The following is a 115,343-nucleotide window of genomic DNA, read 5'->3' on the forward strand; positions in this document are numbered from 1 at the left end:
TTCTTCAAAACATCAAGTCCAGGAATCAGTGCATCAATCATCGTTTTATCGTTAAGTTCCGCTTTTCCTCGCATTTGTACGGCTTCTACACCATCTTGGAACATTTGACAAAACTCTTTAAATGTTACCGCTTGTTTGCCTACCGTATGATTTGCCATTTTCATAAAAAAACTACCATATAAAGGGCCTGATGCTCCCCCTACTTTACTCAACAAAATCATGCCAACTTTTTTCATTAATTCAGCTATATCTGCGGTTGAATCGGTCAAAGCTGGAAGTTGTTTTTCGACTTCACGAAAGCCAATGGTCAAATTGATACCATGATCACCATCACCAATATCCGAATCCAATTTACTCAAATGATCACGATTTTCTTCAGCCATGATCGCAATTTTTTTAAAGGTCTCAATAAAAAACGATTTTTCTAACATCCGTTCACTCATCAACATTCTCCTTGAAATTTAATTGGTAATTTTAAAATAAGGAGCATCACATGGATGAGCTAATAACTGTTTTAGTTCATCATCAAGCTTAATAAGCGAAATGGACATTCCAACCATATCCATTGAAGTGACATAATTACCCACCAATGGTTTATAGATTTTTATTCCTTTTTGTGCCAATAAAAGATGAGCTTTTCGATAACAGATATATTGATCCATCAAAGCTAAGCCCCCTAATCCATTAATAAGTAGTTGTACCTCGTCACCCGATTGTATTTTTGATTCTTGTAGCAAATGGTCAACTAATTGGCTAACGACAAAATCGGCTTTTGCTAATTTAGTTCTTTCAATACCGGGTTCACCATGAATTCCCATACCGACTTCCATATCGCCATCATGCATTTCGAATATGGGTTCACCCGTCACAGGTAAAGTACAAGATGACAATGCAACGCCCATAGAATAAGTATTTGCATTTGCTTTTTGAGTAAGTGCTTTAACTTTATCTAAATCATAACCTTTTGCGGCAGCACTCGCGGCAACTTTGAATACAAATACATCGCCAGCGACTCCTCGGCGGTCACTGATGTTTTTAGATGAATAAATATCATCCGTCACAGTTACCGTTTCAACACGAATACCCTCATCTGCTGCTAGTTCAACTGCCATATCAAAGTTCATGACATCACCAGCATAATTACCATAAACAAACAGGCATCCTTTACCTGAATCAACCGCTTTTACCGCCTCATAACAATATTCCGGAGAAGGGGAAGTATTAACATTACCAACCGCTGCTGCATCAGCAAAATCTTGACCCACATAACCTAAAAAAGCAGGTTCATGTCCCGACCCACCACCAATGATTATTCTTACTCGGGGTTCTTTACTGATCTTTTTACTTACCACAACACGATGACAGTCTTCTTTAAGTTCGACATATTCACTGTGTGCTAAGCAATAGCCTTCTAACATTTCTTCAACAACGTCATACCCATCATTTATTAATCTTCTCATTTCATAACCCCTATCTATCCTTTAAACGACAAATTCTTACAGTATCTCTTATCCAACTAAAAAAAGTGACAATATAAAACCACCAACAACACCTGAGACTACAGCAGCAAGAATATTTTTTATTGATTTTCGTTTATTACCTCCAGTTAATGCTGATGCGACCCAAACACCAACCCCTGCTGCTAGCCCTTGATCAACCCATACTGAACCACTCTGTGTAATCATTGGCGTGGCAATACCATGATTAATACACCATACCGTTCCAACCACAAATGCAGCTGCCATCCAACCACCAATTGGTCCCCAATTATCAACCATGCGTCCCCAAGTCATTCGAATAACAAATGGAAAGATAAAACCACCCATCAATGTTGCGATAGCATAATTTATTGACATAACCATTCACTCCTTACATTCCCATTTTCATCGTTTTTTTTGGAAAACTTTTATTTGTTTGCTACGTAAAATTTTTTCTTTCGCGTCTTTCAATTTCTCAAAATCTGTACGCCTTAACCCTGGTTCTCTTGGATTTTCATTAATAAATTCTTTCTTTTTAGCCATATCTTTTTCAATATATGCGGCAGTAATCCCCCCTAACACTGCTCCAACACTCACTAACAAAATCGTCGGCAAAGAAGAAACAAGTGCATTACCGCCTTGAAGAAAAGTATCCCGCATTATTCCGCAAACAGCGATCGCTAATCCCATATCAACAAAGGCGGCATCATCCTCATTACCAGTTAAATTGATGTAATGGTTCATATACCACATGGGTCCAATTATAATTATCGCGGCGAGGAATCCGCCAAAAATTCCATAAGCACCTAACTGAGACCAAACGGACATAACAATCATTCCTGCTATTCCGTAACCAATAAAGCTTCGAAAAAATTTCATCGCAATTCTCTCTTTCTAAATATTTTGTAATTCAGCTAAGATACCTTCAACATCGTTATCAACCATGGCTTGAATCGAAGCAACAAAAGCACCTTCAACTAATGGTGCATCAACTAAAGTGACCTTATTTTTTAAATCATCATCTTCAATTAAATCAATTGCAGTTTCTGTGCTTAAAATAGCACTACCAATATCAGCAAATATAAGTATATTTTGGTGATTTTTAGATTGTTGAATGATGTTATATATTGCAACCGAATCGGTACCTAACCGACCATCATCTGTACCACCTGCGGAATAAATTTTTACATCACCGGTTGTATCAACCATTTCTTCTATCATTTCTTTTAATCCATCGGTGATTTTTCTACTGTGCGATACTAAAACTATACTAACCATGAAGCCTCCGAACAAATGTTTAATAACCTATCTTTTGTTCGATTATAACGGATAAACTAGCTGAGAAAATTGTTTTGTCATGAATTTGTGACTTAGATCTAAATATTTAAATATTAAAGATATTAAATAATTATTTTGACTATTTAAGATTTTTAAACAAAAAGATAGACAGAGGGATATTTCTACTAGAAAAATAGACTTTAACAGCAGATTTGATTCAGATGATTAACTATCAAAAAGAGGATAATGGGGAGCTTGCCCCCCTAAATTATAATAATGTGCAGATCATCTCTTCTAATTTACCTTGATCCACTGCAAAGGCACGAATCCCTTCAGCTAGTTTTTCTACTGCCATGGCATCACTATTGTGTTGCCATCTAAATTCAGATTCGGTAATCGGTGCAGGTCTTTCTATGACGGTTTGATTAGGATTAAGTTTTTGCACTACTGGAGCGCTTGATTGTTGCATTTCAGCCAATAAATTTGGCGCAATCGTTAATCGGTCACAACCGGCTAATGCTAAAATTTGCTCAACTTTACGGAAGCTTGCCCCCATGACGATTGTTTTATAACCATGTTGTTTATAATAGTTGTAAATATTACGTACTGATACCACTCCTGGATCTTGATCGGCAATATAAGGGTCAATCGTTTTTTTAGCTTGATACCAATCATAAATACGACCAACAAAAGGCGAGATAAGAAAGACATTCGCTTCTGCACAAGCACGTGCCTGAGCAAATGAAAAGAGTAACGTTAAATTACAATTAATACCTTCTTTTTCGAGAACTTCGGCAGCTTTTATCCCTTCCCATGTGGATGCAATTTTTATCAGAATTCGTGATTTATCGATACCCTTTTGCTGGTAAAGCTCTATAATTCGGCGGGCTTTTTCGATACAAGCTTGTGTATCAAAAGATAAACGGGCATCCACTTCAGTCGAAATACGTCCCGGTACCATTTTTAATATTTCAGCACCGATATTAACCGCAACTTGGTCACAAGCATTAATTAATTGTTGTTCTTTGCTACCCCCTAATTTTTTTGCTGTCTCAACAGCAGAATCAATCAGATAACGATATTGTGGAAGTTGAGCAGCTTTTAAGACCAGAGAAGGGTTGGTAGTGGCATCTTCGGGAGAAAACTGCTTAATGGAATCGATATCACCTGTATCGGCAACAACTATGGTTATTTTTTTAAATTCTTCTAATTGATTCATACTGTTATCCTATAACATTAATGTTTGAAAAAGTTGTTTTAAAATGTGTTACTTTTATTTGCTATAAAGTTCATCATAATAATTGATTCGCTCAACTTTTGGCGTTGATCCCCCCCCTTCAAACTCCGATTGCAGCCATGCTTGAACCAATTTTTTTGCTAATTCAATACCAATTACTCTTGCTCCCATTGTCATAATTTGAGCATTATTACTTTTTCTTGCTCGCTCAGCTGAAAATATATCGTGGCATTGAGCAGCACGAATACCCGGTACTTTATTTGCAGCTATCGCTACCCCAATTCCAGTACCGCAAATCAAGATACCACGCTCATGCTTACCCGCTTTTATTGAACATGCAACAGCGTGAGCAACATCAGGATACAAAGGATTATGTGACTGTTTATCGCTACTATAATCAATAATCTCAATACGTTGATTATTCAAATATTCAACAATACTATTTCTAAATTCAAATGCTGCATCGTCTGCACCAATTGCTATGGGCTTCATAATATTCTCCTTTAATTTAACCAAATGATCATTAGTTCATAATATTATCATTTGTTAACTTCAGGTATAAATAAATTCATTTATGTGACATAAGTCTCGAAAAAAGTTATTTGATTACTACAGTGTAGTTTTTATTTAGAAAAAGATTTGTTGAGAAGAGTTATTTTGGATAGGTTAAAGATTCAAATAATCATTTTTATTGAACATATCAGTCACTTCACTCTAACCATCTAATATTTTTAGTAAATAGAGCGGTTAGGTTCATAATGATAATCTAATCAATAAGAGGACATCACAAAATATCAGTTTGCATTCAGATTCTACGTTAACATATAACGTAAGCTTATCACGGTAGAACTGCGTGGTCATATTATATACTAGCTTTATCCATTGCTATTTACGGTTGGTCATCCGACCTTAGCTTTAGCTACAAATTGAAATATACCTTTACTATATTTTTTAATCATCTTTATTGCTGTGTGATTCGAAAATCTTTTTTTCTTCCAAAACTTCCGGTAAATATTTTTTACCATATTTGAAATATAATTTTTTTTCTATGATTTTTATAGTTTCCCATTTTTCATTAAATGTATAATACCGAGCGGTTATGTACAAACCTTTTTTTTCCCCTTCTGTTTCTGAATAACTATTCAATTCAACATAATCTTCTATCGTTACCTTTCCATAACTTCCGTCTATATAAAAGGTTCGATCTTGAACTATAGCGCCGTCCCGTTTAATGGAATTTTTTTCTATTATGGGATAATACACAGTATACAAAGGTTCAATATTTTTCTTTGCCGTAGTATGAGCTTTACTTACTGATATTCCGTCAGTAATAACGTTTAAATCAATGCCGTATAAGGATTTCATTTTTTGGATTAAATCGTCTACCGTAAAAGAATACAGATAGTCATAATTAATACCTTCTTCACGATTACCGTTTTTATCATAAACATCTAAATTTCCGATATTAAAGTCGTAAAATTTTCTAACCGTTGTAAATAATTTTCCATTAGAATAATATCTTCTTACAACGCTATAAGGACTTCCTTCTTGATCAATAATTTCTCTTATATAATGATCTGGCTCTATGTATTGATAAACGCAAATATTATTATCTAAATAATAGATATAACTATCTCTATTGGTGTTTTTGATTTTTTCTTTAAAAGTATTTAAATCAAACGTTTTTGTATAGAGGTCAAAATCTTTGATAGATTGAGAGTAGACGGGAGCTGTCATAGATATGATTAAAATTAAGGTTATAAGTAACTTTTTCATGATTTTATTTTAACTTCCTTGCATAAAATAATAGGTTTAATGAACTTAAAACGAACGCTCTTATCTGTCTATGCAGAATTTTTTAAATCAAAATAATAGGTTAAAGAAAAGCAAATTATAGCACTTAATGTCTTTATGGCATCATTAATTAGTTAAATTTTAATCTTCTTTATTTCATACTTTTGTTTTTCGTGTCCCCAAAAATTGAAAACGACTAAATAAAAACACGTTGATTAATTTTTCATTACTAACCTATCGTATTACTTCTAATGGAGCATTAGGATAAGGGCGATGGAGATAGATTTGATATGAGTAAATATCATTTTTATCTTCTGCAAACAGCGGAGTTTCGCCTTTTTTGTCTTCTAATGTTACTATTCTTCCATTTCCATAATACATAATGTTATAATTTTCGAGCGGTTGTATATTTCCTATACTTTTAGATAATTTATTGTCTATATATCGTTCATCTTCTTTAATTAATTCAGCATCATTATATAATGATTTAAAGACTTCGGAATTTTTAACTTTCATAATGGTCAAGAAAGATTTTTTATCGCCTTTATTAATTATATTAGCTAAATGGTTATAATAATCTACGACTTCTTTAAGTAATTTATCTTCATCTTCTTTTCTCAAATCTATGCTGTGTTCCCAATTTTTTAGTTTGTACGGAACATCAATATTGAAAATCCATTCTTTGGTAATTAGTGGCATTTCTACATGTGGATCATCCAATTTGAATTCGTAAATTAAAGTAGATTTTCGTTCTACATAAGATGAATATCCATTATTATATCTATAAATACTTAATGTTAGGTAATCAATACCCAATTTATCTACCGTTTTATTTCCATCATTTGGTAATAAGACAATTTGTAATTTTTGTTTTCCCGATTTTAGTATAAGATCATTAATAATTAATTCACTATCACTCGAACCAGTTAAATAATCTTTTTCCAGAACCATGTTATTTATGTAAGATTCATACGGATTACTGGAAGTAACTTTTAAAGTATAGATAGGTTGTTCATTCATTGTTTTTGAATTTATTATTGGTTTCAATTTATCTTGTGCTTTGCTACAAGAGATATTAATTAATAATAAAAAAGCAAAAATTATACTCATTGTTTTATTCATAATAATAAAATTTAATCCATTTTATAGGTTGTTGCAGTTGAGTTCTTGTAACTTGGAATAAGTTTAATTGGATTTAATTCTTTTGGTTTGTCATGAGATCCTCTTTCTTGAAACCCCTATAGTATACGGTGACCATTAATTCTGAAAATTCCGTTTTCCAATCAACTTTATTATCCCAATCGAAATTAGGATTAGCAGTAATTTTAAAATAACGATCTGCTTTAATTTTATTATAAATTAATTGTTTATCTTATTACCTCTAATGGAGCATTAGGATAAGGGCGATGTAAAATAATTCCAAAATAATCATCATGATCTTCTGTTATATAGTATAGAGGGGAATCTCCGTTTTCATCCTCTAAAGTTACTAATCGACCATTTCCAGATATTTTTAAATTATATTTATTAAAATCAATAGGATTCATTTTCCCCCTAGCATTATGAACTCTTTCTTTTAATTCATTTTGTTCTTTTTCAATAATTTCAGAGTTATAATAGGCAGTCATCAATTCTTGAGTCCTTTTGGAAATTATTTTAAAAAATCCCTTATCATCTCCGTCATTAACAATCTGATAAATTTTTTGATAAAATGTTTGAACTTCTTGTAATAAGTATTTTTCGTTTTCTTTTGTTAAGTCACAAGAATTTGACCATCCTTTTATTCGATACGGTAAATTAAAATTTAAAAAATATTTATATTCGATATAAGGCATTTTTTTTATAGTATCGGGAATTTTTATAATTTGTAAATCTTGGAATTTTTCAAAATTTGTATTATTAGTAATAACAATTTTCAAATTAAAATATTTAGCAAAATCTTCTGCTATATATTTTTTATTTGTTTTACTATGTAATCTTACTTTTATTTCTTGATCTTTGTTAGACATTAATAATTCATTTATAGGAAAAAATCCACTCATAGCATCGTTATCATTATAATTAATAAGTGAAAAATCATTAATTAGTATTTCAAATGGAGTTGCTATATTAAAATCTATTCCATAAATAGGTGTTGTATTCATTTTATTTGCTTTATTGTTGTTAGTTAATACTTCTTTTTTTTCCTGGCAATCCAATTGAATAAATAATAAAGACACTAAAATTAATATTATACTTTTCATATTCTTAATCATTTTATTAGTTTCATTAAATGTTAATTAACACTTTTCCTTCTTTTCAATAGCATTTTTTATTTTTTCATATGCTATATTTAATTCTTTTTTAATATTTTCAGTATTTTCAATAGATTCTGAATTTTTCCATCCTGTTAATTGATAAGGGACATAAACGCTAAATTTGGTTTGAAACTCCCAATAAGGCAGTCCTTCTTTAGGAACTATCATATCAGGTATTTTTAAAATAATTTCTCTTTTGTTAGTAAATGACCATGCATCTATCTTTTTATTTAATTCTAATGAAAAATAACTATTTGGTAATATCGTGTTATTATCTTTGAGAGGGTATACCTTTATTGTTAAAATCTGATCACCAGACTCCAATATCCCTGTATTTATTGGAAACTCCATATTCATTCCACCAGACTTTTCAAAAAATTTTAATAAAGGTAAATCATTCACTCTTATATCAAAATTAACAGCAGAACTCTTTACATTTATTAGATAATAAGGTCTATTTTCGAAATTATTTATCGTGGAATTTTGAGCATGTTTCAAGCTAATTTTTTCTATTCCATTATTACTTTTTGCGAATGCCAATGAAATAAAACTTGTGAGCAGTAATATAATTATGTTACGGCTAATCATGTAGATAATATTTTTCATCAATCTCAAGTTTTCCTTCCTTAATAAAAATTTAGTCTTCTTTCTTTGTTTTTTAAAACCATTGACTTTTACATCTAAGCTTAATGTGATATTAACACCAGAATGTCTTGCAGTCGGTTAAAAATATTAGTGAAAAAATTCTTTTCGTCTAAGGAAAATCCATTAGATTTCATAAGCAAATAATTTTAAATTATCAATTTTTAATCTTCTTTATATTTACATTACTGTTTTATTATTTAGTTTTTATTGCATAAATTTGGTCACTTTCCTTATTGGCTGTATGATTCGAAAATCTTTTTTTCTTCCAAAATTTCCGGTGAATATTTTTTACCAAATATGAAATATAATTTTTTTTCCGTGATTTTTTTAGGTCTCCATTTTTCGTTGAATTCATAATACCGAGCGGTTACGTACAAACCTTTTTTTTCGCCTTCTGTTTCTAAATAACTATTCAATTCAACGTAATCTTCTATCGTTACTTTTCCATTACTTCCGTCTATATAAAAGGTTCTATCTTGAACTATAGCTCCGTCCCGTATAATGGAATCTTTTTCAATTATGGGATAATGCACAGTATACAAAGGTTTAATATCATCTTTAGGAGAAGTAAGATGTTTTCTAACTGTAATTCCTTTTATTCTAACGTTTAAATCAATCCCGTATAAAGATTTCATTTTTTGGATTAAATTGTCTACCTTAAAAGAATATAGATAGTCATAATTGATACTTTCATCACGATTACCGTTTTTATCATAAACATCTAAATTTCCGATATTAAAGCCGTAAAATTTTCTAACCGTTGTAAATAATTTTCCATTAGGATAATATCTTCTTACAACGGTATAAGGATTTTCCTTTTGACTAATAACTTCTTTAATAAAATTATCTCCTTCGTCATATTGATAAACGTGAATATTATTATTTAAATCATAAGTATAACTATCTCTATTGGTGTTTTTGATTTTTTCTTTGAATGTTTTTAAATCAAACGTTTTGGTATAAAGGTCAAAATCTTTCATGGATTGCGAGTAGACGGGAGCTGTCATAGACATGATTAAAATTAGGATTGTAAGTAACTTTTTCATGAGGTTATTTTAACTTCCTTGCATAATAGAATAGGTTTAATGAACTTAGAACAAATGCTTTTTATCTGTCTATGCAGAATTTTTTAAATCAAAATAATAGGTTAAATAGAAGCAAATTATAGCAATTATTTTTTTAATTTTAATAGAATCAGTTAAATTTTATATAATTAATTCGATATTCCTCCGAATCCACAGCATAAATAGTAAATATAATCCTTAGCATTTGTTTTTTATGTGTCTCTATAAATAGTTGGGGGCACGATCAATTATAAGTCTGAAAAACGCTTTTTAACACCAAACTCTTTTTTGGTTAAATTTATCAGAGTAAATTAATAGTCATAGAACATTAATCAAGCAAAAGAAGCATGTAATGACCAGAAGTTGACGGTGCGTTGAAAAATCATCTGGATGGATACCGTAAAAAGTTCTTATTATTTTAGTATAACTAATTGATAATAATATAGATTTAAGATTAAGACGCAAAAACATCATTTGTCTAAAAAGACAGCAAAAAAAACGGTGGAAATTTTATCTTCCCTATTTTAATTAATAAACAATGAGTTATAATTAGTATTCCCTATATACATAGGGATAAACCGACCCTTTAGAAATTTTTAGAGCTGCATCTGATGTGTTCCCTATATACATAGGGATAAACCGCGGTTCTAGAGGGCTACGCGGGCAATTAATTCATTAACGCCAACAACAAGACTCGTCCGTATGTCATCGACAGAGATAAAACACAGCTAAACCCCGACGACGGCACTATTTATGCCGGCTGTTACGTTTACGCAGTTATCGATATCTGGGCAATGGACAACAAATTCAGAAAACGGGTCTGCGCCTCGCTATCTGGTGTCCAATTCTACAAAGACGACGACGCATTCACAAGTAGCGGAATTGCATCGGCTGACGATTTCGATGACCTGTCCGTCGATAACAAAAAAGAGTTTAGCGTGTAGTACTACAAAAACCCTCTATTGAGGGTTTTACATTAAAAACAGCTTAAATTATTTCTTTTTTCGAAAAATCGGAAAAGCTTTTAAACCGTAATCTTTTGCATAAATCACTTTACCATTTCGTAACGTAATAGATGCGGCGAAACCTGTTTTTTCTTTTTTATTAGACATAACTTAGCCTCTCAATCAAAGAAGATAGCCGATGCTCTTGCTTATCAGGGAAAAGTAAGTTATCATCAAATTGCATTTAGGGTAACTCACTTTCTATACGGTGATCGGGGTAACCTTAATATTCAGTGGTGGTACACTGAACCCTTTAAGGCTCGATTAAGAGCCTTAATTCTTTATAACTGCATACGATTTAATAATCCTAGTAATTTTTTCAGCTTCATCCTCTGTTAAATCTAATGGTAAATTGCCAATATTTAAAATTAAACCTTCTCTTAGAGGGATTGGCAAAGCAAAGGTGGCATGTTTATTTAAAGCCTGCGTTGCTAAATTCGCAGAATTGGCTACTTTATTCTTTGGCAATTTTGACAGTTTTGAAAGGTTTCCATTTTTATAACTATCAAATTTTGAAAGTGCGCTCCTAAACCTAGTTTTGTAACCAACAGCTGCGCTTTCGGATATATTTTCGGTTTTTGCAAAAACATCAACAATACTATTAATATCCCAAGATGTATAAGGTATATTTACGGGAATATACCCCTTAACTCTATTTAACACAACTCTTAAGTTATTAGCAGTAGTAAGACTGACTACATCTAACGAAGGCAACGTATTTACAATGAAATCTATAAATTCATTTTTATCATTCATAATAGAAATTCCCGATCATTGATCACATATTCATCAATTAAATCAATTTTAGCACAAAGAATCGCAAACGCAAACATTTTACCAAAGAGAAACGCAAAATAACGCAAAATAACGCTTTCATGAATTTCAAAAAGCGTTTTTTATACCTTTGAGTGTAATTCACATATATTTTGAGGGCGCTTAATTGTGTACTGTTGACAATAGTTTTATCGGGTTGTACAGTTGTTTGTGAGGTATAGAAACCTTTACAAGCGGATATATCGCCCCGTTAGTGTGATTTTTTTTGTACCTAAATTTCGATCTATGATCGAGAGGGCGACGAATACAATACTAGAAATGGGAATAAGTCCAGCTGACTTGTACGGTTTTCTAACCTCTTGATCGCCCTATTTGGGCTCAGTGTAGAAACTAAATACAAAGTGCAAAATCATGAAAACGCAAATTATCCCTATCTTTAACAGTGTTATAAACCAAGAAGAAGTAAAATCCGTCAATGCTAAAATTTTACATTCCTTTTTTAGAGGTGGATACAAGATTCAATGATTGAATTTGTCGTCGTATAAAGGATTATCAATTTATTGAAATATAATGATTTTGTTTTGGTCACTCAACAAAGAGTAATCAAAAATAAAGGCGGGGATCCTCGCTCTAAAGAATATCATATCACTTTAGATATGGCTAAAGAGTTAGCCATGATTGAGCGAAATGAAAAAGGAAGGCAAGCAAGAAAATATTTCATTGAATGTGAAAAACGATTAATGCAAATACTACATCCAACAACAATCTGCAAGGCTGGCAGCTACGCCTTAACAACAAACGTTACACTTAACCGTGAACTTCTGCCAAAAATGGTTTATCACAACAAAAGCGCACACAAACCCTACCGAGCGTACGTATACGATATGTCTCTAAAAAAAGAGGTATCAGTAGACACGTTTGCCACAATAGTAGAAGTTTCTGATGCGCAGAAAAATTACTTTCAAACAAAGGCTGCCAAAACAGCACATATACCTAACCACTGTAGATGGTTAGTACTTAGTATGCTGAAGGGCTGAAAGTTAAAAATATCGACAACTATAATTGTGTAAGATATAAACATTTCAAGCGGCTACAGTCGGACGCACGAGCGTACGCCGATGAAACAATCAAACTACTGCATAAAGTTCAGGATATAGTGTCCCTGAGCCACGAGTTCTTATATCGATTAAAAGTTTTGGAAGGGGGATAAAAGCGCATCACGGCTCGCTACGCCTCTTCGTGAACTAATTAAAAGTTAATCCACAAAAAAAGTATTTTGAGAAGCGACAAATTAGTCGCTTTTTTTACGCCTATAAAACACCATAATTCAGGAAATAACGCAATGCCTCAAATTTTGTATCTAGATACCGAAACATACAACGAACAACCGATCGCCAACGGAGTATACGCGTACGCCGAAACGGTAGAAATTATGCTGTTTCAATACGCATTTAACGACGTGCTGGTATGCGTGGTTGATTTAGCAAACGGGGAAAAATTGCCCCAATAGGTGGTCAATCTGCTGCTGAACCCAGACGTACTGTTATTCGCCCAAAATTCAATGTTTGACCGAACTGTTTTAACCAGAGGGAATTTATTTAAAGATCGGCCGGATATTATCGATGCAATCAGTCAACCGGAACGCTGGCGGGATAGTATGATTATTGCATACGCCCACAGTCTCAAAGGGCACCTGTCCGATCTGAGCGACATATTCAAACTGGAGAATGACCAAGCTAAATATTAAAAGGTAAAGCCCTCGTTCAGCTGTTTTGTAAATCCCGTCCCAAAACCAGCAAAATTCGCAGAACTACCAGCAAAACCCACCACGAAGAATGGGATAAGTTTACGCACTATGCCAAGCAGGATATTGTAGCCATGCGTGAAGTGGTAAAAAAAAATGCCTAACTGGAACATGCGATACGGTATCATAGAATTAGCGTTGTGGCATTTAGATCAGCGCATCTACGACAGTGGCGTTTATATTGATGTTGATTTAGCTCAAAAAGCCGTCGAGTGTATCAACATTGAACAACAGCAGCTAGCCGATGAAACTAACAGCATGACTAAAGGTGAGATGCAAACAGCTACCGAACGCGACGCAATGTTACGGCATATTGTAGGGGCGTACGGCATTACGTTAAATGATTTAACAGCCTCGACGATAGAACGCAGATTAAATGACCTGGATTTACCCAACGGGCTAAAGGAATTATTAGCTGTCTGTCAGCAAGCCAGCACTACTAATACCAACAAATACAAGGCACTACTTAAGCGTGTTAGCAGTGATAATCGTTTACGAGCTACATTACAATTCATGGGTGCCGCACCGCGTACCGGGCGCAGAGCTGGTCGCGGATTTCAACCGCAAAACCTCACCCGCCCGACCATGGCTGACTGGGAAATCGAAATGGGTATCGATGCGATCAAATCGTGTAACGCCGGCCTGCTAACCGATAATATTATGAAGTTGACCAGTAACACCTTACGGGGTGCATTTGTGCGCCTGAGAGTAAAAAGTTGGTGGTTTCTGATTTATCTAATATTGAGAGTCGGGTGCTAGCATGGCTCGCTGGTGAACGTTGGAAAATACAGGCGTTTCGCGAATACGATAACGGTACGGGTCACGACCTATACAAATTGTCGTACTCAAAATCATTCGGGGTGAACCCTGAATATGTAACTAAAGAGCAACGCCAAATAGGTAAAGTCCAAGAACTGGCATTGGGTTACGAGGGCGGTGTTGGCACATTTATCACGTTCAGCATGGCGTGCGGTATTGATTCAGACACTATGGCAGATATTGCCATAAAAAATGTAGATTTACGTATTCTGGACGAGGCTAAAAGCGCATACTACTGGGCGTTAAAAAATAAACGTACCTACGGGCTGACCGAAAAAGCGTATAAGGTCTGCGACGCATTTAAGCGATCGTGGCGAACGGCACCCCCTAATATCGTTGAGCTGTGGAAAAAACTTGATTCAGGCTTACGTATAGTTATAGACGGGCACGTCGTCTGCGTCTGGATCAACGATAAATTGTTAATAGACCGGAAAGGCGCGTGGCTACGCATTCGGTTGCCGTCTGGCAGGTATCTATGCTACCCCAGCGCACGTATCGATGAGAACGGCAAAATCAGCTACATGGGACAGAATACCTATTCACGGAAATGGAAACGCATCAACACCTACGGCGGAAAAATTGCGGAAAACATTACTCAAGCTGTTGCACGTGATGTGATGGGGTGGTCTATGCACTAATGGTTTTTAACATCGTACTAACAGTACACGATGAAATTAACACAGAATGCCCCGACGGGTCAGAATAGTCACACGAATACCTCAGCCAAATTTTATCAACCCAGCCCAAATGGACAGACGGGCTACCACTAGCCGTGGCAGGTTTCGAATCATACAGATACAAGAAGGATTAGGATTATGAAAGTTAACACTATCGTTTTTGGCAAACCTTGTTTACTTACAGACTTCCCTCCGGAGCCACCTTTGTATATTTTTCGGAGGCGTATATCAAGGTATGGCAGCAAATCGCCACGGGCTGTCGCGATATTTTGACGTGAGGTTACGTGATAGCGTTGCTGTGTATAAGTGGGATAACAAAAGCATATCGCCCGTCGAACTCCAAGCAACCCCGGTAAATTATAAAAGCGAGGAAGAATGAAAACCCGTGAATCCGTAATCGAAAATAATCTCGCTCGCAGGGTTGAGGAAATGGGGGAATAACGTATAAACTCTCCCCTATCGGACGTATAAATAAACCCGCCCAGTTAGTTATGTTACCAGGAGGGGAAATTATTTTTGTTGAATGCAAACGCCCCGAAGAAAAGCCCCGACAGGGGCAATTAAGGGAGTACGAACGCCTACGAAAACTAGGTTTTCGTGTTGAGGTTTTAGACTCCCACAATGTGAGATTTTTATATGAACAACAAATCATTTAACCCTCGACCCTACGTTAGTTATTGCCCACTCCGTGTTGCGCAATCGACATGGCCTGATGAATTAAATAAATGGGATTTTAAAAACATTGGTATCCAACCTATCGTTGGCACACCTAAACAACGTTTGCATGCACTAAAAAACCGAAATGCAAACGTATTTACAACTAACTACGAAAACATACCGTGGCTGGTTGAACAATTCGGGGATAAATGGCCGTTTCAGCAGGTAATAGCTGACGAAAGTACTAAACTGAAATCGTTCCGATTACGTGGCGGTGGTGTTCGGGCTGCAGCGTTACGCGGTATTGCATTTAAACATGTGCGATTTTGGCAAAATCTGACAGGCACATCTGCCCCTAACGGTCTACTGGATTTGTGGGGGCAAAACTGGTTTATAGATGGTGGACAGCGTTTAGGGCAAACATTGGGCGCATTTACTGATAGGTGGTTTAACAAAATTCCAATCGATGATTATTTTAAAATTACACCAACTGAATTTACGCAGGAACAAATACAGGAACGGCTTAAAGATGTTTGCATTACGTTAGAAGCCTAGGATTGGTTCGACATTAACGACCCTATCGTCACGCCAGTGTATGTTGATTTGCCAGATAAATTACAACGCCAGTATAAACAGCTCGAACGCGAAATGTTTCTAGAAACAAGTCAAGTAATGTGATTTACAGGTTGGAGACATATTTTTATTTAAGGATCATGTGTTCATTAAAGAAGAAAGTTTTTTATTTCCGATGGCGATGGATTTGGAAGACGGAAAAATAGAAACCCTGGTTACAGATTTTATAGACGTTACCCCCCTAAAAATCAAAATTTTCCTCTGTAGATAAATTCGTTGACTAACGTATTTACGCCTTTTTCACACGGTAAACTAATTTGAATACCAAAATACGTAAACTAAACCTAGCGTTAGGAAACGTTCCAATACGCATTGGATTGGATTTCATTTATTAAATATTAGGGCACGAGAATGCCAAAAGATTACACAATGGAAGATCCAAGATACAGCAGAACGCAAGTTTGTGCATATATGGGGGGCTAGATCTAACTACGTTAGACAAATGGGTCGCTGCAGGAAAATCCCCAAAACCCGATTTATATTTAGGTAGACATCCGCGTTGGAAATTGTCTACCGTCAACGCATATTTATCTCAAAAAGAACACGAACATCAATCAAGTAGTTAAACTATCTATATAGTCCGCATACCACTGCATCATCTCACGTCTACCCACCAAATACTGTGCGTGGTTATAATTGCCAAGCACAGTGCCCTCCTCGTGATTTAATTGTTTTTCTATCCAATCACGATTAAAACCGTGCTCGTTAAAAATACTCGAAAATTGATGTCTAAAACCGTGCCCAGTAGCGCGTTTTGCAAAACCTAAGCATTTTATCAACCCTAAAATGGCCCATTGGACATAGGCGACTGGTTATCATTTCGCCCAGGAAAAACAAAATCACAATTCCCCGTAATCCGGTATAAAATCTTAGGATATTTATAGCCTGCTTTGATAACGGGATCACATGTGTTCTGTCTTTTTTTATCAATTCCTCAGGCAGTAATATGTAACGCTTTTCAAAGTTGACATACACCCATTTACAGCGTAATAATTCCACCGTTCGCACCGCTGTTAATATTAATAACTCGATAGCATATCGTACGAGAATATTACCCGAATAGGTTTGCAAGGCTTTCATAAACTCCCGTATATCATCTTCCATTAAAAATGCGTAATTTTTAGGTGTACGTGTCACCATGGCTTTTGACAATTCTCGAGCTGGATTATTCTCCGCCCTTTCGGTAATAATGCATATTGAAAAACTTCGGTACACCTTTGCCTCATCTTTTTAGCAACTTCTAATACACCCCCTCGATTTTCAATTTGTTTCAAACAATTTAGCATTTCGATAGGTGTTATTTGCGAAATTTCAATATCACCGATATGCGGGAATATATCTTTTTCAAAATAGGTAAGTATGCCCTTTCTGGTGCTTAGAGACCAACTTCTTATTTTGCTTTCAAACCATTCCATAGTTATCTTTCTGAACGTGTTACCCTGCGCCATGTTTATCAGCAAGAATTTCTTTTTGCGTTCGATGGATGGATCACGTCCGTGAGCTAATAATTGTCTGGCAAGCTCCTTCTCATTACGGGCATCAGATAGGTTGGTATACGAATATTTACCGATAGTTAAGGTTTTTCTTTTACCGTTGAATTTATACTCCAAGATTTAGTCCCTGAAGGGGTAACATACAAATATAAGTTTTCAAAATCTGGTAGTTTGTAGGCTTTATCTTTAGGTTTTGCCAATTCGATAGCTTGAATAGTTAGCATAATTACGGTATTTTTGATTGCGGTATTAAAATATACCGTAAATATACCGTTTATAAATTGTCGTTTTCAATCGTTTAAGGTCGTATTAGATGGTGTCCAAAGTTCTAAAAACCCCGTCTAAATAAAGGCTTTTTTCGCTCTCAGTCGTAGCCAATCACAGATGAAATGGCGACCCCAGCAGGAATCGAACCTGCAACTAGCCCTTAGGAGGGGCTCGTTATATCCATTTAACTATGAGGTCATAAAGGGCGTTTATTTTAATAAATTTAAAAAAATAATGCCATTTAAATAACGAAAAATTTTGTATTATGTGTAAACATGATACAATAACGAAATCAATAACCTGAATTATTTTTAGTTGAAAATCCTATGAAGAAAAAAATAATTGCTATGCTCTTCTCTGTTATGACGCTTACAAGTTGCGCATCATATGATCCTGAAAGCAATTCTTACAGTGATCCGCTATCTGGATTTAATAAAGCAATGTTTAACGTCAACTACTATGCATTAGATCCTTATATTTTGCGTCCGGCTGCTGTCGTTTGGAAAGATCATGTTCCTTCGCCAATTCGTAAAGGATTTGTAAACTTTTCTTCGAATCTTTCTGAACCAGCTTCAATGGTAAATAACCTTCTACAAGGTGAGGTTCAACAAGCAGGTAAACATTTAGCAAGATTCTTTTTAAACACTGTTTTTGGTTTTGCGGGCTTATTTGATGTGGCAAGTTTAGCCGATCCTCAATTACAAAAAGGGAATAAACGCTCTTTTGGTGATGTACTTGGTCACTACGAAGTACCTTATGGCCCATATGTAGTTTTACCTTTCTATGGCTCTGCGACACTTAGACAAGAAGGTGGCGATTTAGTCGATACGCTTTATCCACCTTTAGCATGGTTAGATTGGCAATGGGCATTAGCACGAGGAGTATTTGATGGTATTGAGGCTCGTGCTGCGGCTATTGAATATGAAGATCTGATAAAAAATAGTGATGATCCTTATAACTTTATGCGTAATGCTTACTTCCAACGTAATGATTTTAATGCTTCAGGTGGAAAGGTCGACCAAAAGAAACAACAAAAACGTGAAGAAAGTATCGATAGCTTTATTAATGATATCGATTCACAATAACTTGTTTCATCATAATATATAAATACAAAACCGCTGTTTAAATAGCGGTTTTTTATTTGCCCTTCATTTCAGGTAAATTGTGCCAAAATCGTTTTGGCATTTGTTGACGTTGTAATTTAGGATTTTCTCTTTCTTTAATAGATAACGCATTAAAGTAACGATGCCATAGGGTTTGAAACAGTTTTTCATCTTTGGTGAGATACTGTTGATTCACTTGGCTATCTACGATCAACTCATCATGATCAACCAAAGAAATTTTTTCAAGTTTGTCGAGATCATAAAAGTAACCATATTTACGTTTTTCATCGTAAATCGCCCATTTCTGATCGGCATAACGATCTTTAAAAAAATTTAAGACTAAAGGCAAGGCGTTATAGATAGGAGCAATAACCGAAAAATAGATCTTTTCATTTTGTCTCTCATTGAGATTATCAATTGGGTTTTCAATTGTATTGAAGCGAACAAATTGCATTAAATGATGCCGTTCCCGACTCATTTTTTTAGCTATGTCATGAACGGTTAGTACATCAGGATCACCAAAATCGGTTTCAATAGCATGCTTTGATTTGAAAACTTTACAGATATAACGAAAAATAACTAAATCACTTTCTGGTAATTCAGAAAGCCAAACATACTTTAATTGATTAAGCGCAACGTGAGATAACTTTTTGTTCAAGGCTGCTTGTACCCGTTCATATTTACTGTTACGCAGTTCCACATGATGCGTATCGGATACTAACAAAGGCACAAGCTCATTATGCGCCAACAAACAATCGGGCATCTTTTTTTGCTCAAACGCATCAAACACTGCGCATAACAATCCTTCAAAACTTTTATCATATTGAAAAGCTAACATGATTTACCAACCCATCACTAATTGCTGAGGAATATGATCGTTTTTGACTTCAAGCAACGGTTTTTCTTGCAAGGAAAGCCGAATATACTCTTCGGATGAATCTAGCAATTTAAATTTTCGCATTTCATGGCAAATAATAAAAAATTGGGCTCTTTTTAGTACAACGCCAATACGTTTAAGCGCTTCTAAATTTAGTTTACGGTGTCGCCTTGCTAAAACAATTAATTTTGCCGATTTAACACCAATACCGGGTACCCGTAAAATTTTTTGATAACTATCACGGTTTATATCGACTGGAAAGAATTGGGGATTTCGAATAGCCCAAGCCAGTTTAGGATCAACAGTTAAATCAAGATCAGGATATTGATCATTGACAATTTCATCGACACTAAAATCGTAGAACCGCAATAACCAATCGGCTTGATAAAGGCGATTTTCTCGCACTCTTGGTACTTCTTGCAATACGGGTAATCTTTTATCGTAACCATTAACTGGAATAAAGCCTGAATAATAAACTCGTTTCATGCTTGGTCGTTTATAAAGTTTAGCCGTTAGTTGTAAAATCTGGCTGTCTGTCTCATCTGTTGCCCCGATAATGACTTGAGTGCTCTGCCCTGCTGGGACAAATTTTGGCGTAGACTTAATTTTTTTTCGATCTTCAATATTTTCAAGTAAGTTTTGATGGATATGCCGCATTGGCTGATAAATACTTTGATGATCTTTATCGGGCGCTAATAGCTTTAGATTTTTTTCTGTTGGGATTTCTAAGTTAACACTCATTCGATCAACCAACAAACCAGCCTGAACAATAAGATCATTACTGGCACCAGGAATCGCTTTCATATGGATGTAGCCATTGAATCCATGTTCATTACGCAATATTTTTACGACTCTAATCATTTTTTCCATCGTGTGATCAGGGCTTCTGACGATGCCAGAACTTAAGAAAAGTCCTTCAATATAGTTGCGACGATAAAATTCAATGGTTAAATCGGCTAATTCTTTGGGCGTAAATCCTGCTCGAGGAATATCATTACTTTGGCGATTTATACAATAAGCACAATCAAACATGCAATAGTTGGTTAACATGATTTTTAGCAAGGAGACACAACGGCCATCAGCAGTGAATGAATGACATATTCCACAGCGATGAGCACTACCAATCCCTTTATTTTTATTAGTTCGAGATGAGCCACTAGAAGCACAAGAAATATCATACTTTGCTGATTCAGCTAATATTTCAAGCTTTGATATCATCTTTTCATTCATAGTCAACCCCCTAATACTGTATAAATGAACAGCATTATACTGATCACTTTTTAATTAGCAAGTAAATAAACAATCAGAAAAGTGTAATTTTAGTATCGAAAAAGTCTTTAATCTTAAGCTGTGAATGGGTAATAATGGATCTAACCGAAAGTATAATTGCTAGATTTTTTTTATTTATTGAAATAAATAAATTCACTAAAACAAATAAAATAGATACGTAAGGTATTGTTCAGCTTACAAGTGTACGCTATAATCACATCAATTTTTCTTATGAAGCCAGATAATTTAGGAGCAGAATATTAAATGAAACGAGTTGTTATTACCGGATTAGGTATTCTTTCGAGTATTGGAAACAATACTAAAGAGGTTTTAGAATCGTTAAAAGTTGGACGTAGCGGAATCACTTTTTCTCAAGAAATGAAAGATAGCGGAATGCGAAGCCATGTTTGCGGTAATGTTAAATTAGATACTACAGGGCTTATCGATCGCAAAATCGTGCGCTTTATGAATGATGCTTCTATCTATGGTTATCTTGCTCTACAACAAGCTATTGATGATGCAAAATTGACTCCTGAACAAGTCTCAAATCCTCGAACAGGTTTAATTGCTGGCTATGGTGGTTCAACCAAAACTCAATATAACGTCGTTGCAGGTATGAAAGAAAAGGGGTTACGTGGCGTGGGGCCTTATGCGGTGACAAAATCAATGTCATCAGCAATTTCAGCTTGTTTAGCAACACCTTTTAAAATCAAAGGGATTAGCTATTCGATGACATCAGCTTGTGCAACGTCTGTACACTGTATTGGTCATGCTGCTGAGCTGATTCAACTCGGTAAACAAGATATTGTTTTTGCCGGTGGTGGTGAAGAACTTTGTTGGGAAATGTCATGTGAATTTGATGCAATGGGTGCGTTATCAACTAAATACAATGATACACCTGAAAAAGCATCTCGTGCTTATGATGCCAACCGTGATGGATTTGTTATTGCCGGCGGTGCTGGTATGGTTGTAGTTGAAGAGTTAGAGCATGCGCTTGCTCGTGGTGCCCATATCTACGGTGAACTGGTTGGTTATGCTGCTACATCTGACGGTTATGACATGGTAGCCCCATCTGGTGAAGGTGCAATGCGTTGTATGCAACTTGCGATCCAAGATTTAGATGTGCCTGTGGATTATATTAATACACACGGTACATCAACACCTGTTGGTGACGTTAAAGAGCTATGGGCTATCAAGCAAGTATTTGGTGATAATATCCCGGCGATTTCATCCACTAAATCAATGACGGGTCACTCGTTAAGTGCGACCGGTGCACAAGAATTAATTTATTCATTATTAATGTTAGAACATGGCTTTATCACGCCAAGTATTAACATTGATGAACTGGATGAAGCCGCTATTGGCATGAACATTATCACTGAACCAACCGAGCGTGAATTAACGACAGTCATGTCGAATAGCTTTGGATTTGGTGGGACTAACGCTTCAATTGTCATGAAAAAATATAAAGCTTAGTCTGGTGTTTTAGTTAAATAAAAACCGTTCTCTTTGGAACGGTTTTTTTATTCACGTTCAAAAATATCGCTAACATTCCTTTTATAATTATCCTATTTTCATTGGTTAACTAATTAATGCGTGACTTTAACCTGACTTTTTTTGAATCAAATTGTAATCAATAAATCTCGCAGATACTTTTATCTCTTTTACAATATGATGATTTTTAGAGAAAATAAAATAATTTTACTTTTCTGATTAGGTTAATCGTATAGATTTCTTCTTAGTTATTCTGACTATTTTTATTTCACTTGTTTAATCAAACCTTATGGCAACCATATTAATTAATTGAATAGCAATAACAAAAAGCAGAGCATTGCTCTAATTTTTAACGTGTTATTTTTTGAATGAATAGCGTTAAAATTGCCGATGCAATCAGTGATAGCACCATAAATAAAAAACCACTTTGGTATCCACCATCTGATTTTTCAATTAAAAAACCGATGATAAAGGGTGAAATGATTCCGGCAACTTGTCCGCCAAAATTAACGATACTGGAAGCTTTACCCATAATGACCGTTGGAATAAGTTGCATTAACATTCCCCAAAAAATAGCAAAGGCAATAAACATAAACAACGCTGAAATACATTGAAAAGCAATGGCTGCATCAAGATTTTCAACGTTAAACATAAGAAATAAAAAACTAGCAGATAAGATTGCGGTAACGCCATAAATAATTTTGAGTCGTTGCACAAATTTATCGGCAAGATAGCCACCGATCAAGGTACCTACTGCACCAAATAAAAATGGGATAGCGGCCCATATCCCAGTCTTAGATAACGATAATCCTCTTGCTTCCAGTAAATAACTGGGTAACCAAGTCGTAAATCCCCAAAAAGTAATATCAAATAAAAACCAAATTAGCGACAGCTTCCATAATAAAGGCATTTTCAACACATCCGCTAGCGACTGGCTATTATTGCGCAAATTGACGTTATGATTAGGGGGATTAAAATTGTCATTGCATTCTTGTAGTTCATGCAGTTCTTCAGGCTTGATTAAGGGATTTTCAGCAGGATGATTGTGTATCAAACGGTAGATAAGATAACCTAATACTAATCCGGGCAGGCTCAACAGAATAAACACGGCACGCCAACCTAACCATTCGATAATTGTCACCGCAACGATGACCGAAATAGCAGGCCCTAATGTATTGACAGAAGATTGAATCGCAGTGGCTCGACCTCGTTCTTTAGCAGGAAAATAAGTGGCAATGGTTTTCCATGATGAAGCAGGAAACCCGCCTTCTCCTAGACCAAACAGAAATCTGACTAATAACATTAAAGGCAGAATATAGATTAAACCTGTGAAAAAAGTAAAAACTGACCACCAAACGATGGCGAATGCCATGACTTTACGGGATCCAAATCTATCGGATAAATACCCGCCCGGTATTTGAAAAAAGGCATAACCAATAAAAAAAGCACTGATAATTGATGCTTGTTCTATTTTATCCAACCCTAAATCGTCACCAATAAAGGGAAGCGATACATTCATCACCATTCGATCGAGAAATGATACTAACCAAGCAGACCATAATAACAACAGGACACTATAACGACCTTTCCACTTTTTAGGATGATATCCCGATGTCGGCTCTTTATTTGTTAAGATACTCATAGAATTTCCTTAAGTATAATTAGGCTATTGTCCTCCATCACTCAAATCAATGAGCAACGAATCACAACGCTTTTAGACGCTAATTTGATAATCTGCTTTTATTGCAACCAATAACAACTAACTTACTTTTCGATATAAATGGTGTATCTAATACTTTTAATAGTTATAAGATCAGCTCACCTTAGTGAGCTTTATAACGATGACGATATATTACGAATTTTGATAAATGTTCCAGGCAGCTTGAAGACCAGCACCTTGTATGGTTTTAAAGCCAAGGCGGTTTAACACGGCTTCAAATGCGGTCAAGGTTTGTAAAACACACTGTTTTCTGGCGTTATATCCCATTGTGCCAATGCGCCAAACATTCCCTTTAAGTGGGCCAAAAGATGCCCCTATTTCGATACCGAAATCATTCAGCATTAGGTTACGAACTTGTTGGTCGTCGATATTTTCAGGACGCATAACCCCAACCACATTATTCATTTTGTATTTAAGATCGCCAAAAAGTTTAAGCCCCATCGCTTGCAAACCTGCGACCATTGCCTCGCCATTAATACGATGACGTTCAATAACATTATCTAGTCCTTCTTGTAACACAATTCGGGCACACTCTCTTGCGGCGTAAAGCATCGAAGTTGCTTCTGTATGATGATTAATGCGTTCCACCCCCCAATAGCGGATGATCATATCGATGTCAAAATAGTTAGAATAGATGATTTCGTCATTGCCACTGGTATCACCCTCTGCACGAATGCCTAATTCAACGCATTTGCGAGCTTGAATAACGTCGACCATCGCAGGACTTAAGGTTAATGGTGCAACACCCGGTGGGCCACTTAAACATTTTTGTAAACTGACTGATACCCCATCGAGTTGCCATTTATCCACTTCCAAAGTATTACCGACGATTGAAGCAGTCGCATCAACATACGACAACACACCATGTCGGCGACAAATTTCACCGATTTTATCAAGCGGTTGAAGTAACGTTGTCGAAGTATCGCCCTGAACACAAAGTAATAATCTCGGTTTCACTTTTTTGATCGCATCTTCAATCACATTAGGATCAAACACTTCACCCCATGGTACTTCAATCGTGTGGACTTGTGCCCGACAACGATGGGCAATCTCGCATAGCAATAATCCAAACCGACCAAAAACCGGTACCAAAACTTTATCACCCGGACGAATAGTTGAGATTAAGACCGCTTCAATCCCTGCTCGTGCTGTGCCATCAATCACAAAAGTTTGCTCATTGGTGGTTTTGAAAATATCTCGATACAGTGCCATTGTTTGATTCATATAATCCGTCATAACTGGATCAAATTGACCAATTAATGGCGCAGCCATAGCACGGGTCACTCTTGGATCGGCATTAATTGGCCCCGGTCCCATGAGTAAACGCATTGGCGGATTAATTTGATCATACTTATCTAGGTCTAACATATTATTTTTCCTTTATTAATATCAAATTTGTTAATTAACAATGTCTACTTTAAGAACGAATTGGATTACCTTTTTTTATCAATATTTTTTAAAAAACGTAGCGCAATAGGATGATGATATTTAAACAAATTGACGATTTCATTCATCACTTTACCCATATTCGATTTTTTCCATGCTAACGAAAGTGGTGAGGGTTTGCGTTCATTAATCACTTTGCATTCAATTAATTCCCCCGTCTCCAAATAGGGTTGACACAAAGAGCGAGGCAAAAATCCAATACCAAGCCCTTTTAAATGACAAGCCAATTTAGTTGAAATATCCGGTACGATGATTTCGGTCTGACTTGGCAATAACCATGCCACACGTTTATTCATGTGAATAGAGGTGTCTTCAACATTGATTGCAGGATATTTACGCAGTGCATCATTTGATAAAGGACTATCTATACGAGTGATAGGATGATGCTTAGCAGCTACAAATGCCCAAGTTATTTCGCCTAATGGAAAGATATTAATCATATTATCCAGTGATTCCGTGCCTGTTGCCCCAATAGCAAGATGACATTCTCCATGTAACAATGAATCCCACACCCCCATATAAACTTGGCGATTAATCGTAAAATGGGTAAAAGGAAATTTTTCCAGTAGATAATCTAGCAGTTCTGTAATAGCGTCGCTGTCATATAATAGGTTATTAATCGTTAAATTGACTCTACGTTCAACGCCATCACGAATTTGTTGTAACTCTTCGGGCATTGAATTTAACCATAATAACCACTGACTACAGTGCTCATAAAGGTGTTGACCGGCAAGCGTAAGTGAAACGGTTCGAGTGGTTCGTTCAAATAGCTGAGTGTTGAGTTCAGCTTCTAATGATTTTATTCGATAGCTAATTGCGGCTGGGGTTTTATATAATAACTTTGCGGCTTTAGAAAAACTGTTACACTCAACAACTTTAGTAAATGTGCGCATGGTTTCTGTATCTAACATACTTCAATCCCTTATGACAAAACGATCGATACCAAGCCAAATACCAAGCAACAGATCAGCCCCTGAAGTATGACCATAATTTGATATCTCAGCCAAAGATCGATGTTGATATTTTTGTTGATTGAGTGCGGTTATAACTTGCAGTACTTGTAATGAAAATCTTCCTTGCAGGGCATGACGTAAAAAAGTCGCACTAATAGTTGTCGTTAAAGAATCAAGATCAAGCTTAAGTATGGCACGTTGTAACAAGTTACATCGACGATAAAAACGCTGATCACTTAATAGTACTGCAATCATGCCAATCAAAATATCATCAAAGCTGGGGGTTAATCCTGCTCCTAGACCAATAAAAGGGGTAATATCATCAGAATATCCATTTAATAATGCGTCAATTTTGTCACAAAACTGGCACAATTCAGGCGCTCTTTTATCAGTAATATTTTGTCTTAACTCGCCAAACAATCCTGTAGGATTATTGATCCGCTTGAATAATTGAGCAACTCCATTTTTATCATAATTGGTATGCGGATAAGGAAGTAATTGCAAAGAGCAGATGTGTGTTTTCGCACTAATTTGAATATGTCCGATAATTAAGTCACCCCTTGCTAATTGTTCGATTGGTTTATGACGTTGAGTTAGTGTCTGTTTGATTAAATCAAATTGAGCACTTTTTAGTACCCAACCCATTGGCGACAAACCGTGACCATAACGGTGTAAAGTGATAAGCTGCTTTGCATTATTAATCAGATTAATGGTATGTTCATGCAGACTAAATAGTGTTAAATCACTCACAGTAATTGGTACATGGGCACTTTTAAGCAATGGCTTTATAGATTGCGTAATACGTTTTGAGGTATGGCAAACTCCCTGCCGATTAAAATCGGCAGAGAATGGTGAGAGCCATTGCTGATTTTCAGCTTGATTATCGGTACGATGACAATCTGCAAGTTCCTGATTCATAAATTACACTTTCAATTTTATCGCTAATGCCTCAAGCGCTTTTTCAAAACAGGCTAACGGCGCACGCACCGTTCCTGCACCAATTTGACCCACACCTGCTTGTTTATGGGCAATTCCTGTATTAATTAAGGGCGTAATACCGGTTTCTACAATCAGACGCAGATCTAATCCCATACAACATCCTTGAAAGTTCCAAGACGGTATTTGTAGTTGCATATTATGTTCTAAAAAGATTTCGCTCATCTCTTCTGATACTTCATATGCAACATCCGCGCCACCTGCGCCAACAAAACGGGTTACCCCTGGTGCAGCAACCATTGCCGCCCCACCAATACCAAATGTTTCCGTAATTGCACTATCACCGATATCGGGGTTCGCATCCTTTTGGGAGTATCCGGTAAAGAAAAGTCCTTGTGGTGTGTTAACGGGTGCAGTAAACCATTCATCACCCAGTCCACTGACTTTAATGCCAAAATCTTTACCATTACGTGTCATCGCAGTAATAATAGTGCCGGCTTGGATCTGTGCTGCGCTATCCATAACTGATTTACAATATGCCATGGCTAAATTCAAAAAGAATTGGTCGGTGACACTTAAAAAATCAAAAATCTTCGCCATTTCTTCTTTACTACGATTAAGCAGAGCTAATTTAGGTGATAAGGTACGAAGTAATAATGCCGATGCAGCAATATTGCGTTGATGAAACTCATCACCCATCGAAATGGCTTGAGCCATCAGTGCGGTTAAGTCGATTCCTTTTTCAAATAATTTTAATGCTTCATTAAGCGCCGGCGCTAATGACGTTTTCATCCAGTGATGACGATTTAACACCTCTTGCCCATAGGCACCAAAACGCATGACTTTTCCAATACCTTCATTCAAATTACAGTAAGCTCGGTTGCCATGAGTAATATTTTCAACCACAACAACAGGCATATTTGCCGAAGTAATCCCACCCATAGGGCCAACAGCATGAACCGAATGACAAGGTATAAATTCCACTTTACCTGTCGTTAGCAAAGCTAGTGCCTGTTCTTCATTTTGCGCCCAGCCTTCAAATAAACAGGCACCAATACAGGCACCTTGCATTGGGCCGGTCATGTCCTGCCATATGATCGGTGGGCCTGCATGTAATAATTTGTAACCTTGTGCCAAAGTCGGGATCGCTTCTTTAGCAGCAATAACACCAACCCAATGCGGTCTTGCCGCTTTAATTATTTCAATAATGGCCTGATTTGCTTCATTAATTGATGAGTTCATTGTTACAACCTCTTAGTTTAATTTTTTCAAAATAGCCGCTAATTTTTGATTGCCACCAGCTATCGGTGCCCATTGATAATGCACCACAGGAATATTTGATGATTGCAGATCTTCAGCAAAACTCCGCAAACCGGCATTAATCACACTGATATGCTCAAGTAAAGGGTAAGGTTTTAAGCAATAAATTTTATTTGCTGGCGTAATTAATTTTGTGGCTAATAAAATGGCTTCGGGTAAATTATCCATTACGGTAATACCTGCCGATTGAAATGCTGCAATTTGCTTACTACGACATTGTGGATCGGATTCAGATCCTGTCACCGTGGCAATAGCAATTAAGGGATGATGAGAAGATCGTTTAGCGATAGCCTTGTTGTAACCTGAGATTATTGATTCAGCCGGATTCGCATTTGCGCCATAACCTATGACCAGATCAAGCAACAATACCCCCACCCCTGTTTGCTCGCCCAATTGTGCTATTGCATGTTCACGTATGGATGGGTCAATCATGGGATGTGGGCGTCCAACGGTATAAAAGTCATCGCCCAGATCGATAATTTTATGACCTTGCTGATCGAACATGATGCCTTTGTCGTGGTTATCACTGAGCAAAAGATTGAGTTGATTAGCCAGCAACATTGCGGCTTCCGATGCTAATGTACCACCGGTATATAATCCCATAATGGTTTGATGAGCCACACTAGGCAACGTGCTCATCGTACTTTCAACTTTGGCTAATAAACAAGCTAATCTAGCTGCTTCATCTAACGTGCTGGCAAATAAGATATTATCGTCTTGCCGTTTATCAATACGGGAACCTAAAAAGAGCGCCACAATAGGTTTAGCTATTTGCTTCATTGCATTAATCACTTTTATACGGACACTTTCTGCTGGCGGTTTAGAAATAAAAGTAATGACTTGCGTTTGCTTATCAGCCGCTAGCATAGTTAATGCGGTTAATGCGCTAATCCCCCCTACTGCTTGCGATAAATCACGTCCGCCAAGTCCAATTGCTTGCGTAATTCCCTGATTGAGTAATGCAATTTGTGAAATCACTTCTTGAATGCCGGTTCCCGATGCCCCAATCACCCCAATGTTACCCTTAGGTATCACGTTAGAAAATGCCAATGGCGCCCCAGCGATGATTGCCGTTCCACAATCCGGCCCCATGACAATAAGATCTTTTGCTGCTGCGCTTTTTTTCAAACGGATTTCATCTTCAAGCGACACATTATCGGAAAATATCATGACATTTTTATTTTCATCTAACGCTTGTTCTGCCAATTCTGCCGCATATTCACCGGCAATTGAAATAAGCACCAAATTAGCATCAGGGAGTTTTCGATTAGCGGTTGCTAAACGCCTTGCTTTAAGTAATTTACTGCCCCCTTGCTGTTGCTGAGCAATATTTTTTAAAGCCTCTTCAAGTTGTGAACGAATTAAATCTATAGCATCGGTAGCATCATCATGCGTTTTAATTGCTACACAGATATCATTAGGCGTTGCTTGATTGAAAGTATCACTCCAAAATCCCGTAGCTACAAGCAATGATTTATTGGCTGGTGTTCCCATCATAACGGAAACTTCATCGACTTCTTCAAGGTTACTCAGCTTTTTAGATATCAACATGAGGCTAACAGAATCCTGAAAACTACCTTTTTTTATGAAAGATTGAATCATGAGAATTGGACCTCTCAGTTATTAAATTATTGTAATAAATGCTGTAATGGTAATTGGAAATAAATAGATATGCGCTTGCTAGATGTTAAAAGACATTTTCATTGACGCGATAAATTATCCTACTCAGTCATACCCTGCTATCCGCTTTGAATCTGTTTTACAACAACAATATTGCGTTAACCTATTAAATCTAACTATCAGACTATATTTATATATTACGTAAAAAAAGCGGAATAAATAGGTCATAAGTCACAAAACAATCATCTACATCATTAAATAAATATGAATATAATCATGAAGATAAATTATTATTAAAAAATTTTTTATAATAATAACCCATTAATTTAATTAAATTTTATAAATCTAAAATAGTTAGTTTGATCACATTATTCTCTGCTATTAATAGATAGTCTAAACGGCAAATAAACAATTATCGAATTTGTTCCAGAACTAAAAACCTAATTAAAAACGAGTAGTTAAAAAGAGTTAAAGCAATTTTTCTAAACGAATGGTTAATGATAGGTAAACGCTTATGAATATCTTGTATGATGATGTGGCTAATGCAGTTAAATGGATATCGAGTTTTGGGGGGCTTGAACAAGGCGGTACCACCCGACTGCTATATACACCAGAATGGCTGGCCGCCCAAAATGCCTTAAAAGACAGAATGACGCAAATCGGTATGGAAAGCGACTTTGATGAAATAGGCAATCTTTATGGACGATTCAAAGGTAGCAAATATCCGGATGAAGTCATTATGTCTGGGTCGCATGTTGATACCGTTGTTAACGGTGGCAAACTTGACGGGCAACTTGGTATTATTGCTGCGTTACTTGCCATGCAATACTTACATCAACATTATGGTCAACCGTTACGAACTCTAGAACTCATCTCAATGGCAGAAGAAGAAGGTAGCCGTTTTCCGTATGTTTTTTGGGGAAGTAAAAATGTGTTTGCCATTGCCGATCATCGTGATGTTAATGAGATTGAAGATAGTGACGGAATCAAATTTGTTGATGCCATGAAAGCATGTGGATTTAATTTCAAAACTCAGCCTGCACGCACCGACATTAAAGCTTTTCTAGAAATTCATATCGAACAAGGTGGCGTGCTTGAAAAAGAACAAAAAAGTATCGGTGTGGTGACAAGCATAGTTGGTCAGCGCCGTTATAACATCCGCTTAATTGGCGAAGCTAACCATGCCGGCACAACACCAATGGGTTATCGTAAAGACGCAGTTTATGCCTTTAGTCAAATCTGTTATCAATCAATTAATAAAGCCATAAAAGTGGGTGATCCCTTAGTCCTGACTTTTGGACACGTTGAACCTAAACCGAATGTTGTAAACGTCGTGCCGGGTGAAGTGCTATTCACGATGGATTGTCGACATACCAATAAAGCGGAACTCGTCGCCTTCACCGAAGAGATTGAAGCGGATATGATTCGCATCGCCCATCAACTTGATCTTGAGATCGAAATCAATCGCTGGATGGATGAAGATCCCATTCCTATGGACACTAAATTAATTCATCTGCTAGAAGAAATCTGTGATCAAGAAGGATTAAGTTATCGGGTAATGCATAGCGGTGCAGGTCATGACTCACAGATTTTCGCGCCTCGTGTTCCAACAGCAATGCTATTTGTGCCGAGTATAAAAGGCATTAGTCACAATATTGCCGAAGATACCAAAACCGAAGATTTAGTTGAAGGCATTAAAGCGCTCACTTATGCCCTATATAAACTAGCTTATCAAGAGTAAGAGGAATCAATATGACCACGACAGAAAAAACAGGCGGTATTCAATATTGGCATAAAATCGTCGTATTATTATGTCTGGGTTGGACAGTGATGTGGATCTATCGCCCTGTGTTAACCGCTATCTTCCCTGAAGTTCAACAAACTATAGGCCCTCAATCCAATACGGAACTTGGACTTATTGCAAGTTGCTATTTTTTTGCTTACACCGCAATGCAAATTCCGGCTGGCATTCTTGTCGATCGATTCGGTAAAAAAGCCGTGGTGATTCCGGGATTTTTACTCTTTACCATAGCGGCATTAATCATTGGTAATGCACATTCAATTATGATGATTTATGTCGGTAGCTTATTGGCTGGATTAGGATGTGGCTCTTATTATGGATCAGCTTGGTCACTTTCTGCTGAAAACATTCCTTCGCAACATCGCGGTTTTGCTTCTGCCATTATTAATACTGGTTCAGCATTAGGAATGGGGATCAGTCTGCTTGCCACCAGCTTTTTGGTCAAATCATGGGGAATGCCTTGGGAGTATATGCTATATATCATTGCAGCCTTATTACTTTGTTTAGTGGCAGGGTTTGCCCTGATTATTAAGGAAACGCCAAAACAAAAACAAAATCAAAGTCAATCATCGTCAGCAAAAGAAGCGGTCACATCCGCTGACGAACCGAACGCCAAACACCGATTTTTTAGTAGTCAAATGGTGGCTTCTTATATTATGTATTTTGCAACCTGCTATGGGTATTACATGATAGTTAGTTGGTTACCTAACTTTCTCGAAACCGAGCGTGGCTTTACAGGTGGAAACATTGGATCTGCATCGTCTTTGGTTGCCTTTGCTGCCATACCCGGGGCGTTAATCATCAGTAAAATATCAGATAAATACCAAAATAAACGGCTTTTTTTCATTATTGTACTTGAGTTAATTGCAGCAGCGACCCTGTTAACGACCGTACAAGCAACAACCATTACGTTATTGCTAGGTGGGCTCATTTTTTATGGACTGTTTGGTAAATTGGCGGTAGAGCCTATCCTCATCTCACACGTGGCTGATACAGCACCGAAAACAAATTATGGCACTTCGTTTGGGGTATTTAACTTTTTTGGTATGAGTTCATCGGTAATTGCACCGCCATTAACCGGTTATTTAGCTGATCTAACCGGAACAAAAATGACAGGATTTTACGTGGCAATTGGCATTTTAATTATCGCTACCTTGCTTTTTTTCCTGATCAACATGCGTAAACATATCACCAATTAACAAATCAATCATTGCCGATCCAATACGGTAGTCGGCAATAACAATATTGCTTTAAAACGATGCTGTTTTACGGGCTAGTTGCCTTTTACCCTAAAAAAACGAACAGCAAAGTATAAGATTATTATTTTTCAAGGAGATAAATATGGGGTACTTCAATCACAATACCGGTTATCCAAAAGATTTGCTGGCTTCCAGAGCCATCATCAAACGCCAAAATTATGCGCTTATTCCACCTGATGGATTAGTCAAAAATGTCATTCCAGGATTCGAAAATTGTGATATCACTATCTTATCGACACCTAAGTTAGGTGCATCCTTCGTAGATTATCTTGTCACCATGCATCAAGACGCAAAAAATGTACAAGGTTTTGGCAACGAAGGGATTGAACTTTTTGTTTATGTCATTAGTGGAGATATTACCGCCACCGCAGATAGTCAATCGTTTAGATTAAAGACTGGTGGCTATTTATATTGTCCTGCTGGGGTAAAATTATATCTACACAATCATGCCGAAAGTTCACGATTATTTCTCTACAAAAGACGTTATATCCCCTTAACAGATTATCAAACTCGCATTATTTCCAATCACGTTCAGCAGTTAGAAAGCTTAAATTATGAAAATATGGATAACGTATTTATCCAAGACTTATTACCTAAAGAACTTGGATTTGATATGAATTTCCATATTTTAACCTTCAATCCCGGCGCCAGTCATGGTTACATTGAAACCCATGTCCAAGAACATGGTGCTTATCTGCTAAGTGGTGAAGGGATGTACCTACTGGATAATGAATGGATCCCCGTTAAGAAAGATGACTATATTTTTATGGGTGCCTATGCCTTACAAGCCTGTTATGCCGTTGGTAAAGTGCCTTTAAGTTATATCTATTCTAAAGATTGTCATCGAGACGTTGCTATCTAATCAATCGATAATAAGACAACGTAAACTTAAAAACGGATAAATCCAATAACTTTAACAAATGATCAAGGAAACCCCATATGGAACTGATTGTCATTGCTTTAGGTGGTAATGCAATTGCCAAACGTAATGAACCTTTATCGGTTGAGAATCAATATCAAAATATTCATTCTACAACCAAATTAATTGCTAAATTAGCAGGTAAATATCGATTAGTCATTGTACATGGTAATGGTCCGCAAGTGGGACTTTTAGCCTTGCAAAATGCAGCTTATTCAAAGGTACCGGCTTATCCGCTTGATATATTAGTTGCGCAAACTCAAGGCATGCTAGGATATATGATAGGTCAAAGTTTACAGCAACAACCTAATGTTACCCAGGTGGTCACGTTACTTACGCAAGTGGAAGTTGATAAATATGATCCTTCGTTTACTCACCCGACAAAATTTATCGGGCCGGTCTATCCACCCGAACAACAAAATCAACTCAAACAACAATATGGTTGGATATTTAAACAAGACGGTCAATACATTCGACGGGTAGTCCCCTCCCCTAAACCCAAAAAAATTTTGGAAATTGCAACCATTCAAAAATTGCTGAATGACAATACTATCGTGATCTGTAATGGGGGTGGTGGTATTCCTGTTATCAGCATTGACCATGGCTACCAAGGAGTGGAAGCGGTCATTGATAAAGATCTGTCTGCTGCGCAATTAGCCATACAGCTACAAGCTGATCACCTAATGATATTAACCGATGCTGATGCCGTTTATGAAAACTGGGGGACACCACAACAAAGAGCACTTGGTCATGTTGATACTGAACGTCTAAAACCGCTTGCTATCGATGATGGTGCCATTGGCCCTAAAGTCAAATCCGTCATTGAATTTGTCGAAAAAACAGGGAATACAGCTTATATCGGTACCCTAACAGATATTGAATCCTTATTAAAAGGTCAAAAAGGTACCGTAATAAAAAACCATTCCATGGTTAAATAGAATCCATTCAGAGGAGTACAAACATGAGAGTAGACCGAAAAACATTACATAATTTAATTGCGAAAAAACTACATAAAGCAGGATTAAGCAAAGAACATGCTGATATTGCTGCCGATGCACTAGCCTTTGCTGATGCAAGGGGAATACACTCACATGGAGCGGTAAGAGTTGAATACTATTCTGAGCGGATAGCCAAAGGTGGCATGACCACAAATCCCAATATGACCTATAAAGAAACCGGGCCAGCTAGTGCGATTCTCGATTTTGATAATGGATGTGGTTTGGTTGGCGCAAAAATTGGTATGGATAAAGCGATTGAACTAGCCAAAAAAAATGGCGTTGCCGTTGTCGGTATTCGACGCATGTCACACAGTGGTTCATTATGTTATTTTACTGAAATGGCAGCCGCTCATAATCTTGTTGCTATTTCAATGTGTCAATCTGATCCGATGGCGGTACCTTTTGGCGGTGCCGAAGAATTTTTTGGCACTAATCCTATCGCCTTCGCCGCCCCTTCTGCTGATGAAAGAGTCGTATCATTTGATATGGCAACGACTGTACAAGCTTGGGGTAAAGTATTGTATGCTCGCTCTAAAGGTGCAGCAATCCCCCCTACTTGGGCTGTTGATGAGCAAGGTGAAGCCACTACCGATCCTTATAAAGTCAATGCTTTATTACCTATTGCAGATGCAAAAGGATATGGATTAATGATGATGGTTGATGTGTTATCTGGAATTTTGCTTGGTGTACCATTTGGTAAAAACGTGTCTTCGATGTATGCCGATTTATCCAAAGGACGTGATCTAGGGCATTTACATATTGTCATTAACCCAGAATACTTTGTTGGGCTTGAAGTATTCAAAAAAAGCATGTCTGCGATGTTAGATCAATTGAAACAGGTAAAACCCGCAAAAGGCAATAGTGAAGTATTCTTCCCTGGTGAAAGAGGAAAAAAACGGGAAGCAGATTATATTAAAAATGGGATCGAAATTGTGGATGATATTTATCAATATTTGATTAGCGATGATGTTCACTATGATCGTTACGATCACAAAAATAAATTTGCAGAATAAAAAGGGTTAATCATTAAGAGTGATTACAAGCTAAAAATAACCTTTTATTGTTGCATCAAAATAGTTAATTATAGAATTTATTGATTTTATTAACGATGTTTCCCTATGTATATAGGGAACACTGTGGTAATTTGAGCTTGATTACAATTTGCCATAAATATAAGCGGTAGTATAAAGATGATTCTAGGTATTAATTTCAATGTATTCACCTTTCTAATTTTTTTCTCTGTTTTACTATAAACTAATTTTTACGCATATATGCTCCTGTTTGAGCTTTAAGTGATTCATTTTTTGGTTCAATTGGATTTTCTCCCCCTAATCCAGCCAACCATAGTATCTCGGTCATCGAAATCGTTAATTTGAATGCTCGTACTTAAGTATCGATCGGGTAAGTGATAGCAGTAATAGTGTAAATCAAATTTTTCTCGATACTCTCTTTCCATTTTCTCGCTCATTAAATTATCTTCTAAATATTGGCTGTTTTTTTCGTGAAAATCTTCTATTGCACTTTTAACCCATTTCGTAGGTGCCTTTATTTCTCCTGTATAAGAATAGATAGTACCGTTCAAATCAGTGATGATTATTATCCTATCTAATTTGACATTTTTTTTGTAGAAATAATAATCTTCATCAGCTAATCGAACTAAAATATAAGTATAACCAATCATCTCATCATCATCAGGTGATGTCATTTTTCCTAAAGGTTCTTTGTAGTATTTACCCTTAAACTCAGACAAAAGAGTATCGATAGGGACGGAAAAATCGAGGTGTCTAATATCAAAAGATTTTCCACTGATGATTTTAGAACTTTGTGGCTGTTCGGCTTGATTGCATCCGATCATTAAAAATACTGATATACAAATTATAAGTTTTTTAAGCAGCTTCAATGTATTCTTTTCCTGAATTATAAATTTCGCTTTCATTAAATAATGTTAATGTGTTTTTTGTTTATCCCTGTGTATACAAGAAATACATTATATCGTATATATTGTTTTATATCGATTCCAGTTTATTCCTATGTATATAGGGAACTCACCATTCTCTTTATTACTACGCCCGCCTGTGCCGGTTTATCCCTATGTATATAGGGAACACTTTCCGATAGATCTTTATAATAATTGAACGGACGGTTTATCCCTATGTATATAGGGAACATGCCAAGGTCGTTTGTTTTTTGAGACGGCTGGGCGGTTTATCCCTGTGTATACAGGGAACATGCGGGCAACTCCTTCGTAGCATCACGCCAGCTCGGTTTATCCCTGTGTATACAGGGAACATTCTTTTTGACGCCTCAACGTCCCAAAAAAGCCCGGTTTATCCCTGTGTATACAGGGAACATGAGGGCGAAAAAAATTTTGCCCTTTTTTGTACCGGTTTATCCCTGTGTATACAGGGAACATCGGTTCGTATTTTTCGATTTGATTTATGATTTCGGTTTATCCCTGTGTATACAGGGAACATTTCGATATTGTATGCTGTTTTTCCTCGATGATCGGTTTATCCCTGTGTATACAGGGAACATACTTATTATAACTTATTGTTTAATAATTAAAATAAGAAGGTGAAAAATTCTACCGATTTTTTTGATTCTTTTTTAAGCAACTGGGGATTGAGCATTAACAGCTTAAATTTATAATTTAATCAATCTGTTAGATGTGATTTATAAGGGATTTTGCACGATAGTCGTTCTTGTGATTTTTTTGTCTACCAAACAATTAGGAATCATGATGTGTCTGTAATCGATTGGTTGAAGGTTAATGTCAAACTAGCGTGCATTACACATTTTTATATTCTTGCACCTTATATATTTTTCAGTACATGTTTGATACCAATTTATTTGTTGACATCATTTAAGTGAAAAATATCGTTTAGTCTAGTTCATTTTAATATTCGATTATTCTACATGATATTGTTTAGATTTATTGCTGGGTTTGTTTTGAGAGTATACAACTAGCATTGAAAAAAAGCCCTAAAAGGGCTTTATTATGGTTTTGGTAATGTAAAATTTTTAGCACCGTCTTTCATTTTACTCTGTGCCATTGTCATAATTTCGATGAAATCAGCCTCATTTTTAACTAAATCATTAGCGGATTTATAATTATCTAATGTATTAGGTTTTTGCTTATCAAACGCCCACATTGCTAAATAAACAGCTTCAAGTTTATTCGATGGTTTATCATTTATATCTAATTTATTTAAATCGCTCATTACTGATTTGAGGAATTTGTCAAAATAGCTATCAGCAGTCACGCAACTTTTCAACGAAGGAAAAATAACATTGATTTTAGTACCAAGACAAATCATATCAAGCTTAGTTCCTTTGTTGATATTCATGGCATCATCTTTATTTTTTAGTTCGAGAGACACATATTCAAATTTATTTTTACCATTTGCCACTACATAGGGATCGCCACTCAAATTTGTTTTTACACCTGATGCGACTGTTTTGATATTGACCAAGTTCTTATCGTATTTTTTTTCATATTTATACTGATTATCACTATATTCTTTTATTAGCTGTGCTGAATTGACAGTTGGGATTTCATCCATGAAGCCTGATTTTCCATTTGCTCGGAATACAGATATATCATCCTTAATTAAATATTCAATAATCCTTTTTGCATTTTCATTTGCTGAGACATTAAAACCAATACAAGCAAGAATGGTGAGTAAAACGACTTTTTTCATGAATTATTTCCTTTAAATTAAAATTTTTAAAAACAATAAATTAACAAATTAAATATCACTTTTCAAATTTTCAATGACTACAAACTAATTTATTTTTCCACTTAAAATGCAATCAATCGCCATTATGCTCTATTTTCATGATTTTATTGTATTTTTTTGCGATTATATTTTAAGCGCTTAAATCACGACATGATAATACTCTCTATTTAAAAAACGGTTTATAAAGAATTTTGAATTGCAATGTCTTTTGGCAACTTTCTTACTGATTTCTTATTTTAAATCATTACAAAGCAGCCCACCATTGGTTAATTAGTCTTAACGATTTGCATATTCGTAAACAACGCTATGCGCCATCACTTTATTGGATTTGTGATGAATAGTTTTTGTAATTTAACCCAGATAGGGAAATTTAATTTGAAAACACGGAAATAGAATTGAAATAAATGACAATAGGGTTGTTTAAATTGCTTCTAAGAATAATTTACATTAGGCATATAAATAACCGGATTTATTGTCGCCAGATTATTGTCATTATGACAGAAAATCAAAAACACTGAATGGGAGTTGAGATTCAGGAATAATCACAAAATTTTATGATAACTAATTATTTTTAATTAGTAATTTTGCTAATAGCATTAAAAAAATTTATCACAAAATGAACCAAAAAGAGTGATTTTATGTTCAGTTTTGATTATCATTATTAAATATTAAAAATGGTAAAGTTTTTTATGTTATAAATTAAGTAACTTAAATTTGGAAATAAAACCCTAAATTATTGACGCTTCAAATACAAAATTTTTCACGCTTTACCAGAAAATCTTAACCCTAAAACAGCAATAAGTTATTTATTTGCAGTAACACAAAATAGATAAAACAGTGGAATAGATATGGTAGAAATTCCGTTTATCTACCCAATAAAACGTACCCTGATACCATAACTTTTATAAAAGGCGATGATGGTGAATTATATCATGAACCCTTAGCCTATTTACTAATAAAACCTTAGAAGTACGCAATGAAAACATTAACTAAATTCACCTTTTAATGATTGCAAATTTTGGTTAATAGAGTGTGATACCAATTGTTCTAACAACCATGTAGGTTATCTTTCGGATTTTTTGGCAATGATAGATTTTACGTCTATCGGCGGCGTGAAGAGCCAAATACAAATAGCATTATGGGATAACTTAATCAATTATGGCGATAGTATTTTTTATCATCTGCTTGATGGACGAAGTAATAGTTTTTGGGCGTTAATCATAAAAAAATGCCTTAACATCATGAAACAAGAGCTGGAAGCGCACAGTCATTTATACTCGCCGATAGAAAACAAATCCGACAAACAAATAGCGCAATATCTTGGCGAAATGGTTGAAATTTTATTAAAATAATATTCTGAATTAAAACTAAAAACAAATTTTACACGCAGGGGAGTATTAACATGAATGAAGGATTAAAGTTAGAAAACATAAACAAATTATTTGAAAAATTTGAATTACCCGATTTTAACAGCTCATCAGTAATTTATGGTTGTATCCACCCAAAATTATGGAAATTTGCACTTTATCAGGGATTAGCTGCTTTTGATATTAAACATTTCCTTATTTATTTTGATTCCAATGAAATTATTTTAGTTGGTTTAACTCTCACAGGTGATTTAACGAATAATGTTATTCGAATACCCATGACATCAATTTCAAATTTAAAATTCAAAAAAGGTTGGATTAACAACCATTTCGAATTTACGACTTCTGAAAATAAACGATATCCATTTAAAGTGCCTAAATTTGTGCTGATCGCGAAATGGCAAAAACCAAATTTAGCGAATATTATGACTACCTATTTTAATCAATAATCAAGCCAATTATCTTTTTGCTATGTAACTGAAAATCACCTGATATTCTTATTATTGCTTGATTTAATTTTAGTTTTAATGTTTTATATCGGGTGCCATCATCTTTAAAAGCACAAATTAAAACCATTCAATTATTTTGATTAGCACTTTTGAAAAAGTGCCTATCTGTTCTAACTTGCATATTTCTGATTTCTAGTTTAATTTAGCTATCTGGATTAACTAATAATTGAAGAGTAAACATGACGATATCATTTAAAGAACAACAACAACGTATCAGTTTTGTAAAACATTTTTTTGCTGAACAATTGGCAAAAAACTTATCACTTATTGAAGTGCAAGCCCCTATATTAAGTCAAGTAGGTGATGGGATTCAAGACAATTTATCGGGAACTGAAAAAGCCGTTCAAGTCAAAGTTAAAGCTATTCCTCAATCCCAATTTGAAGTCGTTCATTCGCTGGCTAAATGGAAACGAAAAATATTAAGTATGCATCATTTTCCTGTCGGCGAAGGTTTGTATACGAATATGAAAGCATTACGTCCCGACGAAGATCAACTCTCCCCTATCCACTCAGTTTATGTTGATCAATGGGACTGGGAAAAAGTAATGCGACCAGAAGATCGTAATTTAGGGTATTTAAAACAAACGGTTGAACAGATTTATGCTGCAATAAAAGCGACAGAAAGTGCCGTATCGGATAAATATCATCTATCTCGATTTTTACCCGAATCAATCACCTTTATCGACAGCGAACAATTATTAAAACGTTATCCTAATCTATCACCTAAAGAGCGTGAAAATGCCATCACAAAAGAGCTTGGCGCTGTGTTCTTAATCGGTATCGGTGGTGATTTATCTAATAATGAAAAACACGACGTACGTGCACCAGACTATGATGATTGGAGCAGTGACAATGATATGGGTTCAAAAGGTTTAAATGGCGATATTTTAGTTTGGAATCCAATTTTAAATAGCGCATTTGAAATTTCGTCTATGGGAATTCGAGTTAATCCAGAAGCGTTGAAGCGCCAATTAAAAGCAACCAATGATGAAGACCGTTTACAATATGCGTGGCATAAAGCTTTAGTGGATGGTGATCTACTTCAAACTATAGGTGGTGGAATTGGTCAATCACGTTTAGCGATGCTACTTTTACAACAAAAACATATTGGACAAGTACAAGCAAGTGTTTGGAACGATATAACGCATCAAAATTACACCAATCTACTATAATACGATAATAATTATCTCTTCTATTTTTGCTAATAGAAGAGATAATGCTTAAGTCTGTTTTATATCAATGATATTCTCTAATTCACTGCAAATACTAATTCCATTACGAATAAATTATTCACGTTTGTCAATTCGACATGATGACGAGTATTAAATTAAGTTAACTATTTTTTTGCAAAATTGACTCTCAATTAGATAGCGTTTATCCAGCTTTTTCATTCTATTTCAGTTTCAGAACTTTGCTTCAAATCATCTTGCTTTTTACACTCAATGACCCCAGAATCTAATTCTGATGGTAAATCTGAAAAATTCTCTGTTTGATTATTTAAACGAAGATAAATAATTTTTTTCTTGCCAGTATCACAGGATCCAACAATTTTGCCTTCAACTTGATCAGCAATATCAGTGGGTGAAATTTTTAAGATATAGTCAGATGTTTTTACACCATTATTTTCGATTTTTTCAGCAATATTGGTACAAATAGAGTCACAATTTGATGCCTGCGCAAATGTTGGCAAACATATCAACAAAACAGAGACGAGTTTTTTCATATCTTTCCTTATCAATACCTTTCTAAATAATAAACTTAAGTAATCTAACAGATTATGACTATATATTGAATAATAATAGCAGTAAATACAATATTCTTATTTTAATAGATTTTGAAATAAACAATCTCAATTGCTAAATCTAAAATTATGTAAAAAAGGCATCAAACTGATGGCAACAATTAAATAAGGGGGCTTGTTGGGTTGTGGGTAACAAAAAAATTATGCACTGTACTATTTGATAAGTATTTAACAAACCTGTTGATAACTTTCTATTGCATTGATTCTAAATAATTTATTTTCAAGATTAAATAATAAACGACCTTAAAAATGATATTATTTTAAAGAAAAAATCAAGTGTTAATTTGTTAAAATTAGGCGAAATTAAGATGGATTAAATAAGCACAAAGTGGTATTACGGATAATTTTGCAGAAGCAAACACTTCTGCTTTTAATTTTCAATTATAGGGCAGTAAAAAAGGCGATTAAGCCAAAAATTACCCCAGGTGAATTGGCTATTGCAATAGGCCAATCTTTTTTCTCACGCAAAAGACCATAACTGACCCATAATGAACAGTTGATTGCTGCCGCTAATGGCTGAGTAGGATTCGATTTCATTCCATGTAAATTATCAATGATTTGTGGAATATAAGAAATGTACATACCCAGTGACGCAATGGTCGCAATAATACCCAGATAATGGAAAGCTTTTGCTGAAAGATACAAAATGACCTCCTAATGATTAGTTAAATCGATAATTTTAATAACTGCAATACTCATCATTTTGAATGAAAACGTTTAAATGATATTAAACCCTTTAATCACTAAACAATGATATATAAAAAACGAAAAGATTTGAGAACGATAACAATGTTAAAGATAAATTGAGTGTTATCGCTTCATGTTCATCACATGAAGCGACCGAATGACTTTACTAGTATAGGTCAACGCTGAATTTATACAACTCACATTTTAGGAAAAAATTAGGTTAATGGTGTTTGCTTTGTTTCTTTACCTAATAGGACAATAGCCATTATTGCTATTAAAATAGATAAGCTAAAAATCCCAAAAATCATACTTAAACGAATATCTTTAGCCATTAAAAAACCAACCATGAGAGGGCCTAATATTCCCCCTATTCGTCCAACCGAAGCGGCAATACCTGAACCTGTTGCACGAATATTAGTAGAATACTGCTCTGGAGTATAAGCGTACATAGCGCCCCAAGCGCCTAAATTGAAGAATGATAAAAATGCACCATACACGAGTAAATGATTAACAGATTCAGCCTCACCAAATAAATAGGCACTAATTAATGTACCTAATAAATAGATAATTAGCACCCATTTACGCCCTACTCGTTCGATCAACCAAGCAACCGAAAAATACCCCGGTAACTGAGCAAATGTCATAATTAAAATATATTGGAAGCTTTTTATCATGGAAAATCCTTTTATCATCATGACACTAGGTAACCATAAAAACATGCCATAATAAGAAAAAACCACACAAAACCATACTATCCATAACATGATGGTCGAACGGCGAAACTCTGAAGTGAGTAATGAATTAATTTTTTTAATCACTGAATCTTTTTTAAAGTTTGCATTCAAACTATTAAAAGCCGATGAATCGGGTAAGTTAAAACGTAAGTAAAGCGCATAAAACGCAGGGATAGCGCAAATAATCATCGCTCCTCGCCAACCTATTGCCGGAATAGGAATAAGAAAATAAGCGATTAAAGCAGCTAAAATCCAACCAACAGCCCAAAAACTTTCAAGTAGTACGACAATTCGTCCTCGGTGTTCAGGCTCGACACTTTCGCTTACTAAAGTAGAAGCAACCGGTAATTCACCGCCTAATCCCATACCTATAAAAAAACGTAAAATAAGTAGACTTGCCAGTCCCCAAGCAAAAGCACTTAATCCGCTGGCAATACTAAACATTAATAAAGTAAATAAAAATGCAGATTTACGCCCTTTTTTATCCGCATAGATTCCAAACAGAAAGGCACCTATCGCCATACCGATAGAATTGACACTGCCAATTAAGCTAAGTTGTTCAGGGCTTAATCCCCAATCTTGTTTTAAAGCGGCGAGTATAAACGACAGTAATCCGACATCCATCGCATCAAACAGCCAGCCTGTACCGGCAATGATTAAAAGTTTTTTCGTTGACATTGAAAGTTTAGTTGAATGTTGCATAACGTTAATTAAATGAAATTCATGTTTGAAGATCAAACCAAATTCTGATTAAAATGTCCATAGCTTAAACGTATCCACCCTAACCTATCACCATAATCACTCCCCTGTGATACGATAATATTTTGTGCAAGCAATTGATTTAAGATAGCGATTTCTTGTTGTGAGGATTGGACAGATAATTGCGCATATAAATGAAATCCACCCAAGGGTTTTTGATAATTTAATGAATGACCAAAATAATCATTGAGCCATTTCATTAATTGATTCGCTTTAAGATTGAGTTGCTCAGTTAAAAAATGTTGATGAGTAACATAATGATTTTTCAAATACTCTTCTGCAAGTAATTGCGGCAAAATACTTAATCCTGAATCGATATGTTGACGAATATCCGCTAGATTTTCAATAATATGACGAGGCGCTATCATCCACCCCACCCGTATATTTCGACCAATATATTTAGAAAGCGACCCTAAATAGATGACTTGATTATGATGGTCAAACTTTTTAATCGGTGAAATGGATAATTGAGATTTAAATCCTAAACCACTATATGCATCATCTTCAACAATTCCAATACATTGCGAGCGACAGAACGCTAATATCGCTTTTTTGCGTTTATCACTCATCACAAAACCTAATGGATTTTGAAAGATGGGATTGAGAAACAGCCATTTTATGGGGTGCTGACTAACGACTTTACTTAAACTATCTAGGGTAATACCTTCATTATCACACTCAATACCATATAATCGTAACCCCGCTGCTTGGAAAAGCGGCAAAGAGTAAAAATAAGAAGGCGATTCGATAGCAATTGCATCGCCCGGTTTAAGTAATCCCTGAGTAATTAAAAATAGTGATTGCTGTGTACCTGATGTAATGAGTATCTGAGATGTATCTACCGACATAGCAAAACGTTGTTGCATATAATTGGCTATTTGCGTTTTTAGTGCTGGCAAACCTAACTGTAATTGGTCACTATTTTTTTCATGCATGATAAGCTCATCCGAGCTGATATTGGGTAATAACAATTTGGGCATCCAAATTGTGGGTAAGTCCCCATTAGCAAGATCGATGATGTTAGTTTGCTGACGTCGTATTAGTTCGATTTTTTGTTGATAACGAGATTGTTTATTTTGGTAAAAACGAGCAGGTAAACGCCAATTTATTGCCGTATGCGCCTGTACACCCCATTTTTTATCATTAACAAATGTTCCACTTCCTTGCCTGCGGATTAAAAGCCCTCGTTCAGAAAGATTATCCAAAGCTCGAACCACGGTTGTTCGATTGATATCTAGAATGTTAGCAAGCTCACGTTCTGATGGTAATTGTTCGCCAGCAATCAATACACCTTGCTCAATATAATATTCAATCAGTTGACTTACTTTATTAAAAAGTGCGCCTTGATAAGTATTTAACTTCTGTTTATTCCACATGTTATCGATTACTCAAAATTTGAAACCTTGCCAGACAACGAGCAAGAATTGGATGACCTAATTATAGTCCAATTGGCTGTTTCTTCCCTAACGTTAATTTTAAATAATACGTCATCCAGTATTAATTGATTTCAATTAGGAGATGTGATGAATAAAATTACCGGAACACAGACCGTAAAACGGGGTATGGCACAAATGCAAAAAGGTGGCGTGATTATGGATGTGGTGAATGCAGAACAAGCCAAAATTGCTGAACAAGCTGGCGCTGTCGCCGTTATGGCACTGGAACGGGTTCCTTCAGATATTCGTGCTGCCGGTGGTGTTGCCCGAATGGCAGATCCAACTATCGTAGAAGCCGTGATGAAAGCGGTTACAATCCCTGTTATGGCAAAGGCGCGTATTGGTCATATTGTCGAAGCCCGTATTTTAGAATCAATGGGCGTTGATTATATCGATGAAAGCGAAGTATTAACGCCTGCTGATGAACAGTACCATTTACTCAAAGATGAATTCACCGTACCTTTTGTTTGCGGGTGTCGAGATTTAGGCGAGGCACTGCGTCGAATAGGTGAAGGGGCATCGATGTTACGCACAAAAGGGGAACCGGGTACAGGTAATATTGTTGAAGCGGTACGCCATATGCGCAGAGTTAACGAACAAATTCGATTAGTAAACAGTAAATCTAAAGATGAACTAATGACATTGGCAAAAGAGATCGGTGCACCTTATGAACTCGTCATACAAATCAAACAGTTGGGTAAATTACCTGTTGTTAACTTTGCTGCTGGAGGCATTGCAACCCCAGCCGATGCAGCTTTGATGATGCAACTTGGCGCAGACGGCGTTTTTGTTGGCTCGGGTATTTTTAAATCACAACATCCTGAAAAATTTGCCAAAGCGATTGTGCAGGCAACGACATACTATGACGATTATCCACGCTTAGCAGAACTATCTAAAGGATTAGGTGAGGCAATGAAAGGCATTGAGATCAGTAAATTGTCTGAATTCGAAAGAATGCAAGAACGAGGTTGGTAACGATGCAATCACTCAAACCCTTACGGTTAAAAAAAATTGGCGTACTTAACTTACAAGGTGCGGTTAGTGAACATGTAACCATGCTGCTGAGTATCGAAAATGTGATTGCGGTAACAGTAAAAAAACCAGAACATTTAGCGGGATTAGATGGTCTAATTATTCCAGGCGGTGAATCTACTACAATTAGCCGACTAATTAAACAAAATGGGTTATTTGACCCCATTAAAGAATTTGCCCGTCAAGGTAAAGGTATTTTAGGCACCTGTGCCGGCTTAGTTCTTTGTGGTATGACAACGACTCATCATGAAGTTGAACTGCTTGAATTAATGGATATTACCGTTGAACGCAATGGATTTGGTCGACAAGTTGCAAGTTTTGAAGCTTTTTTAGATATAGCGTCAATTGGCGAACACATTCCAGCTATTTTTATTCGTGCTCCTTATATCATCCACGCTGGTAAACAAGTAAATCAACTTGCATTTATTGATGATCACTGTGTAATGGCTGAACAAAATAATATTTTAGTCTGCGCATTCCATCCCGAACTCACGACCGACAACCGCATAATGCGTTATTTTATTGAAAAATGCTAATTAAACAGTTTCTCATAAGTAAAATATGGGAAACTGTAAGTTGATTCGACTATTGCCACTCATTAATGATGCTTTTTTCATTCTCAAAAAGCATGTACTTCAGTTTTTATTTATGTACTTATGTATTTATTATATTACAATGAGTTAGAAAGTAAGAAATCGAATAAATAAAAAAGGGAAATTGATTATGATGACAGGTAGTTGTTTATGTGGTGAAATTGTCTATCGATTAAATAGTGATATCAAAACGATTGTTTTTTGTCATTGCTCGCGTTGTCGCAAACAAACAAGTTCGGCTTTTAATGCAGCAACAGCGGTTAATAAAGACGATTTAACTATTATTAAAGGCGAAGAAAATATAACAATTTTTTCGAGCTCAGGGGTCAATCGCCATTTTTGTGCTAAATGTGGTTCGCACCTTTTTTCTAGTCGTGATAATGATAACGAAACTTATCGATTACGCATCGGTCTGATTAATGAACCGATTAATGCCGAAAAACGTATTCATATCTTCACCGGCTCAAAAGCGAATTGGGATACTATTTGCGATGGTTATCCTGAATTTGAAGAAGGAATCCCACCAAAATCATAATAATTCGATGTTTATATCAGTCGTTATTCGCTAGTTGAAGATTATGCTTAAAACTTTTTAAAGATCTTCATTACGCTGCCAATGGGTTTTATGTGCAAAGCCCATGAGATTATTCGTCATCTTGATTTGTTGTAATTTAATAGACCAAATCGGTGCTTTCATCACTCTGGCAAAAGGAAAGGCATGGTAATAAAGCTTATATGCATGACTTGCTTGAGTTTCAGCAAGCAAGTCAGCTTTGCCCGTAAATTGTATCCCTTGAATTTTGGCGATCGATTTTGGACTAATGCTAATCGTACCAGCAACATTAGGATTTTTTAGCATAGCTTGTGCATGTTTGCTTTTCATTTCAGATAAGAAATATAAGCAAAAATTGACATCATCAAATACATAAAATGCATTGCATGCCCATGGTTGGTTGTCCGTTAATATTACGCTTAAACTTAGAACATGTTGCTGTTTAATAAATTTTACGATTTTATGGTCAGATGTCTTCATTATTTTCTTCAGGTTTTTGATTAAGACTCATATCCTCACCCCAGCGTGCTAAACTAGGTACGTTTATATCAAACAAATCAAGCGCTCTGGCAACACTATGGGTAATAATATCATCGACACTTTCAATATGTTGATATAACGCAGGTACAGGCGGGAAAATAATTCCACCCATTAATGTTACCGCTTCCATATTTTTAATATGCCCTAAATGTAATGGGGCTTCTCGTGTCATTAAAACTAATCGACGGCGCTCTTTTAAAACGACATCAGCAGCACGTGTTAATAAATTATCAGATAGACCATGAGCTATTGCTGCCAGTGTTCGCATCGAACAAGGTGCGACCAGCATTCCTATTGTTTTATATGACCCACTCGCAATTGCAGCACCAATATTATCAACAGAATAGACAATATCGGCTAAAGATTCTAATTGTGCTAACTGGGATTTAGAATGTTCGTAATTTCCCGTTATTTTTGCCGCTTTTGATATGACAAGATGGGTTTGAATGTCCATTGGTTTCAGGAGTTCTAAAGCTTTGATACCATAAGCAAAGCCTGTTGCACCACTTATACCAACTATCATTCTTTTCATATTGATTCCTACAGTTACATCGAATTTTCTAAGTTTATTTTAGCTTAGATTAATGCGATAAGGTAACAATATATGGGAATTTATTTAGTGGTGGAGTGAAAGTCACCGCCAACTTTTTGTTAGCGGTGCGATTTGCTATAACTTATTCCTTAGCCATGGGCTGTTCAACTACCTTCGTTTCTTGATTACCTTGAATTGCTTGAATTTGCTGAGCATAGTTGGCGACAGCATCTTTACCGGATAATAGACTATAAGTTAACGTAAATTCAGTACTTTGACCAGGTTGTAACTGACTTACCCGTTTTTGTTCACGTTCAATAGTAACAGGATAGGCAAAACTGGTTCCGGGTTCTAGCCCCGTAACATAACCTTGTTTAAGTGTATCGGTATTTTTCCACAAAGAAAGAACAGGAAGCTCTTTGGTATTAAAAGCAATACCCGTGCCTTTATCCCCTGCTTTATTCGTTAACATAACTTGCGTTTTACCATTCGCATCAGCATACGGATAAACGTTAAATACCATTTCGTCAAAACCTTTGGTTGGCCCTAGATAAGTTTGCCATGTTTTTAATCCATCTTTTGCATAGTCATTAAATGGCGAGATTTCTCGGACTGGGGCAACAAATTTGGCGCCTTCTTCCAAAATTGGCGTACCGTAATTGCTATGATAAATGATTTGATAATCTTTTGTGTAATCACCTTTATTGGTCACAACATCATGTACCGTAAACTCTTTACTTCCTGGCACATAACTTATTGATGCCCATGTTTCAAGATTGCTCTTTTTGAATGTGTTTTCTTTAATCAAGCCTTTAACTGTAATGGTGTATGGCGCTTTGTCTGACACTTCAACGACTAATTTTGATACAGGTGTATTTTGAGCTCGTCCATGCAATGTATACATCATTCCATCGGCTTGCACTGCATGCCCTGTCCATTCAAATCCACAACGAACCATCATTTCGTTAAAACCATCTAACCAACCAAGACCGGCACGGCTTTCAAGATTGATAAATTTAGGGTTAACAATTTCATCAACAGGTGAATCCCAACCCATACGAATACCATCACCAACAACTGAAATTATTCCTAATCCACGCGTTGGACTCAACTTTATGGTAAAATCATTACTGGTGATTGTTAATAGTTCACTACCTTCTTGTTTGCCACCTTTTAATACTGTATTTGTAACAGAAAATTTTTCGGCGCTAATACCTAAATCTTTGTTTGAGATTGACCAATTTCCTTTTGCTACATCTTTTTCGGTATCAATTAGCACAAACTCTTTAGCATTAGCTGTCATGGTTGTAAAGCACGCTAAAACTGCTAGTGAAATGATTTTAACTTTCATGTTAATTCCTCATAATTTATTGAAACAACTAAACTGAATCGCTTCAGTCAATATGGCATACAATGAGATAAATCAACAAAAAGAAAATATTAAAAATGAGAGATTATTCACATTTTTTACAAAGAAAAAATATCAATAATCTTAATACTTTTAATGAAATGATTTTATTTAACAACAATTAACGATTGGGTCTAACTTGTCCTGCTTTCCAATGTTTGCGGCACACAGAATGAAACTCGCTATCACCTAAATGAATCGAATTACCAAACTTAACAATCTTGCCATCTTTGCCTTCCAATAGATTCATTGTGGCTTTTTTACCGCACCAACATACGGTTTTGAGCTCTCTAAAATTATCCGCTATTTCAAGTAACGTTTTCGAACCTTCAAAAAGATGTCCCATATAATCTGTTTTTAGTCCAAAAAACATCATCGGCACGCCATATTCATCACAAACGTCGGATAATTTCCAAATGGTATTTCGAGATAAAAACTGACTTTCGTCGATCAGTATACAGGCATAATCATTTTGTTTGATTAATTCAATTATCTCATCAACACTATTATCATCTAGCTGTAATGCTTTTTTACGTAATCCTAAGCGTGATACTATTTCAACAGCAGAATCACGAGTATCGACAGATGATTTAAGCAGTAAAGTTTTCATATTGTTACTTAAATAATTATGGTCGATTTGTAATAACTCAGTCGATTTACCAGCGTTCATTACGGCGTAAATATAATAAATTTTTGACAAAATATGGCCTCAAAATAAAATAAATGAATAACACACGGAATAATTTGAAAAGAAAAAAGGTAAGTTATTTAACCTACCTTTTCTTATTAGCATTAAATAAAAAAACTATTTTGCTTTACCTTGATTTGCAACTGCTGCTTGTTTAGCTGCAATTTCATCAGCATTACCTAAATAGTAATGTTTGATCACTTTCATATTGTCATCAAACTCATAAACTAAAGGCACACCCGTTGGGATGTTAAGATCGATAATATCATCATCACTAATATTATCTAGATGTTTAACTAAAGCACGTAAAGAGTTACCATGAGCTGCAATGATAACACGTTCACCTCTTGCTACACGTGGTGCAATAGTTGATTCCCAGTAAGGAAGTACGCGTTTAATCGTTAATGCTAAGCTTTCAGTTAATGGTAATTCTGATTCAGGTAATTTACTGTAACGTGAATCATGTCCAGGAAAACGCTCATCAGATTTTTCGAGTGCAGGAGGAGTAATAGCAAAACCACGGCGCCATAATTTAACTTGCTCATCGCCATATTTTGCGGCAGTTTCTGCTTTATTTAAGCCTTGTAACGCACCGTAGTGACGTTCATTTAATTTCCAACTTTTTTCAACAGGTAACCATGCTTGATCGACTTCATCTAATACATGCCACAATGTGTGAATAGCACGTTTTAACACTGAGGTATAGGCATAATCAAATTCAAAACCTTCTTTTTTAAGTAATTGACCTGCTTCTGCTGCCTCTTTATTACCTTTGTCAGATAAATCAACATCAGTCCAACCACAAAAACGGTTTTCTTGATTCCAAACACTTTCTCCATGTCGAATAAGAACTAATTTTTTTACTGCCATGAATATAACTCCTTTGTTACGTAGAATAATTTTTGGTGTATCTTTTTAATAAGGAATGCACAATTTTTTGTGCATTCCTATTGAGTGTCACTGAATGATTAAACTCAATATATATTAATTTGGTAAGTACTTTATAGGATCAACTGACTGCGCTTTATAGCGAATTTCAAAATGTAATCTAACCGATGAGGTGCCAGTTGCCCCCATAGTAGCAATTTGTTCACCTGCTCGTACAGTTTGTTGCTCTTTAACTAAAATAGATTGATTATGAGCATAAGCAGTTAAGTAATCATCATTATGTTTGACAATAATCAAGTTACCATAACCCGGTAATGCATTACCAGAATAAACCACTCGACCATCAGCTGCGGCAACAACTTTTTCACCTAATGAACCGGAGATATCAATGCCTTTACTCGCTTGAGAAAACTTCTCGATAATTTTTCCTTTTGCTGGCCATTGCCATGAAATATTAGCAACGGTTGCTGAATTTCCCGACTTAATTTGATTTGTATCTGATACACTTACCGTTTGGGTACTTTGTGTTGTCTTAGGTAATGTTGAATGACCAGATGTTGTTGTCGTCGTTATCGTGGTTGTGGTCGAAAGTGATGTATTTTTGTTTTGACCTGCCGAGCTTTGAGACGTGGAACCATAGTCACTATTTTTGGTAGTGGTTTTTTTGGTCACAACAACCGTTGTACCGCCACCCACATCTAAGACTTGACCCGGATTTACGGCATAAGGCTCTTTGATATTATTTTTTGCAGCTAATGAACGATAATCATTACCTGTTATGTAAGCTATATAAAATAAGGTATCGCCACGTTTAACCGTATAAGTATCCCCTTTATAGCCACCTTTCGGGATATCATCATAATTACGATTATATACTATACGTTCATTTGTCGTCGTGACAGAACTATTATTACTCGAACTTACCGGAACAGGCGCAGAACTACTTGATGGGTTAGCATCAATTATCGTAGTAGAATCTCGACCTCCTGTTGAGATATTAGCTGGCGGTTCGGCATACACCGTAGAACCAGAATTACTAGAAGAATCTGAAATATCTTCAATTGTCGCTGGATTAGTCTGAGTACACGCTGTAATCATCAAACTTAAACAACTTAATGAGAGAATTTTTTTCACAGTGATACCTTTCATTCGTTAATCTTATTTTGTAAAAATCGCTATTAGTCACCTATTTTATCGATTTTACTGTAAAAATCTATTATCTTAATGATATTAATGATAATTTATCCCGAGTTAAATATATTTTTTTAATTTAAATCAATGAATTACTTTATTACATTCTAACATGTGATTACTATCAACTTGCTTAAATTTTATAGCAATGCATTTACAATTTAAATGTTAAAATTAATATCACTATACCATTTGTAAATTGACAATGAAACTAGCTTATGACATAACAAAAAACTTCTGTTAGACTTTTTATTCGATAAATTGAAAATTATGTAATTTGTTTTAGCTTTTTTAAATATAGACAATTATATAAACTTCCGTTAAATATAATAGAATCTTCTTCAAAAATTTTACTGTGACTTCAAATAATGACTCTATATATAGTTGCTACTCCAATTGGAAACTTAAATGATATTACACTTCGAGCAATCGAAATTTTGAAAAATGTCGATCTTATTGCTGCTGAAGATACTCGCCACAGTGGTTTACTGTTGCAACATTTGGGCATTAAAGCGAAACTTTTTGCTTTGCATGATCATAACGAACAAGAAAAATCCCAGATCTTAATCGAAAAACTGAATTCAGGACTTTCGATAGCCTTAATATCTGATGCCGGAACCCCTTTAATCAACGATCCGGGTTATCATTTAGTCAAAGCATGCCGAGAAAATGATATTAAAGTCGTTCCTATTCCTGGTGCTTGTGCAGCGATTGCAGCCTTATCGGTTGCAGGACTTCCATCGGATAAGTTCAGTTATGAAGGGTTTCTACCGGCTAAAAGTAAAGCTCGTCAGGACTATTTAACGACACTGGTTAATGAAACACGAACGATGATTTTTTATGAATCAACTCATCGTTTATTAGATACCTTGCAAGATATGCAAACTGTATTTGGGACAGACAAACAAATCGTATTAGCCAAAGAGCTAACAAAAACATGGGAAACCATCGTCAGTTATCCGGTCAATCAATTAATAAACTGGCTAAATGAAGATGTTACTCGTCAAAAAGGCGAATTTGTTCTGATCGTTGAAGGTCATACTAAATCCGATAAGGACATCGATCCTAACGTGATTAACACCTTAAAATTATTAGTTAAAGAGCTACCATTAAAAAAGGCGGCAGCAATTACCGCCGAAATATACGGACTTAAAAAGAATCAACTTTATCAAATAGGATTGAGTTTCGAGTCATTAAACTAACCATCTTCTAATACCATATAGCATTTAGCTATTAGAAACTAACTAGCTGGATAGGTATTACTAAATGATGTTCAATGAGCTTAGACATTCATAACAACGATAGAACATTGGCACAAATAGTACGATTTAGTATATAATTAGCCACTATTTTAAGTAATTAAACGATAAAAGGTAACAAACAGTATGGGATTCAAATGTGGGATCGTCGGACTACCAAATGTTGGCAAGTCAACACTTTTTAACGCACTAACTAAAGCCGGGATTGAGGCTGCTAACTTTCCGTTTTGTACAATCGAGCCAAACACAGGTGTAGTGCCAATGCCCGATCCTCGTCTCGATCAGCTTGCTGAAATTGTCAAACCACAACGCACTTTACCCACTACAATGGAATTTGTAGATATTGCAGGGCTAGTTAAAGGTGCTTCAAAAGGTGAAGGATTAGGTAACCAGTTTTTAGCAAATATCCGTGAAACAGAAGCGATTGGTCATGTTGTACGATGCTTTGAAAATGAAAACATTATTCACGTAGCAGGTAAAATTGACCCAGCAGAAGATATCGAAATTATTAACACCGAGCTTGCATTAGCTGATCTTGAAGCTTGTGAACGTGCCATGACGCGATTACAAAAACGTGCTAAAGGCGGTGACAAAGATGCTAAGTTTGAACTTGAGATTCTTGAAAAATGTTTACCGCACTTAGAACAGGGTAAAAAGTTATTATTATTAGATCTCAGCAAAGAAGAGTTAAATGCAATAAAATATTTGAGCTTTTTAACGTTAAAACCAACCATGTATATTGCTAACGTTAACGAAGACGGTTTTGAAAATAACCCTTATTTAGATAAAGTTAAAGCCATTGCTGAAGCAGAAAAAGCGGTTGTTGTTCCTGTCTGTGCAGCCATTGAAGCGGAACTTTCAGAACTTGATGATGCCGATCGAGATGAATTTATGCAAGATTTAGGATTAACTGAACCGGGGTTAAATCGTGTTATCCGTGCAGGTTATAAATTACTTAATTTACAAACCTATTTTACCGCAGGCGTGAAAGAAGTACGTGCATGGACAATATCCGTTGGCGATACCGCACCACAAGCGGCCGGAAAAATTCATACAGATTTTGAAAAAGGCTTTATTCGAGCACAAACCATTGCATTTGATGACTTTATCAAATATGGCGGTGAGCAAGGTGCAAAAGAAGCAGGTAAAATGCGTTCTGAAGGTAAAGATTATATCGTGCAAGACGGTGACATTATGAACTTTTTATTTAATGTCTAACTTAACTTGTTATTTTATAAAATTGACGTCGCCTAATGGCGACGTTAAAGTTTAATCATTTAGAAAAATGTTCTTTTTCAAAATTTAACAAACTGAATTCGACTTTAATTGATTATCTAAATGTTTAAAGCATTTAAAACATGGATAGCTTTTCCATATAATCATAAATCAACGGCGATGATACAACTTTGTCATTCTCGATAAAATGGATGATCAATCAACATAAGGAAAATTGATATGTTACTGACTTTCGAACAAGCAAAGCAAAACATATTGCAAACCAGCTCAACAGCGACATTACCAGAACACGAAACAGTATCATTAACTGAAGCACTCGATCGAATTACGGCTGCCCCGATTATTTCACCAATCAATGTTCCTCGATTTGATAATTCAGCAATGGATGGTTATGCAGTAAGATTAGCAGATATTGAACAATCAAGAACTTTACCTGTCTCAAATGCGGTTTTTGCTGGCGATGACATCAGTAATCTCAACTGGCCTATCGGCAGTTGTTTACGAATTATGACCGGTGCTCCCGTGCCTGATGGAGCCGATGCCGTTGTAATGCAAGAACATACACAAGCGACAGAACAAAGCGTCACTTTTCTTAAAGAAATTAAAGCAGGTGATAATATTCGCCGTATTGGCGAAGATGTGAAAAAAGACGCCATCACGGTTGCCAAAGGGCAACGTTTATCAATCCCCGCTTTGTCTACGTTAGCAACGCTTGGAATCCATCAAGTTTCTGTTTTCCGAAAATTAAAAGTTGCAATCTTTTCAACCGGTAATGAATTAACTTCGATTGATAAACCATTATCCAATAGCAGTGCTATCTATGATAGTAATGGATTTACATTAAAACTATTATTAACAAAACTCAATTGTCAAATCGTCGATTTAGGTATTATCCCTGATAATCCAAACTTGATTAAACAAGCATTGATTACAGCTTCTAAGCAAGCTGATTTAATTATTACCAGTGGTGGGGTTTCGGTTGGTGATGCTGATTATACCAAAACAGCTTTAGAAGCCTTAGGAAAAATCAATTTTTGGAAAATTGCCATGAAGCCAGGAAAACCTTTTGCATTTGGGAAAATTGGCAATGCACTATTTTGTGGTTTACCGGGTAATCCTGTGTCAACCATGGTGACTTTTTATCAATTGGTACAACCACTGATTTCAATTCTTTCAGGGCTAGAACCTTTAACAATGGATTTAACTTTTCAAGTGAGAACAGCAACCGACCTTAAAAAAAGCGTTGGAAGAATGGATTTTCAACGTGGAATATTACAAGTAAACGCTAATGGTGAATTAGAAGTGATGAGCACTGGACAACAAGGCTCGCATATTACGCAAACGTTTAATAAAGCTAATTGTTTTATTTTATTAGAGCAAGAACGTGACAAAGTCACTAAAGGTGAATTCGTCACGGTTAGTCTTTTTAGTGCACTATTAAAATAGTGCCACTAATATCGCACCGGCAGCAATCATTATTACGCCAATGCCGGAAAGAAACGAGATTTTTTCACCAAATAATACAGCAGCAAACACCACCGCAAACACAACACTAAGCTTATCAATTGGGGCAACTTGTGAAACTTTACCTTCTTTGATCGCCATAAAATAGAATAACCAAGATAATGCACCGGCAATACCACTTAATGCGATGATCAATAGCGCTTTTTTATCATTAAAGAACGTATTGATTAAGTTTAATTTTCCTTGAAAAATAACCACACCAACTAGAAATATTGCCATCACAATAGATCGTATAGCTGTTGCCGTATTTGCATCAAGGTGCTGTAAGCCGATTTTGCCTAAAATAGCAACCAAAGCAGCAGAAATTGCAGAAAGTAAGGCATAAATTAGCCAAGCACTCACTTTTAATTCCTATCTATTTGAATCATGTATTGCTGATTATTAGAGTTTTTTTGACATTGCTGTGAATTACTCATCACACCATTACAACTTTCCAAGACACCATGAGCCTTTGACCAACGATATTGTTTTCCTTGATCATTTTGACCACCACAACCTATAAGTCCAAGACTAAGCATCAAACATGACAATCCGACAACTGTTACTTTCATTGTTTTCTCCTTTCCTATAACCAAAAAATGAATTTTATAAATTTGATATATTTAATTTCTTTCTAATTAAGAGATACCTTGTTTAATATATAGACTACCACCTATTTTTAACAAATGAAAGAGACGCTCATCACGATATTGATATAAAAGTTTTGGCGGCTCATCTAAAGGTTCATCCGCTAATTCAAATGTTCCCCAATGTATCGCAATTGCCCTAGAACAATTAAGCTCATCGAAAAGTTGAATCGCTTGTTTTGGGTCGATATGTTGGGATTGCATGAACCAGCGAGGCGCATAAGCACCTATCGGTATAAGTGCCATGTCAATACGTGGAAAACGTTCGCCTATCTGTTTTAAAATTTTTGAGTAACCGGTATCTCCCATAAAATAGACCGTTTTTGATTGATTGACATCATCCCTGTTTGATTGAATGACCCAACCACACCATAATGCTTTGTTGACATCAAATAATCCCCGTTTACTCCAATGTTTAGCTGGGGTTGCAGTAAAAGTAAGTTTATTGATTTCAACCGAATCCCACCAGTCAAGCTCAATTACGTGTTTAGCTCCCCATTTCATTAGTTTATTTTTTAAGCCTAAGGGTACAAGGACAACAATATTTGGAAAACGGATTACCAATTTTCGAATACTACCATAATCAAGGTGATCATAATGATTGTGTGAAATAACAATAAAATCAATATTTGGGAGTTGTTCAATACTCATTGCCGGCAGAGTTCGCCTTTTAGGGCCTAAAAATTGTAAAGGCGAAGCTCTATGCGAAAACACAGGATCAGTTAATATCATCTTGCCATTCAGGTGGATAAGCGATGTTGAATGACCTAACCACCAAACGCGATCGTGAGTGAAAGATACCGCTATCGGTTCACACCATTTTTGGTTGAACATCTCGTAACCTTCACTAGGCGGAAGGACTTTTCGACTTAAATACCAACGACAAGCCTCAACAAAATTGATCTTAACAGATTCATAGTTTGTGAATTTTTGACCCGTAGGGTAAGTTTTTTCATCCCTGTTTTGTTGTTTATCACTCATCGATTAAATCCATTTATTTAGCAGAACGCTGAATAACTACTGCGACATTACTTGCATTAGCAATTGCACCGGGTTTTGATACCTTAATGTTTATCCATTTAACTGAAAATTCGTTAATTACCCGCTCAGCAACCTGTTCAGCAACAGTTTCAATTAATTCAAATTGGTGATTCTCAATAAAAGACGTGATAGATTTACTTACTAAAAAATAATCTAAACAAAGTGATACGTCATCGCTCTTCCCTGCTGGTTGATTATTCCAAGCCATCTCCAAATCAAGAATAAGCTTTTGCTTTAAATTTTTTTCCCAATCATAAACACCAATAGTTGTGAAAACAGTTAAACCTTCAATTAAAACGCGATCATTGCTATTTATGTTCATAATTTATCCTAAACACTAATTAAATTTATTGACTTAAACAGAAGATTACCGAATCTAAATAAATTACGCTATAATTTATTTTAAAAATGTAATGAAATTAAACTTAGTGCTTATGACTCGTATATATCAACCTGTTTCAATTCCTGAAAATAGCATAATGACATTAGATGATAATGCCTTTAATCACCTTATTCGGGTTTTACGAATGAAAACAGGTGAAGATATTATTCTTTTTGATGGAACAAATCACATCACACCAGCAACAATATATGAAATCAATAAAAAATCAGTTACTGTTAAAACAAAGACCACAATTTTAGAAAATCGGGAATCTCCTTTAAAAATTCATCTCGGACAAGTCATATCGCGAGGTGAAAAAATGGAATTCACCATACAAAAATCGGTTGAATTAGGTGTAACAAGTATAACCCCCCTTATTTCTGAACGTTGTGGAGTAAAACTGGATGCTGAGCGGTTAGACAAAAAAGTCCAACAGTGGCAAAAAATTGTGATTTCAGCATGTGAACAATGTGGTCGTAATGTCATTCCGGTAATAAATCCGGTTATGAAGCTGGAAAATTGGTGTGCCAATTTAAGCAGCGGGTTACGATTAAACTTACACCCTAGAGCAAAACATGGTGTTAAACAACTTTCTACCGAACAAACGGATATTAGTTTACTTATTGGGCCTGAAGGTGGGTTATCGGATGACGAAATTAACATGACCCATCAATATCAGTTTACCGATATTTTACTTGGCCCCCGAATACTACGTACCGAAACAGCAGCGCTTACAGCTTTGACAGCACTACAAGTTTATTTTGGTGATTTGGGATAATTCACTGCAAATAATCATATTTCATCATGTTTACATTGCATCTTAATCTGTTACGAGTATGATAGTTGCCAAAGCTCATTGAGTAGTGATTAAAACACTATCTGTCATAATGACATATTAATTGAACAATACAAAAGGAGTTACCATGATTAAGCTTGGTATTGTTATGGATCCAATTAGTCATATCAAATTAAAAAAAGATACTAGTTTTGCCATGTTGCTTGAAGCTCAGAAGCGAGGCTATCAACTTTTTTATATGGAAATGAATGATCTGTTTTTGCGTAATGGTCAAGCTTATGCAACAACTCGAAAGTTAACCGTCCATAACGATCACAATCATTGGTTTGATTTCGATGAAGAGCAAACTTTATCTTTAAACGAACTCGATGTCATCTTAATGCGTAAAGATCCGCCTTTTGACACCGAATTTATCTATTCAACGTATATTTTAGAGCGAGCTGAAGCGCATGGGGTATTAGTGGTTAATAAACCTCAAAGCTTACGGGATTGCAATGAAAAACTATTTACAGCATGGTTTGCGCAATATACGCCTGAAACTCTGGTGACTCGTCAAACTCAATTGATACGATCATTTCATCAAGAACACAAAGATATTATTTTAAAACCGCTTGACGGCATGGGTGGTTCATCAATATTTAGAATAAAAGAGGATGATCCGAATGTATCGGTTATTATTGAAACCTTAACTGAAATGAATAGCCGTTATTGTATGGCACAAAAATTTATTCCTGCGATCAAAGATGGTGATAAACGAATACTTGTTGTCGATGGTCAACCCGTTCCCTACTGTCTTGCCAGAATCCCCCAAAAAGGTGAAACACGTGGTAATCTTGCCGCGGGTGGATATGGTGAAGTGAGACCACTCAGTGAAAGTGATTGGCAAATAGCTAAAGCCATCGCACCAACCTTAAAAGAAAAAGGATTATTGTTTGTCGGGTTAGACATCATTGGTGATAAATTAACCGAAATAAATGTCACAAGTCCAACATGTGTTCGAGAAATTGAAGCCGCCAATCCAGACTTATCGATTACAGGTATGTTAATGGATGCCATTGAAAAACGATTAAATCAAAAGAGTTAAAAAATGATTAGAGAATATCAAACACCTGATCTTGATAAAATAATGCAACTATGGCTTGAGGGAAATCAACAAGCACATGATTTTATCGATCCTGAATTTTTTCAACAAAATTATGAATTTGTTAAAATGTTAATCCCGATGTCAACTATCTATGTACAGGATCTCAATGGTGTAAAAGGATTCATTGGTTTAACCGAAAATTATATTTCAGGTCTATTTGTCGACAAAGATTTTCAACGACAAGGCACAGGAAAAGCATTAATCGATAAAGCGAAGCAACGTTTCAATGAATTACTTGTTCACGTCTATAAAAAAAATAGCGCAGCTATTGATTTTTATCTTTCACAAAATTTTGAAATTGTTTCGGAATCAATAAACGAAGAAACCAATGAACCCGAATTGTTATTGCGTTGCTTAGTTGAGCATAATGTTAAAATTGGCAAATGTGCACTTTAAAATTTACAAAAATGTGAGCATATGAATCTAAAAAATCATTTTATTATTGCTATGCCTACCGTATCAGAAACAATTTTCAGTCGTTCGGTAGTGTATATTTGTGAACATAATCGAGATGGTGCCATGGGCATTATTATCAATAAGCCTATTGCTGAACTTAATGTCGCTACCGTTCTTACTCGACTAGAAATTATGGCACCGAAAAATTGTGCTGAATTGGAATATCCTGTTTTCTCTGGTGGGCCTTTAGCCGATGAACAAGGATTTATATTGCATACACCACATCCGGGGTTTTCATCGAGCATTCAAATATCGGATGATGTTATGATAACAACATCATTAGATGCATTAAAATCAATAGGTACACCAGAACAACCTAAAGATCTATTTCTTGCCTTAGGTTATTCAAGTTGGCGATCGTTACAACTCGAGGCAGAGGTTGCTCGTAATGATTGGTTAGTGGCTGATGCAGATCCTAATATTATTTTTAATGTTGCAATTGAGGATCGTTGGCAAAAAGCGGCTGAATCATTAGGCATCAACATAAATAGAATTTCACATCAAATGGGAAATGCGTGATTAATGGCAACAATTATTGCATTTGATTTTGGAACAGCGAGTATTGGTGCAGCAATTGGGCAAGACATCACCAAAACAGCCAATCCGCTTTGTTCTTTTAAAGCACGAGATGGCATTCCTAGTTGGCAAGCCATCGAAAAAGTATTGAATGAGTGGAAACCCGATTATTTAGTCGTCGGGTTACCACTCAATATGGATGGCAGTGAACAACCGCTTACCGCCAGAGCACGCAAATTTGCTAATCGCTTACATGGCATGTTTGGCTATCAAGTCCACTTACAAGATGAAAGACTATCGACGGTCGAAGCGAAATCACATATTTTTGCTTCACGTGGTTACCGTGCGCTTGATAAAGGTCATATAGATGCAACTTCAGCTATTATCATTTTAGAAAGTTGGTTTGAAAACCATTAAGGATTTTAACCTTTTATTTATTTTACAAATTATCAGTCGCTAATCATTTATATACTTGCTAAAATAATCAGCAGTTTTATTATTCAAGGACTGCTCTCGTGCCAACTAAAACATCTCTCAGCTACAAAGATGCTGGTGTCGATATCGATGCTGGTAATGAACTTGTTAATCGTATCAAATCAGTTGTCAACGAAACCAAACGACCTGAAGTTATGGGCGGTTTAGGTGGATTTGGTGCATTATGCGCAATCCCACAAAAATATCATGAACCCATTTTAGTGTCCGGTACTGATGGGGTTGGAACTAAATTGCGCCTAGCGATGGATTTAAGCCATCACGATTCGATTGGTATTGATTTAGTCGCCATGTGCGTCAATGATCTGATTGTACAAGGTGCTGAACCTCTATTTTTTCTTGATTATTATGCAACAGGAAAACTCAATGTTGACATTGCAGCATCGGTGGTGACAGGAATCGCGCAAGGTTGTAAACAAGCTGGTTGTGCATTAGTCGGTGGCGAAACAGCTGAAATGCCAGGCATGTATCAGGGCAATGATTACGATCTGGCAGGCTTCTGTGTGGGTGTTGTTGAAAAAACCAAAATGATCGACGGCAGTCAAGTACAAGACGGTGATGCCATCATTGCGTTAGCATCCAGTGGGCCTCACTCTAATGGCTACTCATTAATTCGAAAAATTATTGAAGTCAGCGGGGTCAATCCCTCAACAGAAAAATTGGATGAGATACCGCTTGCAGATCATTTGCTTGCGCCGACTAAAATCTATGTAAAACCTATCCTTGACCTGATTGAGCATGTTAATTTACATGCTATTGCACATATCACTGGGGGAGGCTTCTGGGAAAACATTCCACGAGTGCTACCCGACAATATGCAAGCTATCATTAACGAAAGCAGTTGGCAATGGCCACCAATATTTCATTGGCTACAACAAGCAGGTAAAGTTAGTCACCATGAAATGTATCGTACTTTTAACTGTGGTGTTGGTTTGATTGTTGTCTTACCAAAAGATTGTGTAGATAAAGCAATAGCTTTACTGACAAACCATGGAGAAAAAGCTTGGGTGATAGGAGAGATAAAACACTCATCATCGAATGATAAAGTACTTATCGTATAAATTCGTTATGGTGTTGAACATTTTGATTTACTGTTTAATTGAATGAGATTTAAAAAGCATTTAACAAAAATTAATCTTATAATCAATAAGTTAATATTAAGATAGGTCAGATAGAATAAGTTAACAATAACGTTAAAACCTAGATTAGATTATTTGATAAATAATAGGTAATATGTCCAAAATAATAAACGTATTTTTTAAATTTTCATCAAAATTTTGAGCTTTAAAAACTATCTATTTAGTTTCAAACATTCTCAAAATAAAAATTTAACTTATTAATAAATAATGCTAAATAGTTTGAAAAAATATAAGGTATATGCAGTATAATGTTAATTCGTTCCAAAATATTATTATTAATCGTTCTAACTATTTTATCGATATCTGTCGTACAGGCTAAAACAAAATGTCTAACTGCTAAAAATAACAAAGCCAATATTGCAGCCTGTACCAGTCTAGCCGACAAGGGTGACGCTAATGCCCAAAATACATTAGGTGAAATTTATTATAAAGAAGCCTTAAAAAATAAATCTTATCATACCAAAGCCAGATTATTATTTGAAAAAGCGGCTAAACAAGGATTAGCTAAAGCCCAATATAATTTGGGTAGTATGTATCGAGATGAATTTAATAACTTTCCAATTGCATTAAGTTGGTTTGAAAAAGCCGCAGCTCAAGGCAACCTTGATGCACAAAACAGTATAGGTTATATCTACGAAAATGCTTCAGGCGGTCAACCACCTAGACACTATTATTTTGATGAAAATGGTGAAAATATTGATCCTGAACTTCCTGATTTAATAGCCAAATTTGTTACCAATGAAAGCTCTTTACCTTCCTCCATTTATCCTCGTGCAATTTACCCAATAAGTGATTATGGACAGGGCGTAAATCCTGATATAAATAAAGCGATTGAATGGTATAAAATGGCTGCCATTCAGGGGCATCCGTTAGCGCAGACCAACCTTGCTTATTTTTATTTAATGGGTTTTGGTGTAGATAAAGATGTTAAAGTTGCTTTCGAGTTGTATCAAAGTGCAGCAAAACAAAACTGCTTACCGGCAATCAAAACGTTAGCTTTTATGTATTTTCAAGGAATAGCAACGAAAGTGGATGTTCCTAAAGGTTTTAAAATGTTAGAAAAAGCTTACCGCCTTTCACCGGATAATGAGTTATGGAAAGTGATTACAAATATCCAATATAATAATAAATATAAAAAATATGGATTGAAGACTAATCTTAAATTTAAAAAATTACCACAAAGAGAACCGTTCGAATATTCTAATTCCAGTAATGAAGATTTTATTTACGAGCGATTGATCTATTTTAAATCATTCTATCAATTAAATATGATTGAAGATGATGCAATGAAAAGTTTATATATCCGAAATCGAAAAACGAATTCAAGAATATTAGGGGAAACTATTGGTGAAATCACGCCGTTAAGGAAACGTTTTTTACTGAAAAAAGCCATTCAAGGCTATTACAGTGCAATGACATTGCTCAGTCGATATTATAAAGATGAAGAGCTCAATATCAATATAGCTCAACTTTGGCGTAAATATGCAACACGAATGGGTGAAGTAACATACAAAAACTTCTGGCCTGGTTATCCCGAATTAGACGACTAGAGGGCAAATAGTGCCCTTATTAGTTATTTTTTACCTAGCTTTTCAATGCAATTTTGTTCTATAATTAATAAGATTCTATTCGTCTTTTTATATAACTAATTCACCTATTTTTCACTGTATTGAAGTCAACATATTTTCAAGTAATCATCGTGATACTTTTATAAAATCATATAATAAATCATAAGGGTTATTTTATAATTTTTACTAATAAAATACTTTCAACCGGTTGGTAAACACGTGATAATTATATCTGTCGGAAATACTTTCCTAATTTATTATAAAAATAACTCAAAGCTATCTTAGATTCTGATACAATAACACAAATTTATAATAATTAAGTAATGTCGTAACACTATAAAAGACAAGGTTTTTTTAATGATCATATCTGATGCTAATAGTGCGGTATCATCCGTCGCTTATCGTGCCAATGAAGTCATCGCTATTTACCCTATCACCCCTAGCTCAACGATGGCTGAGCAAGCAAGCACTTGGGCTGAATTTAATAAGCCTAATGTTTTTGGTGATATCCCCAAGGTAGTTGAAATGCAATCTGAAGCAGGCGCTATTTCAACTGTTCATGGATCGTTAATGACGGGTGCTTTAGCGACGTCGTTTACTTCATCACAAGGCTTATTATTAATGATTCCTTCGCTATATAAAATAGCCGGAGAATTAACACCTTTTGTTTTACATGTTGCTGCTCGTACGGTTGCAACCCATGCACTGTCTATTTTTGGTGATCATTCCGATGTAATGTCAATCAGACAAACGGGATTTGCTATGCTTTGTTCAAGTTCAGTGCAAGAAGCCCAAGATTTTGCATTGATTGCCCAAATGGCAACATTGAATAGTCGTGTACCTTTCGTCCACTTTTTTGATGGTTTCCGAACGTCCCATGAAGTGAATAAAATTTACCCTTTAAGTGATGAACAAATTCATAACTTATTACCGCATGATGCAATAAAAGCTTATCGTAGCCGTGCTTTAACACCCGATAAACCTGTCATTCGTGGTACGTCGGCTAATCCTGATACCTATTTTCAATGTCGTGAAGCGGTGAATTCTTATTATGATAAGACTTATCAGCATGTTGTTGATGCTATGCAAGCGTTTGAAAAAGAGACAGGCAGACATTACCAACCGTTTGAGTATTATGGGGCAAGTGATGCCGAACGTGTTATTGTCATAATGGGCTCAGGCGTGAGTACTTGTAAAGAAGTTGTCGATTATCTGCTTGATAATAATGAAAAAGTCGGTGTGGTGATTGTCAGATTATTCCGCCCTTTTTCTGCAAAACATTTGTTAGCGGTCATTCCGGATTCTGTCAAAAAAATAGCGGTTTTAGATAGAACAAAAGAACCCGGTGCCCAGGCTGAACCTTTGTACTTAGATGTTATGACCGCTTTTGCGGAAACCTTTAGCCAAGGTGAACGCCATTGTTTACCAACCGTTGTTGGTGGGCGTTATGGTTTGTCGTCTAAAGAGTTTGATCCTCGCTGTGTCATGGCTATCTTTAACGAGCTGTTAGCGGAGAAACCTAAACCACGCTTTACCGTTGGGATTTATGATGATGTAACCGGATTGTCGTTAAAATTACCCGAAAAATCTATTCCACAAAAATCTGCGCTTGAAGCATTATTTTATGGTTTGGGTAGTGACGGTACGGTTTCGGCGACTAAAAATAATATTAAAATTATTGGTGATAGCTCACCATTCTATGTGCAGGGTTATTTTGTTTATGACTCGAAAAAAGCGGGTGGCTTAACGACTTCGCATTTGCGGGTAAGTTTGGAGCCTATTGATTCCCCTTATTTAATCACTAGCGCACATTTTATTGGCTGCCATCAAGACCAATTTATCGATAAGTATCAAATCGTTGAAAAACTAAAAGATGACGGGATCTTTTTACTTAATACACCTTATAGTAAAGATGAAGTTTGGCACCGTTTACCTAAAGAAGTTCAAGTACAATTAATTCAGAAAAGAGCACATTTTTATATTATTAATGCCGCTAAAATTGCCCGAGAATGTAATTTAGGTGCTCGTATTAATACCGTTATGCAAGCGGCTTTCTTTCATCTTTCTGAAATATTTAAAAACGATTTTAGCATCACACAGCTTAAAGAAGTGATAGCCAAAAGTTACAGTAGCAAAGGTCAAGAATTAGTCGAAAACAACTGGAAAGCCCTTGATTTAGCGATTGCTTCTTTAGAGCAAATTCCGTTAAGTTGTGTCGACCAAAGTAGCGCATCACGCCCTTCTATAGTACCAAGTAATGCGCCTGACTTTGTGAAAGTAGTAACGGCGTCAATGCTTGCTGGTTTAGGGGATAACTTGCCAGTGTCCGCTTTTCCACCCGACGGCACTTGGCCTACTGGCACCACAAAATGGGAAAAACGAAACATTGCGGAAGCGATTCCTATTTGGCAACCCGATCTTTGTACTCAATGTAATCATTGTGCGGTTGCGTGTCCTCATGCGGCAATTCGAGCTAAAGTGGTGTTACCTGACGATTTGGCAAACGCACCGGATTCATTAAGTTCACTCGATGTAAAAGCTCGCGATATGCGAGGTCAACGCTATGTTTTACAAGTTGCCCCTGAAGATTGTACGGGTTGTAATTTGTGTGTTGAGGTATGCCCTTCTCGGGATCGTAATAACTTTGATATTAAAGCAATTAATATGCAATCACGCATTGATAATTTAGAGACGCAACGCACCAATTTTGCGTTCTTTAACGATTTGCCTGATCGTGATATCAAAACACTTGAACGTATTGATGTCCGTACATCGCAGTTATTAACGCCATTGTTTGAGTATTCAGGTGCTTGTGCAGGATGTGGTGAAACCCCTTACATTAAATTGTTAACGCAACTTTATGGTGATCATCTTGCCATAGCTAATGCAACCGGTTGTTCTTCAATTTATGGCGGTAATCTACCTTCTACCCCTTATACTACCGATCGTTATGGTCGTGGCCCTGCTTGGGCAAATTCGTTATTTGAAGATAATGCCGAATTTGCTTTAGGTTATCGCATCACTTATGACCAACATAAAAAACGGGCGTTACGTTTGCTTGAACATGTAGCGGGTGAGATTTCGCCCGAAATTATCCTGGCGTTACAATCTCCTGATGCCACAATTGATGATAAACGTAAGCAGGTTGCTTTATTACGTGATCAACTAGCGCATTTAGACTCACCTGAAGCAAAAGAGTTAATTCAAGATGCGGACTATTTAATTGATAAGTCAGTTTGGGCAATTGGTGGAGACGGTTGGGCATATGATATTGGTTTTGGCGGACTGGATCATGTGATGAGTTTAACCGATAACGTTAATATTTTAGTGTTAGATACGCAATGCTATTCTAATACTGGCGGTCAGCAATCTAAAGCAACGCCAATGGGTGCCGTATCTAAATTTGCCGATTTAGGTAAACATAAAGCGCGTAAAGATTTGGGTGTTAGTGTGATGATGTATGGGCATGTTTATGTTGCACAAATTGCATTAGGTGCACAGCTTAATCAAACGTTAAAAGCCTTGCAAGAAGCCGAAGCCTATGACGGCCCTTCTTTAGTGATTGCTTATAGCCCTTGCGAAGAGCATGGTTATGATTTAGCAAAATCGCATGAGCAGATGAAAGATTTAGTTAAATCAGGATTCTGGCCACTGTATCGTTATGATCCACGACGCACAGCAGAAGGTAAACCGGGCTTAGTTCTGGATTCTAAATCACCTAATAGTGAATTATTATCGGATATCTTATTGAAGGAACAGCGTTTTAGACGTTTAGAAACGTTAGAACCAGTCATTGCCAATACCTTGCATGAACGTTCAACCAAAATGGTAAACGCTAAATTTAAATTCTTGCAAATGTTATCTACTTATTCTGATATAGAAACACCCGCAGATAGTTAATAAGTCGAGGGTGGATATACAGAATCGTATCAATCAATAAGACAGTTGCTTATGTTGCAAAACATAAGCAATTGATCTTATTTCTCGATTCCCTATAGTGCAAAACAGCACTGGTTAAGTGCGCTTTTTAACCAAATTAATTCGTTTAATCTTCAACATTTACCCTTCTTTACTGTTGCTATAGTGTTAATCGTCTATTAGCTATGGTTGTCAGACTTGGTACGCTTTTTGCACCATTTTCTTAGCCAATAAAGGATTAATTAATCGTGAGGTGAAAAATGGTCGCAACTTTAAATATTAATCGAAGAAAGTTATTAACAATGTCTTCCGCAGCAATTGCTGGTTTAACTGTTAATCAATTACTGTCCAAAGCTTATGCGCAAGAAACACAAAACACGGTGTCATACTCGTTACCAATGCTTGATAACGTAGTGACACCAAACCTTAACAATCCAGTAAGACTAAATTTTAATGAAAATGCGCTTGGTATGTCTGGATCAGCTAAACAAGCAGCCATCGATGCCATACCTAAAGCCAATCGCTATGCGAAAGCTGAAATGCCACTGCTAAACAAACGATTAGCAAAACATCATCATGTAAGCGATGATCATATTTTGTTAACTGCTGGGTCATCTGAAGGTATCCGAAGTGCAATCGCCGCTTATGTGAAACCCAATACACAATTAGTAATACCAGAATTAACTTATAGTGACGGCGAACATTTTGCTAAAATCTTTAAATTGAAAGTAACCAAAGTGCCGAGCTTAGCAGATTGGCAAATTGATATTAAAGGCTTACAAAAAGCGGTTGAAGATTATCAAGGTTATTCAATTGTTTATTTAGTCAATCCTAATAACCCTACTTCGACTGTATTTGCCAACAGTGAAATAGAATCATGGTTGACAAGCAAACCCAAAAATACGGTATTTATTGTCGATGAAGCCTATGCCGAATTCGTAAATGATCCAGCTTTTAAGTCGGTTGATTACTTAATATCGAAGGGGTTTGATAATATCGTTTTACTGAAAACGTTTTCAAAAATTCATGCTATGGCAGGTTTACGTGTCGGTTATGTGGTAAGTTCAGCAGATAATATTCGTCATATTGCCCAATACGTTGCAGGCGAAAAGTTAAATTATTGCGGTGTATGCGCAGCTTTAGCATCAATGGATGATGTGCAATTTCTAACTTATTCCAAGAAAGCAGTTGATGTGTCACGCACAATTATGGAAAAGACATTATCAGATCTTGGGTTACATTATCTTAAATCTGAAACTAACTTTCTGTTTCATAAAAGCCCTATTGATCTAAAAAAATATCGGGAACTTATGAAACAAAATTTTATTTTAATAGGACGAGATTTTGAGCCTGCTACAAATTGGTGTCGAATATCTTTAGGAACACCAAGTGAAATGCTATATGTTGCTAATGTAATGCGAAATTTAAGAAATCAATCTGTGATTTAATAACGTTAAACTATCAAAAATTAAAATGCTCACTAATTATGTTATAGTGAGCATTATAGTCATTTTTAGATATCGCTTATTCGTCTAGTCATCCAATAACGTTGTTTCCAATAACTTTGATTCATATTGGAATAAATAACGCCTTTCGATGATGAAGCATGTAAGAATTTTCCGTCTGCATAATAGATACCAACATGTAAGCCACTACCTCGACCACCTGTTTTAAAAAAGACCAAATCACCTGCTTTTGGTGTACTAACTTTATAACCTAATTTAGCTTGTTCAGCCGCACTTCTAGGTAATTTTTTGGCCAGTTTATTTTTAAAGAAATTCATGACTAATGCAGAGCAATCACTACCCGCTAAAGTTGTTCCACCATAACGATAAGGCGTGCCTTGCCATTTTTTGTAGTGAGATTCAATTTTAGCTAACATAGTACGATCAGATTTATTATTTTTTATCGCCACCTGACCTTGAGTACTACTACAACCGAATAACATAAAAAGAGAAAAGATCAAGGCGATGATAAAACACCGTTTTCTTCCATTAGGATAATTGATTAGCAACATCCTTGATTGTCGATTGTCTTTTTTCGTCATACCTTTTCGTTCCTTTATTTAAAGTCGACCATTTCGAATAACGTCTAGCCAATTTCAGACTTTTTGGTAATACGCCTTTTTCCCATTCTTTATTGTCTAAATTTGACAATTTAATCGGGCTAGTATTCGCATGGCTACGATTACACAAATTTTGTTTTAAAAGAATTAAGCGTAATGAAAGGAAACAAATTATAGCATCATCAACACTTAATTTACTGTATCCAGAAAGCTGATAACGCATTCTGGCCCCATAATGTCTAGCCGTTTGCATCAAACTACCCACGGCTCCACCAATTAGAGCAGCTGAACCAAATGTTAAACCACCTGTAGCTAAATCGATGCTTGCTCCTATGGTTGCACCAGATACAAAGCCTTTGGTTAAATGAACCCCCATCATTTTGAGCGCATCCACATTAAATAAGTCAGCTTTATAACGCCCCTTAAGTAAGGGTAAACCTTGTTCTGATTCGTAATTTGCATCAAATTGATAAAGCTTAAGTAAATCATCAATCGCTTTTTGCTCTCGCTTTCTAACTTTATTTTGCATATCGGCAATGGCCTGTTTATCATCAGACTTTGCCATTTGATAGTAAGCAGTAACATCAACCAGCGTTTCAGCTATAATCAAATTAGCACTTTGATTACGTGAAGATTGCATATCCGCTATTTTGTTTAGCCATTCATTTAAGATAGCTTTTGCTGGTTCTATTAATAAAGCGAGACTTTGATACAATCTTTCCTCACCATCCAAAGGTGGGAATATGGCGTCGAACCGTATCATAGCATGAATTCCGACACGAGAGAGTAACATTTTCCATTCCTTTTCATTTTGCTTTTCTTTCTCGGTAAAATTCAGCACAGCCAAAATAGGCTTATCACTGTTTGCTAAAATGGCTAATTCATCATGAAACTTAGGTAGAATGGGTTCTCTCACATCGATAACATAGATAGCTGCATCACTATTTAAAACTTGCCTAATGACTTTTGCTTCCTGATTGAAAAGGCTTTCTGCTTCAGGGCTTTGTAAAAAAATTGTTAATTTATCGATGCCATCAAGTTTAGTATCATGGGAAGTGAGTTGATTGATATAATCAAACAGTGCCAAGCTATCTTCTAAACCTGGAGTATCATAGAAAATAATAGACTTATGATGAGCAAGTCTTAAAGTAATTGACTCAACGTGTCTTGTTGTACCCGGTCTATCTGATACCTCACCAAAATGGCTATTTCTAATTAAAGTACGTAATAACGATGTTTTACCAACGTTTGCATGACCAACAACAGCCAGTTTTAATGTTGCCATCATTTTACTGTTCCTTTTTTAGCCATGACAACCCAGCAAACTTATAAGGTAAAGATTGCCAATTTGTTAATTGTTTACCTTGGTTAATAAACCAAATTCGACTTTGTTGCGATTTTTCAATTAGTTGATTCAATAAATTCAATACCCCCCTATCGGGTGCACGATCGGTATCAATTGCTATCAATAATTTTTGAGCAGGTTTTAATTGTAAATAATCTAAAATTTTTCGTCTTTGTTCACGGCTATTTAAAAAACCCAAAAAATAGACTGAATCTGGTGGAATCCAATCTTCAGAAATATCAATAGCAACTAAAAACTCGCCATTACTAGAATCAATAGCATTTTCAGTTAGATAAGAATGATGCCTTATTCCATATCTATCTTCATCAATAATTTCGATACTAATGGGTTGTAAATCGTTGGCTAAAATTTGATATTCGGGTGAGTCTAAATTTAATCTGATTTGTCGACTGTGTATTTTCCAATTGATGCCACAAATAACCATACATAAAATTCGAATAAACAGTCCATATACAATGAACACACCTAATAGCCACATCGCCCATGATGAACGAACTTCACTGTCACTCAACGCCTGTTCACTAAAACGAATCACATCATCTTTAGGAATCGAAAAACCAAACATTGAAGGGATGAAACCCAAATAATGGGTTAATTGAATAATCTCATTTGGACTAAGTAAAGTCGACTTCCATTCAAAACTATAGTGCTGAGTTGAAAACAAAATCAATAACACTAACAATGCAAAGCTTAATATAATTGTCCAATAAAGATTAAGCACAAATCCGACAAACCAACGAATATTGTTACCAAATAGTTGAACAAAAGCTGGAATGAGTTCTTGTATTGTCTTTTTCTGAGAAAGTTTTTTAGCTAACCATATCCAGCAATGTATTAATACACTTCCACCAAATTGAGAAAAGAAAAAAAATGAACAAATCCAAATTGATAGTGTGATAAAATGGACACCCAATAAACTAAAAAGTGCCCAATATAGATTAACAGGATTTTGGCTCAACGCTCCAAAGGCTAAAGAACCACCAATAAAAGCAGACAATATCAGTAATAAAACAAAAGAAATTTTTAACGTGTGCAGTAATAATTTCTGTGCTGAATAAAGCCCATTGAGTTTAGATAGAGCTAATGCGCGCAAAACAATACGTTGAGTTAATGATGTGTTTTGCTCCGCTCTGATTTGGCGATTTATATCTTGATCAGCAAAGCGTCCTGATTCATTTTCAATCAGGCGTATTGTTTCTGTTAGCCATAATGATTTTAACTCTTCTCGCATTATACTTATTCTTAATGTGAAATTAATGAAGCATAAAAGAAACGCGACCAAAGTCGCGCAGTTTCATAAGTTAAATAAATTATTGTGCTATTTCACCAATTTTACTTAATAAAGTTTGAATTCGTTGTTGCCAAACTTGTTGATCTTGTTTTAATTTTTCGTTTTCGTCTCGCAATGCTTTCATCTCATCTGAGCTGTCATTAATCAGTTGTTCCAACTCCTGATTACCTTGTTTTAACGTTGCAATCTCTTTTTGTAATGTATTGATAGTATTAACAGTATGTTGGATTTTATTTTCCAATTGATTCAATATTTCTAATGACATATTTTTCCTCAGACTTTATTTACTTGGTGTATAATGTTTACTATTATAACGAATTCATTCTAAAATCAACACCTTTTTAAAATTTAAGTTGGAGAAAATTATGCGTAAACCACTAGTGATGGGTAACTGGAAACTCAATGGAAGTATAGAAATGGCTAAAAACTTAGTTGCAGAACTAAGAAATGAGCTATCTACGGATGTCGAATGTGATGTTGCTATTGCACCACCAGTTGTATATTTAGATTTTGTTAAACACCAATTAGGTGGCTCAAATATTCTTTTAGGCGCTCAAGATGTGGGTATCAATCTTTCTGGTGCTTATACTGGTGAAGTATCAGTCAACATGTTAAAAGAAGTTGGTGTTACGCATATTATTATTGGCCATTCAGAACGTCGTACTTATCACAAAGAATCAGATGAATTTATTGCAAAGAAATTTGGTGTCATCAAGGATGCTGGTTTAGTACCTGTCCTTTGTATCGGTGAAACGGAAGCTGAAAATGAAGCAGGTCAAACTCAAACAGTTTGTGCTCGTCAAATCGATGCAGTAATTAATGCATTAGGGGTACAAGCGTTTAATGGTGCTGTGATTGCTTATGAACCAGTATGGGCAATTGGTACAGGTAAATCAGCAACTCCAGCACAAGCTCAAGCTGTTCATAAATTTATTCGTGACCATATTGCAAAACAAGATGCAAAAGTGGCTGAACAAGTTATTATTCAATACGGTGGTTCAGTTAATGACAAAAATGCTGCTGAGTTATTTACTCAACCAGACATTGATGGTGCATTAGTAGGTGGAGCATCTTTAAAAGCAGATGCGTTTGCTGTTATTGTTAAAGCAGCAGAAAAAGCCAAGAAATAATCGTGGTGTAATAGACGCCTAATATGGCGTCTATTAGGAATGCTTGAATAACTTTATTTATATTTTACTTTGTTAGATTTTGAGTTATATCGAGAAGGCCAGATTTTTTCAACTGGAACTTTTAAATAATCTGAAATTATATGTTCATATTTAGGGCAATGACGATAAAGTGCATTTCTTAGAGTATCAGCTTGTAACCCACTTGCACGAGATAGACCTCTTAAATTTCCACCTCTAATTTTAATTTCCCCTACTACTCTTGATGGAGTCCAGTCTTGATCTTGTTCGCTCATTATGAGATCCTCTATAAGTTTATTTTTGCTATCGTAAAGATTATCGGTATACAACACTAGCATGATGTAAAAACCTAGCAAAAGAATAACACATAAAAAAACGAATTAAAACAATAAAAATAAAAAATAACGCAAAATGGATTATAAAAATGAAAGAAAGCAACATAAAAACAATCGAAGAACACGAAAAAACACGAACACTGATTGAAACTGGCGTCATTGATTTTAAAAATCGTCTTACTTTGGTCTTAGAAGGTCTATCTGGCAATGCATTTGCGAAAAAAGTGGGTATGTCAGAAGCTGTAATTCGCGACTATTTATCGGGTAAAACCTACCCTTCGTTAAATCGATTGGCGATTATTGCTCAAAAATGTGATATACCAATTGAATGGCTGGCAACAGGTAAAGGTGAATGCCGACTAATACCAGAAACAGAACGTAAAGGTTTTATCTATATCCCCTTTCATTTATTAAATGATAATCAAACAGATACGGCTTTTATTGATATTGAATCAATTCCCTTTGATGTCACATTAATTAAGCATCAACAGTTTAATCATGACGATTTAAGAGTGGTATGTGCCAAAGGTGACAGTATGGAACCAACGATATCCAATCACGATATTTTGGTCATTAATACTGCCCATATCAAGCCTATTGACGGGTATCTTTATGCGGTACAATATGATGACCAAATCAGCATCAAACGTATACAAAATCAGGGTTCTAATATCGCTTTATTATGTGATAATTCCAAATATCCAACGATTATAGTAGACAAAAACCAACCTCAGGATTTTAAAATTATTGGTCATGTTGTTTATCTTTTAAAGAACCTTTATTAAGAAGGGTTACGGCTTATAACTATTGGTTAAGTCATTTTCAATAAACGATTCCGTTGCTAATAATCAACGGAATCGTTTAAAAACAGAATTTCTAACTCGTTTTTTTTCTTTAGTTTTAAATTATAATTTCAATTTAAAAAACGTAAAAATGTTTAAGTTTAACCCCATGTTCCAGTAAAAAGATTGAGCCCAATCAGAATTCTTATTGGCATAATTTTATGTATTTTTGCCTATTTATGATAAAATTGCCCATCATTTTTAATCAATTATCTAGTTATTATGCCTAATATTAATGCTTCCCCAAAAGTTGTTGTTGGAATGTCCGGTGGCGTTGACTCCTCTGTTTCTGCTTATTTACTTCAACAACAAGGTTACCATGTCGTTGGATTATTTATGAAAAATTGGGAGGAGGACGACTCTGATGAATATTGCTCTGCAGCTGCTGATTTAGCTGATGCTCAAGCGGTATGTGATAAATTAAACATTAAACTACACACAATTAATTTTGCTGCTGAATATTGGGATAACGTATTTGAACATTTTTTATCTGAATACAAAGCAGGCAGAACCCCTAACCCAGATATACTCTGTAATAAAGAGATAAAATTCAAAGCATTTTTAGAATATGCAGCTGAAGATCTTGGCGCTGATTATATCGCAACCGGTCATTATGTCCGTAAACGAGAAACAGGCAATAAAGTTGAACTATTACGGGGTATCGACACGAATAAAGATCAAAGTTATTTTTTATATACACTTAGTGAAAATCAAATTAAACAAAGTTTGTTTCCTGTCGGTGAACTAGAAAAACCACAAGTTCGTAAAATAGCTGAACAACTTGGTTTAGTGACAGCGACAAAAAAAGACTCTACCGGTATCTGCTTTATTGGTGAACGAAAGTTTAATGACTTTTTAGCACGCTATTTACCAGCTCAAGAAGGACTGATTAGAACAGTTGACGGACAAGTAATTGGAAAACATCAAGGATTAATGTACCACACTTTAGGTCAACGAAAAGGATTGGGTATAGGTGGGTTAAAACAAGCTGATGACACACCTTGGTATGTTGTTGATAAAGACATCAAAAATAATGAATTAATCGTGGCACAAGGACATGATCACCCAGCCCTATTCTCTATTGGTTTAATTGCACAACAATTACATTGGGTGGATAGAAATATTGTGACCGAACCTTTTGAATGCACTGTTAAAACACGCTACCGCCAACAAGATATTATTTGTCAGGTAAATCCATTAGCGGAAGATAAAATAGAAGTAATTTTTGAGCATCCTGTTGCAGCAGTAACGCCCGGACAATCTGCTGTCTTTTACAAAAACGAGGTTTGTCTCGGTGGCGGTATCATTGAGGAACGAATTATAGAAAGTAAGGAGCGGCTAAGTGAATAATAAGTACCATGATATAACTATAGCGCTTGCAGGTGTTGCGCAAAGTGCTATATTAGTTCCCCAATTAGCCAATACTGGAGGCTGCAATAATACACTTTATCAACTATCGATCAAAAGCATCTTTAACACATCCCCTCTCAGTACGGAGGATGTGTATGATGGTATTAAAAATATAGAAACGGGATTAACGGTATTAATTCAATTGCTTAATTCGGGTCAAAAAGAACAAGTAGATATTATGCGTTATCTTTTTGGTACATTAAGTATTACCAATAAACTATTAAAAAATAACGATGCTTTAAGTAAGATAGATCAACGGTTAAAACGTATTTCAGGTCTCTATCCTGATATGAATGATCAAACCATTGAGACCCATGAAGATGAATTATCATACTCATTAGCAGGAATTTATTCAGATATTGTCAGTCCAATATCAGCCAAAATTAAAGTAATGGGTAAAATTGAGTTTTTACAGAACTCATTGGTTCAAGCTAAAGTAAGAGCATCGTTACTTGGCTGTGTTCGTTCTGCTATTTTATGGTATCAAGTAGGAGGAAGTCGTTTACAACTCCTATTTAAACGAAAAAGCATCTGTAATGAAGCACAAGCCCTATTACAAGAAATAGCTAAAATCATTTAATTTTTCAAATCAATATTTAAAAATCGCAACGGAGTTATACCGATGGAATTATCTGCACTTACCGCCCTTTCGCCTATTGATGGTCGTTATGGAGATAAAACAATTGAATTACGTACAATTTTCAGTGAATATGGCTTGCTAAAATACCGTGTACAAGTCGAAGTACAATGGTTACAGAAGTTAGCCTCGCAAGTAGAAATTTCTGAAGTTCCCGCTCTAAGCCAATCTGCAACCAATCATCTTAATCAAATTGTTGAGCAATTTGACATAAATGATGCTGAACGTATTAAAGAAATCGAAAAAACGACTAATCATGATGTTAAAGCCGTAGAATATTTTTTGAAAGAGAAAGTGAGCAGTCATGAAGAATTGCATGCCATTAATGAATTCATCCACTTTGCCTGTACTTCAGAAGATATTAATAACTTGTCATACGCATTAATGTTAAAGGAAGCGAAAGAGTCAGTCTTAATACCTTATTGGAAAAAAATAATTGAGACAATAAGTGCACAAGCAAAAACCTATCGTGATTTGCCATTACTTTCCAGAACGCACGGACAACCAGCAACGCCTTCAACAATCGGAAAAGAGTTTGCTAATGTTGCGTACCGTTTACAACGTCAATTAAAACAACTTCAAACTGTTGAAATCTTGGGTAAAATAAATGGAGCGACAGGTAATTACAATGCTCACATTGTGGCTTACCCTCAAGTTGATTGGCATCAATTTAGTGAAGAATTTGTAAATTCTTTAGATTTAAAATGGAATCCTTATACAACTCAAATAGAACCGCATGATTATATCGCTGAATTTTTTGATTGTGTAGCAAGATTTAACACCATTATGATCGACTTTAATCGTGACATATGGGGTTACATCTCATTGAATCATTTTAAACAAAAAACCATTGCCGGTGAAATAGGTTCATCAACCATGCCTCATAAAGTCAATCCCATTGATTTCGAAAATTCTGAAGGTAATCTTGGCATTGCCAATGCAATTATGAGCCATTTAGGGAGTAAATTACCTATATCACGTTTTCAACGTGATTTAACCGATTCTACCGTTTTACGCAATCTTGGAGTAGGAATTGGCTATGCAATCATTGCCTACCAATCAACATTGAAAGGATTAAGTAAACTTGAAGTTAATCAAGAGTACCTGCTTGATGAACTCAATCGTAACTGGGAAGTATTAGCCGAACCAATTCAAACTGTAATGCGACGTTATGGTATTGAAAAACCATACGAGAAACTAAAAGAATTGACTCGAGGAAAACGTGTCGATGCTGAAGGAATGAAGCAGTTTATTGATTCATTAGATTTACCTGAAAATGAAAAATCACGACTAAAACAATTAACACCAGCCAACTACATTGGGTATGCATCAGCGTTTGTTGATAAACTTTAATTGTCATTTGTGGTTGATAGTCTGAAACATTATTGATTCATGTTTCAGATTATCTTTAGTCACAATGCATTAAAAAATTAGGTAAATTTGTGATTTAATAATAGATATATATTAATTGTCTCCATTAAGACATCAATATTAAAACAACATTCAAAGTATTTAATAGGAACATCCATTGAAAATCCGCATTGCAACAAGGAAAAGCCCTTTAGCTCTATGGCAAGCTAATTATGTTAAACAACAGCTATTAGCTATTCACCAAAATTTGACAGTTGAGCTCATCCCGATGGTGACAAAAGGTGATATATTACTTGATAGCCCATTATCTAAAATTGGAGGTAAAGGCTTATTTGTTAAGCAGCTCGAACAAGCTATTTTAAATAATGAAGCAGATATTGCGGTTCACTCTATAAAAGATATTCCTGTACATTTTCCTGATGGATTAAAACTTGCCACTATATGCAAACGTGATGATGTCCGAGATGCATTTATATCAAATCAATACGATAATTTAGAGCAGTTACCACATGGCGCAATAGTGGGAACTTCTAGTTTACGGCGTCAATGTCAATTACGTGCTCGTTATCCACACTTACATATCAAAGATTTAAGGGGAAACGTTGGCACTCGTTTAACAAAATTGGACAATCATGAATATGATGCGATTATTCTTGCATCAGTAGGCTTAAAACGTTTGGCATTGCAAGATCGAATCAAACAATATATTGATACAGACTTAATTTTACCTGCTGTCGGTCAAGGTGCCATTGGCATTGAAACGCGAGCTGATGATAAATCCATTTTAACCTTACTTGCACCACTTGATGACAAAAAAAGTCGCATTTGCATACAAGCCGAAAGAGCGATGAATCAACGTTTGCAAGGTGGTTGTCAAGTTCCCATTGCATGCTACAGCCAAATTCAAGACGATGCATTATTTTTACAAGGTCTTGTTGGACAAACTGACGGTTCTCAAATTATTAAAGCGAACTTATCAGGCACGCCTAATCAACCAGAGCAATTGGGTTATGAATTAGCAGACTTGCTCTTAGAAAATGGGGCAAAAGCAATATTACAGGAATTAAATAGCGAATGATTTATGTAACCAGACCTTCCCCCGAAGGCGAAGTGTTAACGCAATTATTAAATCAAGCTAATTTGCCTGCTATACATTTGCCGCTATTCGATATGTTAGCAGGTAAAGATCTATTTAATTTACAAATTCAACTAAATCGCTTAATGCCGAATGATATAGTCATTGTGGTATCACCACAGGTCATCAATGTCATTAAAAATTATATTCCAAACCTGATATTTCCGAATAATCTACGTTATTTCGCTATTGGCAAAAAATCGGCTGAATTATTGAGTCAATTAACGCAAACACGAGTAGATTATCCCCGACAAGAAGATAGTGAAGGATTACTTGAGTTACTTGCCTCAAAATCAGTAAATAATTACACTGTACTCATATTAAAAGGAAATGTTGGAAGACAATTAATAGCCGAAACACTAAGCACTAAACAAGCCCAAATAAAATTAATCGAATGTTATTCTCGTAATGTCATACCCTACCAGCAGGATATCCTTTATAATGATATTGAAAAACAAATATTGATCGTTACCAGTATTGCTCATTTACACCAACTTGAGATATATTGCAAAATTAACCATAAAAAAAATGCAATTTTAGTGGTCACCAGCCAACGAATTTTTGAGGAGGCAAAACAACAAAATTGGCAAAAAATTGTTTTGGTAACCGGAGCTAATAATCAAATTTTATTTAAAACGTTAATCACTCTATGTCATAATGATAAGATTAATTTAAACAATACTGAATGAGGTAACTTATGTCGCTTCGATATTATAGTGCTAATGCCACACTTTCAACGATTAGCACAACTTCATTTAGCCAAACATCCACAATTGATTCAATAAAACAAGCGAAACAGACTATGAAACAAGATAAAAAAAATCTTAAAAACAGCGAATCTAGTCCTAAAGTAGAAAAAAAAGAGCCTTCTTCGTCAAATACTGATTATATTAAAAAAGTACCTATATCAAAATTATCTTTGCTCGCCATTGCCTTAACCCTTGGTCTTGGTGGTTTTATTTTTTATCACGGTCATGAGCAAATTGAAAAACAAAAAAACGTCATAGATAGTTTGAAAACTGAGATAGCCAATTTAAAACAGACAACTAAAAAAAGCATCATTGATGATGTAGAAAATAATATTAACCAATCGGTTAACCTACAAAAACAACAATTTTCCTCACTTGAACAACGTGTTAACGATCAATTGTCTGAGCAACAGCAACAACAACAGCAATTAGTTAATCAGATTAATGATACGATTAAAATAAACCAACAGAACTTTCATAATTTCAATGAACGCTTATCTGCCATGTCGACAATGGATTCTAATGTTTGGTTGATTTCGCAAGCAAACTACTTTGTAAATCTAGCTGCGAGAAAAATATGGAATGATCAAGATTACACTACCGCTCGTATACTTTTGAAAAATGCGGATGAAAGTTTAGCTCAAACCAATGACCCTAGTTTAACACTAGCTAGACAAGCCATTAATAAAGACATTAACTCATTATCTCAAGTCAGTTTTATCGATTCTGATGGAATTATTATAAAGCTCATTAATTTATCCGATTCTCTAACTCAATTACCTTTATTAGGTCATTATAAAGAGATCGATATGGGTCTATCACAAGATGCTAATAGTCATAATTCTAATTTGTCAGGTAATTCATCGGCAGAAGCAGCCGTTCATTCTGATGATGGGCTAAATGAAAAAGATAGCGAGAGCAACCGTAATGATAATCAAGTTACACCTTCATTATCAGACTGGTCGGATAATTTAATGTCAAATGCTAATTCATTTGTGAAAAAATTTATTTCTATTGAAAAATTGGACAATAGTGATAACACTTTTTCAACTTGTATAACTCAAGCGGGTAAAGATGAAAAACAGATTGCTAAATGTCATATATTAAAAACACCATTGAGTTTAGAGCAATCATTTTATTTACGGGAAAATATTCGTTTTCGTCTATTAATCGCTGCACAAGCCGTACCGAGACATCAAGACCAGATTTATCAACGTTCTTTAAATGATGTCGCCCTTTGGGTTAATGCTTATTTTGATAGCAATGCCCCAAGTGTTAAAGCATTTTTAAATGATATCGATAAATTACAAAAACAATCTATCAGCAATCAAAATGTACCCGAAACTCTTGCGAGTATAGGCGAATTGAATAAATTAATGCAAACACGCGTTCGTTCAATGTTGGCAAAATAGGAGAATAATAATGATTAAAGTATTGGTTATTTTCTTAGTGCTAATTGCCGGTTTCTTTTTAGGTCCATTGATACAGTCAAATCAAGGCTCAGCTGTGTTTGTCGTTGCCAATTATAAAATTAGCATGTCATTTAATTCCTTCGTAATTTTATTATTGTTGGCACTATTCATTATTTATTTATTTGATCGTTTATTCAAAAAAATCCTTAATTCTAAGCGTTTTTTTGGAAATTGGTTTAAATTAAATTCATCTCAAAAAGCGAACAAATTAATTGAACAAGCACAATTCATGCTACTTGAAGGTAATTACCAACAAGCAGCGAAGCTTTTCATGAAAAGTGCTAAAGCAGCCTCAAATACGACGTTATCATATTTATTAGCGGCACAAGCGCATATTGACAATGATCAACTTATTGAAGCAAATCAAATGCTCGAAAAAGCGGCTAAAACTTGCCAAGATAACGAAAAATTTGTGTTTCAACTTGTTCAAGTTAGGTTACAAATCAAAAATCGTGAATATACTTCAGCACAAACAACTATTGAACGTTTGTTAAATGAAAATCCCCGTAATGCAGAAGTATTGCGACTAGCCGACCAGCTCTATTACGAAATGGGTAATTATCAAGCTGTTATCGATCTATTACCGACGATGTATAAGATCAAAACCTATAGTGATTCACAATTAGATCAGTTCAAACAATCTGCTTATATAGCTCGGATTAAGCAATTATCTGTCGATAAAGATCCGCTTGCATTAATTAAATGGTGGAAAGAACAGCCCAAAGCAATACTTAATAATCTTTCATACCAGAAAGCTATGGCAAACTACCTTCAACAACTCGGTCAAACTACCGAAGCTGAAAAATTATTAGCGTCAGTAACAAAAATTGAAAATCAAGAAAGAACTTAAAAAACAGGGTTAAACCCTGTTTTTTAATTTTTATATTGACCAAAAATATCTGATTAATGCCATACAACACATACCGGCAACAACAATACACATTAAATTTTTTGTTATAATAGCCACAATCACTGTGGGTATGGAAGCTAAACAATACTCAATTTTGAATTCTGGAAACTCACCTTGTTTTGCAATAAATAAATTTTGTACAAACAGTGCTGTTAATATACAAAGTGGAACATAAGATAAAAATCGAACGACGATATTCGGTAACTGCAATTTTCTTACTAATATAAAAGGAATAATTCGCGGAAACCAAGTCACTATTCCGCATCCTAAAATAATCAATAAACTATAAATTGTCATGCATCACGCTCCATAGCAACGCCCATAAAACAACCCGCAAAAGTGCTGATCAGAATAGCCATTTCAGGCGAAAAAAAACGCATCAAAAAAACTAACATTATAGTAACGGTCAGCATAACGATAAGTCTGTTTTTTATGGTTTTGGTCTTATCACCAATTAATTGCAAATAAAGTAACCCAATAAACATAGCCACTAAAGCATAATCTAATCCAAAAATAGCCGGATCAGGTAACCACTCACCGATTAAAGCGCCCACTAAACATGATAATATCCAAGCGACATAAGCAGTCAAATTAAGACCATGCATCCATGATGCATTAACAGGTACTTTATTGGCTACCGCATTCATCGTTACTGCAAAGCTTTCATCCGTAAGTAAACTTCCTATAGCAATATTGTCTAGTAAAGAGAATCGTCGAAAAGAAGGCGCCGTTGCCATACTCATCAAAAAATGGCGGGAATTAACAAGAAAGACAGTAAAAATGATGGCAGTAATGGGGGTCGCCACTAACATTAAACCAGCAATAATAAATTGTGCCGCACCTGCATAAACAATAACGGCAAGTAAAGTGACTTCTAAAACGGATAAATTTGCTGCTTTACCCACAACACCTGCCGCAATTCCAATACCAATGTAACCTAACAGCGTGGGAATACAAGCATAAACACCATCTTTAAATGTTAATGACATAAAATACCCTTAAAACGAAAAAAAGATTATCATAATAGCTTAAGTTATTGTGTCAAATAAAAAATAATAAAGCTATCCAATTGGTTAAATCAAATTAATTTTAATTTGTGGGCTAATTAATTTCACAAAAGTAAATAAAAGATCATCAATTAACTTTTCATTAAGATAAATGTGATACCTTCACACATATGGTGCATAAATTTGATATAATAATTCTAATGACTTTTAACACAATCAAATAAGATTTATATGAAAAGTGATAAAGTAAATATGTTTATTGGAACACTGTTTATTATTTCTGCGCCAAGTGGTGCGGGTAAATCAAGCTTAATTCGAGCCTATTTAGCCCAAAAAAATCATCATCCAGCAAAAGTTTCGATTTCTCACACTACTCGATCTCCAAGACCAGGAGAGCAACATGGTGAAGATTATTATTTTGTTGATCATAATCATTTTGAGTCATTAATCAGTGACCAAGCTTTTGTAGAATACGCTCACGTTTTTGACCATTATTATGGTACCTCAAAAGCAGAGATTGAACAGAGCCTATTACAAGGAGTTAACGTATTTTTAGATATTGATTGGCAAGGTGCTCAACAAGTCAGAGATAAAATGCCACAATCAAAAAGTATTTTCATTCTTCCCCCTTCATTAACTGAACTTGAAAATCGTTTAATTAAACGGGGACAAGACAATGAAGAAGTTATTGGCAAAAGAATGGCAAAAGCACAAGCTGAAATCTCGCATTATAATGAATATGATTATGTGATTATCAATGATGATTTTGATACATCATTAAATGCATTAACTTCAATCATAACCTCAGCAAGTTTAGAGCGTAGAAAGCAAGAAGTGATTCATCATACGTTATTTGATAATCTTCTAAAGAAGAATAACAAATAGTTAAATTTTTCAGAAGTAAAGCGTCGTAATTAATACCAAACTGACAAATGCAATAATACATCGCCAATATAGTTGGCGATGTTCATCAATAAAAAAGTTAATTACCTAAAGCTTTATCAGCCTGATCATTTTGAATAAGCTCTAATTTGTATCCATCGGGATCTTCAACGAAAGCAATAATCGTTGTTCCACCTTTCACAGGGCCTGCTTCACGTGTAACCTTACCACCAGCTTGTCTCACTTCGTCACACATTTTTGCGACATCATCAACACCTATAGCAATATGACCAAATGCATTGCCGTGATCATAAGTTGTTGTTCCCCAGTTGTAAGTTAATTCGATAACAGAACTAACAGACTCATCACCATAACCAACAAAAGCCAGGGAATATTGATATTCTGTATTTTCACTCGTTCTTAAAACCTTCATTCCCATAACACGAGTATAAAAATCGATTGAACGTTGTAAGTCACCTACTCGAATCATTGTATGTAAAATACGCATTGCTTCTGTTTTCCTTTTTTTAACAAATGAATCTTGATAGAGTTTATAAGTTAGCATCACATGCAATATATTTAGTAACTTTAAGAATTAATTCGGAATAATTTATTGATGTTTAAAGCGTATATGTTTTTAATACTGCATATTTTTAAAAACAAAATAGGGCTTAGCTAAAACTTTGTTTTCAGCCAAACCCTATTTAAACTAACTTAATGTAATAATTGAATTATATTAATTACTATTTGCAACTTTAGTGTAACGAGGTGCTGCACTAATTCTATTTCCGTTAGTAACTAATTTAACATGTTGACCAGTAAAAAATTCTTTTGCTGAACCTTTTTGCACGATAACGATATTACCGCCTTTTTCTTGCTGGATTTCAAGTTCAACTGCATCAGCTTGATTAGCTTTATTTTCAATAGCGCTACCTAAAATTGCGCCACCAATAGCACCTGTTGCAGCAGCTAGTACTCGACCCGATCCGTCACCGATGGTATTACCTAAAACGCCACCAAGAACAGCACCACCTATTGAACCCACTATGTTTTCATTTTTACCATTTGATGTATTCGCTTGGATTTTTACTGCTCTTACAGATAAAACTGTACCATAACTCACTTTTTGAACTTGTTTTGCTTGATCCGTAGTATATACATCACCAGAATAAATATCACTATTACTACAGCCTGAAAGAAGCGCAATTAAAATAGATGCAGTGATGATTTTTTTCATATTAAATTCCCCATATATATTTTTTGAAGATTAACTTCTATTTGTAATATATACTAGCATAATATTCTTTTACAATAACAACAACATTTTTTTCAATATTTTATCAATAGATAATATAATTTACGAGAAAGTTAGAGTATACTCAGTCCAATAGTTTATTGGACATACAATTATTATATGAAACGGTTATTTTTTCAAAATGCATTATCAGATATGATATTAGCTTGTCTTGATACAAATCAGTAACCTAAAATTTAGATATGAGACAATCATTCAATTAATCGTTTTTGCTAAGGCATAATTGTTTTGATAAGAGCACAACTAAATCATTCATTACTTAACATTATTACTTTATAAAGTGTTGGGTAAATAATCTATATGGGCATGAATAACATAATGAAAACTATCGAAATTGACGAACAGTTATACAAATTTATTGCAGGGCAAACCAAACATATAGGTGAAGATGCCTCAAGTATTCTTAGACGCTTGTTAAAACTGAATACAAGTTCATCTAATTCAACTTCAAAAGTTGATGTTGAAAGTCATAATTCAATATTTAGTGATCTATTCACTAGTGATAGTTTCACCAGCGAAAAATCAATTATTAGTCGTTTTTTGCTACTATTAGCAGCACTTTACAATTACAACCCTGCACTTTTCGCCATTGCGGCAACTTCGCTACATGGTAGCAAAAGACAATATTTAGCCAAAGATAAAAAATCATTAGAAACTTCCGGCAAGAATACAAAACCTCGTGAGATTATTGGTACACCTTATTGGGTGATTAGTAATACCAACACGGCAAGAAAAATTTATATTATCGAATCTATTATGAGTGATATGGGCATATCAGAAGCAACGATAAATCAAGTTAAAAATGTTTTTTCGTCTTCAACAAATTAAAAATCAATAGTTACACGTTAATTAGAAATGTTGTGCTGTAACTGTTAGCAAATGATTTAAAGTAATTATGAAAGAGGAGTAAAGAATGGCAACCCCTAGCAGAGCAGGATTATTAGCTAAACCATCTGATCTAATCAATGTGGAAACTTTACAAAATAATTATTACCAAATTAAACCTGATACAGACAATGCTAGTCAATTAGTCATTTTTGGGACATCTGGACATCGAGGAAGTTCAAACAAAGGCACGTTCAATGAAGCCCATATACTCGCAATCGCTCAAGCCATTGCCGAATACCGTAAAGCAAATCACATAACGGGGCCTTGTTTTATCGGTCAAGATACCCACGCTTTATCTGAATTAGCGCTTAAATCAGTACTTGAAGTGTTCGTTGCTAACGAACAAACAGTTGTTATAGCGCATGATTGGGGGTATACCCCTACTCCGGTTATTTCACATGCAATTCTAACGTATAACCAAGATAAAAAATCACAACTTGCTGATGGTATCGTGATTACCCCTTCCCATAATCCCCCTGAAGATGGTGGAATTAAATATAATCCAACAAATGGTGGGCCTGCGGATACTGATATTACCAAACAAATTGAAAATCGGGCAAATGAATTACTTAAACATCAATTAGACGGTGTGAAAAGAGTGACATTGGAAAAAGCCATCCATTCCGATTTTATTCATACTAAAGAATACGAAACTGATTATATTAACGATCTGGAAAATATTCTTGATCTTGCACTGATTAAATCTTCTTCACTTAAAATTGGTGTTGATCCATTAGGCGGAGCCGGTATTTCTTATTGGCCTCGAATTGCTGAAAAGTATGGTCTTAATCTTGATATTGTAAATAACAAAATTGATCCTACCTTTAGTTTTATGCATTTAGATCACGATGAAGTGATTAGAATGGATTGTTCTAGTCGCTGGGCAATGGATGGGTTGTTAAATTTAAAAGACAAATTTGATTTAGCCTTTGGTAATGACACCGATTTTGATCGTCATGGTATTGTCACACCAAAAGGATTAATGAATCCAAATGCTTATCTTTCAGCTTGTGTAAATTATTTATTTCAGCACCGTCCAGAGTGGCATAAAGATGTTGCCATTGGCAAAACACTGGTGACAAGTTCAATGATAGATCGCGTTGCGAACAGCCTAAACCGAAAATTTTTAGAATACCCTGTCGGTTTTAAATGGTATGCCCAAGGACTTTATCATGGTCAATTAGGTTTTGCTGGTGAAGAAAGTGCAGGTGCATCATTTTTACGAACAAATGGTAAAGTTTGGTCAACCGATAAAGATGGCATTATTTTATGTTTATTGGCAGCGGAAATGACCGCCAAAATAGGCAAAAACCCACAAGAACAATATCAACAACTTGAAGATAAATTTGGCGTTTCTTATTATGGCAGAATTCAGGCGCCAGCATCATTTGCTGAGAAACAAAAACTAGCCAAACTTGATGCAAGCCAATTGACTACTGATCAGCTTGCAGGTGAAAAAATTACTCAATGTTTAACCACGGCACCCGCTAATCATGCTCCTATTGGTGGATTGAAAGTTATCACTGAAAATGGCTGGTTTGCAGCCCGGCCTTCTGGCACTGAAGATGCTTATAAAATTTATGCGGAAAGTTTTATCAGCAATCAACATTTAGCCTTACTTCAAGAGGAAGCACAACAAATTGTTGCTAATGCCATTAAGTAATTGAAACAAAAAAGCCGACGTTATGTCGGCTTTTAATTGTGATAAAATCAAATAAAATTTTATTATTTTATTTTTCGGGGTTGCGCCACATTACCTGCATTTTTATCATATCGATATTGATTTTTATTGAATAGTAGCGCCCATACAAGACATAGTATGATAGAACTCACCATGATGGTTACCATAGTCAACAAAATTTTCTTCATATCAACATATTGAAATATATCAATATTCCATATTAATAATATTAAACCTACAGAAAAGGTAAAAATAATAGCAATAAAAAGACCAGCTAAAAATGTTTTCATTCTGTTATTCCTTAATTAAAGCTTATCAACATATTCTTTTTTCTTCGCATCATACTCAACTTGAGTAATAGCTCCGATATCTAACAGTTGTTTTAATTTTGTTAACTTGGTGTAGGTATCTTCTGTGTCAACTGTCTGAGTATCAAACATATTTTGTTTATGCACTGTATCGGCTACATGTTGAGTGTAGATTTTGGATAATTCAGCGCCTGCAACAAATTGCGCACCTAAACCTGCTATACCACCTTCATTTTTAGCTGCATCACGCATAGCTTGTAATTTTTCCATTTCAGCATAACTTAAATTTGCTTTGCTTGCTGCTGTTGCATCTGCTGAAATATTAGCTATTTTCGCAATTCTACTATCTGTTTCATCATCGAATTGAGATCCCAAAATACGAAAATCCGACAAAGTTAAGCCTAATTTAACAAATTCATTAATTAACTCTTGTTTAACATTTTCAGATAGTTCGATTAATTTTGAATCTATTTGTAAATAACCGTACTGCATCTGGGCAAGTTTACTGGTTATTTCTTGAATAATACGATTTGAAATTAATTCTTTCGCTTCTTGAATGGTATATTGATTTCGTTGACCAATAATTTGTTGATAGAATTGTGCAATATTACTGATTGAAAAAGAATAATTACCATTCATTTTTAGTTGAATTGGAAACTGATATTCAGGTTCTAAATATTTGATGGGTGATGCTGTACCCCACCCTTGATTAACGATATCGTTTTTTCTGAAAAAGTAGATATAAAGCTTGTGCTCACTTTTAAAAGATTGTCTTATTTTTAACATCGTTGTAATAAATGGGTGGTTATCAGTTTTTAAGTTATAAATACCAGCATCTTCGATGACATCGGCTATTTTACCTTCATATACCAATACTGCACCTTGCCCAGGGGCAACAATAAGCTTACTGGCATTGATAATTTGGTTATTATTGGTAGCCGGGAATTGATACCATAATATATTGGGTGAATTGTCATTCCATTCAATGACAGAAGCTAATTGTTTTCTAAAAATATTTAACATAATGATATTATTCCTTATTACTCTAAAGTTTTTATATCTGAAATTGAATTTTGTTTACCATCAGAATCTAATAGAATAAATTTATTTTCTGTCCTCAAAATAATACGATTATCCAAAATTTTTGCACCAAGTTTATAGTATTCCAAAGGAAAATTATAACTCCAACGAATATCTCCTGTTTTTGCATCCAACAATTGAATAATATACTTATCTTTGTTGACAGGTGAGGTAGAGAAACCAATTAATACTGAATCAGCATTATAATCGAGTATTCGTGGGAAGAAATAAACACGATCTGGGGTAAAATCTAGATATTTTAACGTCCTGGATGCTTTCTTTCGCCATGGTTCCAATAGAATTTTTTCATAAGGCGTATTATTGTCTATAACAACAATAGCCTGATTTTGTTTGGTATAGTAAACATTTGTCCATTTAAACCCTACATCTTCTCGTGGATAACCAGGTAAGAACTGATATTCATATCTTATTAATCTCGGAATTTCATCTGGATAATCATTACTTTTTGTACTAAAACTAAAACCAGTGCGTACAGAAAAATTGGACGGCAATGGTGTTTGCCCACTTCTTGCTTTGTAATATTCACTATCATTGTAAATTTTATCAATCTTTGGGTAATAATAGAAATGTTTACCTTTATTGGTGTACACATATAAACCACTACCGTAATCTTCGCTGACAAATTTGATTTCTGCTAATCCTGAAGAAAACTCAGCTTGTTTTGAAAACAATTCCTTATTAACAGATTCAAACGTATTATTGTATTTATTTAATTGATATAATTTTTGATTATCAATAAGCAGCATAAAGTCATCGTCTTCCCATTTTACTAATTCATAAGGATGAGGTCTTGAAAAAGGGTCTTTTTTATCAGTTGGCAACTCAAACTGACCAACAATCTTATTTGCTTCGATATCGTAAATTCTTATAAAATGTTGATATTGGCTGCGTGATGCTCTTTTAGATAAGCTTAATTCAGTTTTGAAAATCAAATAAGGTTTTCCTTTAAATACGTACATATCGATAATATTATTAGACCATTCTTTGGTTATCGCCTCTTGGGTTGGTTTTGGACGATTGTTATTGGTTGAACTATAGCTACTGTGTCCAACAACACTACCTTTGCTATTAGAATTATTTCCATCTATGAATGATTCAATCATGACGAGTAAAAACACGACACAGGAAAAAGCAATCACTCCCCAGATTATGGTTTTATTAGGTTGCACCATATTTGGTTGTTGGGATTGTTGAGATTGTTGATGATGAAAAATATGAATATCTTTTTTATCGACAAAATAAACAGCTCCACACCCTTCACATTTATATTTTTCATTACCTAATGAGATATGCTTGATACTTCCACATTGTGGACATTTGATGGTTAATATATTTGAAGTCATTTTACTTTAGTTATATTCGTTAATTTCATGTTATATAAGTGAAAACATTATAAATATTTAAAATTAATAATAACATCTAAATTGTCATTTAGAGGCTGAATAAATTGTAAATCAAGATTAACTTAATTTACTTAATTAGTGTGTTTTATGAAATTGCTTTACTGTCTATGTGAGAAAAATTGGATAGATGTCATCACTCCCCAATAAATTGATCTGTTTTTATTGAGGATGTGATTTAGTTTTTAGATTCGTGTTGGCTTTTTAGCTGTAGCTTGTCTTGATGATTTTGACAAGTTGTTGAGTTTAGTTCTTTTGGGTCTGAAACTACGTTTATCTGTTTTGGCATCAATGAATGATTTGGATTCTTTTGCTAATCCGACAATATCACGTAGATAATTAACCGAGTCAAGACTTAACTCCATCCAAGTTCCTCGTGATAAACCTTTAGGTAAGGTTATATTACCATAACGAATACGCAGCAAACGGCTTACTTGTACATCAATTGCTTCCCACATTCTACGCACTTCACGGTTACGCCCTTCAGTTATGACGACATTAAACCACTGATTTAAACCATCGCCACCTTGCGCTTTAACAGATTTAAAAGAAGCTGGACCATCTTCAAGTTGTACTCCTTTTCGTAATTGATTAACTTGCTGATCAGTCACATTTCCAAAAACACGTACCGCATATTCACGTTCTATTTCATGACGAGGATGCATTAATCGATTAGCCAATTCACCATCTGTGGTAAAAAGAAGTAAACCAGAAGTATTAATATCCAATCGACCAATATTGATCCAGCGAGCATTTTTTAAACGCGGTAAACGAGCAAAAACTGTTGCTCGTCCTTGTGGATCGTTACGGGAACAGATTTCCCCCTCGGGTTTGTAATAAGCTAACACACGACAAACCGTTTTTTCTTTACTTCTTAGCTGAACCAAGTGTCCATTAATTCGAATTTTAGGGTTAGCATTCACATCAACCCTATCACCTAATGTTGCAATTTTACCGTCAACGCTAATTTTGCCTGCGGCAATCATTGCCTCAATTTCACGACGTGAACCATTACCTAAATTAGCTAACACTTTTTGCAACTTTTCAGTATTGTCATTTACTTTTTTCATATTTTCCTCGCTACCTTCACAGGTATCAGATTAAACATTTGTATATTCGTTAAAAAACGACGACTTTTCGTGCTATTACACACGTATCATAATTGAAGTTCTCATTGTCAATGGTAATTAAACGTGAAACTTACATTAAGATTGATTACCAAGCTAAAGCATTCATTGACCGAGTCATTTCAATCATCAATAAAATTGCATACTGAAGGATTCAATCATTATATTTAACAATATGAACTCATGAATCATTTTCAACATGTTTGATCATTATTCAAAAGGCTTAATATCCCCACTACCTCTACGAATAACATCAGGGTAATCATTTGTTAAATCAATAACGGTTGTTGGTTGCTGACCGATATAACCACCATGAACAACCGCATCAAGTTGGTGTCCAATTTTATCCTCAATTTCATCAGGATCAGATTGTGCTTCATCTTCATTTGGCAAAATTAACGTTGTGGTCATTAATGGCTGACCTAATAAATCAAGTAAAGCTAAATCAATTTTATTATCCGGAATACGTAATCCTATGGTTTTCCGTTTTTCATTCATCAAGCGACGAGGCACTTCTTTACTTGCAGGTAAAATAAAAACGTATTTACCAGGAGTGTTATTTTTGAGCAGACGAAATGTGATGTTATCGACCATTGCATAAGAGGATAACTCCGATAAATCTCGACACATCAACGTAAAATTGTGATATTTATCAAGCTGACGTATTTTACAAATACGATCAACACCATTTTTATTATCAAGTAAGCAACCAAGTGAATAACCAGAATCAGTAGGAAAGGCGATAACCCCACCATCATTCAGGATTTTTACGATTTGCTCTAATAATCGATTTTGAGGATTGTCAGGATGTATATAAAAAGTTTGGCTCATAATGATCTTCTATATTAATATTAATTTTAAAACACTTTTTACAATGTCAGTTTTACTATCAGACAAGATTGATAGCATGTTAACTTAAAGCAATTTTAGTCCATATTAATCTAGTATCCAATTATGCCAAATTGGCGTTACACTAGTTGGCAAAGGGGTCGTTTTACCTAAATCTAAATAGTTAACCAAATCATGAAAATCAGAACCTTGCGAGGCAAGCAGTTCAAATTCGTTGGCTAATTTAGCTAATCGCTGTAAGTCATCTTGTGTTTGTCGGCTTTGCGAAACTTCAATGGCATCACCGCCCCAAGTCTTGAAATCATTTATTAATAATTTCAATTTAGTACCAGTTAAATCATATCGAGTCGGATGTGCTAATACCGCAAGTCCACCTGCTGCATGAATAGCTGTTATCGCTTCTTCAATACTACACCATTTTGCGGGCACATAAGCATATCCACTTTTTCCAAGATATTTTTTAAATGCCGTTTTCACATCTTTGACTAAACCTTGATCAACGAGAAATCGGGCAAAGTGTGCACGAGAAACAATATCCCCTTTAGCAAACACCTTTGCTTGTTCATAAGCGTTATCAATATGTAACTTGACCAATTTATGGCTGATTGCCATTGCACGATCTATCCGCCCTTGTTCTTGTGCAACAAGTAAGTCCAACAATTGTTGATTTTCAATATCAATGTTTAAGCCAACAATATGAATTTCATTATTTTTCCAAACAGTCGATATTTCAACACCATTAATCAGCCTAATCGGCAGACTTTCATCCTTGATCAACTTTTGTGCCTCTGGTAATCCTTTTACGGTATCATGATCCGTTATCGCTAATATGTCAATTTGGTTATCGATAGCACGTTTAACCAGCTCGCTGGGTGATAGGACACCATCAGAGGCAATAGTATGAGAATGCAAATCTACGATCACTTTTTTCTCGAAAATTATTTTTAAACGTGTAATATACCACACAATTTGCGTGACCACTAAAAGGTATATTATGAAAGATCAAATTCTACTTGCCCAACAAGATACTCAATCAATTATTGATGAACTTTTAGAAGATGGTAGTGATCCCCATGCGATGTATTTAATTGAACATCATATTTCATCAGAAAACTTTGATAAACTTGAAAAAGTTGCAGTTGAAGCCTATAAATTAGGTTATGAAGCAACAGATCCCGATGAAGATGTTGATGATTTTGGCAATGTTATTATTGGTTTTGATATCATCGCTGAAAGCCCTCTCAGTGCTGATTTAATCAATGCACAGATTGCCCAAATTATGACGTTGGCGCATCAATTTAAGGTGAATTATGACGGTTGGGGTACTTATTTTGAAGATGGGAGTGATGATATTTTAGACGAAAGTGTCTTTGACAATGAAACTCTACATTAAATTCTAAACATTCTAAATCAATCCATTTCCATTTTTATCCAAGAATACTTGGATAAAAATGGTAAATTAGTTAGTTATTCGTTTACTTGTTCAACACGACTCACTCTTTTCAAATCAGCTGATAAACTACGTACCAATACCGTATCATCGTTTTTAATGGTGACAGGATCGGTATATCGATGCCAATTTTTACCATTATCAATTGAGTATTCAATGATTAAGCCAGGGAAGACAATATTAGCCATAAGTTGATTATTTTCAATTTTAGCACCTGGAATTGGTAAACGATAATCAATTCCCGTTAAATCTAATTTTGCTAATTCTCGTTGACCAACTAAGTTAGCAAAACGCACCCAATCTTGACGCAATTTTTGTTGATCCACATAGTGTGTTTTACCTTGTATGAATTCACGATCTTTTTGATAGTCGATCTCCCAATCTGCCTGATGCCAAGCCCGTTCTGCAATGGCTAATAAGCGAGGAAAAGTCATATATTCCATCTTATCATCTGTTCGAATGTCCTCAGTCCAAATTTGAGCAGACAATCCATAAGCTCCGGGCCAATTTAACGTACCTTTCGCCGTAAACGGATTGCCATCACGATCTAAAGATGTTTCCGCATTTTGAGGTAAATTATTCGGTGCAAAACTAAAAATTTTGCGCTCATCATTATAACGTGTTGCCCAATAATAACCGCTTTCTTTTGGATTAACTTCGTATGGCATATCTAAATACACATAATCCGGATTAGAGACAATGACTTGATAACCTTTATTTGTCCACTCATTGACTGAATCAAATCCGCCCCAATAAAGTGTATCCCAGAAATTTACTGTCACTTTATCTACAGCAAAAGATTTAGCACTCTCAGCATGTTTCATACCATCCTGCCAAGCTTGCATATGGTTAATACCATGATCTTTAATTATGGTGCTGACCTGCTCAGCAAAATAGCTAGGCAAATGTTCAATATTTTCAACTACCCCTTTAGATACAAAACTTTGACAGGCTTTTGATTTAGCCCATGGATGATCTTCATGACTTTGATCAATAAGACCTTTAAAAGCAACTTTATCTTTACTTTTTAAATCTTGGTAACCTGTGCCTAAACGAATATTTTTTGCTTCATCACCGCCAAAATGCCAAGTCGTGAGCGGTTGTCCAGCTTCAACATGCATTTTTGCCATTTCATCCATAATTTTAGTAACAAATCGTTGAGATGAGTCGAGACAAGGATTCAAATAACTCATACGATTATAAAACTGAACAGTTGTGGTATTAGATGTATCAGTTGGATCCACTAAGCGAAACTCATTAGCTTGTTGCTCCTTCCCTTCTTTCATTAAGCGTTTATAACGTGCCTCCATAGAAACAATAGCGGCTCTAGCATGTGCAGGCATATCAATTTCCGGAATGACTTCGATGAACCTTGCTTTTGCATATTTAATAATTTCAATATAGTCTTGACGAGTTAAATAACCAGATCCGGTTGTATTACTTTCAGGCCCCGATCCCAATTGAGGTAGTAAACAAGTCTCTTCAGTAAGATCATGACAACGTTTACTACCAATTTCGGTGAGTTCTGGTAACCCCGGAATCTCAATTCGCCAACCTTCATCATCGCTTAAATGAAAATGGAATTTATTCATTTTATATTTAGCCATTTGATCTAATAAACGTAAAATCGCTTGTTTGGATTTGAAATTACGTCCGATATCAAGCATCACACCACGATATTCAAATCTTGGAGAATCAACGACACTAAGAGTAGGAACTGAATTCGAATGATCGACAGAAACCGTCGATAATAGAGATTGAATTGCATAAAAAATACCACTTTCATCAAAAGCGTAAATGGTTGCTTTATCTTTGGTAATATCAAGTTGATAAGCACCGGCTTGCCCTTGTTCAAACTTTTGAGGATCAATTGATGCTTGTATGTTAAAACCTTGTTCTGTAACCGGGATATTTAACGTTTTAAACTCATTTTTTAAAACGGCTAAGCTATCTTGATTTAAACCATTAAGTACTAAATTGACACCTTTAGCATCAAACTTAATATCTTCTTTACCGACTGATAATTGTTTTGGCGTCGGTAAAATTTGTCCACGTAAAGAATCTGCTGATAATGTTTCAATATCGGCGTTATATTGAAAACGATTAACAGTCGTCATTAAAATGTTATGGTCATCAGCCGTTCTTTTCCATTGTTGATTAATTGGTGACACAAAAACCGATAAATTATCAGAATCAGTATTAGTATTTGCAATAATTTTAGGCTTTGCATTGGTCGATGTTACATACCAACGTGGCATAATATCACTTTCGCTTACGATCCAATATTCACCAATAATTGGAATATTGATAGTGCCTTTGGCAGGAAATCCGGTAAATTTATCCGTTGGTTCTATTTTATGAAGATCCCCAGTAAGATGAGTGATTTTAAACTGATCATTGTCAACGGACAAAATCATACGAATACTACTAAAATAAATTGCCCAATCTTTATCTTTGATTGCTGAACCATTATTTGTTAACGAGATGGTCACTTTATTACATGCAGCCCAATCCGCACCCAAAGCAGCACAATTGATACCATGATCATTTGCCTGATTATCATTAACAGTATATTTAACATTAAGTTGAGCACTCATTAAATCAACTGTCTTTTGATTAGCATAAGCTGATTGTGTTACGCCTACACTTAATAAAGAGGCTATCGAGGTTGCAAGTATTGCAGTTTTAAGCTTTTTCATTATTTTTTTACCTATTTTTGTTTTGCATTGAATATTGTGAATGGAACAGTAACAATAAATTTGATATCTCGTTCATCTTGGAAGATATTACCATAACCTTCGCTCCAGCTTGGTATTTTTGAGTGGTTATTATATTTGGTATAATGTAACTGGAAAGAGGTGTTTTTAGCAAAACCCTGCTGTACTGTATAACCTAAATCGAAATTATAAGCTGATTCAATTAATCGAGTCTTTTGGTTAAAAAGTTTATTCGTACTTGGTTTAGCATCCCACCCATAAGCATAAGAAGCGCCCGTTTTCCACCCGTTAAAATAAGGGGAAAGATGACTTAAATCATAAGTTACTTCTGCAAATAAGGCTTTTTCACCATTGGCATTAAAGTCTGAACGTGAATTCCACCATACATCTAAGCGACCATTTGATGACGCATAATCCGGCGTCATTCGTTGTAAAAAGAATCCTTGTTCGCCTTCTGCTTTGACAGCAACACCTTCAAGTCGTAGACCTACTGGCCCCATCTGATAACCTAATGTTGCCGCTTGTAACCATGCTAAACCATCATAAACTTTAGCACCTTTATGGGATTGGTCTTTAGCACCATAAAATTGATAACTTAAAGTTAGCGGATTATCAAATACATTCATTTTATAAGATGCTTTACCAAAAAATTGATTCATATAATTGTGCGATTGACCAAACGCAGTTTCTAGCACTAAATTATTTTTAAAGTCATACTTCAAACCAGCAGAATGTAAATAATCGATTTTTTTCCCTTTTTGCCACTGTCTAAATTCATAAAGTCGTTTATACCACGGAGCTTTATATTTATCAGCCCACATATAGGACATGGATAACATCCCTGCTGAGTCAAAATCAAACGTTGTTCCAAACTCAACGCCTCGATAAGTGCCAGGTAAAAAGCTCCAGTGCGGGGCAAGCAGTGTTTGTCCTGATGGTTGAATATATCCCGCTTTTAACCATAATAGCTTATCGAGTTTAAAATTTAGCTGAGCCTTATAAAAACTTAGACCACTGACATCTTTTTTCCAATTTTCATCCCAACGATTATTGGCGCCACTAAAACCGATTTCATTAGGATGACCATTACCGCCGTTACTCACTTCCCAAGCTCCGTATCCGCCAAGTTCAATAGCAAACATATCCGCAATATAACCTGAATTGAAATCTAAATTAGTGTTGAAAGAAGTATGTCTTAGGTTTTTTTCATATTTATGTTGAGTGATATCCTTTCTTTCTCGATCACGATTCCAAAAAAAGACATTACCGGTTAATGAAGCATCATCAAAAAAAGGTTGAATATTATCAGCTTGTGCTGGCACAGCACAGACTAAAATGGAGCATGACAGTATTAGCTTTGTGATACAATTTAGCGAACGATTGGTAAATAAAGGATTATAAAAATTCATATCTGCTTCCTTGAAATGACTTTTTTAATCACGATAAGATTAGTTGGCACTTCTCTTACATGGATTTGAAAATCATTTTTATGCCTAAAATCAATTAAAAACGATAAAATTAATGTCTATCTACAATAAAAAAATCTGATTAAATTTAATAAATTAATTTAAAAAAACCTTTAAAAGGTAATTTCATAATGCATAAACATATTTTGGTTAGCAAATTAAATGTTGTTAAATCGTGATCGGAATCACCAAAATAGCCCTTTTTTTTTCTAATTTTTGGATAAATATCACAACTTTTTTTATTTTAAAAAATAAGAGAAGATGAAGAGTGTAAAAAATCCATGTAATCGATTCACTTATTGTGATGTGTCATTGATTAAATGGGTTAAATTGTTAGGCATCAAAGTATAAGAAGGGAAGAAAGAAAAAAGAGAAATTGAAAAATTTCTCTTTTAGAAAACACAGTACCAATAACGATGATATATTTAATTTACTGATTAAAATTAATAAACTAGTATCAATTTTCGGTATTAATTTCCTCAAAACTTTTTACTAGCTCATCAATTGCCTTCATCTGTTTTAAGAAAGGTTCAAGTTTAGCTAATGGAAGAGCTGAAGGTCCATCACATTTTGCATGACTTGGATCAGGGTGTGATTCCAAAAATAACCCTGCTAGACCAACAGCCATACCAGCTCGAGCAAGTTCGGTCACTTGCCCACGTCGACCACCAGATGCGGCTCCCATAGGATCACGACATTGCAAAGCATGAGTAACATCAAAAATAACGGGTGAGCCATGACTAGCTTTTTTCATGATGTTAAAACCAAGCATATCAACCACTAGATTATCATAACCAAAACAGCTACCACGATCACAAAGAATAATTTGATCATTACCAGCTTCTTCAAACTTTTCAACAATATTACCCATCTGCCCAGGGCTTACAAACTGTGGTTTTTTTACGTTAATTACTGCACCGGTTTTTGCCATTGCAACAACCAAATCCGTTTGTCTGGCTAAGAACGCAGGTAACTGGATAACGTCAACCACGTCGGCAACAGGTTGGCACTGTGCTTCGGTGTGAACATCGGTAATAATTTTCACGCCAAACTGTTGTTTAAGCTCTTGAAAGATCTTCATACCTTCTTCTAATCCTGGCCCTCGATATGAGTGAACTGAAGAACGATTAGCTTTATCAAACGAAGCTTTAAAAATGTAAGGAATATTGAGTTTATCTGTCACTGTCACGTAATGTTCACAAATTTTCATTGCTAGATCACGAGATTCAAGAACATTCATACCACCGAATAATACAAATGGGAGATCATTAGCGACAGTGATATCCCTAACTTTTACTTGTTTTTGCTTCATCATAAAATATTTCCTAATTAAGGTTTAAACCAACGACCAAGAGTCACTCGATCATTGCCACTATAGTCTGTGAAGGTTTCAACTAATTGAAATCCGTGTTGTTTAAATATTGTTTGTACCGCTGGCCCTTGTTTCCAGCCATGTTCAATTAACAACCAACCATATTGAATTAAATGCTTGGTTGCGCCTTTAACAATGACTTTTATATCAGCAAGACCGTCATCTTCAGAGACTAGCGCACTTCTTGGTTCATAACGAACATCACCTTGGGATAAGTGAATATCTGTTGCTTCAATATAAGGAGGATTAGCAGTTATCATAGAAAATTGGCGTGTTTTCAATGGCTTATACCAATCACCTTGCAAAAAATAAACATTGTTAACGCCTATCTGTGTCGCATTTTGCTGAGCGAGAATAAGTGCTTCTCGATTTTTCTCCACTGCGGTAAAAAGACAATCCTGACGTTCTGTTGCCATGGCTATAGCAATAGCTCCCGTACCGGTACCAAGATCCAGGACTTCACAAGGTATTTTGGGTAAATACTCTAATCCCAACTCAACCAACTTTTCAGTATCTGGTCTGGGAATTAATGTGCAGTCTGATACATTAAATTTTAAAGACCAAAACTCTTTTTCACCGGTTATGTAGGCAATCGGCTCACCCGCTTTGCGACGATCTAATTGTTCGTCTAAAGCCGTAATTTCATCACTGGTTAACTCTGTTTCACTAAAAGCCATAATAAAAGTGCGTGTTTTGCGAGTAACAAAACTCAATAAAATTTCAGCGTCACGTTTAGGGCTTTCACTTTCAGATAATATTAAAGATGCATGCTTTAGCCATTCTAAATAAGTCATTCATCTTGTTCCGATAAAGCAGCAAGTTGATCTGCTTGATATTCTTGTATAATTGGATCAATTAACATTTCTAACTTGCCTTCCATGACTTCATCTAAACGATATATGGTTAAATTAATGCGATGATCCGTCACCCGACCTTGTGGATAGTTATAGGTTCGAATGCGGTCTGAACGATCCCCAGTACCTAAAAGGTTACGTCTGGTTGATGCCTCTTCTTGTTGACGTTTTCGGGTTTCTGCGTCTTGAATTCGTGCTGCTAAAACTGACATCGCTTTAGCTTTATTTTTATGTTGAGAACGTTCATCTTGGCATTCTACAACAATTCCTGTTGGAATATGGGTAATACGAATAGCCGAATCGGTAGTATTAACGTGCTGACCACCTGCACCTGATGAACGATAAGTATCAATTTTTAAGTCAGCTGGATTGATCTCTGGCATTTCTGCTTCAGGAATTTCAGGTAACACCGCAACCGTACATGCTGAGGTATGAATACGACCTTGCGATTCTGTTTCTGGAACACGCTGAACTCGATGACCACCTGATTCAAATTTCAAGTTACCATAAACGCCGTCACCACTGACTAACATAATGACTTCTTTATAGCCACCATGTTCACCATCATTGGCACTCATAATCTCAACTCGCCAATGACGGGATTCTGCATATCTGGTATACATTCTTGCCAGATCACCAGCAAAGATTGCTGCTTCATCGCCACCGGTTCCTGCTCGGACTTCAACAAAGCAGTTATAATCATCATTTGGATCTTTAGGTAGTAATAAAACTTGTAACTGCTTTTCTTGCTCATCGATACGGTTTAAAGCTTCGTTTAACTCTTCTTGAGCCATTTCACTCATTTCAGGATCGGCAAGCATCATTTTAGCAGTTTCAATATCTTCTTGCGTTTGCTTCCAACTTGTAAAACATTTCACCACACCCGTTAATTGCGCATATTCTTTAGAAAGAGTACGGAATCGATTTTGATCGGCAATCACCGATGCATCAGACAATAACGCTTGAACCTCTTCATAACGTTCTTGTAGAGTTTCTAACTTACTGATAATTGAGGGTTTCATATAAAAGTCTATTTCTAATCGTGAATAAATGAATTTGCGGGGCATTATATACTTAATCGTCTTTAAAATACAGTTTCCGTACCGGTTCATCAATTGAAGTATATGTAATGCGGTGAAATATCTAATGATTTTATTTATGAACACAACTATCAAAAACTGTTATTCATTTCACAAAAATGATATTTGGATATTTAAAAAAATAATTTCAGCCGTTACTATGATTAGGTCGAATAATAATCGTCGTTAAAAGTTAATCAAAATGTTTAACAAACAGTTTTAAGATCAGATTAAGTGTAATTAAGATTAATTAAATTATATCTTCAATAAACATGCAGTACTGCTAAATTACATCTTCTGTAGGGTATAAATAAGCTTAATTGCCTTTGCTTGCGTCACATTCACTCTCTTAAAGGATGATAATATGAAGCAAACGATATGGAAACTTGAAAATTGTATTAAAGATTATGACTGGGGAAGTATCGATAGTATCACAACCCTATTTGATATTAAAAACCCAAGCCAAAAGCCCATGGCAGAAATATGGATGGGTATTCACCCGTTAGGGTGTTCAAAAGTCATCGGCGTAAATGGCGAAAAAATCAGACTTAATGAGCTTATTTGTCAAAATCCACTACAGACATTGGGTAAAAACACTTATCAACTTTTTGGCACGCTTCCCTATTTATTCAAAGTGCTGGCAGCACGTAAACCGCTTTCAATTCAGGTACATCCCACTAAAGCTGATGCTCAAAAGGGATTTGAAAAGGAAAATCAATTAGGCATTGATCTTCATTCTCCTTACCGAAATTTTAAGGATCCCAATCATAAACCCGAATTATTGTATGCACTCACCCCCTTTAAAGCCATGAACTCATTTCGACCAATTGAAGAAATATTGGCATTTTTTACGCAAATCAATATTCCTATCTTTAAGCATGAATTGGTACAATTACACAACGATCTTAATCCAAAGCAACTTAAACACTTTTTCCAATTTTTGTTAAATCTTTCACCAGACCAAAAATTACAAGCTATTCGTCAATTGTTAGCCTGTACTAAACCTTTAAATCAAGAACCTTATTTAACCATTCATACACTGGTAAAAGATTATCCTGAAGATATTGGTTTATTTATGCCACTCATTTTAAATGTGATTGAACTTAAGCCAACGCAAGCAATGTTTTTACACGCCCAAACACCGCATTGTTATTTATCGGGGACGGGGTTTGAAGTGATGGCAAATTCAGATAATGTTTTAAGAGCCGGTTTAACCCATAAGTTTATTGATATTGACGCATTAATAGAGAATACATACTTTAGTAGTATTGATGCGAATGAACTGCTAACTAATCCGATAATTGACCATAATAAAATTGATTTTCCTGTTCCCGTTGATGATTTTAAATTTGAAATCATTCAAAGTGATCTTTCATTAAGAAAAGAACAAGTCAGCAGCCCCCAAATCCTATTTTGTATGAATGGCTCAGTTACTTTGACAACAAAAAATGAAGTACTTACTTTAAACAAAGGTGAATCAGTGTTTATTGCGTATGATGCCAAATATTACCATTATTGTGGAGAAGGCTGTTTTGCAAAAGTGAGTGATTAAAAAAAGCCGTCAATGATTGACGGCAAAAGTTTAAGATAGATAAAAAGACTAAAGATTGACTATTTTTTTACAGCTTTCGGATTTGGTAAATCGGTTACTGTTCCTTCATAAATTTCAGACGCAAGTCCAATCGATTCATGAAGAGTTGGATGCGCATGAATAGTTAAGGCGATATCTTCGGCATCACAACCCATTTCAACCGCAAGAGTAATCTCACCAAGCAATTCACCGCCATTAACACCAACAACTGCACCACCTAAAAGGCGATTATCTGCTTTGTTAAAGATCAGCTTTGTCATGCCTTGTGAACAATCCGATGCGATAGCTCGCCCAGATGCCGCCCATGGGAAGATAGACACTTCATAATCGATACCCTTTTCTTTCGCTTCTTTTTCGGTTAAACCGACCCAAGCCACTTCTGGCTCAGTATAAGCGATAGAAGGAATCGTTTTTGGATCAAAATAGTGTTTTTTGCCGGCAATCACTTCAGCAGCCACATGTCCTTCGTGAACACCTTTGTGTGCAAGCATAGGTTGACCAACAATATCACCTATAGCGTAAATATGTGGTACATTGGTGCGCATTTGCTTATCAACTTCAATAAAGCCACGATCAGTTACGTTTACGCCGGCTTTTTCAGCGCTGATAAGTTTTCCATTAGGTGAACGCCCAATTGCGACTAATACGGCATCATAAGTATGAGTTTCAGTCGTTCCGTCTTTTTTCTCCATTGTGACATAAATTGCATCATGTTTAGCTTCAACTGTCGTCACTTTAGTTTCAAGACGTAGGGTGAATTTATCCTGAATCTGTTTTGTAAAGACTTTGATCACATCTTTATCAGCAGCAGGAATAACCTGATCAAACATTTCAACCACATCAACTTCTGAACCTAAGGCATGATAAACAGTACCCATTTCAAGTCCAATAATACCCCCACCCATTAACAATAATTTTTTAGGAATGGTTGTTAAAGCAAGCGCATCTGTTGAATCCCAAATACGAGGATCATCATGCGGAATAAAAGGTAATTTAATTGGTCTGGATCCAGCTGCGATAATGGCATTATCAAACGTAATTTTAGTAATACCTTTTGCAGATGTCACATCCATAGTATGACTACCGGTAAATTGCGCTTCGCCCTGAATAACATTGACTTTACGCATTTTAGCCATACCCGCTAACCCATTAGTTAACTGATTAATGACCTTTTCTTTCCAACCTCGAACTTTATCCAGTTCAAGTTTAGGTGTACCAAAGTGAATTCCATGTTCTGTTAGCGATTTGGCTTCGTCCATGACTTTTGCAACATGTAAAAGCGCTTTAGAAGGAATACATCCCACATTTAAACATACACCACCTAAAGTAGAATAGCGTTCAACTAACGTTACGTCTAATCCAAGATCGGCTGCACGGAACGCAGCAGAGTAACCTGCTGGCCCAGCACCTAAAACCACAACTTGTGTTTTAACTTCTTGACTCATAATTTATTCTCCTAAACTACATCACTAATCGACGTAAGTCAGATAAGACGTTAACAATATGGCTTAAGAAGCGTGCACCATCTGCACCATCAATCACACGATGATCGAATGACAGAGATAGAGGTAACATTAGACGAGGCGTAAACTCTTTACCATTCCAAACTGGTTTCATGCTTGAGCGTGACACCCCTAAGATACCGACTTCGGGTGCATTCACAATTGGTGTGAATGAAGTTGTACCAATACCACCCAGACTTGAGATAGTAAAACATCCGCCCTGCATATCTGCACCAGTTAATTTACCATCACGAGCTTTTTTCGAGATTTCGGCAAGTTCACGTGACAACTCAACGATGCCTTTTTTATTCACATCTTTAAATACCGGCACGACTAAACCATTTGGCGTATCAACAGCTACACCAATATTGATGTATTTTTTAACAATCAAGGTTTGTGCATCTTCCGATAGCGAACTATTAAAACGTGGATAAGCAGTTAATGCACTTGCAACCGCTTTCATAATAAACACTAACGGCGTAATCTTAAGATCGAGTTTTTTCTTCTCTGCTTCGGCATTTTGTTGCTTACGGAATGCTTCTAAATCCGTGATATCGGTTTCATCAAATTCGGTAACATGTGGAATCATGACCCAGTTACGATGTAAATTTGCGCCTGACACTTTTTGGATTTTAGTTAATGGCAAGGTTTCAACTTCACCAAATTTGCTAAAATCAACTTTTGGCCATGGTAATAATCCCGGTAATGCTCCGCCTGCGGCACCACTTTCAACCTGTTTAACCGCATTTTTAACGTAAGCTTGAATGTCTTCACGTAGGATTCGGTTTTTAGGCCCTGTTGGTGGCACTTTAGCCAGATTCACGCCAAATTCACGCGCTAAACGACGAACAGATGGTGTTGCATGTGCGTAAGCATCATTTTCAACAAAATCATTACTTGCCGTTGTAGAAGCCGTCACTGCTGGCGTAGCAACATTACTCACCGGTGCAGCAACCGAAGCTGATTTTTCTGGTGCTGTCGGCGCTGGCGTTGCAGTTGCAGCTTTAGCTGGTGCACTGCTGGATGCTGTTTCAAATTCCATAATTTTGGAACCTGTTTTCACTTTATCGCCAATTTTAACCGTGATAGCTTTAACGACACCTGCGATTGATGCAGGTATTTCCATTGAGGCTTTATCACCCTCAACAGTAATAAGTGAATCATCAACCGATATGGTATCACCGACTTTTACTAAAATTTCGGTCACTTCGACTTCGTCACCGCCAATATCTGGCACATTAACATCGACTGTTTGACTCACTGCTGCCGCTTGTGGAGCAACATCGACTTTCGGGGCAGACTCTGCTTGAGCTGGCGCAGATTCTGCGCCATTCTCGGTATCAAATACCATAATATCGACACCAGTTTTAACTTTATCGCCGACTTTGACTGAGATAGATTTTACGATCCCTGCTTGTGGTGCAGGGATTTCCATTGAGGCTTTATCGCCTTCAACCGTTAATAATGATTGATCGACTTCCACCTTATCTCCCACTTTTACAAGGATTTCGGTGACTTCGACTTCATCACTGCCAATGTCAGGTAATTTAATTTCAATACTCATGTTGGTTACCTCTTATGCAATACGTGGGTTTAGTTTGTCAGCATTGATTTCAAACTTTTTAATCGCTTCATCAACAACGCTGGCTTTAATATCACCACGTTTAGCAAGCTCACCTAATGCTGCAACAACAACATAAGATGCATCGACTTCAAAATGATGGCGTAAGTTTTCACGACTATCACTGCGACCAAAACCATCAGTACCAAGTACTCTGTAGCTTTCAGCTGGTACAAAGGCACGAATTTGCTCAGCAAACAGTTTCATATAGTCTGTAGAAACCACTGCTGGGTTATTATTCATCACTTGTGTTACATAAGGTACTTTTGGTTTTTCACTTGGATGTAACATGTTATAACGTTCACAATCTTGACCTTCACGAGCCAATTCAGTAAACGAAGTAACACTATATACATCGGATCCAATGCCGTAATCTTTAGCCAAAATTTCTGCGGCTTCACGAACATGACGTAAAATTGCACCTGAACCTAATAATTGAACGGTTGGGCTACCTTTTTTACCTTTAACCGTATCGAGTTTATAAATACCACGACGAATACCCTCTTCAGCACCTTTTGGCATTGCTGGTTGTGCATAGTTTTCATTTAGTGTGGTAATGTAATAGTAAACATTTTCTTGCTCACCATACATACGGCGTAAACCATCTTGCATAATCACCGCCACTTCATAAGCGTAAGCTGGATCATATGAAATACAATTAGGAATGGTTAAAGATTGAATATGACTATGACCGTCTTGGTGTTGTAGACCTTCACCATTTAAGGTTGTTCGACCTGAAGTCCCACCGATCATAAAGCCACGTGCTTGTTGATCCCCTGCTGCCCACATTAAGTCACCAATACGTTGGAAACCAAACATTGAGTAGTAAATATAAAATGGAATCATTGGTAAGTCGTTGGTACTGTAAGATGTTGCAGCTGCAAGCCATGAAGCCGTTGCACCACATTCATTAATACCTTCTTGTAGAATTTGTCCTTTTTCGTCTTCACGATAATAAGCCACTTGTTCTTTGTCTTGTGGCGTATATTGTTGACCGTGTGGATTATAGATACCAATTTGACGGAATAAGCCTTCCATACCAAATGTTCTTGCTTCATCTGCTAAAATTGGCACTAAACGAGGAGCAAGATCTTTATCTTTAAGCATAATGTTAAGCGCACGAACAAAAGCAATAGTGGTCGAAATCTCTTTTGATTGCTCTTCAAGTAGTGGCGCAAATTCACTTAACGGTGGAATTGACACGGTGCCTGAGAATTTAGTTAATCGTGAAGGTACATAACCATGTAATGCTTGGCGACGTTCATGAATATATTTATATTCTGGCGTATGTTCTTCAAATTTAATGTAAGGTAATTTTTCAAGTGATTCATCATTAACTGGGATGTTAAAGAAATCACGAACATGACGAACGCCGTCCATATTCATTTTTTTCACTTGGTGAGCAATATTTTTACCTTCAGCCGCTTCACCCATACCATAGCCTTTAATAGTATGTGCTAATATCACGGTAGGACGATCTTTAGTCTCTTTAGCACGACTAAATGCCGCAAACATCTTCTCTGGATCTTGACCACCACGGTTGAGTCTGAAGATTTCTTCATCGCTCATGTCTTTTACTAATTCAGCCGTTTCAGGATATTTACCAAAGAAATGCTCACGCACATAAGCACCATCTTTTGATTTGAAAGTTTGATAGTCACCGTCAAGGGTTTCGTTCATTAAACGAATCAATTTACCTGATTTATCTTTTTGTAATAATTTATCCCAACGATCACCCCAAAGCACTTTGATAACATTCCAACCTGCGCCAGCAAAAATCCCTTCAAGTTCGTTGATAATCTTACCATTACCGGTTACTGGTCCATCAAGTCTTTGCAGGTTACAGTTAACAACGAAAACTAAATTATCTAGTTTTTCACGGGTTGCCACCGTAATTGCACCTTTAGATTCTGGCTCGTCCATTTCACCATCACCTAAGAAAGCGTAAACGGTTTGTTCAGAGGTATCTTTTAGTCCACGATGATGTAAATATTTTAAGAAACGAGCTTGATAAATAGCACTTACTGGCCCTAATCCCATAGATACGGTTGGGAATTGCCAAAATTCTGGTAATAATTTAGGGTGCGGATAAGATGGTAAACCTTTACCATGAATTTCTTGACGGAAGTTATCTAATTGTTCTTCAGTCAAACGTCCTTCGATGAAAGCACGAGAATAGATACCGGGTGAAATGTGACCTTGGAAGTAGACCAAGTCACCACCATCTTTATCGTTGCGAGCACGGAAGAAGTGATTAAAACAGACTTCATAAAAAGTGGCTGCCGATTGGAATGAAGCCATATGACCGCCAAGCTCTAAATCCTTTTTAGATGCTCGTAATACCATCATGATAGCATTCCAACGAACAATTGAACGAATGCGCCTTTCAATTTCCCAGTCGCCTGGATAAGCAGGTTGTTCTTCTACTGGAATGGTATTGATATAATTACTTGTTGAAGAACCGAAAAGAAGTGGAACGCCACCATCTCTGGCTTTGTTGACTATTTGTTCGATAATGTACTGAGCACGTTCGATTCCCTCTTCACGAATAATCGACTCGATACTTTTCAGCCAATCTTGCGTTTCAAATGGATCGATATCATTCATTTGCATGTCCGACATATAAAAACCTCTTTTTTGTTAAAAAAAATGCAGTTTTTGCTATCCTTAGCTATCACAAAAGCATAACTAAATATATAAGCTTCAATTCTGCATTATGGAGCTTTACTTATATCAGTCTGCCATTTTCAGAAAAAAAGTAAAGTAAACCTGAGTTTAGAAAAGAATGTTAATTCCTATCAAATTAATCAACTATTCCAATAAATACGACTTAGAGCATATATTTCATTGATATAAAAGAATTTTTAAGAAGTGAAAAATTAAAGAAATATCTATATGGTTATACCTTGTTCAAGCATAGGTTGTCAAGCTATAGTAAAATCTGATATATAAATGTAAATTTTAAAGCAATGCAACGTAGAGACTGAAAAAACGAGCATGATAAACAAAGACATTATTATCAAAGATTTGAATATACAACCTTACATGCAAACGTATCAAGCTATGCATGAGTTTACTCAAAGTCGAGATAATCAGACACCCGATCAAATCTGGCTTGTCGAACATCATGCGGTTTTCACTCAAGGTAAAGTGGGTAAACCTGAACACTTACTTAAACAAACAAATATACCTGTTGTACAAACAGATAGAGGCGGTCAAATCACCTACCATGCTCTTGGTCAGCAAATTATGTATATACTCTTTGACTTAAAAAGAGCCAAACTCGGCATTCGTGATATGGTCAGTTATCTGGAAAACAGTGTCATACAAACTTTAGCTAATTATGATATTATAGCTTATGCCAAACCCGATGCACCTGGCGTTTATATTGATTCTAAAAAAATCTGTTCACTTGGTTTACACATCCAACGAGGTTGCACATTGCATGGACTTGCTTTAAATATTGATATGGATATCACTCCGTTTACTTATATTAATCCTTGTGGCTATGCTGGATTGCAAATGACACAATTAAAAGACTATGTCTCATCAATCGATCGCAAAGCTATTAAGCAACAATTAACTGATAACTTTATTAGCCAGCTACAAAATCAATAAGATAAAATTATGCCAAATGATGAACCAATAATCCGAAGCTCTAAATACCGTGATGCAGATAAAACACGCTTAATTCCAACCATTACGGTAGAAGATTCCGCACCATTAAAAAAACCTGAATGGATGAGAATCAAACTATCAGCGAATAGTGATAATATTGCACATATAAAAAATACTATGCGCAAACATGGCTTACATTCGGTTTGTGAAGAAGCGTCTTGTCCAAATTTAGCGGAATGTTTTAATCACGGAACGGCTACCTTTATGATTTTAGGGGATATTTGTACACGCCGTTGCCCATTTTGTGATGTTGCGCACGGTAGACCATTACCACCTGATCACGAAGAACCCGTTAAACTTGCTAAAACGATTCAAGAGATGAGATTGCGCTATGTGGTGATTACTTCGGTTGATAGAGACGATTTAAAAGATGGTGGTGCAAGTCATTTTGCAGCATGTACTAAAGAGATTCGAGCATTAAGTCCTAATATTAAAGTAGAGACACTAACACCAGACTTTCGAGGATGTATTGATCAAGCCGTTGATGTTTTAAGCCAAACGCCTCCTGATGTGTTTAATCATAATCTTGAAAACATCCCCCGTTTATACAAAAAGATACGCCCTGGTGCAAACTATGAAGGGTCATTAAAATTATTAAAAGCCTTTAAAGAAAGACACCCTAATATTCCCACAAAATCAGGCTTAATGGTTGGATTAGGTGAAACAAATGAAGAGCTTATTCAAGTTTTAAAAGATTTACGTAGCCACGGTGTGACAATGTTAACCTTAGGACAATATTTACAACCAAGTAAATATCATCTACCTGTTGAACGTTATGTTTCACCATCTGAATTTGATGAATTAAAACAAATCGCCTTAAATATGGGATTTACCCATGCAGCGTGTGGTCCTTTTGTTCGTTCATCTTATCATGCTGATTTACAAGCGATGGGAAAAGAAGTGAAATAGAATATTTATTATTTTATTTAATCAAGATACTATCTATAAAAGTAATAATAACAATACCTACTTTTTAATAACGATTCGAGATGTTATAGTTAACCTAACTGTAAGTGTTGAAAAAGTGTTATTTTCTTAAAATAACACTATCAAAATCACTATAATTTAAGGTAAATATAACATCACCTTTTTTAACTCAGTTGAGGGCAAGCCACTACTGAAGCCGTAATCTTGGGTTTTCCGATTAGTACAAACTGCTTGTTCTTACTATCTAAAGTCTTTTCAACAGCTAAAGTTAATGACAACCAATATGCACAATCTCCAGCAATACCTATCGAATCATCAACATTGAAAAAATTATTTGGTTGAAACTTGATTTCATTAAAATAATTTAATACTGCTTTTTGTTGTTTCTCTGTTACCGCACTAATCCAAATACCATCATAATCTTTATCGTCATTGCCACCCCATAGTAATGCTTTATCTAAAGTCTCATTGAGATGTTGTGTTTGCTCACTCCGATAAATTTTAGCGGATAATTTACGAAAATCAGAAAGTGAAGAATCAGCAATAGCCTTTTCTCCAGCAAGTAATAATAACGAAGCAAATTCCCCTTCATTTTTATCGGGTGTATGAAAAAGATGAGCACTAATGACCAATAATAAATCGGTATCATACTGACTTTGATCTAACCATGATTCTATAAATGTCGTACTATGTTTAGGATCCTCGATTTCAAAGCTAGTAGGCTTAATAACAGTGCCAAGTGTTTGAGCCCAAATCTCTTCAAGTTCATCAACTTTAGATTCAGTGTCAATAAATAAGCGTACATGGATATTCAAATTAGGAGATAACTGCTTAAGAAGTAATTGATAAGTCGATAACCACCCTACAAATATTAAATGAATTCTTTTGTATGCATCATTAGACGATAACCTGTCTGGAATGGGTAAAGCACTATAAGCATAAAATTCTTTTTGGTCACCAACCTGCTTCGAACTCAATAAAATTTTATGACTGGCTACACCTATACCATTACCAAATTTGCCATGATGGGTTTCAAGTGAGTAATCAATAACGTACAAACCACATTTTGCAAATTCGATTAACTTTTGACGTTCTTTTTCAATTTTAGCATTCCAATTATCTCGATATATACTTGTATCAAGTCTTAAATAAAGACAATACAACAAGCAAAAAATCCATAATAATACCGGGATGGTAAGCGAACCGCTTATAAACCAAAAATCGGACACTCGATTAAAAAAACTATAACTTAATGTAGAAATGAAACCGATAAGTATCATTAAAAAAAACAAACCAATCCAGAGTAAAAAACTAAATTTTTTTTGTTTAGGAAGAGGTGAAGGTAATGATTTGAAATCAACAGGCATCAGCTTTTTCCTACTTTAGAGATAGATGAAATTAACGAACAACCACAAGCAGTTTTGTGCCCATCTAAAGCAATTTTTTTACCTTGATCTGTCATTGTAGGTTCACCTTCTACAATTGCATTAACACCATGCTTATGAATGGGGCAACTGACTAAATCACCAACACGAGCAACTGGTTTACCCATCACTTTCATCGTGGTTGAAGCGGTTATGACCTTACCGCCATGATTAGTATCATC

108 protein-coding genes, 1 tRNA gene, 2 pseudogenes and 1 CRISPR repeat array (2 of these 112 cut by a window edge) are annotated in these 115,343 nt (G+C 35.6%); of the genes and pseudogenes, 45 read left to right on the plus strand and 66 right to left on the minus strand.

All coding sequences use genetic code 11. The features are described 5' to 3' along the window. From dhaL to ACKJXD_RS06060, 12 genes are all read right to left on the minus strand, one after another. Positions 1-443, minus strand: partial view of a dihydroxyacetone kinase subunit DhaL gene (dhaL, locus tag ACKJXD_RS06005; protein WP_220217008.1) — the 5' portion only. The gene continues 208 nt to the left of window position 1, outside the view; 443 of the gene's 651 nt are visible here — the first part of the coding sequence; its start codon is at positions 441-443; its stop codon lies off the left edge, out of view. Between the two features lie 18 nt (positions 444-461). Then, on the minus strand, positions 462-1,460 hold the full coding sequence (locus tag ACKJXD_RS06010; RefSeq protein ID WP_220217007.1) for a dihydroxyacetone kinase subunit DhaK: 999 nt from the start codon (positions 1,458-1,460) through the stop codon (positions 462-464). 48 nt (positions 1,461-1,508) lie between these two features. Further along, on the minus strand, positions 1,509-1,856 hold the full coding sequence (locus ACKJXD_RS06015; protein WP_220217006.1) for a Lin0368 family putative glycerol transporter subunit: 348 nt from the start codon (positions 1,854-1,856) through the stop codon (positions 1,509-1,511). 27 nt (positions 1,857-1,883) lie between these two features. Then, positions 1,884-2,357, minus strand: a complete 474-nt coding sequence (locus ACKJXD_RS06020; protein WP_220217005.1) for a Lin0368 family putative glycerol transporter subunit — start codon at positions 2,355-2,357, stop codon at positions 1,884-1,886. Between the two features lie 15 nt (positions 2,358-2,372). After that, the gene (gene dhaM, locus ACKJXD_RS06025; RefSeq protein ID WP_220217004.1) at positions 2,373-2,756 is read right to left on the minus strand and encodes a dihydroxyacetone kinase phosphoryl donor subunit DhaM; all 384 of its coding nucleotides are present in this window, start codon (positions 2,754-2,756) and stop codon (positions 2,373-2,375) included. Between the two features lie 268 nt (positions 2,757-3,024). Next, a complete protein-coding gene (gene tal / locus ACKJXD_RS06030; protein ID WP_430875816.1) occupies positions 3,025-3,975 on the minus strand; it encodes a transaldolase in 951 nt (316 codons plus the stop codon). Between the two features lie 54 nt (positions 3,976-4,029). After that, on the minus strand, positions 4,030-4,485 hold the full coding sequence (gene rpiB, locus ACKJXD_RS06035; RefSeq protein WP_294826280.1) for a ribose 5-phosphate isomerase B: 456 nt from the start codon (positions 4,483-4,485) through the stop codon (positions 4,030-4,032). A 459-nt stretch (positions 4,486-4,944) separates the two neighbouring features. After that, the gene (locus tag ACKJXD_RS06040; RefSeq protein ID WP_430875817.1) at positions 4,945-5,769 is read right to left on the minus strand and encodes a hypothetical protein; all 825 of its coding nucleotides are present in this window, start codon (positions 5,767-5,769) and stop codon (positions 4,945-4,947) included. A 252-nt stretch (positions 5,770-6,021) separates the two neighbouring features. Beyond that, the gene (locus tag ACKJXD_RS06045; RefSeq protein ID WP_430875818.1) at positions 6,022-6,909 is read right to left on the minus strand and encodes a hypothetical protein; all 888 of its coding nucleotides are present in this window, start codon (positions 6,907-6,909) and stop codon (positions 6,022-6,024) included. 245 nt (positions 6,910-7,154) lie between these two features. After that, the gene (locus tag ACKJXD_RS06050; RefSeq protein WP_430875819.1) at positions 7,155-8,030 is read right to left on the minus strand and encodes a hypothetical protein; all 876 of its coding nucleotides are present in this window, start codon (positions 8,028-8,030) and stop codon (positions 7,155-7,157) included. Between the two features lie 36 nt (positions 8,031-8,066). Continuing rightward, positions 8,067-8,690 carry a hypothetical protein gene (locus ACKJXD_RS06055; RefSeq protein WP_430875820.1) on the minus strand — a complete coding sequence of 208 codons (624 nt, stop codon included), beginning with the start codon at positions 8,688-8,690 and terminating at the stop codon, positions 8,067-8,069. A gap of 269 nt (positions 8,691-8,959) precedes the next feature. Next, a complete protein-coding gene (locus ACKJXD_RS06060; RefSeq protein ID WP_430875821.1) occupies positions 8,960-9,775 on the minus strand; it encodes a hypothetical protein in 816 nt (271 codons plus the stop codon). 692 nt (positions 9,776-10,467) lie between these two features. On the opposite strand from ACKJXD_RS06060, the gene ACKJXD_RS06065 reads away from it, so the two are divergent. Then, positions 10,468-10,737 (plus strand): ssDNA-binding protein, encoded by a 270-nt coding sequence (locus ACKJXD_RS06065; RefSeq protein ID WP_430875885.1) that lies wholly within the window; start codon positions 10,468-10,470, stop codon positions 10,735-10,737. A gap of 333 nt (positions 10,738-11,070) precedes the next feature. Here ACKJXD_RS06065 and ACKJXD_RS06070 read toward each other — a convergent pair whose 3' ends face one another. Further along, complete coding sequence (locus ACKJXD_RS06070; RefSeq protein WP_430875822.1) at positions 11,071-11,553, minus strand: hypothetical protein; 483 nt, start codon at positions 11,551-11,553, stop codon at positions 11,071-11,073. A gap of 578 nt (positions 11,554-12,131) precedes the next feature. On the opposite strand from ACKJXD_RS06070, the gene ACKJXD_RS06075 reads away from it, so the two are divergent. From ACKJXD_RS06075 to ACKJXD_RS06085, 3 genes and pseudogenes are all read left to right on the plus strand, one after another. Beyond that, a complete protein-coding gene (locus tag ACKJXD_RS06075; protein ID WP_430875823.1) occupies positions 12,132-12,608 on the plus strand; it encodes an antA/AntB antirepressor family protein in 477 nt (158 codons plus the stop codon). A 473-nt stretch (positions 12,609-13,081) separates the two neighbouring features. Next, positions 13,082-15,005: pseudogene (locus tag ACKJXD_RS06080) on the plus strand (DNA polymerase I). Positions 15,006-15,531: 526 nt separating this feature from the next. Next, positions 15,532-16,188: pseudogene (locus ACKJXD_RS06085) on the plus strand (ATP-dependent helicase); the annotation flags it as partial. Positions 16,189-16,715: 527 nt separating this feature from the next. Here ACKJXD_RS06085 and ACKJXD_RS06090 read toward each other — a convergent pair. The 4 genes from ACKJXD_RS06090 to ACKJXD_RS06105 all read right to left on the minus strand — a co-directional run bounded on the left by ACKJXD_RS06090 (position 16,716) and on the right by ACKJXD_RS06105 (position 18,119). Then, a complete protein-coding gene (locus tag ACKJXD_RS06090) occupies positions 16,716-16,940 on the minus strand; it encodes a tyrosine-type recombinase/integrase (RefSeq protein ID WP_430875824.1) in 225 nt (74 codons plus the stop codon). Then, positions 16,891-17,301 carry a tyrosine-type recombinase/integrase gene (locus ACKJXD_RS06095; protein WP_430875825.1) on the minus strand — a complete coding sequence of 137 codons (411 nt, stop codon included), beginning with the start codon at positions 17,299-17,301 and terminating at the stop codon, positions 16,891-16,893. The genes ACKJXD_RS06090 and ACKJXD_RS06095 overlap by 50 nt, the downstream gene beginning before the upstream one ends. Then, positions 17,295-17,771, minus strand: a complete 477-nt coding sequence (locus tag ACKJXD_RS06100; RefSeq protein WP_430875826.1) for a tyrosine-type recombinase/integrase — start codon at positions 17,769-17,771, stop codon at positions 17,295-17,297. The genes ACKJXD_RS06095 and ACKJXD_RS06100 overlap by 7 nt, the downstream gene beginning before the upstream one ends. Positions 17,772-18,044: 273 nt before the next feature. After that, a tRNA-Arg gene (locus ACKJXD_RS06105) sits at positions 18,045-18,119 on the minus strand. A 128-nt stretch (positions 18,120-18,247) separates the two neighbouring features. On the opposite strand from ACKJXD_RS06105, the gene ACKJXD_RS06110 reads away from it, so the two are divergent. After that, entirely contained in the window at positions 18,248-19,006 is a 759-nt protein-coding gene (locus ACKJXD_RS06110) for an MlaA family lipoprotein (RefSeq protein WP_220216995.1), read from the plus strand. Between the two features lie 52 nt (positions 19,007-19,058). On the opposite strand, the gene ACKJXD_RS06115 is transcribed toward ACKJXD_RS06110, so the two are convergent. Beyond that, complete coding sequence (locus tag ACKJXD_RS06115; protein WP_430875827.1) at positions 19,059-19,862, minus strand: TIGR03915 family putative DNA repair protein; 804 nt, start codon at positions 19,860-19,862, stop codon at positions 19,059-19,061. A 3-nt stretch (positions 19,863-19,865) separates the two neighbouring features. Next, a complete protein-coding gene (locus tag ACKJXD_RS06120) occupies positions 19,866-21,131 on the minus strand; it encodes a putative DNA modification/repair radical SAM protein (protein WP_220216993.1) in 1,266 nt (421 codons plus the stop codon). Between the two features lie 303 nt (positions 21,132-21,434). Here ACKJXD_RS06120 and fabB point away from each other — a divergent pair, with 303 nt between their 5' ends. Then, positions 21,435-22,646 (plus strand): beta-ketoacyl-ACP synthase I, encoded by a 1,212-nt coding sequence (gene fabB, locus ACKJXD_RS06125; protein WP_065559433.1) that lies wholly within the window; start codon positions 21,435-21,437, stop codon positions 22,644-22,646. 367 nt (positions 22,647-23,013) lie between these two features. On the opposite strand, the gene ACKJXD_RS06130 is transcribed toward fabB, so the two are convergent. The 6 genes from ACKJXD_RS06130 to fdrA form a co-directional block, all read right to left on the minus strand. Next, on the minus strand, positions 23,014-24,306 hold the full coding sequence (locus tag ACKJXD_RS06130) for an MFS transporter (RefSeq protein WP_430875828.1): 1,293 nt from the start codon (positions 24,304-24,306) through the stop codon (positions 23,014-23,016). A gap of 210 nt (positions 24,307-24,516) precedes the next feature. Further along, the gene (locus ACKJXD_RS06135; RefSeq protein ID WP_220216991.1) at positions 24,517-25,752 is read right to left on the minus strand and encodes a pyridoxal-phosphate-dependent aminotransferase family protein; all 1,236 of its coding nucleotides are present in this window, start codon (positions 25,750-25,752) and stop codon (positions 24,517-24,519) included. A 65-nt stretch (positions 25,753-25,817) separates the two neighbouring features. Further along, on the minus strand, positions 25,818-26,741 hold the full coding sequence (gene allS / locus ACKJXD_RS06140) for an HTH-type transcriptional activator AllS (RefSeq protein ID WP_411596872.1): 924 nt from the start codon (positions 26,739-26,741) through the stop codon (positions 25,818-25,820). Positions 26,742-26,744: 3 nt separating this feature from the next. Next, on the minus strand, positions 26,745-27,701 hold the full coding sequence (locus tag ACKJXD_RS06145; protein WP_430875829.1) for a DUF2877 domain-containing protein: 957 nt from the start codon (positions 27,699-27,701) through the stop codon (positions 26,745-26,747). A gap of 3 nt (positions 27,702-27,704) precedes the next feature. After that, positions 27,705-28,961, minus strand: a complete 1,257-nt coding sequence (locus ACKJXD_RS06150; RefSeq protein WP_430875830.1) for a DUF1116 domain-containing protein — start codon at positions 28,959-28,961, stop codon at positions 27,705-27,707. Positions 28,962-28,973: 12 nt separating this feature from the next. Beyond that, positions 28,974-30,641 (minus strand): acyl-CoA synthetase FdrA, encoded by a 1,668-nt coding sequence (gene fdrA, locus ACKJXD_RS06155; protein ID WP_430875831.1) that lies wholly within the window; start codon positions 30,639-30,641, stop codon positions 28,974-28,976. Positions 30,642-31,173: 532 nt separating this feature from the next. On the opposite strand from fdrA, the gene allC reads away from it, so the two are divergent. The 5 genes from allC (at position 31,174) to allD (ending at position 36,649) form a co-directional block, all read left to right on the plus strand. Next, on the plus strand, positions 31,174-32,400 hold the full coding sequence (gene allC, locus ACKJXD_RS06160; protein WP_430875832.1) for an allantoate deiminase: 1,227 nt from the start codon (positions 31,174-31,176) through the stop codon (positions 32,398-32,400). 11 nt (positions 32,401-32,411) lie between these two features. Further along, a complete protein-coding gene (locus tag ACKJXD_RS06165) occupies positions 32,412-33,659 on the plus strand; it encodes an MFS transporter (RefSeq protein ID WP_220216985.1) in 1,248 nt (415 codons plus the stop codon). A gap of 142 nt (positions 33,660-33,801) precedes the next feature. Then, a complete protein-coding gene (gene allE, locus ACKJXD_RS06170; RefSeq protein WP_430875833.1) occupies positions 33,802-34,581 on the plus strand; it encodes a (S)-ureidoglycine aminohydrolase in 780 nt (259 codons plus the stop codon). A 77-nt stretch (positions 34,582-34,658) separates the two neighbouring features. Continuing rightward, positions 34,659-35,576 (plus strand): carbamate kinase, encoded by a 918-nt coding sequence (locus tag ACKJXD_RS06175; protein WP_430875834.1) that lies wholly within the window; start codon positions 34,659-34,661, stop codon positions 35,574-35,576. A gap of 23 nt (positions 35,577-35,599) precedes the next feature. Then, entirely contained in the window at positions 35,600-36,649 is a 1,050-nt protein-coding gene (gene allD, locus ACKJXD_RS06180; RefSeq protein WP_267360130.1) for an ureidoglycolate dehydrogenase, read from the plus strand. A 296-nt stretch (positions 36,650-36,945) separates the two neighbouring features. Here allD and ACKJXD_RS06185 read toward each other — a convergent pair whose 3' ends face one another. Then, on the minus strand, positions 36,946-37,491 hold the full coding sequence (locus ACKJXD_RS06185; protein WP_430875835.1) for a hypothetical protein: 546 nt from the start codon (positions 37,489-37,491) through the stop codon (positions 36,946-36,948). 224 nt (positions 37,492-37,715) lie between these two features. Beyond that, a CRISPR array of direct repeats spans positions 37,716-38,171; the repeat unit is 29 nt; unit sequence CGGTTTATCCCTGTGTATACAGGGAACAT. Between the two features lie 461 nt (positions 38,172-38,632). Then, entirely contained in the window at positions 38,633-39,337 is a 705-nt protein-coding gene (locus ACKJXD_RS06190) for an OB-fold putative lipoprotein (RefSeq protein ID WP_220216980.1), read from the minus strand. A gap of 1,124 nt (positions 39,338-40,461) precedes the next feature. Between ACKJXD_RS06190 and ACKJXD_RS06195 the strand changes: the two genes are divergently transcribed. The 3 genes from ACKJXD_RS06195 to asnA all read left to right on the plus strand — a co-directional run bounded on the left by ACKJXD_RS06195 (position 40,462) and on the right by asnA (position 42,424). Continuing rightward, complete coding sequence (locus ACKJXD_RS06195) at positions 40,462-40,728, plus strand: hypothetical protein (protein ID WP_294826732.1); 267 nt, start codon at positions 40,462-40,464, stop codon at positions 40,726-40,728. 50 nt (positions 40,729-40,778) lie between these two features. Beyond that, positions 40,779-41,192 carry a hypothetical protein gene (locus ACKJXD_RS06200; protein WP_430875836.1) on the plus strand — a complete coding sequence of 138 codons (414 nt, stop codon included), beginning with the start codon at positions 40,779-40,781 and terminating at the stop codon, positions 41,190-41,192. A gap of 239 nt (positions 41,193-41,431) precedes the next feature. Continuing rightward, entirely contained in the window at positions 41,432-42,424 is a 993-nt protein-coding gene (gene asnA, locus ACKJXD_RS06205; RefSeq protein ID WP_430875837.1) for an aspartate--ammonia ligase, read from the plus strand. A gap of 215 nt (positions 42,425-42,639) precedes the next feature. On the opposite strand, the gene ACKJXD_RS06210 is transcribed toward asnA, so the two are convergent. The 4 genes from ACKJXD_RS06210 to ACKJXD_RS06225 all read right to left on the minus strand — a co-directional run bounded on the left by ACKJXD_RS06210 (position 42,640) and on the right by ACKJXD_RS06225 (position 46,609). Further along, complete coding sequence (locus tag ACKJXD_RS06210) at positions 42,640-42,975, minus strand: DUF1161 domain-containing protein (protein ID WP_430875838.1); 336 nt, start codon at positions 42,973-42,975, stop codon at positions 42,640-42,642. Positions 42,976-43,434: 459 nt separating this feature from the next. After that, on the minus strand, positions 43,435-43,698 hold the full coding sequence (locus ACKJXD_RS06215) for an SWEET family sugar transporter (protein ID WP_255556851.1): 264 nt from the start codon (positions 43,696-43,698) through the stop codon (positions 43,435-43,437). Positions 43,699-43,955: 257 nt separating this feature from the next. Next, a complete protein-coding gene (locus tag ACKJXD_RS06220; protein WP_430875839.1) occupies positions 43,956-45,152 on the minus strand; it encodes an MFS transporter in 1,197 nt (398 codons plus the stop codon). A 56-nt stretch (positions 45,153-45,208) separates the two neighbouring features. Next, positions 45,209-46,609, minus strand: coding sequence for a PLP-dependent aminotransferase family protein (locus ACKJXD_RS06225; protein ID WP_220216974.1), 1,401 nt, complete (start codon positions 46,607-46,609; stop codon positions 45,209-45,211). Positions 46,610-46,756: 147 nt separating this feature from the next. Between ACKJXD_RS06225 and pdxS the strand changes: the two genes are divergently transcribed. From pdxS to ACKJXD_RS06240, 3 genes are all read left to right on the plus strand, one after another. Continuing rightward, a complete protein-coding gene (pdxS, locus tag ACKJXD_RS06230) occupies positions 46,757-47,644 on the plus strand; it encodes a pyridoxal 5'-phosphate synthase lyase subunit PdxS (RefSeq protein WP_220216973.1) in 888 nt (295 codons plus the stop codon). A gap of 2 nt (positions 47,645-47,646) precedes the next feature. Further along, positions 47,647-48,237: a pyridoxal 5'-phosphate synthase glutaminase subunit PdxT gene (gene pdxT / locus ACKJXD_RS06235; protein WP_430875840.1), complete on the plus strand. Its 591-nt coding sequence runs from the start codon at positions 47,647-47,649 to the stop codon at positions 48,235-48,237. A gap of 187 nt (positions 48,238-48,424) precedes the next feature. After that, complete coding sequence (locus ACKJXD_RS06240) at positions 48,425-48,829, plus strand: GFA family protein (RefSeq protein ID WP_430875841.1); 405 nt, start codon at positions 48,425-48,427, stop codon at positions 48,827-48,829. 57 nt (positions 48,830-48,886) lie between these two features. Here ACKJXD_RS06240 and ACKJXD_RS06245 read toward each other — a convergent pair whose 3' ends face one another. The 6 genes from ACKJXD_RS06245 to nlpD all read right to left on the minus strand — a co-directional run bounded on the left by ACKJXD_RS06245 (position 48,887) and on the right by nlpD (position 54,052). Then, a complete protein-coding gene (locus ACKJXD_RS06245; RefSeq protein WP_430875842.1) occupies positions 48,887-49,327 on the minus strand; it encodes a pyridoxamine 5'-phosphate oxidase family protein in 441 nt (146 codons plus the stop codon). Beyond that, on the minus strand, positions 49,314-49,919 hold the full coding sequence (locus ACKJXD_RS06250) for a UbiX family flavin prenyltransferase (RefSeq protein ID WP_430875843.1): 606 nt from the start codon (positions 49,917-49,919) through the stop codon (positions 49,314-49,316). Before ACKJXD_RS06250 ends, ACKJXD_RS06245 begins: the two co-directional genes overlap by 14 nt. Positions 49,920-50,061: 142 nt before the next feature. Next, entirely contained in the window at positions 50,062-51,270 is a 1,209-nt protein-coding gene (locus ACKJXD_RS06255; RefSeq protein ID WP_430875844.1) for an aldose 1-epimerase family protein, read from the minus strand. A 178-nt stretch (positions 51,271-51,448) separates the two neighbouring features. Further along, positions 51,449-52,027 carry a thymidine kinase gene (locus ACKJXD_RS06260; RefSeq protein WP_220216967.1) on the minus strand — a complete coding sequence of 193 codons (579 nt, stop codon included), beginning with the start codon at positions 52,025-52,027 and terminating at the stop codon, positions 51,449-51,451. A 105-nt stretch (positions 52,028-52,132) separates the two neighbouring features. Next, the gene (gene gpmA, locus ACKJXD_RS06265) at positions 52,133-52,885 is read right to left on the minus strand and encodes a 2,3-diphosphoglycerate-dependent phosphoglycerate mutase (protein ID WP_065559417.1); all 753 of its coding nucleotides are present in this window, start codon (positions 52,883-52,885) and stop codon (positions 52,133-52,135) included. A gap of 114 nt (positions 52,886-52,999) precedes the next feature. Then, positions 53,000-54,052, minus strand: coding sequence for a murein hydrolase activator NlpD (nlpD, locus tag ACKJXD_RS06270; RefSeq protein WP_363317371.1), 1,053 nt, complete (start codon positions 54,050-54,052; stop codon positions 53,000-53,002). Between the two features lie 410 nt (positions 54,053-54,462). On the opposite strand from nlpD, the gene rsmI reads away from it, so the two are divergent. The 3 genes from rsmI to moeA all read left to right on the plus strand — a co-directional run bounded on the left by rsmI (position 54,463) and on the right by moeA (position 58,035). After that, complete coding sequence (rsmI, locus tag ACKJXD_RS06275) at positions 54,463-55,296, plus strand: 16S rRNA (cytidine(1402)-2'-O)-methyltransferase (protein WP_220216965.1); 834 nt, start codon at positions 54,463-54,465, stop codon at positions 55,294-55,296. A 183-nt stretch (positions 55,297-55,479) separates the two neighbouring features. Beyond that, entirely contained in the window at positions 55,480-56,571 is a 1,092-nt protein-coding gene (gene ychF, locus ACKJXD_RS06280) for a redox-regulated ATPase YchF (RefSeq protein ID WP_065559414.1), read from the plus strand. 237 nt (positions 56,572-56,808) lie between these two features. After that, positions 56,809-58,035, plus strand: coding sequence for a molybdopterin molybdotransferase MoeA (gene moeA / locus ACKJXD_RS06285; RefSeq protein ID WP_430875845.1), 1,227 nt, complete (start codon positions 56,809-56,811; stop codon positions 58,033-58,035). On the opposite strand, the gene ACKJXD_RS06290 is transcribed toward moeA, so the two are convergent. The 4 genes from ACKJXD_RS06290 to folB all read right to left on the minus strand — a co-directional run bounded on the left by ACKJXD_RS06290 (position 58,027) and on the right by folB (position 60,102). Continuing rightward, positions 58,027-58,455, minus strand: coding sequence for an EamA family transporter (locus ACKJXD_RS06290; protein WP_220216962.1), 429 nt, complete (start codon positions 58,453-58,455; stop codon positions 58,027-58,029). The genes moeA and ACKJXD_RS06290 overlap by 9 nt on opposite strands. A gap of 2 nt (positions 58,456-58,457) precedes the next feature. Further along, entirely contained in the window at positions 58,458-58,664 is a 207-nt protein-coding gene (locus ACKJXD_RS06295) for a hypothetical protein (protein ID WP_220216961.1), read from the minus strand. Between the two features lie 66 nt (positions 58,665-58,730). Next, entirely contained in the window at positions 58,731-59,720 is a 990-nt protein-coding gene (locus ACKJXD_RS06300) for an MBL fold metallo-hydrolase (RefSeq protein WP_430875846.1), read from the minus strand. A gap of 13 nt (positions 59,721-59,733) precedes the next feature. Beyond that, entirely contained in the window at positions 59,734-60,102 is a 369-nt protein-coding gene (gene folB / locus ACKJXD_RS06305; RefSeq protein WP_430875847.1) for a dihydroneopterin aldolase, read from the minus strand. A gap of 106 nt (positions 60,103-60,208) precedes the next feature. Here folB and rsmE point away from each other — a divergent pair, with 106 nt between their 5' ends. The 9 genes from rsmE to ACKJXD_RS06350 all read left to right on the plus strand — a co-directional run bounded on the left by rsmE (position 60,209) and on the right by ACKJXD_RS06350 (position 71,639). Then, the gene (gene rsmE / locus ACKJXD_RS06310; RefSeq protein WP_430875886.1) at positions 60,209-60,940 is read left to right on the plus strand and encodes a 16S rRNA (uracil(1498)-N(3))-methyltransferase; all 732 of its coding nucleotides are present in this window, start codon (positions 60,209-60,211) and stop codon (positions 60,938-60,940) included. A gap of 145 nt (positions 60,941-61,085) precedes the next feature. Beyond that, the gene (gene gshB / locus ACKJXD_RS06315) at positions 61,086-62,042 is read left to right on the plus strand and encodes a glutathione synthase (RefSeq protein WP_220216957.1); all 957 of its coding nucleotides are present in this window, start codon (positions 61,086-61,088) and stop codon (positions 62,040-62,042) included. A 3-nt stretch (positions 62,043-62,045) separates the two neighbouring features. Next, a complete protein-coding gene (locus tag ACKJXD_RS06320) occupies positions 62,046-62,498 on the plus strand; it encodes a GNAT family N-acetyltransferase (protein WP_430875848.1) in 453 nt (150 codons plus the stop codon). Positions 62,499-62,519: 21 nt separating this feature from the next. Then, positions 62,520-63,077 carry a YqgE/AlgH family protein gene (locus ACKJXD_RS06325; protein WP_220216955.1) on the plus strand — a complete coding sequence of 186 codons (558 nt, stop codon included), beginning with the start codon at positions 62,520-62,522 and terminating at the stop codon, positions 63,075-63,077. Between the two features lie 3 nt (positions 63,078-63,080). Continuing rightward, positions 63,081-63,491, plus strand: coding sequence for a Holliday junction resolvase RuvX (gene ruvX / locus ACKJXD_RS06330; protein ID WP_430875849.1), 411 nt, complete (start codon positions 63,081-63,083; stop codon positions 63,489-63,491). A 98-nt stretch (positions 63,492-63,589) separates the two neighbouring features. Further along, positions 63,590-64,627 (plus strand): phosphoribosylformylglycinamidine cyclo-ligase, encoded by a 1,038-nt coding sequence (purM, locus tag ACKJXD_RS06335; RefSeq protein ID WP_430875850.1) that lies wholly within the window; start codon positions 63,590-63,592, stop codon positions 64,625-64,627. Between the two features lie 326 nt (positions 64,628-64,953). After that, positions 64,954-66,255, plus strand: a complete 1,302-nt coding sequence (locus tag ACKJXD_RS06340; RefSeq protein WP_430875851.1) for a tetratricopeptide repeat protein — start codon at positions 64,954-64,956, stop codon at positions 66,253-66,255. A gap of 375 nt (positions 66,256-66,630) precedes the next feature. Further along, positions 66,631-70,173 (plus strand): pyruvate:ferredoxin (flavodoxin) oxidoreductase, encoded by a 3,543-nt coding sequence (nifJ, locus tag ACKJXD_RS06345; RefSeq protein ID WP_430875852.1) that lies wholly within the window; start codon positions 66,631-66,633, stop codon positions 70,171-70,173. A gap of 278 nt (positions 70,174-70,451) precedes the next feature. After that, positions 70,452-71,639 (plus strand): pyridoxal phosphate-dependent aminotransferase, encoded by a 1,188-nt coding sequence (locus ACKJXD_RS06350; protein ID WP_430875853.1) that lies wholly within the window; start codon positions 70,452-70,454, stop codon positions 71,637-71,639. Between the two features lie 65 nt (positions 71,640-71,704). Here the strand turns inward: ACKJXD_RS06350 and ACKJXD_RS06355 are convergent, their stop codons facing one another. The 4 genes from ACKJXD_RS06355 to zapB all read right to left on the minus strand — a co-directional run bounded on the left by ACKJXD_RS06355 (position 71,705) and on the right by zapB (position 75,178). After that, positions 71,705-72,238, minus strand: a complete 534-nt coding sequence (locus ACKJXD_RS06355; protein ID WP_220216949.1) for a C40 family peptidase — start codon at positions 72,236-72,238, stop codon at positions 71,705-71,707. Further along, on the minus strand, positions 72,186-73,544 hold the full coding sequence (locus tag ACKJXD_RS06360) for a DUF3482 domain-containing protein (RefSeq protein ID WP_430875854.1): 1,359 nt from the start codon (positions 73,542-73,544) through the stop codon (positions 72,186-72,188). The genes ACKJXD_RS06355 and ACKJXD_RS06360 overlap by 53 nt, the downstream gene beginning before the upstream one ends. 1 nt (position 73,545) lies before the next feature. Next, complete coding sequence (locus ACKJXD_RS06365; protein WP_430875855.1) at positions 73,546-74,853, minus strand: DUF2868 domain-containing protein; 1,308 nt, start codon at positions 74,851-74,853, stop codon at positions 73,546-73,548. A 79-nt stretch (positions 74,854-74,932) separates the two neighbouring features. After that, positions 74,933-75,178: a cell division protein ZapB gene (gene zapB / locus ACKJXD_RS06370; RefSeq protein WP_220216946.1), complete on the minus strand. Its 246-nt coding sequence runs from the start codon at positions 75,176-75,178 to the stop codon at positions 74,933-74,935. 100 nt (positions 75,179-75,278) lie between these two features. On the opposite strand from zapB, the gene tpiA reads away from it, so the two are divergent. Then, positions 75,279-76,043 carry a triose-phosphate isomerase gene (tpiA, locus tag ACKJXD_RS06375; RefSeq protein WP_220216945.1) on the plus strand — a complete coding sequence of 255 codons (765 nt, stop codon included), beginning with the start codon at positions 75,279-75,281 and terminating at the stop codon, positions 76,041-76,043. 53 nt (positions 76,044-76,096) lie between these two features. Here tpiA and ACKJXD_RS06380 read toward each other — a convergent pair whose 3' ends face one another. Next, on the minus strand, positions 76,097-76,336 hold the full coding sequence (locus ACKJXD_RS06380; protein WP_294828343.1) for a helix-turn-helix domain-containing protein: 240 nt from the start codon (positions 76,334-76,336) through the stop codon (positions 76,097-76,099). A gap of 149 nt (positions 76,337-76,485) precedes the next feature. On the opposite strand from ACKJXD_RS06380, the gene ACKJXD_RS06385 reads away from it, so the two are divergent. The 8 genes from ACKJXD_RS06385 to ACKJXD_RS06420 all read left to right on the plus strand — a co-directional run bounded on the left by ACKJXD_RS06385 (position 76,486) and on the right by ACKJXD_RS06420 (position 84,862). Continuing rightward, positions 76,486-77,181 (plus strand): LexA family transcriptional regulator, encoded by a 696-nt coding sequence (locus tag ACKJXD_RS06385; protein ID WP_430875856.1) that lies wholly within the window; start codon positions 76,486-76,488, stop codon positions 77,179-77,181. A gap of 279 nt (positions 77,182-77,460) precedes the next feature. After that, on the plus strand, positions 77,461-78,588 hold the full coding sequence (mnmA, locus tag ACKJXD_RS06390; RefSeq protein ID WP_430875857.1) for a tRNA 2-thiouridine(34) synthase MnmA: 1,128 nt from the start codon (positions 77,461-77,463) through the stop codon (positions 78,586-78,588). Continuing rightward, positions 78,581-79,228 carry a high frequency lysogenization protein HflD gene (hflD, locus tag ACKJXD_RS06395; RefSeq protein WP_220216941.1) on the plus strand — a complete coding sequence of 216 codons (648 nt, stop codon included), beginning with the start codon at positions 78,581-78,583 and terminating at the stop codon, positions 79,226-79,228. The genes mnmA and hflD overlap by 8 nt, the downstream gene beginning before the upstream one ends. A gap of 42 nt (positions 79,229-79,270) precedes the next feature. Then, positions 79,271-80,638, plus strand: a complete 1,368-nt coding sequence (gene purB, locus ACKJXD_RS06400; protein ID WP_294828353.1) for an adenylosuccinate lyase — start codon at positions 79,271-79,273, stop codon at positions 80,636-80,638. A gap of 175 nt (positions 80,639-80,813) precedes the next feature. Continuing rightward, complete coding sequence (gene hemC / locus ACKJXD_RS06405) at positions 80,814-81,734, plus strand: hydroxymethylbilane synthase (protein WP_430875858.1); 921 nt, start codon at positions 80,814-80,816, stop codon at positions 81,732-81,734. Then, positions 81,731-82,480, plus strand: a complete 750-nt coding sequence (locus ACKJXD_RS06410; protein WP_220216938.1) for a uroporphyrinogen-III synthase — start codon at positions 81,731-81,733, stop codon at positions 82,478-82,480. Before hemC ends, ACKJXD_RS06410 begins: the two co-directional genes overlap by 4 nt. Before the next feature lie 8 nt (positions 82,481-82,488). Continuing rightward, entirely contained in the window at positions 82,489-83,952 is a 1,464-nt protein-coding gene (locus ACKJXD_RS06415) for a uroporphyrinogen-III C-methyltransferase (protein WP_430875859.1), read from the plus strand. Positions 83,953-83,962: 10 nt separating this feature from the next. After that, entirely contained in the window at positions 83,963-84,862 is a 900-nt protein-coding gene (locus ACKJXD_RS06420) for a heme biosynthesis HemY N-terminal domain-containing protein (RefSeq protein ID WP_430875860.1), read from the plus strand. 30 nt (positions 84,863-84,892) lie between these two features. Here the strand turns inward: ACKJXD_RS06420 and ACKJXD_RS06425 are convergent, their stop codons facing one another. Continuing rightward, a complete protein-coding gene (locus ACKJXD_RS06425; protein ID WP_220216935.1) occupies positions 84,893-85,219 on the minus strand; it encodes an AzlD domain-containing protein in 327 nt (108 codons plus the stop codon). Beyond that, positions 85,216-85,911, minus strand: coding sequence for an AzlC family ABC transporter permease (locus ACKJXD_RS06430; protein WP_220216934.1), 696 nt, complete (start codon positions 85,909-85,911; stop codon positions 85,216-85,218). Before ACKJXD_RS06430 ends, ACKJXD_RS06425 begins: the two co-directional genes overlap by 4 nt. A 270-nt stretch (positions 85,912-86,181) precedes the next feature. On the opposite strand from ACKJXD_RS06430, the gene gmk reads away from it, so the two are divergent. Further along, positions 86,182-86,814, plus strand: coding sequence for a guanylate kinase (gene gmk, locus ACKJXD_RS06435; protein ID WP_363317404.1), 633 nt, complete (start codon positions 86,182-86,184; stop codon positions 86,812-86,814). Between the two features lie 97 nt (positions 86,815-86,911). On the opposite strand, the gene gloA is transcribed toward gmk, so the two are convergent. Together gloA and ACKJXD_RS06445 are read right to left on the minus strand one after the other, a co-directional pair. Next, positions 86,912-87,319, minus strand: coding sequence for a lactoylglutathione lyase (gene gloA / locus ACKJXD_RS06440; protein WP_255556848.1), 408 nt, complete (start codon positions 87,317-87,319; stop codon positions 86,912-86,914). A 228-nt stretch (positions 87,320-87,547) separates the two neighbouring features. Beyond that, entirely contained in the window at positions 87,548-88,048 is a 501-nt protein-coding gene (locus ACKJXD_RS06445; RefSeq protein WP_220216932.1) for a glycine zipper 2TM domain-containing protein, read from the minus strand. A gap of 396 nt (positions 88,049-88,444) precedes the next feature. On the opposite strand from ACKJXD_RS06445, the gene ACKJXD_RS06450 reads away from it, so the two are divergent. Then, positions 88,445-88,954: a hypothetical protein gene (locus ACKJXD_RS06450; protein ID WP_220216931.1), complete on the plus strand. Its 510-nt coding sequence runs from the start codon at positions 88,445-88,447 to the stop codon at positions 88,952-88,954. Between the two features lie 85 nt (positions 88,955-89,039). Continuing rightward, entirely contained in the window at positions 89,040-90,677 is a 1,638-nt protein-coding gene (gene pgm, locus ACKJXD_RS06455) for a phosphoglucomutase (alpha-D-glucose-1,6-bisphosphate-dependent) (protein ID WP_220216930.1), read from the plus strand. 62 nt (positions 90,678-90,739) lie between these two features. Here the strand turns inward: pgm and ACKJXD_RS06460 are convergent, their stop codons facing one another. The 6 genes from ACKJXD_RS06460 to rnm form a co-directional block, all read right to left on the minus strand. Next, positions 90,740-90,985 carry a hypothetical protein gene (locus ACKJXD_RS06460; RefSeq protein ID WP_430875861.1) on the minus strand — a complete coding sequence of 82 codons (246 nt, stop codon included), beginning with the start codon at positions 90,983-90,985 and terminating at the stop codon, positions 90,740-90,742. A 15-nt stretch (positions 90,986-91,000) separates the two neighbouring features. Then, entirely contained in the window at positions 91,001-92,026 is a 1,026-nt protein-coding gene (locus ACKJXD_RS06465) for an SPFH domain-containing protein (RefSeq protein WP_220217280.1), read from the minus strand. 17 nt (positions 92,027-92,043) lie between these two features. Then, entirely contained in the window at positions 92,044-93,447 is a 1,404-nt protein-coding gene (locus tag ACKJXD_RS06470; RefSeq protein WP_430875862.1) for a hypothetical protein, read from the minus strand. Positions 93,448-93,689: 242 nt separating this feature from the next. Next, a complete protein-coding gene (gene rluB / locus ACKJXD_RS06475; protein ID WP_220216927.1) occupies positions 93,690-94,574 on the minus strand; it encodes a 23S rRNA pseudouridine(2605) synthase RluB in 885 nt (294 codons plus the stop codon). A 267-nt stretch (positions 94,575-94,841) separates the two neighbouring features. Next, positions 94,842-95,462, minus strand: a complete 621-nt coding sequence (locus ACKJXD_RS06480; RefSeq protein ID WP_220216926.1) for an L-threonylcarbamoyladenylate synthase — start codon at positions 95,460-95,462, stop codon at positions 94,842-94,844. A 105-nt stretch (positions 95,463-95,567) separates the two neighbouring features. Further along, positions 95,568-96,404 carry an RNase RNM gene (gene rnm, locus ACKJXD_RS06485; protein WP_220216925.1) on the minus strand — a complete coding sequence of 279 codons (837 nt, stop codon included), beginning with the start codon at positions 96,402-96,404 and terminating at the stop codon, positions 95,568-95,570. 70 nt (positions 96,405-96,474) lie between these two features. Here rnm and rraB point away from each other — a divergent pair, with 70 nt between their 5' ends. Beyond that, positions 96,475-96,873: a ribonuclease E inhibitor RraB gene (gene rraB / locus ACKJXD_RS06490; RefSeq protein ID WP_220216924.1), complete on the plus strand. Its 399-nt coding sequence runs from the start codon at positions 96,475-96,477 to the stop codon at positions 96,871-96,873. A gap of 74 nt (positions 96,874-96,947) precedes the next feature. Here the strand turns inward: rraB and ACKJXD_RS06495 are convergent, their stop codons facing one another. The 5 genes from ACKJXD_RS06495 to prfA all read right to left on the minus strand — a co-directional run bounded on the left by ACKJXD_RS06495 (position 96,948) and on the right by prfA (position 104,361). After that, on the minus strand, positions 96,948-99,629 hold the full coding sequence (locus ACKJXD_RS06495) for a beta-N-acetylhexosaminidase (protein WP_430875863.1): 2,682 nt from the start codon (positions 99,627-99,629) through the stop codon (positions 96,948-96,950). Positions 99,630-99,640: 11 nt separating this feature from the next. Continuing rightward, positions 99,641-101,056 carry an OprD family outer membrane porin gene (locus ACKJXD_RS06500; RefSeq protein ID WP_430875864.1) on the minus strand — a complete coding sequence of 472 codons (1,416 nt, stop codon included), beginning with the start codon at positions 101,054-101,056 and terminating at the stop codon, positions 99,641-99,643. Between the two features lie 514 nt (positions 101,057-101,570). After that, positions 101,571-102,425 carry a 3-deoxy-8-phosphooctulonate synthase gene (kdsA, locus tag ACKJXD_RS06505; protein ID WP_305054569.1) on the minus strand — a complete coding sequence of 285 codons (855 nt, stop codon included), beginning with the start codon at positions 102,423-102,425 and terminating at the stop codon, positions 101,571-101,573. 17 nt (positions 102,426-102,442) lie between these two features. Continuing rightward, complete coding sequence (prmC, locus tag ACKJXD_RS06510) at positions 102,443-103,279, minus strand: peptide chain release factor N(5)-glutamine methyltransferase (protein ID WP_430875865.1); 837 nt, start codon at positions 103,277-103,279, stop codon at positions 102,443-102,445. Next, positions 103,276-104,361 (minus strand): peptide chain release factor 1, encoded by a 1,086-nt coding sequence (gene prfA / locus ACKJXD_RS06515; protein WP_220216919.1) that lies wholly within the window; start codon positions 104,359-104,361, stop codon positions 103,276-103,278. Before prfA ends, prmC begins: the two co-directional genes overlap by 4 nt. 421 nt (positions 104,362-104,782) lie before the next feature. Between prfA and manA the strand changes: the two genes are divergently transcribed. Further along, a complete protein-coding gene (gene manA, locus ACKJXD_RS06520) occupies positions 104,783-105,970 on the plus strand; it encodes a mannose-6-phosphate isomerase, class I (protein WP_430875866.1) in 1,188 nt (395 codons plus the stop codon). A 59-nt stretch (positions 105,971-106,029) separates the two neighbouring features. On the opposite strand, the gene lpdA is transcribed toward manA, so the two are convergent. From lpdA to aceE, 3 genes are read right to left on the minus strand one after another with little or no spacing between them, the layout of a single operon-like run. Beyond that, positions 106,030-107,454: a dihydrolipoyl dehydrogenase gene (gene lpdA / locus ACKJXD_RS06525; RefSeq protein WP_430875867.1), complete on the minus strand. Its 1,425-nt coding sequence runs from the start codon at positions 107,452-107,454 to the stop codon at positions 106,030-106,032. Positions 107,455-107,470: 16 nt separating this feature from the next. Continuing rightward, on the minus strand, positions 107,471-109,075 hold the full coding sequence (aceF, locus tag ACKJXD_RS06530; RefSeq protein WP_430875868.1) for a pyruvate dehydrogenase complex dihydrolipoyllysine-residue acetyltransferase: 1,605 nt from the start codon (positions 109,073-109,075) through the stop codon (positions 107,471-107,473). A gap of 12 nt (positions 109,076-109,087) precedes the next feature. Then, positions 109,088-111,754 carry a pyruvate dehydrogenase (acetyl-transferring), homodimeric type gene (gene aceE / locus ACKJXD_RS06535; RefSeq protein ID WP_220216916.1) on the minus strand — a complete coding sequence of 889 codons (2,667 nt, stop codon included), beginning with the start codon at positions 111,752-111,754 and terminating at the stop codon, positions 109,088-109,090. A 375-nt stretch (positions 111,755-112,129) separates the two neighbouring features. Here aceE and lipB point away from each other — a divergent pair, with 375 nt between their 5' ends. Further along, positions 112,130-112,750: a lipoyl(octanoyl) transferase LipB gene (gene lipB, locus ACKJXD_RS06540; protein ID WP_430875869.1), complete on the plus strand. Its 621-nt coding sequence runs from the start codon at positions 112,130-112,132 to the stop codon at positions 112,748-112,750. Between the two features lie 9 nt (positions 112,751-112,759). After that, positions 112,760-113,719: a lipoyl synthase gene (gene lipA / locus ACKJXD_RS06545; protein ID WP_220216914.1), complete on the plus strand. Its 960-nt coding sequence runs from the start codon at positions 112,760-112,762 to the stop codon at positions 113,717-113,719. A 182-nt stretch (positions 113,720-113,901) separates the two neighbouring features. On the opposite strand, the gene ACKJXD_RS06550 is transcribed toward lipA, so the two are convergent. Then, the gene (locus ACKJXD_RS06550) at positions 113,902-115,104 is read right to left on the minus strand and encodes a hypothetical protein (RefSeq protein ID WP_430875870.1); all 1,203 of its coding nucleotides are present in this window, start codon (positions 115,102-115,104) and stop codon (positions 113,902-113,904) included. Further along, on the minus strand, positions 115,104-115,343 hold the 3' portion of the coding sequence (locus ACKJXD_RS06555; protein WP_430875871.1) for a PAAR domain-containing protein. Its footprint extends 33 nt past the window's final position; the window shows 240 of its 273 coding nt (coding positions 34-273); the start codon falls outside the window, past its right edge; it ends in the stop codon at positions 115,104-115,106. Before ACKJXD_RS06555 ends, ACKJXD_RS06550 begins: the two co-directional genes overlap by 1 nt.

This window comes from Gilliamella sp. G0441 (assembly GCF_050589305.1).
Lineage (GTDB): Bacteria > Pseudomonadota > Gammaproteobacteria > Enterobacterales > Orbaceae > Gilliamella.

Excerpts from the sequence above, each read along its gene's own strand:
- ACKJXD_RS06010 (WP_220217007.1), bottom strand. The coding sequence starts at position 1,460 with ATGAGAAGATTAATAAATGATGGGTATGACGTTGTTGAAGAAATGTTA.
- ACKJXD_RS06015 (WP_220217006.1), bottom strand. The coding sequence starts at position 1,856 with ATGTCAATAAATTATGCTATCGCAACATTGATGGGTGGTTTTATCTTT.
- ACKJXD_RS06020 (WP_220217005.1), bottom strand. The coding sequence starts at position 2,357 with ATGAAATTTTTTCGAAGCTTTATTGGTTACGGAATAGCAGGAATGATT.
- dhaM (WP_220217004.1), bottom strand. The coding sequence starts at position 2,756 with ATGGTTAGTATAGTTTTAGTATCGCACAGTAGAAAAATCACCGATGGA.
- tal (WP_430875816.1), bottom strand. The coding sequence starts at position 3,975 with ATGAATCAATTAGAAGAATTTAAAAAAATAACCATAGTTGTTGCCGAT.
- rpiB (WP_294826280.1), bottom strand. The coding sequence starts at position 4,485 with ATGAAGCCCATAGCAATTGGTGCAGACGATGCAGCATTTGAATTTAGA.
- ACKJXD_RS06040 (WP_430875817.1), bottom strand. The coding sequence starts at position 5,769 with ATGAAAAAGTTACTTATAACCTTAATTTTAATCATATCTATGACAGCT.
- ACKJXD_RS06045 (WP_430875818.1), bottom strand. The coding sequence starts at position 6,909 with ATGAATAAAACAATGAGTATAATTTTTGCTTTTTTATTATTAATTAAT.
- ACKJXD_RS06050 (WP_430875819.1), bottom strand. The coding sequence starts at position 8,030 with ATGAAAAGTATAATATTAATTTTAGTGTCTTTATTATTTATTCAATTG.
- ACKJXD_RS06055 (WP_430875820.1), bottom strand. The coding sequence starts at position 8,690 with ATGAAAAATATTATCTACATGATTAGCCGTAACATAATTATATTACTG.
- ACKJXD_RS06060 (WP_430875821.1), bottom strand. The coding sequence starts at position 9,775 with ATGAAAAAGTTACTTACAATCCTAATTTTAATCATGTCTATGACAGCT.
- ACKJXD_RS06070 (WP_430875822.1), bottom strand. The coding sequence starts at position 11,553 with ATGAATGATAAAAATGAATTTATAGATTTCATTGTAAATACGTTGCCT.
- ACKJXD_RS06095 (WP_430875825.1), bottom strand. The coding sequence starts at position 17,301 with ATGGTGACACGTACACCTAAAAATTACGCATTTTTAATGGAAGATGAT.
- ACKJXD_RS06110 (WP_220216995.1), top strand. The coding sequence starts at position 18,248 with ATGAAGAAAAAAATAATTGCTATGCTCTTCTCTGTTATGACGCTTACA.
- ACKJXD_RS06115 (WP_430875827.1), bottom strand. The coding sequence starts at position 19,862 with ATGTTAGCTTTTCAATATGATAAAAGTTTTGAAGGATTGTTATGCGCA.
- ACKJXD_RS06120 (WP_220216993.1), bottom strand. The coding sequence starts at position 21,131 with ATGAATGAAAAGATGATATCAAAGCTTGAAATATTAGCTGAATCAGCA.
- fabB (WP_065559433.1), top strand. The coding sequence starts at position 21,435 with ATGAAACGAGTTGTTATTACCGGATTAGGTATTCTTTCGAGTATTGGA.
- ACKJXD_RS06130 (WP_430875828.1), bottom strand. The coding sequence starts at position 24,306 with ATGAGTATCTTAACAAATAAAGAGCCGACATCGGGATATCATCCTAAA.
- ACKJXD_RS06135 (WP_220216991.1), bottom strand. The coding sequence starts at position 25,752 with ATGTTAGACCTAGATAAGTATGATCAAATTAATCCGCCAATGCGTTTA.
- allS (WP_411596872.1), bottom strand. The coding sequence starts at position 26,741 with ATGTTAGATACAGAAACCATGCGCACATTTACTAAAGTTGTTGAGTGT.
- ACKJXD_RS06145 (WP_430875829.1), bottom strand. The coding sequence starts at position 27,701 with ATGAATCAGGAACTTGCAGATTGTCATCGTACCGATAATCAAGCTGAA.
- ACKJXD_RS06150 (WP_430875830.1), bottom strand. The coding sequence starts at position 28,961 with ATGAACTCATCAATTAATGAAGCAAATCAGGCCATTATTGAAATAATT.
- fdrA (WP_430875831.1), bottom strand. The coding sequence starts at position 30,641 with ATGATTCAATCTTTCATAAAAAAAGGTAGTTTTCAGGATTCTGTTAGC.
- allC (WP_430875832.1), top strand. The coding sequence starts at position 31,174 with ATGAATATCTTGTATGATGATGTGGCTAATGCAGTTAAATGGATATCG.
- ACKJXD_RS06165 (WP_220216985.1), top strand. The coding sequence starts at position 32,412 with ATGACCACGACAGAAAAAACAGGCGGTATTCAATATTGGCATAAAATC.
- allE (WP_430875833.1), top strand. The coding sequence starts at position 33,802 with ATGGGGTACTTCAATCACAATACCGGTTATCCAAAAGATTTGCTGGCT.
- ACKJXD_RS06175 (WP_430875834.1), top strand. The coding sequence starts at position 34,659 with ATGGAACTGATTGTCATTGCTTTAGGTGGTAATGCAATTGCCAAACGT.
- allD (WP_267360130.1), top strand. The coding sequence starts at position 35,600 with ATGAGAGTAGACCGAAAAACATTACATAATTTAATTGCGAAAAAACTA.
- ACKJXD_RS06185 (WP_430875835.1), bottom strand. The coding sequence starts at position 37,491 with ATGATCGGATGCAATCAAGCCGAACAGCCACAAAGTTCTAAAATCATC.
- ACKJXD_RS06190 (WP_220216980.1), bottom strand. The coding sequence starts at position 39,337 with ATGAAAAAAGTCGTTTTACTCACCATTCTTGCTTGTATTGGTTTTAAT.
- ACKJXD_RS06195 (WP_294826732.1), top strand. The coding sequence starts at position 40,462 with ATGATAGATTTTACGTCTATCGGCGGCGTGAAGAGCCAAATACAAATA.
- ACKJXD_RS06200 (WP_430875836.1), top strand. The coding sequence starts at position 40,779 with ATGAATGAAGGATTAAAGTTAGAAAACATAAACAAATTATTTGAAAAA.
- asnA (WP_430875837.1), top strand. The coding sequence starts at position 41,432 with ATGACGATATCATTTAAAGAACAACAACAACGTATCAGTTTTGTAAAA.
- ACKJXD_RS06210 (WP_430875838.1), bottom strand. The coding sequence starts at position 42,975 with ATGAAAAAACTCGTCTCTGTTTTGTTGATATGTTTGCCAACATTTGCG.
- ACKJXD_RS06220 (WP_430875839.1), bottom strand. The coding sequence starts at position 45,152 with ATGTCAACGAAAAAACTTTTAATCATTGCCGGTACAGGCTGGCTGTTT.
- ACKJXD_RS06225 (WP_220216974.1), bottom strand. The coding sequence starts at position 46,609 with ATGTGGAATAAACAGAAGTTAAATACTTATCAAGGCGCACTTTTTAAT.
- pdxS (WP_220216973.1), top strand. The coding sequence starts at position 46,757 with ATGAATAAAATTACCGGAACACAGACCGTAAAACGGGGTATGGCACAA.
- pdxT (WP_430875840.1), top strand. The coding sequence starts at position 47,647 with ATGCAATCACTCAAACCCTTACGGTTAAAAAAAATTGGCGTACTTAAC.
- ACKJXD_RS06240 (WP_430875841.1), top strand. The coding sequence starts at position 48,425 with ATGATGACAGGTAGTTGTTTATGTGGTGAAATTGTCTATCGATTAAAT.
- ACKJXD_RS06245 (WP_430875842.1), bottom strand. The coding sequence starts at position 49,327 with ATGAAGACATCTGACCATAAAATCGTAAAATTTATTAAACAGCAACAT.
- ACKJXD_RS06250 (WP_430875843.1), bottom strand. The coding sequence starts at position 49,919 with ATGAAAAGAATGATAGTTGGTATAAGTGGTGCAACAGGCTTTGCTTAT.
- ACKJXD_RS06255 (WP_430875844.1), bottom strand. The coding sequence starts at position 51,270 with ATGAAAGTTAAAATCATTTCACTAGCAGTTTTAGCGTGCTTTACAACC.
- gpmA (WP_065559417.1), bottom strand. The coding sequence starts at position 52,885 with ATGGCAGTAAAAAAATTAGTTCTTATTCGACATGGAGAAAGTGTTTGG.
- nlpD (WP_363317371.1), bottom strand. The coding sequence starts at position 54,052 with ATGAAAGGTATCACTGTGAAAAAAATTCTCTCATTAAGTTGTTTAAGT.
- rsmI (WP_220216965.1), top strand. The coding sequence starts at position 54,463 with ATGACTCTATATATAGTTGCTACTCCAATTGGAAACTTAAATGATATT.
- ychF (WP_065559414.1), top strand. The coding sequence starts at position 55,480 with ATGGGATTCAAATGTGGGATCGTCGGACTACCAAATGTTGGCAAGTCA.
- moeA (WP_430875845.1), top strand. The coding sequence starts at position 56,809 with ATGTTACTGACTTTCGAACAAGCAAAGCAAAACATATTGCAAACCAGC.
- ACKJXD_RS06295 (WP_220216961.1), bottom strand. The coding sequence starts at position 58,664 with ATGAAAGTAACAGTTGTCGGATTGTCATGTTTGATGCTTAGTCTTGGA.
- ACKJXD_RS06300 (WP_430875846.1), bottom strand. The coding sequence starts at position 59,720 with ATGAGTGATAAACAACAAAACAGGGATGAAAAAACTTACCCTACGGGT.
- folB (WP_430875847.1), bottom strand. The coding sequence starts at position 60,102 with ATGAACATAAATAGCAATGATCGCGTTTTAATTGAAGGTTTAACTGTT.
- gshB (WP_220216957.1), top strand. The coding sequence starts at position 61,086 with ATGATTAAGCTTGGTATTGTTATGGATCCAATTAGTCATATCAAATTA.
- ACKJXD_RS06320 (WP_430875848.1), top strand. The coding sequence starts at position 62,046 with ATGATTAGAGAATATCAAACACCTGATCTTGATAAAATAATGCAACTA.
- ACKJXD_RS06325 (WP_220216955.1), top strand. The coding sequence starts at position 62,520 with ATGAATCTAAAAAATCATTTTATTATTGCTATGCCTACCGTATCAGAA.
- ruvX (WP_430875849.1), top strand. The coding sequence starts at position 63,081 with ATGGCAACAATTATTGCATTTGATTTTGGAACAGCGAGTATTGGTGCA.
- ACKJXD_RS06340 (WP_430875851.1), top strand. The coding sequence starts at position 64,954 with ATGTTAATTCGTTCCAAAATATTATTATTAATCGTTCTAACTATTTTA.
- nifJ (WP_430875852.1), top strand. The coding sequence starts at position 66,631 with ATGATCATATCTGATGCTAATAGTGCGGTATCATCCGTCGCTTATCGT.
- ACKJXD_RS06350 (WP_430875853.1), top strand. The coding sequence starts at position 70,452 with ATGGTCGCAACTTTAAATATTAATCGAAGAAAGTTATTAACAATGTCT.
- ACKJXD_RS06355 (WP_220216949.1), bottom strand. The coding sequence starts at position 72,238 with ATGACGAAAAAAGACAATCGACAATCAAGGATGTTGCTAATCAATTAT.
- ACKJXD_RS06360 (WP_430875854.1), bottom strand. The coding sequence starts at position 73,544 with ATGATGGCAACATTAAAACTGGCTGTTGTTGGTCATGCAAACGTTGGT.
- ACKJXD_RS06365 (WP_430875855.1), bottom strand. The coding sequence starts at position 74,853 with ATGCGAGAAGAGTTAAAATCATTATGGCTAACAGAAACAATACGCCTG.
- zapB (WP_220216946.1), bottom strand. The coding sequence starts at position 75,178 with ATGTCATTAGAAATATTGAATCAATTGGAAAATAAAATCCAACATACT.
- tpiA (WP_220216945.1), top strand. The coding sequence starts at position 75,279 with ATGCGTAAACCACTAGTGATGGGTAACTGGAAACTCAATGGAAGTATA.
- ACKJXD_RS06380 (WP_294828343.1), bottom strand. The coding sequence starts at position 76,336 with ATGAGCGAACAAGATCAAGACTGGACTCCATCAAGAGTAGTAGGGGAA.
- ACKJXD_RS06385 (WP_430875856.1), top strand. The coding sequence starts at position 76,486 with ATGAAAGAAAGCAACATAAAAACAATCGAAGAACACGAAAAAACACGA.
- mnmA (WP_430875857.1), top strand. The coding sequence starts at position 77,461 with ATGCCTAATATTAATGCTTCCCCAAAAGTTGTTGTTGGAATGTCCGGT.
- purB (WP_294828353.1), top strand. The coding sequence starts at position 79,271 with ATGGAATTATCTGCACTTACCGCCCTTTCGCCTATTGATGGTCGTTAT.
- ACKJXD_RS06410 (WP_220216938.1), top strand. The coding sequence starts at position 81,731 with ATGATTTATGTAACCAGACCTTCCCCCGAAGGCGAAGTGTTAACGCAA.
- ACKJXD_RS06415 (WP_430875859.1), top strand. The coding sequence starts at position 82,489 with ATGTCGCTTCGATATTATAGTGCTAATGCCACACTTTCAACGATTAGC.
- ACKJXD_RS06420 (WP_430875860.1), top strand. The coding sequence starts at position 83,963 with ATGATTAAAGTATTGGTTATTTTCTTAGTGCTAATTGCCGGTTTCTTT.
- ACKJXD_RS06425 (WP_220216935.1), bottom strand. The coding sequence starts at position 85,219 with ATGACAATTTATAGTTTATTGATTATTTTAGGATGCGGAATAGTGACT.
- ACKJXD_RS06430 (WP_220216934.1), bottom strand. The coding sequence starts at position 85,911 with ATGTCATTAACATTTAAAGATGGTGTTTATGCTTGTATTCCCACGCTG.
- gmk (WP_363317404.1), top strand. The coding sequence starts at position 86,182 with ATGTTTATTGGAACACTGTTTATTATTTCTGCGCCAAGTGGTGCGGGT.
- gloA (WP_255556848.1), bottom strand. The coding sequence starts at position 87,319 with ATGCGTATTTTACATACAATGATTCGAGTAGGTGACTTACAACGTTCA.
- ACKJXD_RS06445 (WP_220216932.1), bottom strand. The coding sequence starts at position 88,048 with ATGAAAAAAATCATCACTGCATCTATTTTAATTGCGCTTCTTTCAGGC.
- ACKJXD_RS06450 (WP_220216931.1), top strand. The coding sequence starts at position 88,445 with ATGAAAACTATCGAAATTGACGAACAGTTATACAAATTTATTGCAGGG.
- pgm (WP_220216930.1), top strand. The coding sequence starts at position 89,040 with ATGGCAACCCCTAGCAGAGCAGGATTATTAGCTAAACCATCTGATCTA.
- ACKJXD_RS06460 (WP_430875861.1), bottom strand. The coding sequence starts at position 90,985 with ATGAAAACATTTTTAGCTGGTCTTTTTATTGCTATTATTTTTACCTTT.
- ACKJXD_RS06465 (WP_220217280.1), bottom strand. The coding sequence starts at position 92,026 with ATGTTAAATATTTTTAGAAAACAATTAGCTTCTGTCATTGAATGGAAT.
- ACKJXD_RS06470 (WP_430875862.1), bottom strand. The coding sequence starts at position 93,447 with ATGACTTCAAATATATTAACCATCAAATGTCCACAATGTGGAAGTATC.
- rluB (WP_220216927.1), bottom strand. The coding sequence starts at position 94,574 with ATGAAAAAAGTAAATGACAATACTGAAAAGTTGCAAAAAGTGTTAGCT.
- ACKJXD_RS06480 (WP_220216926.1), bottom strand. The coding sequence starts at position 95,462 with ATGAGCCAAACTTTTTATATACATCCTGACAATCCTCAAAATCGATTA.
- rraB (WP_220216924.1), top strand. The coding sequence starts at position 96,475 with ATGAAAGATCAAATTCTACTTGCCCAACAAGATACTCAATCAATTATT.
- ACKJXD_RS06495 (WP_430875863.1), bottom strand. The coding sequence starts at position 99,629 with ATGAAAAAGCTTAAAACTGCAATACTTGCAACCTCGATAGCCTCTTTA.
- ACKJXD_RS06500 (WP_430875864.1), bottom strand. The coding sequence starts at position 101,056 with ATGAATTTTTATAATCCTTTATTTACCAATCGTTCGCTAAATTGTATC.
- kdsA (WP_305054569.1), bottom strand. The coding sequence starts at position 102,425 with ATGAAGCAAAAACAAGTAAAAGTTAGGGATATCACTGTCGCTAATGAT.
- prmC (WP_430875865.1), bottom strand. The coding sequence starts at position 103,279 with ATGACTTATTTAGAATGGCTAAAGCATGCATCTTTAATATTATCTGAA.
- prfA (WP_220216919.1), bottom strand. The coding sequence starts at position 104,361 with ATGAAACCCTCAATTATCAGTAAGTTAGAAACTCTACAAGAACGTTAT.
- manA (WP_430875866.1), top strand. The coding sequence starts at position 104,783 with ATGAAGCAAACGATATGGAAACTTGAAAATTGTATTAAAGATTATGAC.
- lpdA (WP_430875867.1), bottom strand. The coding sequence starts at position 107,454 with ATGAGTCAAGAAGTTAAAACACAAGTTGTGGTTTTAGGTGCTGGGCCA.
- aceF (WP_430875868.1), bottom strand. The coding sequence starts at position 109,075 with ATGAGTATTGAAATTAAATTACCTGACATTGGCAGTGATGAAGTCGAA.
- aceE (WP_220216916.1), bottom strand. The coding sequence starts at position 111,754 with ATGTCGGACATGCAAATGAATGATATCGATCCATTTGAAACGCAAGAT.
- lipB (WP_430875869.1), top strand. The coding sequence starts at position 112,130 with ATGATAAACAAAGACATTATTATCAAAGATTTGAATATACAACCTTAC.
- lipA (WP_220216914.1), top strand. The coding sequence starts at position 112,760 with ATGCCAAATGATGAACCAATAATCCGAAGCTCTAAATACCGTGATGCA.
- ACKJXD_RS06550 (WP_430875870.1), bottom strand. The coding sequence starts at position 115,104 with ATGCCTGTTGATTTCAAATCATTACCTTCACCTCTTCCTAAACAAAAA.